We start from the raw sequence: 114,763 nt of genomic DNA on the forward strand, positions 1-114,763 counted from the left end.
GGCAGCCGGCGGGCGGCGGTGCGGAAGGTGCCGTGGGGCTGCTCGGCGGTGCCCTCGGAGCGGGGGAAGAACTCGTACCAGGCGCCGTACAGGGCCCGTTCCCGCTCCACCAGCAGCGGCAGCGTCTCGGAGGCCGTCACCAGCTCCCGCAGCGGATGCCGGGCCAGGACCGCGTCCACCTCCGGCGTCAACGCCGCCGCCAGACGGGCCGTGGGTGGGCGGCTCTCGTCGCGCAGGGCGGCGACGGCGGCCAGTACTATGTCACATTCCACTGGCGGCAGACCGTCCGCCGCCCGCTCGTACAGCCGCGCCCCCTCCTCCAGCACCAGATCCGTGTCCATCCCCGCCGGGATCTTGATCTGGGCGTGATGGCGCCAGGTGGTGATCGGGTCGCCCCAGGCCTCCACGGTGTACGTCCACCGGCCGGGGGCGCCCGCGGTGACGGTCGCGCCCCAGCGGTCGGTGCCCGGCGCCAGCTCGCGCATCGGCGTCCAGGGGCCCGGGCGGCCCTCGGGATCGGTCAGGACGACGTTCGCGGCGACCGCGTCGTGTCCCTCGCGGAAGACGGTGGCCGAGATCTCGAACGACTCCCCGGTGACGGCCTTGGCGGGCCTGCGGCCGTGCTGAACGACCGGGCTGACGTCGAGGACCGGTATGCGCCCGATGCCGGCGGTGGCGCCCGCGGAGGGTGGCTCCGGGGCCGGCGGTCCGGAATCGGCCGGGCGCACGGGAGGCGCTTCGGTGCTGGGTGTCGGGGGTGCTGACGAGTGGTGCGTGGCGGGCATGACCGCTCCTGTCCGCGTCATACAGGTGGTGGGCGGATGGGTGTGGGGAGGTGGGTCCTGCGTGTGGTGGTGCTGGGTGTTTCTCCGGAGTACCCGAGAGACGGGCCGGTCTACCGGAGGAGCCTTCCCACCCTATTCGGGTGGGCAATCCGGCACTTTGTTAACTACTCACGCGTATGTCTACGCACAAGACCGGCCCCGTTCGTGAACGAACGGGGCCGGAAACCGGACTCTTCGATGACGAGTCCGGGACTGCGCCCCTACGAGGGCGGTACTTGCAGCAGTTCGTCCGGTGACCCGAGGCCCCGCCCGGACACCTTCCCGGGCACCGCCAGCTTCACGAGCGCCTTGGCGACCTGGGCCGGTGTGGCCTTCGGATGCCCGGCCAGGTAGAGGGCGGCCGCGCCCGTGGCGTGCGGAGTCGCCATCGACGTACCGGAGAAGGTGGCTTTCCCGGTGTCGCTCGCGTACCAGGCCGAGGTGATCGACACACCGGGGGCGAACAGGTCGACGGCCGAGCCGAAGTTGGAGAAGGCCGCCCGTGCGTCCTTCCGGTCCGTCGCGCCGACGGTGACGGCCTCCTTGACGTCCGCCGGGGAGTACAGGGCGGCCGCCAGGCCGTCGTTGCCCGCGGCGACGACGTAGGTGACACCGGAGGCGATGGAGTTGCGTACGGCCGTGTCCAGCTGGGCGTTGTGGGAGCCGCCGAGGCTGAGATTGGCCACGGCGGGCTTGTGCGCGTGCTTGGTCACCCAGTCGATACCCGCGATGACCTGCGAGGTCGTACCGGAGCCGTCGTCGCCGAGGACGCGGACGGAGACCACCTCGGCCCGTTTGGCCACCCCGTAGGTGCGGCCCGCGATGGTGCCGGCGACATGGGTGCCGTGGCCGTTGCCATCGGCGGCGGTCCCGTCGTTGTCGACGAAGTCCCAGCCGTAGCTCGCCCGCCCGCCGAAGTCCTTGTGCGTGATCCGGACGCCGGTGTCGATCACATAGGCCGTCACCCCGGCGCCTGCGGACCGGGGCCAGGCGTAGGCCCGGTCCAGGGGCAGGGCCGGCTGGTCGATCCGGTCCAGGCCCCAGGACGGCGGGTTCCGCTGCGTGTCGTCGAGGGCGACGCGGGTGTCCTGGACGACCGAGGCGACCTGCGGGTCCGCCGCCAGGAGCCGGGCCTGTCTCTCGTTGGCCCGGACAGCGTAGCCGTTGAGGACCGTGCCGTAGGTCTGGCTTATTCTCGCCCCGTATTTCTCGGCGATGCCCTTTCCGGCCGCCGACGGGGCCTTCGTACCCCCCTTGAGCGTCACCAGATAGCTTCCGCTGACGGAGCCGGGCTCACCGGCGCCGAGTATCCGCCCCTGAGCTGCGGCGTGCGCGGGCAGGGTGCCGGACGAGAGCGCGGCGACGCAGGCCACCGCGGTCAGGCCCCCCAGCCGGCGCAGACGCAGCGTTCGCGTCCGTGCCATGTCCGAGTTCCCCCTCCTTCGACTGCACCTGGCAGCCTCTGGTGCAGCCTCTCGTGCGGTGAGAAACGCCACAAGGGTGCCTACGGGGCGGAATCGGCCATGTCGGCCATGGCGGACGGGCGAAGGTTGCGGTGATTTCCGGACTGTGTACGACTGTGCGACAGGCTTGGTTGTCCCGTGGTTGCGGACCCCCTCTCCCCGATACCGTCGATATTGACGACGGGGCGCACACTGCCGTGCGTCCTCCTGTTGTGCACGTATGCCGAGGTGGAATGTGAAGGCGATCCGGCGATTTTCTGTCCGTCCCGTTCTCCCCGAACCCCTCCGGCCGCTCGGTGATCTGGCGCGTAATCTGCGCTGGTCCTGGCATGCCGAGACCCGTGACCTCTTCCAGTCCGTCGATCCCGAACGCTGGGCCGCCTCGGAGGGCGATCCCGTCCGGCTCCTGGGCGGCGTCTCCCCGACGCGCCTCGCGGAGCTGGCCGAGGACCGCCGCTTCCTGCGCAGGCTGGGCGCGGTGCAGGACGATCTCGACGACTACATGACCGGCGAGCGCTGGTATCAGGCGCAGTCCGGTGAACTGCCCGCCGCCGTCGCCTACTTCTCGCCCGAATTCGGCATCACGGCCGCCCTGCCGCAGTACTCCGGCGGCCTCGGCATCCTGGCCGGCGACCATCTCAAGGCGGCCAGCGACCTGGGTGTCCCGTTGATCGGCGTGGGCCTGCTCTACCGGCACGGCTACTTCCGCCAGTCGCTGTCCCGGGACGGCTGGCAGCAGGAGCACTACCCGGTCCTCGATCCCAACGAGCTGCCGGTCGCCCAGCTGAGCGAGGACGACGGCACCCCCGCCCAGGTCTCCCTCGCGCTGCCCGGCGGCAAGCGGCTGCACGCCCGCGTCTGGCTGGCCCAGGTGGGGCGGGTCCCGCTGCTGATGCTGGACTCCGACGTCGAGGAGAACGACCCCGGCGAGCGCGGGGTGACCGACCGGCTCTACGGCGGCGGCAGCGAGCACCGCCTGCTGCAGGAGATGCTGCTCGGCATAGGAGGGGTCCGCGCGGTACGGGCGTACTGCCGGCTGACCGGCCACCCGGAGCCGGAGGTCTTCCACACCAACGAGGGGCACGCTGGCTTCCTCGGCCTGGAGCGCATCGCCGAACTGTGCGCCCGGGGGCTGGACTTCGACTCCGCGCTGGAGGCCGTCCGGGCCGGAACCGTCTTCACCACCCACACCCCGGTCCCGGCCGGCATCGACCGCTTCGACCGCGAACTCGTCGCCCACCACTTCGGTTCCGACGCGGAGCTGCCGAGCATCGACGTCGAACGGATCCTCCAGCTCGGCATGGAGACCTACCCCGGGGGTGAGCCCAACCTGTTCAACATGGCCGTGATGGGCCTGCGCCTCGGCCAGCGCGCCAACGGCGTCTCGCTGCTGCACGGCCAGGTCAGCCGGGAGATGTTCTCCGGACTCTGGCCGGGATTCGACCCCGAGGAGGTGCCGATCACCTCCGTCACCAACGGAGTCCACGCGCCCACCTGGGTGGCCCCCGAGGTCTTCCGGCTCGGCGCCCGGCAGATCGGCGCCCAGCGCACCGAGGACGCCCTGACGGTCGGCGGCTCGGACCGCTGGGACGCCGTCGCGGAGATCCCGGACCAGGACATCTGGGAGCTGCGCCGCAACCTGCGCGAGCAGCTGGTGGACGAGGTACGGTCCCGGCTGCGCGCCTCCTGGCGGCAACGCGGCGCCGGGACGGCCGAGCTGGGCTGGATCGACGGTGTCCTCGACCCGGACGTGCTGACCATCGGGTTCGCGCGCAGGGTCCCGTCGTACAAGCGGCTGACGCTGATGCTCCGCGACCGCGACCGGCTGATGGACCTGCTGCTCCACCCCGAGCGGCCCGTCCAGATCGTCGTCGCGGGCAAGGCGCACCCGGCGGACGACGGCGGCAAGCGTCTGGTCCAGGAGCTGGTCCGGTTCGCCGACGACCCGCGGGTGCGCCACCGCATCGTCTTCCTGCCCGACTACGGCATGGCGATGGCGCAGAAGCTCTACCCCGGCTGCGACATCTGGCTGAACAACCCGCTCCGGCCCCTGGAGGCCTGCGGCACCTCGGGCATGAAGGCGGCGCTCAACGGCTGCCTCAACCTCTCGGTGCTGGACGGCTGGTGGGACGAATGGTTCCAGCCGGACTTCGGCTGGGCGATCCCGACGGCGGACGGTGTGGGCACGGATCCCGACCGCCGGGACGACATAGAGGCCGCGGCGCTCTACGACCTCCTGGAGCAGCGGGTGGCGCCCCGCTTCTACGAGCGCGGCCAGCACGGGCTGCCCGACCGCTGGATCGAGATGGTCCGCCAGACGCTGACGCTCCTCGGCCCCAAGGTGCTGGCCGGCCGGATGGTCCGTGAGTACGTCGAGCGGCTCTACACGCCCGCCGCGCACGCCCACCGGGCCATGGACCCCGACTCGGCGCGCGAACTCGCCGCCTGGAAGGGGCGGGTGCGGGCAGCCTGGCACGGGGTGACCTTCGACCACGTCGAGACCTCCGCCGCCACGACCACCGCGGAACTCGGCAGCACGCTCGGGCTGCGGGTGCGCGTCGGGCTCGGCGAGCTCGGACCCGAGGACGTCGAGGTGCAGGTGGTCTCGGGTCGGGTGGACTCCCAGGACGGCATCGCCGACGCGACCACGGTCCCCCTCAAGCCGGCGGGCGGCCCCGACCCCGAGGGCCGCTGGATCTACGAGGGCCCCCTGTCGCTGGACCGCACGGGCCCCTACGGCTACACCGTCCGCATCCTCCCGACCCACCGACTCCTCGCCTCCAGCACAGAGCTGGGCCTGGTGACGGTGCCGACGGAGGAGACGGCGGAGGGAGCGGGGGTGCTGTTCCGCTGACGGCGCGAGGGCGGGCGATCTTTGCCCGCCTTCGACGTCTCGTCGAGGGGACAGAAGGAACATGAACTCGGAGCGGCCGCCGCAGCCGTGGCACCCGGTCGTCACCGCCTTCGGGTTCACCCCGACGGTGACCGTGGGATTCCGCATGACCAAGGGAGTCGAGGTCGCGGACCAGCAGGACGACATGATCCGGCTCGTCGCGCCCCTGCTGGCACGCGTGGCGGGCGACGCCGTGCTGCACTTCCAGTTCGAGGTGGTCTGGCTGCTCCGCAAGGACGGCGGGCTGAGCCTCAGCGAGTGGGAGGACATCTGGCCTCCCCGGCGGCTGGCCCTCGTGACACAACCCCACCGTCGGCAGACCCACAGCATGGACTTGGACTGAGCCGCCAGTGACGTTCCGGGAATTCTCCAGTCCCTCAGGCGCTGCGCGAGCAGCACGCGCGAGCGATGCCGGCGTGACCGTCGGCCCCGCTGATCCGTGTGCGAGGGTCACCACTCCGAGACGTCGGCGCAGAGTTTCCGCAGGATCTTCCCGCAGCGCCGGGCGTAGGCGTTCTGCAGTCCCCGGGTCGCCGGGCCGCCGGCCTTTGCGTACCACTTGGCGGGGCGGCTGAAGGCGGTCACCGTCAGCCAGACCGTGCCGTCGCCGGTTCGCTCCACGAGGAAGGATTCCTCGCCGCACTCCGGGTGGCCGGCCAGCGTGCCGTAGGCCCAGCCGGCGCGGCGGGGTTCCTCGACGGTGTAGACGACCCGGCAGGGCGCCTTGATCACGCCGGCGAGGGTGACGGTGACGTCGACGTCCGGTGCGGCCCGCTCCGCCGCAGTGTCGATGCCGACGCCGAGCTCGCGGTGCATCTCCCAGGTCAGCACCGCGTCGGCGGCTCTGCGGAAGACCTTCTCGCCCTCGCCGATCCGGGACCGCACATGCAGGGAGTGGAAGCCCGGCGGGCAGAAGCCGGCCCGACGAGTCGCGCCGACGTCTTGGTACGTGAAGGACATGGGACACAAGGGTAGGGCGGTACCCGGGACCGCCTGCGTCCCGGGTACCGCCCGCCAACCCCCCTCGGGTCAGCTCACGTTGACGGCGGACCAGGCGGCCGCCACCGCGTTGTACTCGGTGCTGCCGGAGCCGTACAGGGCGGCCGCGGCGCTCAGCGTGCCGGTGCGGGCCGACTTGTAGTTGGTCGTCGACGTGAAGTACGTCGTCAGCGCCTTGTACCAGATCTGCAGCGCCTTGGCGCGGCCGATGCCGGTGACCGTGGAGCCGTTGTACGTCGGCGAGTTGTAGCTCACCCCGTTGATCGTCTTCGAGCCGCTGCCCTCGGACAGCAGGTAGAAGAAGTGGTTGGCGACACCCGACGAGTAGTGCACGTCGAGGTTCTTCACGGACGAGGACCAGTAGTCGGCGCTGCCGCCGTCCTTGCTGGGCTTGTCCATGTAGCGCAGCGGGCTGCCGTCGCCGTTGATGTCGATCTTCTCGCCGATCAGGTAGTCACCCGGGTCGGAGGCGTTGGCGGCGTAGAACTCCACGCCGGTGCCGAAGATGTCGGAGGTGGCCTCGTTCAGACCGCCCGACTCACCCGAGTAGTTGAGCCCGGCGGTGTTCGAGGTGACACCGTGGCTCATCTCGTGGCCGGCCACGTCCAGCGAGGTCAGCGGGTGGGTGTTGCCGTCACCGTCGCCGTAGGTCATGCAGAAGCAGCTGTCGTCCCAGAAGGCGTTGACGTAGTTGCTGCTGTAGTGGACCCGGGAGTAGGCGCCGACACCGTCGTTCTTGATGCCGCTGCGGCCGAAGGTGGCCTTGTAGAAGTCCCAGGTCTCCTGCGCGCCGTAGGCGGCGTCCGCGGCCGCCGTCACGTCGGTGCTGGAGCTGGAGGCGGCGCCGGTGCCCCAGGTGTTGGTGGTGTTGGTGAACAGCGTCCCGGTGCCCGACGTGCCGTGCTTCAGGTTGTACGTCTTGTGGTTGCCGCGCGAGCCGTCGGTCAGCGAGTACGTCGAACCCGACAGCGTGGTGGTCAGGCTGACCGTGCCCGAGTACAGCGTCTTGCCGGTGCCGGTCGCGTTCTCGATGCCCTGGTACTCGAAGAGCTTCTTGCCGGTCGCGGCGTCGGTGATGACGTGCAGCTGGTTCGGGGTGCCGTCGTCCTGCAGGCCGCCGACGATGGTCTCGTAGGCGAGGACGGGCGTGCCGGAGCCGGCCCAGATCACCTTGCGGGCGCCGTCCGCGGTGGACTTGGCGGAGCCGAGGCTCTTGGCGGCGGACACCGCCTGCTTCTCCGCCTTGGCCGCGGTGATCTGCGGCTTGAGCGAGGCGACCTTGATGGCCGCCTTGGTCGCTCTGGTGACGCCCTCGGCCTTGCCGGCCTTCGAGGTGTGCACCACGAGGTCGCCGCCGAGGACCGGCAGGCCCGCGTAGGTGCGCTCGTAGCGGGTGTGGACGGTGCCGTCGGCGTCCCTGACGACGTCCTTGACGACCAGCTTCTCCTTGGCGCCGAGGCCTATCTGCTGAGCCGTCTCGGCCACGTCGGCCTGGGCCTTCTGGATGAGCGAGGTGCGTGCGGCGGCCGACAGCAGGGTCGGTGCGGCGGCCGGGTGTGCGATGGCCGTGCCCGCCTGGGTCTGGGCGGAGGCCGCACCGGTGGTCAGACCGGTGGTGAGGAGGGCTCCGGCGGCAACGGCGGTCGCGACGGCCAGAGTCGTGCGCTTGTGACGCGCGTAGAGGGGGGTCACACAAGCTCCTTGTGGTGGGGGAGTCCTCACCCGGCGTGGGGCAGCCGGAGGAGGGGGTGCAGTGAAGTTGTGCGGCGGTTGTCAGGAAGCGTGGCACCAGGGGCGCGTACATGTCATGACCCCGACGTGATGTTGGCCGAAAACCGTCTCCCCGGTGAACGTTTCAAGAATGTAAACGGGCGCCGCCCCCGGGAGTGGGACCCCCCGGGGCGGCGCCCTCGTTCCGATGCCGTCACCCGCGGTCTACGGGAACGTCAGCTTCCAGCTGTTGATCTTCCCGACGTCCTGTGCCGCCTGATCCTGAACCCGCAACTTCCAGGTCCCGTTGGCTGTTTCGGACGAGGCGTTGACCGTGTAGGTCGCCTGCACGTTGTCCGCCGAGTCGGAGGAGCTGAAGTTCTTCAGGCGGTACGCGGTGCCCGACGGACCCAGCAGATCGATCACCAGGTCGCCCCGCCAGGTGTGTGTGATGTCCACGCTCACCTGAAGGTTGCTTGGCGCGTTTCCGCTCCTGCCCGAGACGGTGATGGAGGAGGTGACGGCGGGCCCGTTGTCCGGGATCGACACGGGTGTCGTGTTCTCGTACGACGTCCCGCCTCCGCCGCCCCCGCCGGAGCGCGAGCCGACCGCGATGGCCGCCCAGGCGTCCTGCACCGCCTTGTACTCGGCGCTCGTCGTGCCGTACAGCTCCCCGGCCGCCGCCAGGGTGCCGGTGCGGGCGGAGGCGTAGTTGGTGGTGGACGTGAACTTGGTGGTCAGCGCCCGGTACCAGATCTGCAGCGCCTTGTCCCGGCCGATGCCGGTGACCGGAAGCCCGTCCGCGGTGGGCGAGTTGTAGCTGACGCCGTTGATGACCTTGGCGCCGCTGCCCTCGCTCAGCAGATAGAAGAAGTGGTTGGCCGGACCGGACGAGTAGTGCACGTCCAGGTTGCCGAGCCCCGAGTACCAGCTGTCCTTGGACGAGCCGTCCTTGCTGGGCTTGTCCATGTAGCGCAGCGGGGTGCCGTCGCCGTTGATGTCGATCTTCTCGCCGATGAGGTAGTCGCCGACGTCGGTCGAGTTGTTGGCGTAGAACTCCACGCCGGTGCCGAAGATGTCGGAGGTGGCCTCGTTCAACCCACCCGACTCACCGCTGTAGTTGAGGCCCGCGGTGTTCGAGGTGACGCCGTGGCTCATCTCGTGGCCGGCCACGTCGATGGCGGTCAGCGGGTCCGCGTTGCCGGAGCCGTCGCCGTAGGTCATGCAGAAGCAGCTGTCGTCCCAGAACGCGTTCACGTACGAGTTGCCGTAGTGGACGCGGGAGTAGGCGCCGACGCCGTTGTTCTTGATGCCGCTGCGGCCGAAGGTGTTCTTGTAGAAGTCCCAGGTCTCCGCGGCCCCGTAGTGCGCGTCGGCGCCCGCCGTCGCGGCGTTCGACGTGGTCCCGTTGCCCCAGGTGTTGGACGTCTGCGAGAACAGCGTGCCGGTGCCGGACGTACCGTGGTTCAGGTTGTACGTCTTGTGGCCGCCGCGGTCGCCGTCGGTCAGCGTGTAGTTCGAGCCCGACTGGGTCGTCGTCAGCGAGACCGTGCCGCTGTACTGGGTGTTGCCGACACCGGTCGCGGTCTCGATGCCCTGGTACTCGAAGAGCTTCTTGCCCGTGGTCGCGTCCGTGATGAGGTGCAGCTGGTTCGGCGTGCCGTCGTCCTGGAAGCCGCCGATGACGGTCTCGTACGCCAGGACGGGCTTGCCGCTCGCCGCCCAGACGACCTCGCGGGCGCCGTCGGCGCTCGCCTTGGTGCCGCCGAGGGCCTTCGCCCGGCTGACGGCCTGCTTCTCGGCGGTCGCCTTCGTGATGTCCGGGGTCAGGTCCGCGACCTTGATCGCCGCGTTCGTCGCCTTGATGACGTCCTTGGTGGCGCCCGACTTGGCGGTGTCGACGACCAGGTCCCCGCCGAGGACCGGCAGTCCGGCGTAGGTGCGCTCGTAGCGGGTGTGCACGGTGCCGTCCGCGTCCTTGACGACGTCCCGGGCTATCAGCTTCTCCTTGGCCCCCAGGCCGATGTCCCGGGCGGTCTGCGCGCGGGCGGTGTCGGCGTCGCGCAGCAGTTCGGCGCGCTGCGAGGGGGAGAGGTGCACTGCCGCGTGGGCGGGGTTGCCCTTGACCGCGGCCGACGGCGTCTTCTGGGCGGGGGCGGCGGACGCCGCGCCCGACTGGACGGCCGCGGCGAGCAGGGCGGTGACCCCGGCGAGGGCCACGGCGGCGGCCCGGCGGTGCGCGGTGGGGGAGGTGCGTCTGCGAGAGGAACTGCTTCTCAACACTGACTCCTTCTGCATGGCCACGGGGTGCGCGGCCAGGGGAGATCCGGACGGTGGGTCGACCGTCCGGGCAGAACTGGGGGTGGAGCTGTGGGGTTGCTGTGTTGAAGCTGTGGGAAGGGTGGCAGCAGTCTGCGGTTTCTGTCAGGACCGCGTCAGAAAGTTGGCCGGAAATGGTTCGTTGTCCGGAGGTTCATGTTCGGTATGCGGACCATTGGCCGGTCGTCCGGCGCCCCTGGTGTACCGGTCGGTTCCGGCGCCCCTGGTGCAGGGTCACCCGTGCCAGGTCCGCCACAGCGCCGCGTACGCCCCCTGCGCGGTCACCAGCTCCTCGTGCGTGCCGAGTTCGGTGAGGAGGCCGTCCTCCATGACCGCCACGCGGTCCGCGTCATGGGCGGTGTGCAGACGGTGGGCGATGGCGATGACGGTACGGCCCTCCAGCACGGCCGCCAGGGCGCGCTCGGTGTGCCGGGCGGTCGTCGGGTCCAGCAGCGCGGTCGCCTCGTCGAGGATCAGCGTGTGCGGGTCGGCCAGCACCACCCGGGCGAGGGCGAGTTGCTGCGCCTGGGAGCCGTCCGTGCGGCGGCCCCCCTCGCCGAGCCTCGTGTCGAGACCGTCCGGCAGCTCCCGCACCCACTCGTCGGCGCCCACCGCCGTGAGCGCCGCCCACAACTCCGCGTCCGACGCGGTGGGTTCGGCGATACGGAGGTTGTCGCGGACGGTGCCGAGGAAGACGTGGTGCTCCTGGGTGACCAGGACGACCTGCCGGCGCAGCTGCTCGGGGCCTAGCTCGACGACGGGCACACCGCCCACGGTCACCGTGCCCTCGGTCGGCGCGTCGACGCCCGCGAGGAGCCGGCTGAGGGTCGTCTTCCCCGCGCCGGACGGGCCGACGACGGCCAGCCGCTCACCGGGCCGCACCGTCAGGTCGACCCCGCGCAGCACCTCGCCCCCGCGGTCGTAGGCGTACCGCACCCCCCTCACGTCGATCCGGTCGTCGGCCGGCGCGGCGGCGTCCGTCGTCTCCGTCCGCGGGGCCCGGGCCAGCCCCTCCACGCGGGCGAACGAGGCGCCGCTGTTCTGCAGTTGCTCGACCCGCATCAGGATCTCGTCGAGGGGGCCGCTGAGCCGCTGCAGATACAGCGCCGCCGTGACGACCGCGCCCAGGCTGAGGGTGCCGCGGTCGTGCAGCAGGCCGCCGACGAGGAGGACGGAGGCGACCGGGACGAGGTAGCAGATCTCGACCGACGGGAAGAACACGGTGCGCAGGAACAGGGTGTAGAGGCGGGTGCGGCGGGAGGTCTCCAGGGCGTCGCGGCTCGCCGAGACACGGCGCTTCTCCAGGCGCAGCGCCTCGACCGTACGGGCGCCGGAGGCCGTGGCCGCGAGGATCTCGGCGACGTCGGAGGTGGCGGCCCCCTCGGCGAGGTAGCCCGCCCGCGCCCTGGCCAGATACCAGCGCAGGGCGCACCAGATGCCGACCAGCCCGAGCAGTCCGCAGCCGCCGAGCAGGGGGTTCAGGGCGAACACCGCGCCGAGCAGGAACAGCGCCTGAACGCCGTTGACGAGCAGGTCCGGGCCGACGTCGCGCAGGGTGGTGCCGACCAGGGCGACGTCCGCCGTGCCGCGGGCGGTGAGGTCGCCGGTGCCGGCGCGTTCCACCACGGCGGCGGGCAGGGCGAGGGCGCGGTCGACGAACTGTTCGCGGACGCGGGCGAGGGTGCGCTCGCCGAAGCGGTGGCCTGTGTAGCGGGCCCAGCGGGCCAGCATGAGCTGGGCGACGGAGCAGAGCAGGATGGCCAGGGCGAGGTGGTCGACGGCGCCTACGCCCTTGCCGGCGCGGACGTCGTCGACGATGCGGCCGACCAGGTAGGGGCCGGCGAGGCCCGCTGCGGCGGCGAGGGCGTTGAGGGTGAGGGTGGCGGTGAATGACTTTGCGTCCGCGCGGAGGAGGCGGAACATTGCTCGGCGGACGTCTTGGGGGGCGGCTACGGGGAGTTTGGACGGGGAGAGCTCGGGGGGTTCGGTGCGTTGCGATCTGCGGGAGCGTTGGGGCTGGTCGCGCAGTTCCCCGCGCCCCTGAGGGAGTTGTCCGGCTGTCACCTCAATGCCTCCTCGGCGTCTTCGTCCCGGGCCACCAACGCCCGATAACCCGACGCTCCTTCGACCAACTCACGATGGGTGCCCACGGCCTCCACCTTGCCCTCGACCAGGAAGTACACGACGTCCGCCCGGTCAAGGACCAGCGGGGACGTGGTCGTGACCAGGGTCGTACGGCCCTGCCTCGCCTCCCGCAGCCGCTGTGCCACCCGGGCCTCCGTGTGGGCGTCCAGGGCCGACGTCGGTTCGACGGCGAGGAGGATCTCGGGGGCGGCGAGCAGGGCGCGGGTCAGTCGGACGCGTTGGCGTTGGCCGCCGGAGAGGTTGCGGGCCTGGGCGTCGATCGGGGAGTCGAGGCCGTCGGGCAGGCCCTGGACGATGTCCTCCGCGACCGCTGCGCGCACGGCCCGTTCGATGTCCTGCTCCCGGCGTTCCTCGCGTCCGGCGATCAGGGACCGCAGCGGTTCCGCGAACAGGTCGGCCTCGTGGTCGGCGACCAGGATGTGCTCCCTGACCTGCTTCAGGGCGATCTCGTCGAGCGGGACGCCGCCCCAGGTGGCCGTGGAGGGCGTGTAGCGGCCGAGGCGGTCGACCACCGCGGCCGCGTCGGCCGGGCGGGCGCAGGCCAGGGCGGTGAGGCGGCCCGGGGCCACCCGTACACCGGACTGCGGGTCGTGCAGTGCTGACGGCTCGGCGGGCGCGTCGCGGGTGCCGGTGTCCGTCAACGGCTCCAGGCGCAGGAACCGTACGACCCGGCGGGCCGACACCAGGCCCCGGCTGATCTGGTAGCCGCACTCGACCCAGAAGGCCACCGGGCCCACCAGTACCGCGACATAGCCGTAGACGGAGACCAACTCGCCGATGGTGATGGAGCCCTGGGCGGCGAGGCGGGCGGCGAGCCAGGTGACGACGGCGAGGAAGAGGGTGGGCAGGCCGACGCCCAGGGCCTGGACCCAGCTGGTGACCGCGCCGACCCGGTAGCCCTGGCGGCGCAGGCGCTGTGAGTCGCGCTGGAAGGCATCCGCGAACAGGCCCTTGCCGCCGAGTCCGTTGAGGACGCGCAGTCCGCCCGCGAGGTCGGCGATACGGGCCGTGAGGACGCCCTGCCGCTCCCGGTACTCCGTCTCGGTGCCCTGCAGCCGGGCGAGCAGCGGTCCGACGAGGACGACGATGAGGGGGAGCCCGAGCAGGACGACGGCTGCGATGAGGGGCGAGACGGCGAGCAGGAGGCCGGCCACCACCAGATACGCCACGACGGCACCGACCCCGGGACCGACCACGGTGAGTGACTGGCTGATCGTCTGGACGTCGCCCACCCCGATGGTGACGACCTCGCCCGCGCCCACCCGGCGGTGCAGCGCGGCCCCCAGGCGGACCGCCTGTCCCACGATCACCTTCACCGTGCGGAAGTTGGCGTCCATCCGTACCCGGGTCATCGTGCGGTGGCGCATGATGCTCAGCCAGCTGTTGAACGCCCCGACCGCGAACAGGGCGGCCGTCCAGCGGGCGAGAGCCGGGTAGTCGCCGGGTTCGAGGCCCTGGTCGATCGCCCGGGACAGGAGATACGGCGTGGCGGCCAGCAGGACCATCCACATGCTGCCCAGCACGGCCCCGGCGAGCGAGCGGCCGGGCTGGCAGCGCACCAGCCAGAGCAGAAAGCGGGCGCCGCCGCGACGGTCGGGTTCGCCCGGCTCCTCGTAAGCGTCGATCATGCTTCCCCGATCCCGGATCCGCGGATTCCTCTTGCACCGGCGGACTTGGAGGTTACCGACGGTGAGGACGGGCTGCCCATCGAATTAATCCCCGGGGCGCGGAGCCCGGTCGTCACGCCAGGCTGTCGCGCCAGGCCCGGTGCAGATCGGCGAAACGGCCCGTACCGGCGACGAGGTCGGCCGGGGTGCCGTCCTCGACGATGCGGCCGTGCTCCATGACCAGGACCCGGTCCGCGATCTCCACCGTCGACAGCCGGTGCGCGATCACCACGGCCGTACGGCCGCGCAGCACGGTCAGCATGGCGCGCTGCACGGCCCGTTCGCCCGGGATGTCGAGGGAGCTGGTCGCCTCGTCGAGGATGAGCACGGCCGGGTCGGCGAGCAGGGCGCGGGCGAAGGCCACCAGTTGGCGCTGCCCCGCCGAGATGCGCCCGCCGCGCTTGCGTACGTCGGTGTCGTAGCCGTCGGGCAGGGAGCTGATGAACTCGTGCGCGCCGATCGCCTTCGCGGCCCGCTCGATCTCCTCCCGGGTCGCCTCCGGCCGCCCGATGGCGATGTTCTCGGCGACCGTGCCGGAGAACAGGAACGCCTCCTGCGTCACCATCACCACCCCGCGCCGCAGTTCGGGCACGGCCAGGTCGCGCAGGTCGACGCCGTCCAGGAGCACCCGGCCGTCGGAGGGGTCGTAGAAGCGGGCGAGCAGTTTGGCCAGCGTCGACTTGCCGGCGCCCGTCGAGCCGACGACGGCGACCGTCTGCCCGGCGGGGAGGGTCAGGTCGAAGCGGGGCAGGACCTCGCCGCCGGTGCGGTAGCCGAAGCGGACGCCGTCGAAGACGACCTCGCGGCCGGGGTGTTCGCTCTTGAGGGGCGGCAGTTCGCGGGGCTCGGAGGGGGCGGGGACGGACGGGGTCTGGGCGAGCAGCCCGGCGATCTTCTCCAGGGAGGCGGCCGCCGACTGGTAGGAGTTCAGGAACATGCCGAGCCGGTCGATCGGGTCGTACAGGCGGCGCAGATAGAGCACCGCCGCGGCCAGCACGCCCAGTTCCAGCGAGCCGCCCGCGACCCGGTAGGCGCCCCACAGCACGATCACCGCGACCGCCGTGTTGGCGACCAGGCGCGAGCCGATGACATAGCGGGCCATCTCCAGCAGGGCGTCGCCGTTGACCCGTTCGTGCCGCCGGTTGAGCACCCGGAACTCGGCGTCGTTGGCGTCCTCACGGCGGAAGGCGCGCACCGGGCGGATGCCGTTCATCGTCTCCACGAACTTCACGATGACGGCGGCGATGGCGGTGGAGCGCACCCGGTACACCCGCACCGCACGGCGCCGGTAGACCCGTACCAGCAGATACAGCGGCACGAAGGACGCCACCGCGACCGCGCCGAGGCCGAGGTCCAGCCAGAGCAGCATCGCCGAGATGTAGACGAACGACAGGACGACCGTCACCAGCTCCTGCAGGCCCTCGTTCAGCAGCTCCCGCAGCGACTCGACGTCCGTGGTGGAGCGGGAGATCAGGCGGCCGCTCGTGTAGCGCTCGTGGAAGTCGATGCTGAGCGCCTGGGCGTGGCGGAAGATCCGGCCGCGCAGGTCGAGCAGCACGTCCTGGCTGACGCGGGTGGAGGCGATGACGAACGCGTACTGCAGCCCGCCGGAGACCAGCGCGCACAGAAGGTACCCGGCGCCGACCGCGATCAGCGGACCGTGGTCGTCGCGCCGGAACGCCGGCACGGCGCTGTCGATCGCGTACGCCACCAGCAGCGGGCCCGCCTGCACTGCCGCCTGCTGGAGCAGCAGCAGGAAACTGGTGAAGGCGACCCGGGCCTTCATGGGGGCGAGCAGGGAGCGCAGCAGCGCGCGGGTGGCGCCCGGGGGCATGGGCAGGACGTCCCGGTCGAAGGGGTCGCCGGCGTCCTTGGGTCGGGGCAGATCCGGTTCGTCGTCGGCCGTCGGGACGGATGTCGTCGGGGCCGTCATCGCTCGTCCTCCGCTTCCTCGGTGCCGGACATCAGATGGGCGTACTCGGCGTTGGTGCGCAGCAGTTCCTGATGGGTGCCGACGGCGGTGATCCGGCCGCCGGAGAGCAGGGCGACCCGGTCGGCGAGCAGGACGGTGGAGGGGCGGTGGGCCACGATCAGGGCGGTGGTGTCGGCGAGGACGTCCCGCAGGGCTGCCTCCACGGCGGCCTCCGTGTGCACGTCCAGCGCGGACAGCGGGTCGTCCAGGACCAGGAACCGGGGTCTGCCGACGACCGCCCGGGCGAGCGCCAGCCGCTGCCGCTGGCCGCCGGAGAGGCTGAGGCCCTGCTCGCCGACCTGGGTGTCGGTGCCCTGAGGGAGGGCGTGCGCGAAGTCGGCCTGCGCCACCGCGAGGGCGCGGTTCAGCTCGCCGGCGCCCGCGCTGTCGCCCGCACCCATGAGGACGTTCTCCCCGACGCTCGCCGAGAAGAGCGTGGGCTCCTCGAAGGCCATGGCGACCTGGGCGCGCAGCTCCTCGCGGGACATGGCGGCGATGTCCGCGCCGTCCAGGGTGATACGGCCGGACGTCACCTCGTGCAGGCGGGGGACGAGCGCGGTGAGGGTCGTCTTTCCGCTTCCGGTGGCGCCGACGAGGGCCATGGACTCGCCGGGCCGGATGTGCAGGTCGACGCGGTCGAGGACGGGCGGGGAGTCGGGCGGCGCGTCGGGGTAGCGGAAGCGGACGCCGTGGAAGCGCAGTCCGCGTTCCCCGGAGCGCGGTGCGTCGGCGCCGACGGCGGGGTCCTCCGGTGCCTCGTCCATCACCTCGAAGTACCGCTCTGTCGCCGTCGCCGCCTCCTGGCTCATCGCCAGCAGGAAGCCGATCGACTCCACCGGCCAGCGCAGCGCCAGGGCCGTCGACAGGAACGCGACCAGCGTCCCCGCCGTCAGCGAGCCGTCGGAGACCTGCACCGAACCCACCACCAGCGCCGCGCCGATGGCGACCTCGGGCAGGGTGACGATGACCGCCCAGATCGTCGCCAGCAGCCCCGCCTTGCGCAGCTCCGTCCCCCGCAGGGTCCGCGCCAGCTCCCGGAACGCCCGCGCCTGGCTGCGGTGCCGGCCGAACCCCTTGATGATCCGGATGCCGAGCACGCTCTCCTCGACGACCGTGGTCAGATCGCCGACCTGGTCCTGCGCGAGGCGCGCCACATGGGCGTACCGCTTCTCGAAGATCACGCACATGACCATCACCGGCACGGCCGGCCCGAGGATCACCAGCCCCAGCGTCCAGTCCTGGAGCACCATGATGACCACGCCGATCAGAATGGTCACGAAGTTGACCAGCAGGAACGTCAGCGGGAAGGCCAGGAACATGCGCAGCAGCATCAGGTCCGTGGTGCCCCGCGACAGCAACTGGCCCGAGGCCCAGCGGTCGTGGAAGGCGACGGGGAGCCGCTGCAGATGCCGGTACAGATCCGCCCGCATGCCCGCTTCGACGCTCGACAGCGGGCGCGCCACCAGCCAGCGCCGCAGCCCGAACAGCACCGCCTCCCCGACGCCGAGCAGCAGCAGGTACAGCGCGCCCAGCCACACGCCGGCCGGGTCCCGGTCGGCCACCGGACCGTCCACCATCCACTTCAGGACCAGCGGGATGACCAGACCTACGCAGGAGGCGAGGACCGCCACGGCGGCGGCGCTCAGCAGCCGCGCCCGCACGGGCCGCACATAGGGCCACAGACGCAGCAGGGTTCGTACGGCCGATCGGTCCTTGGTGGTTGCACGTGTCGTGGGCATCAAGGTGAGCGTACGGACCGGCACTGACATCGCCCACCGAGTTTTGGCCGGACCGGGGTCGGCCGCTGGTCCTACGACCTGCGCGTTCGAGGGGTCGTACACCGGCATCAACCGATCGGCTGATGCGCCTTCGAGCGCGACGGCCGATGTGGTGGCCGGCCGTCCACCGCGAACCTGATGCCATGTCCGTCATCGAAGTCAGCGAACTGCGCAAGTCCTACGGCGGCCGGCCCGTCGTCGACGGCGTCTCCTTCGCCGTCGAGGAGGGCGAGATCTTCGGGATCCTCGGCCCGAACGGCGCCGGCAAGACCACCACCGTCGAGTGCGTCGAGGGACTGCGTGTCCCCGACGGCGGCCGCGTCCGCGTCACCGGCCTCGACCCCGTCGCCGACCACGCGCGCGTGGCCCGCGTGCTCGGCGCCCAGCTGCAGCAGAGCGAGCTGCAGCCCAAGCTCACCGTCCGCGAGGCGCTGGAGCTGTACGCCTCCTTCTATCCCCACCCGCTCGACTGGGCGCCGCTCGCCGAGCGCCTGGGGCTCACCGCGAAGCTCGGCACCCGCTTCGCCAAGCTGTCGGGCGGTCAGAAACAACGCCTCTTCATCGCCCTGGCGTTGATCGGCAACCCGCGCGTCGTCGTCCTCGACGAGCTCACCACCGGCCTGGACCCGCGGGCCCGCCGGGACACCTGGCAGCTGATCGAGGACGTCCGGGCGAGCGGGGTGACGGTCCTGCTGGTCACCCACTTCATGGAGGAGGCGCAGCGGCTGTGCGACCGGATCGCCGTCATCGACAAGGGACGGGTGGCCGCCCTGGACACCCCGGCCGGTCTGATCCGCCGCTCGGCGGGCGCCACCGTCATCAGCTTCACCCCGTCCGCCCCACTGGACGACGGTGACCTCCAGGCCCTCCCCGCGCTCGCGTCCGTCGAGCACAAGGACGGCCGGATCACGCTGGCCGGCACCGACGAGACCGTCAACGCCGTCATCACCCTCCTCGCACGCCACCGCGTCACCGCCCACCAGCTCCGCGTCGTGGACGCCACGCTCGACGACGCCTTCCTCGACCTGACGAAGGCCGACACGGAGGCCGACACCAAGGAGACAGCGTCATGAGCACCGCCGTACTGCGCACCGAGGTCCGGCTCTTCCGCCGCGAACCCGGCGCCATCTTCTGGATCCTGCTCTTCCCCACCCTGCTGCTGGTGATCCTCGGCTCCATCCCCGGATTCCGGGAGCACCAGAAGGACCTCGGCGGGCTGCGCACCATCGACGTCTACGTCCCGGTGGCCGTCCTGCTCGGCCTGATCGTCGGGGGCCTGCAGTCCATGCCGCAGACCCTCACCGGATACCGGGAGCGCGGCATCCTGCGCCGGATGGCCACCACACCGGTCCGCCCGTCCGCCCTGCTGTCCGCGCAGATGGTGGTGTACGGCGCCGCCGCCCTCGCGTCGGCGCTGCTCGCCCTCGCGGTCGGCCGGCTCGGCTTCGACGTACGACTGCCCGAGCAGCCCCTCGGATACGGCCTCGCGCTCGTCCTCGCCGTACTGGCCGCCCTCGCCCTCGGATCGGTGGTGTCCGCGCTGTCCCGCACGACGAAGATCGCCGGCGCGATCGGATCGGCCGTGTTCTTCCCCGCGATGTTCTGCGCCGGAGTCTGGCTGCCGGTGCAGTCCATGCCGCATCTGATGGGCAGGATCGTCGGGTACACCCCCTTCGGAGCGGCGGCCCAGGCGCTGAACCAGGCGGCCGCCGGGCACTGGCCGGGGTGGGGTCACCTGGGAGTGCTGGTGGTGTGGATCCTGCTGCTGACCGGCGCCGCGGGCCGCTGGTTCCGCTGGGAGTAGGGACGGGGCCGTGCAGACTGGGGAGATGACCGCGAGGGACAGCCAGATCGAGCGGCGCTGGGATCAGCTGCACACGTGGGGGCCCTACGCCCTGCTCGCCACCGGTCTCGGCCCCGCGATCGCCATGGCCGATCCGCGGGCCCACCCGGTCAGGTGGTACACCGGCTGGGCCCTGGTCGGCTGCGCGGTCGTACTCCAGCTGCTGTGGCACGGATACCGGCTGCGCCGGCCCGACCGGGCCCGTACCCCGTCCCGGCTCGGCACGGCGTACTACGTCGTCCGGTGGGCCCTCGCCTTCGCCCTCACCTGGCTCAACCCGTTCTTCGCCTTCTACGCCGCCAGCGGCTACATGGACGCCGACGAGACCATCCCGGGCAGCAGATGGCAGCGGCTCGGTCTGTTCGCGAGCGCGATCACGGTGGCCGCGGCGCAGACCGGCGGGATGCCGTTCACCAGCGGGCTCCAGTGGCTGGTGTTCGCCGCGCTCCTGTTCTTCAACTCCGGCCTGCAGATGGTGGTCGCCCACCTCACCACACAGGAGACCCAGCGCTCCCACGAGCGCAAGGAGACGATCGCGGAACTCGAGCGCACCAACGCCGCCCTGCAGCAGGCCCTCGACGAGAACGCCGCCCTGCACGCCCAACTCCTCGTCCAGGCACGGGAAGCGGGGGTCGCCGACGAACGCCGGCGTCTCGCGGCGGAGATCCACGACACCATCGCCCAGGGCCTGACCGGCATCATCGCCCAGCTCCAGGTCGTCGCGAACACCCCGGAACGGGAGCCGGCCCGCCGGCACCTGGACCGCGCCATGGAACTGGCCCGGCACAGCCTCGGCGAGGCCCGCCGCTCCGTGCACAACCTCGCCCCGGTCGCCCTGGAGAACGACGGCCTCCCCGAAGCGCTCAAGAAGACCGTCGCCGAATGGGGCGAACGGACCGGGGTGCGCGCCGAGTTCACCGTCACCGGCACCGCCGAACAGCTCCACGAGGAGGTCTCCGCCACCCTCCTGCGGATCGTCCAGGAGGCCCTGTCCAACGCCGCGCGGCACGCCCGCGCCACCCGGGTCGGTGTCACCCTCTCCTTCCTCGGCGAGGAGGTCATCCTCGACATCCGCGACGACGGCACCGGCTTCGACCCGCTCACCGTCCCCGCCCGCACCAGCACCGGCGGCTTCGGCCTCGACGGCATGCGCGCCCGCGCCGAACGCATCGCCGGCACCCTCACCGTGGAGTCCGAGCCGGGGCACGGCACGGCCCTGTCGGCTCGCGTACCGTTGGTCCGCCATGACCAGTGACCTCGTGACCCTGCTGATCGTCGACGACCACCCGGTCGTGCGCGACGGCCTGCGCGGCATGTTCGAGTCCGCGCCCGGCTTCACCGTCCTCGGCGAGGCCGCCAACGGCGTCGAGGCTGTGGACCGCGCGGCCGAACTCGACCCGGACGTCGTCCTGATGGACCTGCGCATGCCGGGCGGCGGGGGAGTGGACGCCATCCGCGAACTGACCCGCCGCGGCGCCCGGGCCAAGGTCCTGGTCCTGACGACGTACGACACCGACTCCGACACCCTGCCCGCGATCGAGGCCGGCGCCACCGGCTACCTCCTCAAGGACGCCCCCCGCGACGAGCTGTTCAGCGCCGTCCGGGCGGCGGCCGACGGCCGTACCGTCCTGTCCCCGGCCGTCGCCTCCCGCCTGGTCTCGGCCGTGCGCGCCCCCGGCAACGAACCCCTCTCCGCGCGCGAGCGCGAGGTCCTCGCCCTGGTCGCCAGAGGCACCTCCAACCGGGAGATCGCCCGCGAACTGTTCATCAGCGAGGCGACCGTGAAGACCCATCTCACCCACCTGTACGCCAAGTTGGGCGTCAGCGACCGCGCGGCAGCGGTGGCCACCGCGTACCAGAGGGGCATCCTCGGCTAGTCCGGGTAGGGCAGCAGGGTGCCGGCGACCCTCTCCCAGGCGTCCTTCAGTTCCGCGAGCAACTCCGGCTCGTCCGGCGCCAGATCGGCCTGCTCGCGCAGGTCGGCGCCGAGGTCGTAGAGGTGGTCGTCGCCGTCGGAGTCCTGGTAGTACTTCCACCTCCCGCGCCGCAGGGCCCGGTTGTCCCGCACCCGCCAGAACAGGTCACGTTCCGGGAGCCGTTCGCCGCGCAGCAGATAGCCGGCGAGGCTGGTGCCGTCGAGGGGATACGCCGGGTCGGGGCGGGCGCCTGCCACCTCCAGGAAGGTCGCCGTCCAGTCGGGGGAGAAGTTCGGCTCGTGGCTGACCTGGTTGCCGTCGATCCGGTGCGGCCAGCGCACGATGGTCGGAACGCGGATCCCGCCCTCCTGCAGCACGAACTTCTCGCCGCTGAGCGGCCACAGGTACGACCAGCGCTCACCGCCGTTGTCGCTGGCGAAGTACACCAGCGTGTGCTCCTCCTGCCCGGAGCGGCGCAGCGCGGCGAGCACCTCGCCGACGGCCGCGTCCAGGCTCTCCACCATCTCCGTGTACTTGGCGACGGAACCGCCGTCCCAGTGGTTGAGGGCGTCGCTGATCTCCAGCTGTGTCTTCGCCGCCCGGATCTTCGCGGCGATCTCGGCGCCGGTCTCCGCGTCCCCCTCGGCCAGCCACGGCCAGTGCGGGGTGGTGAAGTTGAGGTTGAGCAGCCAGGGCCGGTCGTGCTTGCGGCGCACGTACTCCACGGCCCGCTCGGTCAGGACGTTCGTGTAGTACCGCAGGTCCTTGTACTCGGCGTCGCCCTCGTAGAGATCGTAGTCACCGAGCTGCCCGAGCTTGGAGAAGTACTCCAGGACGCCCCCGTGATTGCCGAAGAACTCGTCCCAACCGGACTTGGTGGGGCTGTAGTGGGGCAGCCAGCCGCAGTGCCACTTGCCGATGAGCGCGGTGGCGTAGCCGGCCTTCCTCAGCAGCGAGGCGAGGGTCGGGTGACTCGGGTCCAGCCCCTGCGACCGGTCGTTGATCGGCTCCGCGAGTCCGCCCTTCGTACGCCCCGGATACCGCCCGGTGTAGAGGCTGAACCGGGTCGGCGAGCAGGTCGAGGACCCCGAGTACGCGTCGGTGAACCGTAAGCCCTGCCGGGCCAGCCGATCCAGGTGCGGGGTTTTGATGTGCGGGGCGCCGTAGGAGGAGAGGTCGGCCCAGCCGAGGTCGTCACCGAGGATGACCAGGAGGTTGGGGCGCTGTCCGGACGCGGTGGTCCGGGCTCTGAAGGGCTGTTCGGCGGGGGCGGCCTGGGCCGCGTCGGCGGTGGTGCCCGCACCGGCGACGGCGGTCACGGCACCACCCCCGACCAGCCCGGCGAAGGAACGTCGGGAGATCTCAGACATGTGCCTCAGTCGATCAGCGGTCGATGAGCCGTGGCCAGGGGTACGGCCGGGATTTCACCGCTCCGCAACGTTGCCTCAGCCCACCACCCGCAACAACAACACCGCCCGCGCCGGCACCGTCACCGCCGTCCCCGCCCGGTGCTCCACCCCCGGCTCCTCCGACTGTGTCTCCCTCGACGTGTCGACGACCACCTCGTACCGCTCCGCCCACGGCGGACCCGGCAGCAGGAAGGTGACGGGACGGTCACCGGCGTGCAGGACGGCGAGGAAGCTGTCGTCGAGGACGGGGTCACCGTGCTCGTCCCGGCCGGGGATGTCCCGGCCGGAGAGGTACATGCCCAGCGTGCCGGCGGGCGCGTACCAGTCGCGTTCCGTCATCTCCGTGCCGCGGGATGTGAACCAGGCGAGGTCGCGCAGTCCGTCCGCCGAGTGGGCGCGGCCCGAGAAGAAGGCGCGGCGGCGCAGCACCGGATGCCGGTGGCGCAGGGCGATCAGCCGGGAGGTGAGGTCGAACAGCGCCCGCCAGCCGGGCTGCTCCAGCAACTCCCAGTCCAGCCAGCTGATTTCGTTGTCCTGGCAGTACGCGTTGTTGTTGCCCCGCTGGGTACGGCCGAGTTCGTCGCCGGCGACCAGCATCGGCACGCCCGTCGACAGCAGCAGGGTGGTCAGCAGATTGCGCAGCTGACGGCGCCGGAGCCCGCGGACGCGCTCGTCGTCCGTCTCGCCCTCGGCCCCGCAGTTCCACGCCCGGTTGTCGTCGGTGCCGTCCCGATTGCCCTCGCCGTTGGCCTCGTTGTGCTTGCGTTCGTACGACACCAGGTCGCGCAGGGTGAAACCGTCGTGCGCGGTGACGAAGTTGACCGAGGCGTAGGGGCGGCGGCCGCCCCAGGCGTAGAGGTCGCTGGAGCCGGACAGGCGGTAGCCCAGGTCCCGCACGTCCGGCAGCGCGCCCCGCCAGAAGTCCCGTACGGCGTTGCGGTACCGGTCGTTCCACTCCGTCCACAGCGGGGGAAAGGCGCCGACCTGGTAGCCGCCCGAGCCCACGTCCCACGGCTCGGCGATCAGCTTCACCCGCCTGAGCACCGGGTCCTGCGCGATCACCGCGAGGAACGGCGACAGCATGTCGACGTCGTGCATGGAGCGGGCCAGCGCGGCCGCCAGGTCGAAGCGGAAGCCGTCGACGCCCATCTCGGTGACCCAGTAGCGCAGGGAGTCGGTGATCAGGCGCAGGACGTGCGGCTGGACCACGTGCAGGGTGTTGCCGCAGCCCGTGTAGTCGGCGTACCTGCGCGCGTCCGACTGGAGCCGGTAGTAGCCGCGGTTGTCGATGCCCTTCAGGGAGAGCGTCGGGCCCAGCTCGCCCGCCTCCGCCGTGTGGTTGTAGACGACGTCCAGGATCACCTCGATGCCGGCCGCGTGCAGCGCGCGCACCATCCGCTTGAACTCGCCGACCTGTTGTCCGGTCGTGCCGGAGGCGGCGTATGTGGCGTGCGGGGCGAAGTAGCCGATGGAGTTGTAGCCCCAGTAGTTCTTCAGCCCCCGGCGCAGCAGATGGTCCTCGTGGGCGAACTGGTGGACGGGGAGCAGCTCGACCGCCGTGACGCCCAGCTTCACCAGGTGCTCGACCGCCGCCGGGTGCGCGAGACCGGCGTACGTGCCGCGCAGCTCCTCCGGGATGCCGGGGTGCAGCTTGGTGAAGCCCCTCACGTGCAGTTCGTAGATGACGGAGTCCGCCCACGGGGTCTTGGGGCGGCGGTCGTCCGACCAGTCGTCGTCGTCATGGACGACGACGCCCTTGGGGACGTACGGCGCCGAGTCCCGGTCGTCGCGGACGGTGTCGGCGACATGCTGCTGCGGCCAGTCACGGACGTGCCCGTACACCTCGGGCGGCAGGCCGAAGTCGCCGTCCACCGCGCGCGCGTACGGGTCGAGCAGCAGCTTCGCCGGGTTCCAGCGGCCGCCCGTCCACGGGTCCCAGCGGCCGTGCACCCGGTAGCCGTACCGCTGCCCCGGCATGACCCCCGGCACGAAGCCGTGCCAGATCTCGTGCGTGAGCTCGGTCAGCCGGGCCCGGGTCTCCTTGCCGCCCTCGTCGAACAGGCACAGCTCCACCGCCTCCGCCCCGCCCGCCCACAGCGCGAAGTTGGTCCCCGCCACACCGTCCGGACCGACCCGGAACCTGGCCCCCAGCGGGGTCGGAGCACCCGGCCGCACCGGCACCGCGGGCACCCTGCGCGGTGCCCCGTTCACGGCGGCGGCCGGAGCGGCGCGCTCCTCCGTCACCGCCTCCTGCTCGGCTGCGCTGGACACCAGACCGCCTCCCACGGCTCCCGGAACGACCTGGCAGGAACACACGGCGTCCCGGCCGCGGCTCCCCTTCGCGTCGCCCTCCCCACAGTTCTGCCCAGACCTTGCCTCGCACTCACGTTTCCCCAGGGCGTGCCTGATCGTTGGGGAGTCCGTGAGGCATGCACACAGGCGCGCACGGCGCGCGGGGGCCGCGCTGGCCGCCGTACTGACATGGGCAGGACTGCTGGCCGGCTGCACTTCGCACGGTGGCGGCGGTATCGACGAGTTGCTCGGCAAACCCCCGGCCCCCGAGGACGTCATCCGCGTCACCCCCGACGACGGCAGCAAGGACGTCCGCCCCGACCGGCGGCTGATGGTCCGGGTGCCCAGCGGGCGCCTGGAGTCGGTGAAGGTCGTCAGGTCCCAGGACGCGCAGGACACCGACGTCCCCGGCCGCGTCTCCGACGACGGACTGCGCTGGGAGCCGACCGACCCGCGGCTGGCGCTGGCCGCCAAGTACACCGTCGACGCGGTCGCGCTGGACGGCCACGGACGCAGATCGGCGCGGCACACGACCTTCACCACCTACGTCCCCGACGAGCGGTTCGTCGGATACGTCACCCCCGAGAACCGCGCGGTCGTCGGCACCGGGATGATCGTCTCCCTGGGGTTCAACCGGGAGATCGACAACCGCGAGGCCGTCGAGCGGGCCATCCGGGTCACCGCCCGCCCGGCCGTCGAGATCCGCCCCCACTGGTTCGGCAAGGACCGCCTCGACTTCCGCCCGGAGCACTACTGGAAGCCCGGCACCCGGGTCACCGTCGATCTGCGGCTGCGGGACGTCGAGGGGGCGCGGGGCGTCTACGGCATCCAGTACAAGACGTTCTCCTTCACCGTCGGCCGCAGCCAGGTCTCCCTGGTCGACGCGGCCCGGCACACCATGGAGGTGCGGCGGGACGGCGCGCTGCTGGCGACCGTGCCCATCACCGCCGGCTCGTCCAAGCACACCACCTACAACGGGAAGATGGTGGTGATGGAGATGCTCGAGGTCACCCGCATGAACAGCCGCACGGTCGGCTTCGGCGGCGAGTACGACATCCCCGACGTCCCGCACGCCATGCGCCTGACCGACTCCGGCACCTTCGTCCACGGCAACTACTGGGCGCCGGACGCCCCCGGGCACGTCAACGTCAGCCACGGCTGCGTGGGGCTCAGGGACGTCAAGGGAGGCGGCTCCGACACCCCCGCCGGCTGGTTCTTCGACCGCAGTCTCGTCGGGGACGTCGTCGAGGTCGTCCACAGCAATGACAAAAAGGTCGCTCCCGACAACGGACTCGGCGGGTGGAACATGGGGTGGAAGGAGTGGAAAGCGGGCAGTTGATGTTGCGACAGAACGGTGACCTTCGGCTGACACCAATCTCAAAACCTCGCGGTTAATATGCGCCAATGCGCTCGCCTGGCGCACAGGGGTGGGGCCTGACCAGGCCCGGGAGGGGAGAACCAGTTGAACGTGCGACCGATATCGGGGGCGTCGGTGGGCGCACGCGGGCGGGGGAGCAAGAAGGTCTCGGCGCTGATACTCGGCGCCCTGCTGCTCACTGTCACCGCGTGCGGCGGGGGCGGCTCGGGCTCCGGGGCCGGGGCGGGTGCCGGCGACGGCAAGGGCAAGGGCGCGGACAGCGCGCAGAGCAAGCAGTCCGAGGCGGTCGTCGCCATCGCCCCCAAGGACGGCGCGACCTCCGTCGACACCAGCGGCGCCCTCAAGATCACCGCGAGCAAGGGGAAGTTGACGCAGGTCGAGGTCAAGGACGCCAAGGGCGAGGCGATATCCGGGTCCATCACCGACGGGGGCGCCTCCTGGACGCCGGCCACGCATCTGGCCGCGTCCACCAAGTACACCGTGCACGCGGTCGCCAAGGACTCCGAGGGCCGGCAGGCGGCCGAGGACTCCAGCTTCACCACGCTCACCCCGAAGAACACCTTCATCGGCAGCTTCACCCCCGAGGACGGCTCCACGGTCGGCGTCGGGATGCCGTTCTCGATCCGCTTCACCCGGGGCATCACGCATCCCGAGGACGTCGAGAAGGCCATCAGCATCAAGACCGAGCCGGCCGTCGACGTCGAGGGCCACTGGTTCGGCAACGACCGCCTCGACTTCCGGCCCGAGCAGTACTGGAAGTCCGGCACCAAGGTCACCGTCAGCCTCAACCTCGACGGCGTGGAAGGCCGTCCGGGGGTCTACGGCAAGCAGGCCAAGACCGTGAAGTTCACCATCGGCCGCAGCCAGGTCTCGATCGTGGACGTCAAGAAGCACACGATGAAGGTGATGCGCGACGGCAAGGTCTTCAAGACGCTGCCCGTGACCACGGGCAAGCCCGGCTACGACACCTGGAACGGCCAGATGGTCATCAGCGAGAAGCTCCGGGTGACCCGTATGAACGGTGACACGGTCGGCTACGGCGGCGAGTACGACATCAAGGACGTCCCGGACGCCATGCGCCTGACCGACTCCGGCACCTTCGCCCACGGCAACTACTGGGGTGGCGACGCCTTCGGCAACTACAACGCCAGCCACGGCTGCATCGGCCTGCGGGACGAGCGCGGCGGCTACGACCGCGGTGTGCCGGGCGCCTGGTTCTTCGACCACTCCATCATCGGCGACGTGGTCACCGTGAAGAACTCCGACGACAAGACGGTCGACCCGGCCAACGGCCTCAACGGCTGGAACATGTCCTGGAGCGACTGGAAGAAGTAGACGACCGCCGACGTACGGCCCCGGTGTGAGCGACGGCACCGGGGTCGTTGCCGTCGGTCCCCGTGCTGTGTCTGCCTGGGGGACAACCCCCAGACCCCCGGCCGATTGTGGGGACAACCCCCAGACCCCCGGCCGATTGTGAGCGACGGCACCGGGGCCGTTGCCGTTAGTCCCCGTTAACCTGCCTCCATGACCGTGAATCTCGAAGTCGCCGAAGGCGTCGGCACCATTCGGCTCGACCGGCCGCCCATGAACGCCCTGGACGTCGCCACGCAGGACCGGCTGAAGGAGCTCGCCGAGGAGGCGACCCGGCGTGAGGACGTCCGGGCCGTGATCGTCTACGGCGGGGAGAAGGTGTTCGCCGCGGGCGCGGACATCAAGGAGATGCAGAACATGGACCACATGGCGATGGTCCTGCGCGCCCGCGCCCTGCAGGACTCGTTCACGGCGGTCGCCCGCATCCCCAAGCCGGTGGTCGCGGCGATCACGGGCTACGCCCTCGGCGGCGGCTGCGAGCTCGCCCTGTGCGCCGACTACCGGATCGCCGCGGACAACGCCAAGCTCGGCCAGCCGGAGATCCTGCTCGGCCTGATCCCCGGCGCGGGCGGCACCCAGCGGCTGTCCCGGCTGATCGGCCCGTCCAAGGCCAAGGACCTGATCTTCACCGGCCGGATGGTCAAGGCGGACGAGGCGCTGACCCTGGGTCTGGTGGACCGGGTCGTCCCGGCCGACGAGGTGTACTCCGCCGCGCACGAGTGGGCGGCGAGGCTGGCGCAGGGCCCGGCGCTCGCGCTGCGGGCCGCGAAGGAGGCGGTCGACACCGGTCTGGAGACGGACATCGAGACCGGGCTCGCGGTCGAACGGAACTGGTTCGCGGGCCTGTTCGCCACCGAGGACCGGGAGCGGGGCATGCGCAGCTTCGTGGAGGAGGGCCCCGGCAAGGCGAAGTTCCTCTGAACCCCTTGCAATTGACACGGTGTCTGACCCGGGGTCCCTCGATGGGGCGGTTTATGGGAGCCTTAAGGCAACCTTAAGTCTGCCTTGCCGAGGGGGCCCGTCGCTTGCCTTCGGTTGAGTCTTCGTCGCAGGTCGGGCAGGCTGTGGAGGCCGTCGAACTGCCGTTGGCATATGCCGATCGGCAGGTTCGGAATGATGGGTTCCGGGGGGTCTATTCCTTCGGAACGGCCCCGGAGCGCGCCGTGGGCGGCCATGATGGGGGCATGGCGGGGCTGGAGGGCATCGAACAGCCGCGGGGACAGAGCCGTGCGACCGCGGCGCGCTGGTCGCCTGCGGTGGAGGACGAACGAGCGCTCAAGGCGCTGGAGTTGTTCGGCAACCCGACCGAGGCCGAGGTCCCCCTGCCGTCCCGCCCGGAGTCCGCGGCGACCGCCCGTCGGCTCGCCCAGGTCGTGGTGCTCCGGCACTGGGGGCTCACCCCGAAGATGACCGAGGACGCGGTCCTGCTGGTCTCGGAACTCGTCGGCAACGCCGTCCGGCACACCGGCGCCCGGGTGTTCGGCCTGCGCATGCGGCGCCGGCGCGGCTGGATCCGTATCGAGGTCCGCGACCCCTCCCGGGGGCTGCCCTGCCTGATGCCGGTTCAGGACATGGACGTCAGCGGCCGGGGCCTGTTCCTGGTCGACAAGCTCGCCGATCGCTGGGGCGTCGACCTGCTCCCACGCGGCAAGACGACCTGGTTCGAAATGCGCGTCGCCGACCGCTAGCACCCGCGCGACTTCTCCCTCACGTGGCCACGGGGTCCGGGGTGTGGCGGGGGCGGATCATGCTCGCCGCGACCCGAACATTGTCCCCAATCGCGGCAATCAGCCGTTTTCTTACCTGGCGCCCCTTAAATGGTGCGGGTGACCCCGACCGACCGCCGCACGGCCCTGCGCAGGGGTGCCGGCCTCCTCGCCGCAGGCGCCCTCACCGCCGCATGTGCCACGCACGGCGCCGTCGCACATCCCGCGTCCTCCGCGTCGCCCACGACGTCCCCCGACCCCTCGGCCCGGGCCCCGGAGGCGGCCCCCGGCCCCCGCCGCTACCCGGGCCGGCCCGCCCAGCTCACCCACGGCCCCCGCACCCGTCCCCGGGTCGCCCTCACCTTCCACGGGCAGGGCGACCCCGCCATCGCCCACTCCCTTTTGACCGAGGCCGAGAAGCGCGGCGCACACCTGACCGTGCTGGCCGTCGGCACCTGGCTGGACGAGCATCCGGACATCGCCCGCCGCATCCTTGACGGCGGCCACGACCTCGGCAACCACACCCAGCGCCACCTGGCCATCGACACGATGCCCGAGGCCCAGGCCCGGGCCGAGATCACCGCGTGCGCCGACCGGCTGCGGCACCTCACCGGCTCCATCGGCACCTGGTTCCGCCCCTCCCGCGCCCCGCAGGCCTCCCCCCTGGTCGCCCGTCTGGCCCGGGACGCCGGGTATCCGCATGTCCTGTCGTACGACGTCGACTCGCTCGACTACACGCGGCCCGGCGCCGCCGCCATCACCCGGAAGGTGCTGGCCGAGGTGCGGGGCGGTTCCGTGGTGAGTATGCATTTCGGGTATCCGGACACGGTCGCCGCCCTCCCCGCCGTACTGGAAGGACTCGCCCACCGCGGCCTGGCCGCGGTGACCACCACGGAGTTGTTCAGTTGATGCAGCGCACCCGAATCGCCCACGCCCTCGTCGTGACCGTCGCCCTCGTCTCCCTGGCGGCCTGCTCCCAGGGCTCGAGCGGGCACAAGGACGAGGCGCTCGGCAGCAAGGCGCCCGTCGCCCCGGCGCAGCGCAAGGCCGTCCCGGGGCTGCCCGGCATGCCCCCGGTCCTCGACCCGAGGGACGTGTACGCCGCCGACCGCCCGAACCGGCTCTCCCCGGTCGTCCGGGACTTCCCGTCCCGGATCTACGTCCCCAACACCAACTCCAACACCGTCTCGGTCATCGACCCGAAGACGTACCAGGTCGTCGAGACGATCCCGGTCGGCGTCCAGCCCCAGCACGTGGTGCCCTCCTGGGACATGAGGACGCTGTGGGTCAACAACGACCGCGGCAACACCCTCACCCCCATCGACCCGCGCACGGGCAAGGCGGGCAAGCCGGTCGACGTCCACGACCCGTACAACCTCTACTTCACGCCGAACGGCAAGTACGCCATCGTGATGGCCTCCCTCGACCGCCAGCTCGTCTTCCGCGACGCGCACACCATGGAGCGGGTGAAGTCGGTCCCGGTCAGCTGCTACGGCGTCAACCACGCCGACTTCTCCGCCGACGGCCGCTACTTCATCGTCTCGTGCGAGTTCAGCGGCGAACTGCTGAAGGTCGACACGGAGCAGATGAAGGTGATCGGGCAGCAGAAGCTGCCGTACCACGGCTCCATGCCGCAGGACGTCAAGATCTCGCCCGACGGCAAGCGCTTCTACATCGCCGACATGATGGCCGACGGCGTGTGGATCCTCGACGGCGACACCTTCGCCAAGCCGTCCTTCCTGCCCACCGGCAGGGGTGCCCACGGCCTCTACATCAGCCGCGACTCGCGCGAGATGTACATCTCCAACCGCGGCGAGGGCACCATCTCCGTCTTCGACTTCGCCGAGAACAGGCTCACCAAGAAGTGGCGTCTGCCGCACGGAGGCAGCCCCGACATGGGCGGCGTCTCCGCCGACGGCAAGGTGCTGTGGCTGTCCGGCCGCTACAACGCCGAGGTGTACGCCATCGACACCCGAACCGGCGAACAACTCGCCCGCATCAAGGTCGGCAGCGGCCCGCACGGCCTCGCGGTCTACCCCCAGCCGGGCCGCTACTCCCTCGGCCACACCGGCATCTTCCGCTGACTCAGCCGCGCCGGAGCAGCAGCGCCTCCGCGCCCAGCGGCCGGTAGCCGGCCGCCAGGAACGTCCGCATGCTGCGGGCGTTCCCCGGCGCGACCTGGGCCCACAACGGCTCGGTGACGACATGCCGGGCGGCCCTCACCAGCGACCGGCCAAGTCCCCGGTGCCGTACCGCCGCGTCGACCTCGACCGACACCTCGAGCCGGCCGCCGATCCCGCGACCCGTCACCAGCACCCCGCCGTCCGTCGTCCACGCGCGCACGTCGTCGCGCCGGCCGCGGGCGTACACGATCCGCGGATGCGCGCCGTCCTCGATCTCCCGCAGCGCGACCGGCGGCTCACCCGGCAGCGGCCCGCCGACCAGCATCGCGTCGATGGTCTCGGCCGTACGGCCCGTGCGCTCGATGAACGCCGCCAGGAACCGGGGGTTCATCGGCGCGGCGAGCGCGTCGCAGCCGGTGGCGCGCAGGGCGTCGTACACCCACTCGGGGTCCTCGTCGGTGAAGACGACGGCGTGCGCGGTGAACGCGAGGACACCCGCGTCCCGTTCGCAGGCCTGCGGTACGACCGTCGTGCTGCCGTCCGCGGGCGGGAGGACACCGCGGGCCGCCGCGTCGAGAATGTCCCGCAAGGTCTCCATGACGGCGCTCCTTGAGTCTCCACCCACTGGAAGGCCCAGACTCGCAGACATGATCGACGACAGCACCGGGCTTTTCACCATCGGCGAGCTGGCACGGTCCACCGGGCTGACCGTGCGCACCATCCGCTACTGGTCCGACGAGGGCGTCCTCACCCCGGTGGGCCGCTCCACGGGCGGTTACCGGCTCTACGACGCCGAGTCCGCGGCCCGCCTCGAACTGATCCGCACCCTGCGCGAGCTGGGGCTCGGCCTCACCGACGTACGCCGGGTGCTGGACGGCGAGCGGACGGTGGCGGAGGTCGCGGCGGCGCACGTGACGGCGCTGGACGCGCAGATCCGCTCGCTGAGGGTGACCCGCGCGGTGCTGTCGACCGTGGCACGACGTGGCTCGAGTGCGGAGGAGATGACCCTGATGAACAAACTCGCGCGGCTGTCCGCGGCCGAACGCAGGCGGATCATGGAGGAGTTCGTGGAGGAGATGTTCCACGGGCTGGACCTCGCGGACCCCGACATCCGGGAGCGGATGCGGAACACCGCCGTCAACCTGCCGGACGACCCCACGCCGGAACAGGTCGACGCCTGGGTGGAGCTGGCGGAGCTGGTGCAGGACCCGGACTTCCGCGCGCAGATGCGCAGGGCGGCCGAGCTCAACCACGCAGGGCGGGGCCCCGACACGCCCGCCGGGGCGTCCAGGTGGTTGGCCAAGCGGCTGGTCGAACTGGTGGGAAAGGCGCGCGAGCGCGGGATCGAGCCCGAGTCGCCCGAGGCCGACCAGGTCCTGCGGGACCTGTTCGGCGACGCCGACCGTGCCGCGGTCCTGGAGCGCGTCGACGCGACCCACAACCCCAGGCTCGCCCGCTACCGCGAACTGCTGGGCATCCTCAAGGGGACACCCGTGCACACCTACGCCGACGAGTTCGCCTGGGTGGGGGCCGCACTGCGGGCGCGCACGGGCGGTTAGTCTGACCTGCGGCAGTACGCCGGTAAGACAGAGGAAACGCGACAAAAAGGGGCGGATCGGTGGCGGACATCGAAGCAGCGCGCAAGGAGTTTGAGCGGATCGACACCGACGGCGACGGGGTCATCACCGCCGCCGAGTTCAAGGCCGCTCTCGCCCAGGGGGGCGACTGGAACGTCACCGAGTCGGTGGCCGAGGTGATCATCAAGACGCGTGACCTGAACGGCGACAAGGTCCTGTCGTTCGACGAGTTCTGGGCCTACCTGAACAAGTGACGCGCACGGTGAAGGGGGCGCCGCCGGGCGCCCCCTTTTCTTTTCCCCCGTCCGGCCCGCCCCACGGAATAGTCCGCGGACCGCCCAGGTTGACGCCCCTCAGACGTATGCGTGTGCATCGACCATGGAAGGGCCAGTCATGAAGATCGGCATCATCGGGGCGGGCAACATCGGCGGCAACCTCACCCGGCGGCTCACCGCACTCGGCCACGACGTCTCCGTCGCGAACTCGCGCGGTCCCGAGACGCTGGCCGCGCTCGCCGAGGAGACCGGCGCGACGGCGGTGCGCGCCGAGGAGGCGGCGCGGGGCGCCGAGGTCGTGGTGGTCACGGTCCCGCTCAAGGCGGTCCCCGCCCTGCCGGACGGGCTGCTGGACGGCGCCGCGGAGAACGTAGCCGTGATCGACACCGGCAACTACTACCCGCAGCAGCGGGACGGCCGGATCGCCGGGATCGAGGACGAGGGCCTGACGGAGAGCGCCTGGACCGCGCGGCAGATCGGGCACACCGTGATCAAGGCCTTCAACGGCACCTACGCCCAGGACATCCTGGACCGGCCCCGCCCGGCCGGCGACCCCGACCGCATGGCCCTCCCGGTCGCCGGCGACGACGAGGCCGCGAAGCGCGTCGTACGGGACCTGATCGACCAGCTCGGCTTCGACACGGTCGACGCGGGCACCCTCGCCGACTCCTGGCGCCAGCAGCCGGGCACCCCGGTCTACGGCCTGCGCGAGGGCGTGGACGGAGTGACCAAGGCCCTGGCAGAGGCCTCCCCTGACCGCCCGGCGGACTTCCGCGGCTGATCCTTCCGTGGGCCGCTCAGCCCTCGGCGGCCCACTTCTTCAGCGCCGCCTTGTCGGCGAAGTCGGCGACGTCCTTGTCGTGCGGTTCGCTGGTGTACTGGTGGAAGCGCCACTTGGCCTTGATGCGCGGCTTGCCCGCCGTGACGTAGTCGGCGATCCAGAGGCCGTCGCCGGCGTACGAGGTGTCGTCGATGTTGAGCCAGAAGTCGCGGTTGCAGTAAAGGATGACCCTGTTGTTCGGGCGCAGGGCCTTCACCTTGCGGATGAAGCGGTCCTTCTCCGCGTTGCTCGCGTGGGTGCCGGAGCTGGTCGTCTCCCAGTCGACGGCGAGGATGTCGCCCGCCCTCTCCTGGGCGTGCTGGACGAAGTACTCGGCCTGGGCGTCGAGGTTGCCCGGCCACAGGAAGTGGTAGAAGCCGACGACCAGGCCGGCCTCGCGGGCCGTCTTGGTCTGGGCCGTCAGTCTCGGGTTGACGTACGAACGGCCCTCCGTCGCCTTGACGAAGGCGAAGGAGAGGCCGTCCGTGGCGTACGAGGACGACTGGTAGGCGCTGACGTCGATACCGTGCAGCATGGGGGGACTCCCTGAAGTTCCGTCGTGGGGACAGGAGTTTGCGGCACCCCATACCTTAGGACGTCAACTTCTCGCGGCCACCGAACTCAGCACGGACGCCGACTTGGCCGACCAGTCCGAGGTGATCACGCTCGCGTGGTCCGCCGCCAACAGCGCCAGCCTGGCGGCCACTTCGGCGTCCGTCGGGGTCGTCGAGGAGATCGCCGGTGAGACGCCGTACGCGTCCGTCATGATCAGGATGTAGTGGTTCGTGGAGTAGAACGACGTGTCGTAGCCGCTGTTGACGTAGGTCGCCGCGTCACCGTCGAAGAAGACGAACCACGGGCGGATCGAGGTGTCGTAGCGGGAAGTGCGCGGGTCGCCGTTCGCCGCGCCGAGCACCGCGGGGAAGGCCTGCGCCGCCGAGATGTCGCCCGCCACGTACAGGTCGCGCAGATGGTCGCCGTACTCCTCGTCCGTCCAGTAGTGGTCGAACGGGTTGGACTCCTCCACCGTGCCCGGGATCAGCTCGAAGATGAACTTGCCCTTCAACTGGTCCCGCGTCGGCCAGGCGTTCGCCTTCGCCGCCGCGTCCAGCGTGGAGTACGAGGAGCCCAGCAGATCGGCCGGCTTGTAGACGCTGTTGCCGAGCTTCTGCGAGACCAGGGTGTCGAACTCGTCGGGACCGAGACCGACGTCGTTGTTGAAGCCCACCTTCATCTCGACCTTCACGACGATCGGCGCGTGGTCGGGGTGCAGTTGCTCCCAGGCCGCCATGTTGTCCAGGCAGCTGCCGAGGTCCTGGTTGCGGTTCTTGCTGTACAGCTCGCTGGGCTTGCTGGCGTACTCGCAGTTGTTGTTGTCGCCGAGCGGGTTGCTGTGGCTCACCCGCCAGCGCCGGTTGAGGCTGTCCGCGTACACGTCCAGCTCCAGCAGCGAGGCACCAGAGTCCAACGCCTGCGCCCAGTACGTGTACTTGTCCTTCTCGTACGCGTTGTGCGTACCGATCGTCGTCGTCTGCGCGAACGTAGGCGACGCCGCGTGCGCGTTACCGGGCACCATCACCAGCATGGCGGCCGCACCCACGAGCGCCGCCAGCCGTCTCACCACCCGCATGGGTCAATTCCCCTTCGCCTTGGCCGAGTTGGCCGAAGCGTAGGGGGTAGCGGTTACTGGGCGGTAGACCTAAGGGGTACGTCGACTTCCGTACGGCAAAGGGGAGTTCAGCACTCGATGATGTTCACCGCGAGCCCGCCCCGCGCCGTCTCCTTGTACTTGACGGACATGTCCGCCCCCGTGTCCTTCATCGTCTTGATGACCTTGTCCAGGGACACCTTGTGGGAGCCGTCGCCGCGCATCGCCATCTTCGCCGCCGTGACCGCCTTCACCGCGGCCATGCCGTTGCGTTCGATGCAGGGGATCTGGACGAGGCCGCCGACGGGGTCGCAGGTCAGGCCGAGGTTGTGTTCCATGCCGATCTCGGCCGCGTTCTCGACCTGTTCGGGCGAGCCGCCGAGCACCTCGGCAAGGGCGCCCGCCGCCATCGAGCAGGCCGAGCCGACCTCGCCCTGGCAGCCGACCTCGGCGCCGGAGATGGACGCGTTCTCCTTGAAGAGCATGCCGATCGCGCCCGCGGCCAGCAGGAAGCGCACCACGCCGTCCTCGTCGGCGCCCGGCACGAAGTTGATGTAGTAGTGCAGCACGGCCGGGATGATGCCCGCGGCGCCGTTCGTCGGGGCGGTCACCACGCGGCCGCCCGCCGCGTTCTCCTCGTTGACCGCCATCGCGTAGAGCGTGATCCACTCCATCGCGTGCGCCAACGGCTCGCCCTCCGCCCGGAGTTGACGTGCGGAGACGGCGGCCCGGCGGCGGACCTTCAGGCCGCCCGGCAGGATGCCCTCGCGGGACATTCCGCGCGTCACGCACTCCCGCATCACCCGCCAGATCTCCAGCAGGCCGGCCCGGATCTCGTCCTCCGTGCGCCAGGCGCGCTCGTTCTCCAGCATCAGCGAGGAGATCGACAGACCGGTCTCGTTGGTCAGGCGCAACAGCTCGTCACCGGTGCGGAAAGGATACTTCAGCACGGTGTCGTCCAGCTTGATCCGGTCCGCGCCCACCGCGTCCTCGTCGACGACGAACCCGCCGCCCACCGAGTAGTACGTTTTCGACAGCAGCTCGGCGCCCGAGGCGTCGTACGCCCAGAGCGTCATGCCGTTGGCGTGGTACGGGAGGGCCTTGCGGCGGTGCAGCTTCAGGTCGTCGTCGAAGGAGAACGGGATCTCGTGGCTGCCGAGCAGCCGGATACGGCCCGACTCCTTGATCTGCTCCACCCGGTCGTCCGCCGTCTCGACGTCCACCGTCCGCGGGGACACGCCCTCCAGGCCGAGCAGCACCGCCTTGGGGGTGCCGTGGCCGTGGCCGGTCGCGCCCAGGGAGCCGTAGAGCTCGGCACGCACGGACGCGACGGAGCCCAGCAGGTCCTCGTTGCGCAGGCGGCGGGCGAACATGCGGGCCGCACGCATCGGTCCCACCGTGTGGGAGCTCGACGGGCCGATGCCGATCGAGAACAGGTCGAAGACCGAGATGGCCACGGGAACTCCTTGGAAAAGGGTGGGGGCACACGTCGTCGGGTGCCCCCACCGGGGAACTACTTGTTCAGACCCGGGTACAGCGGGTGCTTGTCGGCAAGCGCCTTCACCCGGGCCTTCAGCGCCGTCACGTCGTACGACGGCTTCAGCGTCTCGGCGATGACGTCCGCGACCTCGGCGAAGTCCTCGGCCGTGAAGCCGCGGGTTGCCAGGGCCGGCGTACCGATCCGCAGGCCCGAGGTCACCATCGGCGGCCGCGGGTCGTTGGGGACGGCGTTGCGGTTGACCGTGATGCCGACCTCGTGGAGACGGTCCTCGGCCTGCTGTCCGTCCAGCTCGGACTCGCGCAGGTCGACGAGGAGCAGGTGCACGTCCGTGCCGCCGGACAGGACGTTCACCCCGGCCGCTCGGGCGTCTGCCGCCGTCAGCCGCTCGGCGAGGATGCGCGCACCGTCCACCGTACGCCGCTGGCGCTCCTTGAACTCCTCGCTCGCCGCGACCTTGAAGGACACCGCCTTCGCCGCGATCACGTGCTCCAGCGGACCGCCCTGGAAGCCCGGGAAGACGGAGGAGTTCAGCTTTTTCGCGAAGTCCTTGCCGCGGGCGAGGATGATGCCGCCGCGCGGACCGCCGAGCGTCTTGTGCGTGGTGGAGGTGACGACGTCGGCGTACGGCACCGGGTTCGGGTGCAGCCCGGCCGCCACCAGGCCCGCGAAGTGCGCCATGTCGACCCACAGGTACGCCTCGACCTCGTCCGCGATCCGGCGGAACTCGGCGAAGTCCAGCTGCCGCGGGTACGCCGACCAGCCGGCGATGATCACCTTCGGCCGGTGCTCCTTGGCCAGCTTCTCCAGCTCGGCCATGTCGACGAGTCCGGTCGCCGGGTCCACGTGGTAGGCGACCACGTCGAACTGCTTGCCGGAGAAGTTCAGCCGCATCCCGTGGGTGAGGTGGCCGCCGTGGGCGAGGTCGAGCCCGAGGATGGTGTCGCCGGGCTGGGCCAGCGCGAACAGGGCGGCCTGGTTGGCGGAGGCGCCGGAGTGGGGCTGGACGTTGGCGTACTCGGCGCCGAACAGCTCCTTGAGACGGTCGATGGCGATCTGCTCGGCGACGTCGACGTGCTCGCAGCCGCCGTAGTAGCGGCGGCCCGGGTAGCCCTCCGCGTACTTGTTGGTGAGGACCGAGCCCTGCGCCTCCATGACCGCGAGCGGAGCGAAGTTCTCCGAGGCGATCATCTCGAGGGTGGACTGCTGGCGCACGAGCTCGGCGTCGACCGCGGCGGCGATCTCCGGGTCGAGCTCGTGCAGGGACGTGTTCAGGACGGTCATGCGGCCTCGACTCCTCAGCCGGCGTTCTGGGCGGTGTACTCGTCGGCGGAGAGCAGGTCGGCGGGCTCCTCGGCGACGCGCACCTTGAAGAGCCAGCCGCCCTCGAAGGGGGCCGAGTTGACCAGGGACGGGTCGTTCACCACGTCCTCGTTGATCTCGGTGACCTCACCGGTGACGGGGGAGTACAGGTCGCTGACCGACTTGGTCGACTCCAGCTCGCCGCAGGTCTCGCCCGCGGTCACGGCGGAGCCCACCTCGGGAAGCTGGGCGTAGACGACGTCGCCGAGCGCGTTGGCCGCGAACTCGGTGATGCCGACCGTCGAGACGCCGTCCTCGGCGGCCGACAGCCACTCGTGCTCCTTGCTGTAGCGCAGCTGCTGGGGGTTGCTCATGGCCTGAATTCTCCTGTACGCGGGGTGATGAGGAATGCCGGGGGGACTGCTGGGGACGTGGATGGGCGGCGGGCGGCGGGACCCCGAAGCGGTGCCGCTCCGCACAGTCTCTACTTCTGCCGCTTGTAGAAGGGCAGTGCCACGACCTCGTACGGCTCGTGGCTGCCTCGGATGTCCACACCGACCCCGGGCGTGCCGGGCGCCGAGTGCGCCGCGTCGACGTACGCCATCGCGATCGGCCTGCCCAGCGTGGGGGAGGGGGCGCCGGAGGTGACCTCGCCGATCACCTCGCCGCCGGCCACGACCGGGTACCCGGCGCGCGGGACGCGGCGGCCCTCGGCGATCAGGCCGACCAGGACGCGCGGCGGGTTCTCCTGGGCGCGGGCGGCCGCCTCGGCGAGCGCCTCGCGGCCCACGAAGTCGCCCTCCTTCTCGAACTTCACCACCCGGCCGAGCCCGGCGTCGAAGGGCGTCAGCTCGGTGCTCAGCTCGTGCCCGTACAGCGGCATGCCCGCCTCCAGGCGCAGGGTGTCCCGGCAGGACAGCCCGCAGGGGACCAGGCCGGCGGCCTCGCCCGCCTTGCTCAGCGCCTGCCACAGCTCGACGGCGTGCTCGGGCTTCACGAACAGCTCGAAGCCGTCCTCGCCGGTGTAGCCGGTGCGGGCGATCAGCGCGGGGACGCCGGCGACCGTACCGGGCAGGCCCGCGTAGTACTTGAGGCCGTCGAGGTCGGCGTCGGTGAGGGACTTCAGGATCCCGGGCGACTCGGGGCCCTGGACGGCGATGAGGGCGTAGGCGTCCCGGTCGTCGCGCACCTCGGCGTCGAAGCCGGCCGCGCGCTCGGTCAGCGCGTCCAGCACGACCTGGGCGTTGGAGGCGTTGGCGACGACCAGGTACTCGGTCTCGGCGAGCCGGTAGACGATCAGGTCGTCCAGGATCCCGCCGTCGGCCCGGCAGATCATGGTGTAGCGGGCGCGGCCCACGGCGACGGACGCGATGTTCCCGACCAGGGCGTGGTTCAGCAGGGCGGCGGCCTGCGGGCCGGTGACGGTGATCTCGCCCATGTGGGAGAGGTCGAAGAGGCCGGCCCGGGTGCGCACGGCCAGGTGCTCGTCGCGCTCGGAGCCGTAGCGCAACGGCATGTCCCAGCCGGCGAAGTCGGTCATCGTCGCACCCAGCGAACGATGCAGGGCATCGAGCGCGGTACGGCGGAGTTCGGTGCTGCTCATCGGACGGTCGTCTCCCAGGGCATGACGGGACAGGGCGAGGTCATTCCTCCCCATCTGTCATCGGTACCTGAGAGGTTCGCCCTGATCACGCGAATGACCGGGCTTGCACCGTGGGTGGGGCCACCGCACGGCGGCCCGCTTTTCAGATGTGCCTCGCCCGCGCGGTAACGGGGCCTGAGAGATTCAAGGGAGGGACTTGCTCCTTCGGCGCCCCAGCGACGTAGACCTACTCGCGTACTGGGGACTCTCCCGCGCGGATTCAAACGGCCGGTATGCAGTTGGCGCGCACATCATTGCACGCCTCGTCCGCTCGCGTCAGACCGCTCTTTGTGACGGGCCTGTGGCCGGAACCGAACGGAACCGCGAGACGCCGTGCATTACCTTCTCTTTACATTCAGTGGGGAGAAGCTTTCCTGACCCCGCAGGGAGGACGATCACGGTGAACAGGCCCACGGCGTACGCCACGACCTCGGCTCTCACGCTGCCTCGGCAGCCCTCGGCCCCGGCCCGCGAGCGGTGCGACGAGCTCCCGGCCCCCGTCGTTCGCGATCTGCGCGACCGCTCGGGCCGCAGCCCGCACGCCCTGCTCTTCGGACCCCGTGACCTCGTCGTCGTCACCGGCCTGCCCGGCAGCGGCAAGTCCACGCTGATGGCCCGCGCGGTCAGGGGCGCCCGCGTCGACTCGCAGGACGCCCGCGACCGCTGGGAGCGCCGGCTGCCGGCCCCGCTGCCGTACGCGCTCTACCGCCCTCTGGTCCGCCTCGCCCACTACGCCGGTCTGCGCCGGGCCGTGCGCGGCGGCGAGGGGGTCGTCGTGCACGACTGCGGTACGCAGTCCTGGGTCCGCGGCTGGCTGGCCCGCGAGGCCCGCCGCCGCGGCGGCACGCTGCACCTGCTGCTCCTGGACGTCACGCCGGACGCGGCGCTGGCGGGCCAGCGCGAGCGCGGCCGGGGCGTCTCCCGCTACGCCTTCCTGCGCCACCGCACGGCGGCCGCCCGGCTGATCCGCTCCGTGGAGCGGGGCGAGCTGCCCGAGGGCGTCGGCTCGGCGGTCCTGCTCGACCGGGACGCGGCGGACGCCGTCGCCAGGATCGGCTTCACCGGCTGACCCCGCGTCGGTCCCACCCACGCGTCCTCAACAGGATCGGCTTCACGGGCTGACCCCTTGTCGGTCCCACCCGCTAGCCTTTCCGGTCACAGCAGTGGTTCCCAGCAGTTCCCAGCAGACGGTCGGACACAGATGGACTTCCCAGCGGATCTCCCCGCGGACTTTCCCGCCCAGGCACACCCCCATCCGCACGGCGGCTGGCCGGGCAACGAACTGGAGGAGGTGCTCTCGGCCTCCCTCGGCATCCCCTCCGCGGGCGGCCGGATCATCGAGGTGCTCGGCCGCAGCTTCCTGTGGATCCCGCTGCCCAACGGCGGCGGTCCGCTCAGCGGTCCCCTCGACGTGCCCACGCTGGAGATCGAGGGCCAGGCCTACGTCCCGGTCTTCAGCTCCGAGGAACAGTTCCGCCAGGTGGTCGGCGGCCATCTGTCGTACACCGTCGCCCCGGCCGTCGAGTTCGCCCGCGGTCTGCCCCCGCAGGTGGGCCTCGCGGTCAACCCCGACGGCGTGGTCGGCATCCCCCTTCCGCCGGCCGCGGTCGCCGAGCTGTGCCGCGTCGGCCGCACCGCCCTGGACGGCCCCGCCTCGGGCGGCCGCGTCAAGCTCTACGAACCGGACTGGCAGGACGACCCGATCGACTTCCTGGCCGCGGCCTCCGAGGAGTTCGCCGCCGTCGGCGTGGTGGCCACGGCCCGCCGCTGCCTCGCCGCGATCGAGACGGCGGACCCGGTGATGTTCGTGGGCGTCGAACTCTCCCAGCGCGAGGGCGACCTGAGGGCGCTTCCGCTGGAGGCCCTCGGCCGGGCGGTGACCAGGATCCCCACCCAGTGGCCGGTCAACCTGGTCCTGCTGGACGTGACCGACGACCCGGTGGCCGTCTGGATGCGCGACCGGGTGCGCCCTTTCTATACGAGGGATCACTTCTGAGCCGCCGCCGGCGGGGGCAACGCCACACCTGGGCTCGCGCACGCACAACAGGCCCCGAGCAGCCAGGCGCTTAAGCTGTCACCCAATGCGGGGCAACTCTTCGAAGGGGCGGTACGTCAGGTGAGCGCGAGCCTCAGCGGCGGCGTCGAACAGATGCTGCGCCAGGTGACGCCCGGGCGCTACGACGCCTACGAGGCACTGCTCAGGGCGCTCGCCACCCCTGGCCAGGGCCAGATCTGGATGCTCCTGTGGCACGGCCAGGCGGGCGCTCCGGACGCCCAGTACGGAAACATGGAAGTGGACGGCTACGGCTACGCCCCGTGTGTCACCTCGGCCCAGGAACTCTCCGCCAGCGGCTGGAACCGCTCCTACGAGGTGGTCGACGGGATCGACGTGGCCCGCACCCTCTACCCCGACCACTTCGGCCTCTGGCTCAACCCGCACGCCCCGGGCGGCGGCGTCGGCATCCCCTGGCCGGATCTGCGCCGTATCGCCACCGGCCTGGAGCGCCAGCCCGCCGGCCCGCTGCGGCTGCAGGAGCCGACCATCGAGATCCCGCAGTTCTACGCCCTGCTCACGCAGAACGCCCACCGCACCCCGGCCGTCCGCTCGCTGCGCCGCGCCTGGGTGCAGCCGGCGCTCGGGGCGCCGTATCTCGCCATCGGTCTCGACGTCTACGACACTAGTCCGCCCGCCGTGGACTCGGTGCGGGCGATGATGCAGCAGTCCATCGGCGCGGTCCCCGACGGCCTGCCCGTGTCGACCGTCGCGATGTCCGACGAGTACGACCCCATCGCGCTGTGGATGCGGGCGAGCGCCCGCCCGTTCTACGACCGCGAGGCCCACGCGCCCGCGCCCGCCCAGGCCCCGGCGGCCGGATACGGCTATCCGCCGGCGCACGGCGCATACTGAGACATGTCTTCTGGTCCAGACCGGACCTCTGGTGATCTGCGCGCGTAGATGGCGCCGTAAGATCCTTTGATGCGCCGAATGCCCGAAAAGAACCCGTCCGACCCCCGTTACCCACTGTCCGGATAACGGAACCCTGCAGCCCGCATCACGTTTACGCATCCTTTCACCGCCAAGTCTGGCAACAGATCGCCAAAGCGTTGAAGACTCCCGCTCCAGGGGGACTTCGTCCCCGTGTACGAGGACTGATCACGCCGCCACAGCGGCAAGTGCGGGCCGGCTACCGCCGGTTGAAATCGAAGAGGGGTCCCTGCCTGATGACGGCACCATTGCACGAGCCGACCGCGGAAGCGGCCCCGAGCGCGGCCGAGGAAGCGGCGGTCGCCAGCGCCGACGCGAAGGCCGTACAGGGACGCTCCCTGGGCCGGATCGCCTGGGAGCGCCTGAAGCGGGACAAGCTCGCCCTGGCGGGCGGCATCATCGTGCTCCTGCTCATCCTGGTCGCGGTGTTCGCGCCCCTGATCGCCAGCCTGTACGGACAGGACCCGGACGCCTACCACGAGAGCCTGATCGACCCGCTCTTCAGCACCCCCAAGGGGTCCCTCGGCGGCGTCAGCGGCACCCACTGGCTGGGCGTCGAGCCGGTCAACGGCCGCGACATCTTCGCCCGCATCCTCTACGGCGCCCGGATCTCGCTGCTGGTCGGCTTCCTGTCCGCGATTGTCGCCGTCGTCCTCGGCACGGTGCTCGGCATCCTGGCCGGCTTCTTCGGCGGCTGGGTCGACTCGATCATCAGCCGGATCATGGACGGTCTGCTGGCCTTCCCGCAGCTGCTCTTCATCATCGCGCTGGTCTCCGTCATGCCCGACAACATGCTGGGCCTGACCGGCTCCAACGTGCGCGTGTTCGTGATGATCCTGGTCATCGGCTTCTTCGGCTGGCCCTACATCGGACGCGTGGTGCGCGGCCAGACCCTCTCGATGCGCGAGCGCGAGTACGTCGAGGCGGCCCGGTCCCTGGGCGCGGGGCGGTTCTACATCCTGTTCAAGGAGCTGCTGCCCAACCTCGTCGCCCCGATCATCGTCTACACGACGATGATGATCCCCACCAACATCCTGACCGAAGCGGCACTGAGCTTCCTGGGCGTGGGCGTCAAGCCGCCCACCTCGTCCTGGGGGCAGATGCTCTCGACGGCGATCGACTACTACGACTCGGACCCGATGTACATGATCGTCCCGGGTGTAGCGATCTTCATCACCGTTCTGGCCTTCAACCTCTTCGGCGACGGCGTGCGGGACGCGCTCGACCCGAAGGGCTCCCGCTGAACCGCCGTACCGCACAAGCGTCCCGTGGCACCAACACGGGGTCTCTCATCAAATCCGGAGGATCCGAGATCGTGACTACCCAACGCACCTCAGGGCGGCGCAAGCAGGCGTTGGCCGCTGCTGCCGCGGTCGCCGGGCTGCTGACCTTGGCAGCGTGCGGCGGCGGCAACGACAACGGGGGTTCGTCGTCCGGCGCCGCCGGCTTCGACGCCGCGAACAACAAGGTCGCCCAGGCCGATCAGGTCAAGAAGGGCGGCACCCTGAAGTTCGTCAGCACCCAGGACGCCGACTTCTGGGACACCACGCGCGGCTACTACGGCTTCATGTGGGACTTCGCGCGCTACTACAGCCGTCAGCTGCTGACGTACAAGACCGCGCCGGGTGCCGAGGGCGCCAAGCTCACCCCGGACCTCGCCACCGCCATGCCCGAGGTCACCGACGGCGGCAAGACCTACACGCTGCACCTGCGGGACGGCATCACGTGGGAGGACGGCAAGCCGATCACCTCCCAGGACGTCAAGTACGGCATCGAGCGCGTCTGGGCGCAGGACGTGCTGTCCGGCGGTCCGATCTACATCCAGCAGATGCTCGACCCGAACAACACCTACAAGGGTCCCTACAAGGACTCCTCCGCGGACAAGCTCGGCCTGAAGGCGATCTCCACGCCCGACGCCAAGACGATCGTCTTCCACCTGCCGAAGCCGAACTCGGACTTCCCCGAGGTGCTGGCGATGGTCGCGTCCTCCCCGGTCCGCCAGGACAAGGACACCAAGGCCAAGTACACGCTGCACCCCTTCTCCTCCGGCCCGTACAAGTTCCAGTCGTACAGCCCGGGCAAGGGCCTGGTCCTGGTCCGCAACACCAGCTGGAAGGCGTCCTCGGACCCGATCCGCAAGGCGTACCCGGACAAGATCACGCTGGACATCTCGTCCAACCAGAACGACTCCGACCAGCGCCTGATCAACGGCGACTACGACATCGACGCCAGCCAGACGGGCCTCGGCCCGCAGGCGCGCCAGATCGCCCTGAAGCAGCACAAGGGCAACCTGGACAACCCGGTCTCCGGCTTCATCCGCTACGCGGTCTTCCCGCAGACGGTCAAGCCGTTCGACAACATCCACTGCCGCAAGGCCGTCATCTACGCGGCCGACCACGTGTCGATCCAGACCGCGCGCGGTGGCCCGGTCGCCGGTGGTGACATCGGCACCAACATGCTCCCGCCGTCCGTCGCCGGTGGCGAGGGCCAGAAGTACGACCCGTACCAGATCGCCGGTGCCAACAAGAACGGCAACGCCAACCTGGCGAAGCAGGAGCTCAAGGCCTGCGGTCAGCCGAACGGCTTCAGCACCACCATCGCCGTCCGCAACAACAAGGCGCAGGAGGTGGCCACGGCCACGTCCCTGCAGGCGTCGCTGAAGAAGGTCGGCATCAACGCCGACATCTACCAGTACGACGGTTCGCAGAGCTCCGGCATCATCGGCGCCCCCGCGAACGTGGCGAAGAAGAAGCTCGGCATCATCATCATGGGCTGGGGTCCGGACTTCCCGACCGTCCAGGGTTACGGCCTGCCGCTGTGGAACAGCCACTACATCCTGCAGAGCGGCAACAACAACTTCGCCATGATCAAGGACAAGACGATCGACGGCCTGTTCGACCAGTACACCACCACGCAGGACGAGGCCGGCAAGACGCAGATCGCCACGCAGATCAACCACAAGGTGAGCGAGGGCGCGTACTACCTGCCCTTCACCTTCGAGCGGCTGCTGAACTTCCGTTCCTCGCGCGTCGGCAACATCTACACGTCGAACGCGTACAGCGGCTACTACGACTTCGTCAACCTCGGTCTGAAGTCCACGAAGTAAACCCGGCACACCCGCCGAACGGCACGAAAGGCAGGTGAAGGCCGGCGCGGCGGGACCGTGGGCCACCGGAAGACCTCCGGGGGCCCGCGGTCCTGCGGCGGGCCGTTAGCTGTGCTCGCTTACCTCATCAGGCGGCTCTTCGCCGCCGCAGTGATGCTGGTGGTCATCATCCTGGTGGTCTTCTGCATCTTCTTCCTCGTCCCCAAGTGGGCGGGCGTGGACATCGCCTCAAGCTTCGTGGGCAAGCAGGCCGACCCCGCGTCGGTGGCAGCGGTGCGCGAGAAGCTCGGACTGAGCGACCCGATCTTCGTTCAGGTCTGGCACTTCTTCAAGGGCATCTTCGTGGGCCGCACCTACGCGGCCGGCGGCGATGTCACCCACTGCGCCGCGCCCTGCTTCGGCTACTCCTTCCGTACCGAGCAGGACGTCTGGCCCGTGCTCACCGACCGCTTCCCGGTGACCCTGGGTCTGGCGCTCGGTGCCGCCGTGCTGTGGCTGGTCTTCGGTGTCGCGGCCGGTGTGCTCTCCGCCCTCAAGCGGGGCAGCCTGTGGGACCGCGGCGCGATGGTCATCGCGCTCAGCGGCGTCTCCCTCCCGATCTACTTCACGGGTCTGCTGTCGCTCGCGATCTTCAGCTACGGCCTCGGCTGGATCGACGGCAAGTACGTGCCCCTCACCGACAGCTTCTCCGGCTGGCTGGGCGGCATGATCCTGCCCTGGGTCACCCTCGCGTTCCTGTACGCGGCGATGTACGCCCGGATCACCCGCGCCACCATGCTGGAGATCCTCGGCGAGGACTACATCCGCACGGCGCGCGCGAAGGGCCTCACGGAGCAGGTCGTCATCCGCAAGCACGCGATGCGCTCCACGATGACCCCCATCCTGACCATGCTCGGCATGGACCTCGGCGCCCTCATCGGCGGCGCGATCCTGACCGAGACGACGTTCAGCCTGCCCGGCCTCGGCCAGGCGGTGCTCAACGCCATCAAGACCCAGGACCTGCCCATCATTCTGGGCGTCACCCTGATCACTTCTCTCGCGGTGCTGATCGCCAACCTCGTGGTCGACGTCCTGTACGCCGTGATCGACCCCCGAGTGAGGCTCACATGACCGAGCTGAGCAAGAGCGGAGCGGCCGTGGGCGAGCCCACGAGCACCTCCCCCGCCCCGACGTCCTTCCTGGAAGTGCGCGACCTGAAGGTGCACTTCCCGACCGACGACGGTCTGGTCAAGTCCGTCGACGGGCTCTCCTTCACGCTGGAGAAGGGCAAGACCCTCGGCATCGTCGGCGAGTCGGGCTCCGGCAAGTCGGTGACCTCGCTCGGCATCATGGGCCTGCACACCGCCGGGCAGTACGGCAAGCGCAAGGCGCAGATATCCGGTGAGATCTGGCTGGACGGCACCGAGCTGCTGTCCGCCGACCCGGACGAGGTCCGCAAGCTGCGCGGGCGCGAGATGTCGATGATCTTCCAGGATCCGCTGTCCGCGCTGCACCCGTACTACACGATCGGCCAGCAGATCGTGGAGGCGTACCGCATCCACCACAACGTCGACAAGAAGACCGCGAAGAAGCGCGCGGTCGAGATGCTCGACCGGGTGGGCATCCCGCAGCCCGACAAGCGGGTGGACAACTACCCGCACGAGTTCTCCGGCGGTATGCGCCAGCGCGCGATGATCGCGATGTCGCTGGTGAACAACCCCGAGCTGCTGATCGCGGACGAGCCGACGACCGCCCTCGACGTGACCGTCCAGGCGCAGATCCTCGACCTGATCCGGGACCTGCAGAAGGAGTTCGGCTCCGCGGTCATCATCATCACCCATGACCTGGGCGTCGTCGCCGAGCTGGCCGACGACATCCTGGTGATGTACGGCGGCCGCTGCGTGGAGCGGGGCCCGGCCGACAAGGTGTTCTACGAGCCCCGCCACCCCTACACCTGGGGTCTGCTCGGCTCGATGCCGCGCCTGGACCGTGAGCAGCAGGAGCGTCTGATCCCGGTCAAGGGATCCCCGCCCTCGCTGATCAACGTCCCGTCCGGCTGCGCCTTCAACCCGCGCTGCCCGTACGCCGACGTCCCCAAGGACAACGTCACCCGCACGGTCCGCCCCGAGCTGACCGAGGTCGGCAGCCAGCACTGGGCCGCCTGCCACATGACGCAGGAGCAGCGGGAGCGTATCTGGACCGAAGAGATTGCGCCGAAGCTGTGAGCGAGGACAAAGCCGTGACCACTCCCGCGAAGAGCGACGGTGCCACCCTCACCAAGGACGCCGCCGCCGGCGAGACCCTGCTGAAGGTGACGGGACTGCAGAAGCACTTCCCGATCAAGAAGGGCCTGCTGCAGCGCCAGGTCGGCGCCGTGCACGCCGTCGACGGCCTCGACTTCGAGGTCCGGGCCGGTGAGACCCTCGGTGTCGTGGGTGAGTCCGGCTGCGGCAAGTCGACCATGGGCCGGCTGATCACCCGGCTGCTGGAACCGACCGGCGGCAAGGTCGAGTTCGAGGGCAAGGACATCACGCACCTCGGCGTCAGCGGCATGCGCCCGCTGCGCCGCGACGTGCAGATGATCTTCCAGGACCCGTACTCCTCGCTGAACCCGCGCCACACCATCGGCACGATCATCGGCGCCCCCTTCAAGCTCCAGGGCGTCGAGCCCGAGGGCGGAGTGAAGAAGGAGGTCCAGCGGCTGCTGTCGGTGGTCGGTCTCAACCCCGAGCACTACAACCGCTATCCGCACGAGTTCTCCGGCGGTCAGCGCCAGCGCATCGGCATCGCCCGCGCGCTCGCCCTGAACCCGAAGCTGGTCGTGGCGGACGAGCCGGTCTCCGCGCTGGACGTGTCGATCCAGGCCCAGGTCGTCAACCTGCTGGACGACCTCCAGCAGGAGCTGGGCCTGACCTACGTGATCATCGCGCACGACCTCTCGGTGGTCCGGCACGTCTCGGACCGGATCGCGGTGATGTACCTCGGCAAGATCGTCGAGCTGGCCGACCGTGAGTCGCTGTACAGGGCGCCGATGCACCCGTACACCAAGGCGCTGATGTCGGCGGTGCCGATCCCGGACCCGCGGCGCAAGAACGAAAAGAGCGAGCGGATCCTGCTCAAGGGCGACGTGCCCTCGCCGATCTCCCCGCCGAGCGGCTGCCGCTTCCACACCCGGTGCTGGAAGGCGACGGAGATTTGCAAGACGACCGAGCCGAAGCTCGTCGAGCTGAAGCCCGGCCAGCAGGTCGCCTGCCACCACCCGGAGAACTTCGAGGACCAGGCTCCGCAGGACACGGTCCTGCTGACCATGGCCAAGGAGGCGGCCGAACTGGTCGCCGACGAGGTCCTCGCGGAGTCGGCGGAGACGTCGGCGGCGGTGGCGGCGGAGGTCGCGGAGACCCCGGAGGCCCCCGCGGCCGAGGAGGCCTCCTCCGAGAGCGACGATGCCGCGCCCGCCGCGGAGTCGGCGGAAGCGGAAACCGGCGACGAGAAGTAGGCGCGTTCCTCCACGCGAAGGCCCCGGCAGTCCGTTCGGACTGCCGGGGCCTTCGCGTGTGCCGTGGGGAACAGGAGTCAACGGGCGAGTAGCGCATGACGAGTTGGCAAAGTCGTGTACATGACCGAATGGGGAAAGGCAGGGTCGGCGTATCCGGCTGAATCGGACCACGCACCGAAGGGACGACCCATGGCCTTCTCCCGTTCGGCACGTTTAGGGGCCCTCGCGACAGCGGCGGCCTCTTTCCTTGTCATCGCCGCCTCTCCCGCCCCCACCCCGGGCGCCCCCGGCATCGGCGACACCTACTTCCCGAACCTCGGCAACGGCGGCTTCGACGCCCGGCACTACGACCTCGACGTGGCGTACAACCCGGACACCGACCGCCTCGACGGCCGTACGACCCTCACCGCCCGCGCGACCCAGACCCTCTCGTCCTTCGATCTCGATCTGCAGAAACTGGAGGTCACCCGGGTCGAAGTGAACGGCAGACGCGCCGCGTTCACCCGCGACGGCGACGAACTGCGCGTCACGCCCAAGGGAGTTCTCCCCAAGGGACACACCTTCAAGGTCACCGTCACCTACGGTGGCGTACCCGAACCCCTCAACGGGCCCATCGTGTTCGGCTCCGACTACGGCTGGATGAAGACCCCCGACGGCGTCTTCGTCGCCTGCGAGCCCAACGCCGCCTCCACCTGGTTCCCGTCCAGCGACCACCCCTCCGACAAGGCCACCTACGACATCCGCATCAAGGCCCCCAAGGGCCTGACCGGCGTCTCCAACGGCCGGCTGGTCTCGACGTACGACAAGGACGGCTCGACGTACGCCCACTGGCGCGAGAGCAGGCCGATGGCGACCTACCTCGCGACCGCCACGATCGGGAAGTTCGACGTGAAGACCGGCCGGACCCCCTCCGGCATCCCGATCTACGTCGCCATCGACCCGGTGCTCGCGGGCAGCAACAGCGTCGACGTGTACGCCGTGACGGCCGCCGCCACCGACTACTGGTCGCAGGTCTTCGGGCCCTATCCCTTCGAGGAGACCGGCGCGATCGTCGACGACATGCCCCAGGCCGGGTTCTCGCTGGAGGTGCAGAGCAAGCCGGCCTACTCGGCCGTGCGCAACGAGACCACGATCGTGCACGAGCTGGCCCACCAGTGGTTCGGCGACTCGGTGTCGGTGGAGCGCTGGAAGGACATCTGGCTCAACGAGGGCTTTGCCACATACGCCCAGTGGCTGTGGGCCGAGCACCAGGGCACCCGCAGCGCCCACGACTCGTTCCTGGCCGCCTACAACTCCCGCCCGGCGGACAGCGCCTTCTGGCAGACCGTCGTCGCCGACCCGCAGCGCGACACCATGTTCGCCTCCGCGGTCTACCAGCGCGGCGCGATGACCCTCCAGGCGCTGCGCGAGCGCATCGGCGACACGGCGTTCTTCCGGCTGCTGCCGACCTGGACCAGGCTCCACCGGTACGGCAACGCCAACACCGCCCAGTTCATCGCGCTCGCCGAGAAGGTCTCCGGGCAGAAGCTGAGCGACCTGTTCCAGAAGTGGCTCTTCACCACGGGCAAACCGGCTCTGTAAACACCCCGGGTAAGAATGTGGGGTGCTCCAGCAACTGTTCAGCCCCTCCGTCCAGCACACGCTCGACCTCGTCGGCATCTTCGTGTTCGCCATCTCCGGCGCGCTGTTGGCCGTCCGCAAGAACTTCGACGTGTTCGGCATCGCCGTGCTCGCCGAGGTCACCGCGCTGGGCGGAGGGCTGTTCAGGGACCTGGTCATCGGCGCGGTGCCGCCCGCCGCCTTCACCGACCTCGGCTACTTCGTCACCCCGCTGCTCGCCGCCCTGCTGGTGTTCTTCCTGCACCCGCAGGTGGAGCGCATCCAGGTCGGGGTGAACGTCTTCGACGCGGCCGGCCTCGGCCTGTTCTGCGTGGCCGGCACGACCAAGGCCTACGAGTACGGGCTGGGCCTCACCGCGTCCGCCTGCCTGGGCCTGGCCACCGCCGTCGGCGGCGGCGTGCTCAGGGACGTACTCGCCAACGAGGTGCCGTCGCTGCTGCGCTGGGACCGCGACCTGTACGCGGTCCCGGCGATCGTCGGCGCCACCATGGTCGTGCTCTGCATCCGCTACGACGTCCTCGGTCCCCTCACCAGCGGACTGGCCGCACTCACGGCTTTCGTCCTACGCCTGCTCGCGATGCGGTTCCACTGGCGAGCGCCGCGTGCGTGGAACCGCCGGTCGACGGTTCGCGAGGAGTAGTGCCCCCGAGGTGTGCCCTGTGCTGGCCCATCTCCAGTGAGAGCCAGCGGAAGGCCGGGACGACCTGCGGCCGCCACAGCGCCATGTTGTGGCCGCCGGCGCTCTTCGGGATGAAGACGACGTGCACGGTCGTCGGTGCCTTCGCGATCTGTTCGATGCCGACGGCGGCCTCGTAGCCGTCGTGCGGCTGGCCGGACATGTACAGCGCGATCCGGGGCGGGGTGAGCCGCTTCTTCAGCAGCAGGTAGGGGTTGTTCTCGGCCCGGACCGTGGGGTTCTGCGAGGCGAGCGAGTTGCGTTCGCCGATCGGGTCGTTGTAGCCGGAGAAGCTGATCGCCCCCATGTAGCGGTCGGGGTGCGCCACGGCCAGCTTCACCGCGCAGTGCCCGCCCGCCGAGTACCCGGCGGTCGCCCAGCCCCGGGGCGCGGGCTCGGCGCGGAAGTTGTCCATGACCATCTTCGGCACGTCGATGCTGAGCCAGCTGTCCGCGTTGACCGTGCCCGGGATGTTCGCGCAGCCGGTGTCGATGCTCGCCAGCAGGTTGGTGCGCGGCGCCACCAGGATGAACGGGGCGACCTGGCCGCTGCGCATCAGCGGCTCCAGCTCGCGGATCACGTGCAGCGAGCCGAACCAGGCCTTCGCGGAGCCGGGGTAGCCGGGCAGCAGCTCCACGACCGGGAACTTGTGGTTCTTGTACTTCGCCTCGTTGTACTGCGGCGGAGTCCAGACGTAGACCTCGGCGTTCACGCCGGAGACGCGGCCCTTGAGCTGGGTCTCGCGCACGCCCCGCATACCCGGTCCGCTGGCGGCGGTGAAGTCCTGCTTCACCTTGGGCAACCGTTTCAGCGCTATGCCGCCGGTGCCGTCGGCGCCGAGGTTGGCGGCCTGCTGCACATGGTTGCCGGTGCCGAGCAGGTCGGCCCAGTTGTCGTACAGGCTGTTGGCGTTGTTGACGAGGACGAAGACCAGCGCGACCGCCGTCCCCTGCGCGAACAGCAGCATTAGCATCCGGGCCGCGGCGCGCAGGGCTTTTGGCCCGCGCATCCGCGACCACAGGACAAGAGGCAGTATCAGGGCGACCGCGAACAGCACGATCAGCGTGTAGAGGAACGGAGTCCCGGTGAGGCTCATGTCCCCATAGAGGAGGACGAGGGGTTCCGGGTTTCGGACAGGATCGGACACTTACCAAGAAATTGCCGGAACCTCACCCGGGAGGCGGGGTGCGCGTCATCCAGCCGTAACGCTGCAAGCTACCGCTTAGTAGTTTCTCGTTGTACCGTTCAGGCATGCCAGAAGCAGCTTCCGCACAGGCCACCCGGGCCACCGTCGGCGACAGCGAGTTCGACCGCGACACCGCGCTCACCCGGCGCGCCGACGGCGTCTACGCCATCGACCTCTCGGCTGGCTGGACCATCATCAACGCCGTCAACGGCGGCTATCTGCTGGCCGTTCTGGGCCGCGCCCTCGCGGACGCCCTGCCGCACTCCGACCCGTTCACGATCTCGGCCCACTACCTGACCGCCTCCCAGCCGGGCCCGGCCGTGGTCCGCACGGACGTGGTCCGCACCGGCCGCACCCTCTCCACCGGCCAGGCCTCCCTCCTCCAGTACGACGAGGAGGGCAACGAGGTCGAACGCATCCGCGTCCTCGCCTCCTACGGCGACCTCGGCGCCCTCCCCGACGACGTCCGTACGACGGCCCGGCCGCCGGCGATCCCGCCGATCGAGGAGTGCTTCGGCCCCAGCGACGGCCCCGCCCCGATCACCGGCAGCTCCGCCATCACGGACCGTCTGATGATCAAGCTGGACCCCGCCACCCTCGGCTGGGCGGTCGGCGCGCCCTCCGGCAAGGGCGAGATGCGCGCCTGGTTCGGCCTGGCGGACGGCCGTGACGCCGACCCGCTCTCCCTCCTCCTCGCGGTGGACGCGCTGCCGCCCACCGCCTTCGAAATGGGCCTGAAGGGCTGGGTTCCCACGGTCGAGCTCACCGTCCACGTGCGCTGCCGCCCCGCGCCCGGCCCGCTCCGCGTCGCCATCACCACCCGCAACCTCGCCGGCGGCTTCCTGGAGGAGGACGCCGAGGTCTGGGACAGCGCCGACCGCCTGGTCGCCCAGTCCCGCCAACTCGCGCGCGTCAGGCTGGGATAGGCGGGATCAGGCTCGGACGAGCGGTTCACGGCCGAGCCAGGCCGCCAACCGCCCGTGGGCGTCGGCCCCTTCGGGCGCCGGCACCACCGAGGCGAAGGGCGTGTCGGCGTCCCGCTCCGGGTCGGGGAGGACGCGACGGGCGACGGCGAGGGCGAACTCGGCCGGTTCCGGGTCGAGTTGATGCGGCCGGCCGAGGGACTCCGACAGATCCCAGGTGTGCGTGACCAGCTCCATGACGTAGCCGGAGAGGGCGGCGCGCCCCGGGACCTCTCCCCACGGCACGCGGACCGGCGCCTCAAGACGGGCGTCGCTCTCCCAGGCCTTCAGGACCCGGACGCGCACCTCGTCGTAGGCGGCCGGCCACTCGTCGTCGCCGACGCCTTCCGCGAAGGGGCGGACGGCGAGACCGTCGCCGCCCTCGCCGACGACCGCGATCCGCAGGGTGCCGCCGACGATGTGGCCGAGCAGGGTGCGGACGTCGAACTCGGCGCACGGGGTGGGGGAGTCGAGCTGGTCCGCCCGTACGGTCGCGATGAGCGCGGCCGCCTGCTCGGTGGCGAGGGCGTAGACGGGGCGGGGGTCGATGGCGTTCATGGCCGGCCTCTCTGTGCTGTCCTTGCGATGCTTTCCGGTGCTCGAAGACTCCGCCCATAACCTGACAGTTTCCGTCAACATTTGCGGGCGATCGCCCGCGGCGCGATTCTGGTGGTGTGAAGTCCGACCGCCTGCTGTCGATCCTGCTGCTCCTGCAGACCCGCGGCCGCGTCCCCGCGCACGAACTGGCCGAGCGGCTGGAGGTGTCGGTGCGCACCATCTACCGGGACGTGGAGGCGCTGTCGGCCGCCGGGGTGCCGGTCTACGCCGAGCGCGGGCGGCACGGCGGGATCGAGCTGCTCGCCGGGTTCCGCACGGACGTGACGGGACTGACCGCCGACGAGTCGCGGGCGCTGTTCATCCTGGCCGCCCAGGGCGCGCACGCCGCGCTGGGGTTGGATGCGGCCCTCGGCTCGGCGCTGCGCAAGGTCATGGCCGCGCTCCCGGCGCCGCACCGCCCGGCCGCCGAGGTGACCTCCCGCCGCATCCTGGTCGACGCCACCCGCTGGAAGGGCGGCCCGCAGGGACCCGTCGACCTCGACGTCCTTCAGGACGCAGTCTTCGCCGACCGGCGGCTGCGGCTGCGCTACCGGCACAGCGGGGAGCGCGAGCCCCGGACGTACACCGTCGACCCCTACGGGCTCGTCTCCAAGGCGGGCGTCTGGTACCTCGTCGCCGACCGCCGTGCGAAGCCGCGGCTCTTCCGCGCCGACCGGGTGCGCTCGGCCGCGGTCCTGGAGGACCCCGTGAAGCGCCGTCCGGGCATCGAACTCGCCGATGTCTGGCAGGTGTTGCGCCGTCAGGTGGAGGAGCGGCCGGGCGGGCTCGGCGTCACGGTGCGCGTCCGGCGGAGCCGGCTGGACATGTTCCTGCGTCTGAACGCCTCCCACCTCGCCGAACTCCCGGACACCGACGGGGAGGGGGAGTGGGTGACCGTACGGCTGATGTACGGGGTCGCGCCCGAGGCGCGTCAACTGCTCCAGTTCGCCGACCACGTGGAGGTGCTCGAGCCGCCGGAGGTACGCGCGGAGGTCGCGGCGGCGGCCGCCTCTGTCACGGAGCTGTACCAGCGAGCGGTCCGGGCCGGTCGGTGAAGTCGCGGGTCGGCGCGGTGTCTTGAGATCCCCTTGACCTGAGTCACAGGCCGGGGACAGACCGCCCCCAAGGAAGCCGAATGCGCCGTTGGTTGAGCGCCGGTCTCAAGGCACCCTCATCTTCCTTGGAGCTGTTTCTCATGAAGCGTGTGCGTCTCGTCCCCGCGGTGGCCCTGCTGGCGCTCTCGCCTCTGGTCCTGGCGGCCTGCGGCTCGAGCGACTCCTCGTCGTCCTCGGGCACCGGCAACTCCGGTCAGCGGCAGGCGTGTTCGGCGCCCTCCGGCATGCCCACGGGCAACGCCTCGGGCCGGCCGGGCGGTGCCCCCTCGGGCGCGCCGACGGGCAACGCGACGGCCCGGCCGACCGGCACTCCCACCGGAATGCCGAGCGGCGCGCCCGGCGGCGGTCAGGGTGGCCCGGGTGGCGGCGGGGCGGGCGGTTGCGGGGGCGGCCGGGGCGGTCCCGACGGCGGTGCCGCGCCGAGCGGCGCCCCGAGCGGGCAGCCGACGGCGGCGGCGACCAAGAACTGACCCGTCACGCTGAACGGGTGTGCCGCCCCTGTGCGTTGTCCGGTCCGCAGGGGCTCAATCCAGCCAGTGATGGCGCCCGATGCTGATGAGCCGCATCTGCCGGGTGGCGACCTGCTCGACGTGCTCGCGGTCCTCCTCGGTGCCCTCCATCGCCTCCAGGAACAGGGAGGCGGTGATCAGCATCTGGTCCACGTAGAGATGGGCCAGCATCAGCAGGTCGTCGTCGCTCCAGCCCGCGGACTCCGGGTCCTTGGCCAGTTCGGCCCGCACCTCCTCGGCGAACCGGGCGAGTTGCTCCCGTATCGCCTCGCGCACCGACTGAACTCCGCCATGTCGCTCGCGGGCGATGAAACGGACATGGGCGGGGTACTCGCTCACATGACCGGCGATCAACTCGATGGCGCGTTGGATCCGTTGGTCACTGTCGTCGGTGGTGGCCACCGTCGTCCTGATCATCGGGTGCAGGCTGCCCAGCGCCTCCTCGACCAGGGCCACGCCGAGATCCGCGATGGAGCGGAAGTGCCGGTAGAAGGCGGTCGGGGCGACGCCGACCGCGCGGGTGACCTCGCGCAGGCCCAGGCTGCTCAGGCTCTGTTCCTCCAGCAGGCCGAGGGCCGCGTCGAGGAGCGCCTGCCGGGTCTTCTGCTTCTGTGCCTGCCGGATGCCGAGGGTGTGACTCATGTCATCCAGTTAACAACTGTTCTCTGGATTTGGAAAGCCGTGAGACGCGCTAGACTCTGGAGTCAGTGAACAACTGTAACTACAACTGTTCACCGAAACGTAACGAGAGACGTCCCCCGAGGCGTCTCGGAGGGGGTTCCATCCCATGCTGTTCCTCGTCGCCGCCCTGCTGCTGTTCGGCGCCGTCCTTGGCACCGTGGCCCACGCGCCGTTCGCCTTCACTCTCGTCGCCGCCGCCGTCATCGCCGCCTGGCTCGGCATCTTCGCGCTCCGCGAGCGTCACGGCCGTCGCCGCCACACCACCACCAGCCACTGACCCACCTCCGCCACGACTGCCGGGAGCTGACCCGTCATGCAACTCACCGCCCGCGCCACCGACCGCCCCGACGCCGCCCCGACCCGCCGCGACGCCGACGGCATGGCCGTGGCCTCCTTCATCCTGGGCCTCGTCGGCCTGCTCGTCCTGAATGTCTTCCTCGGCCCGATCGCGATCATCCTGGCCACGGCCGCCCTCTGGCGCGGCACCACCCGCCGGGGCCGCGCCTTCCTGGGCCTGGGCCTGGGCGTCGCGGACCTCATCGTCCTGGTCGCCTTCATGCAGGCGGACAGCACGATCTCCTGGAGCTTCTGAAGGCGAACGGGGCATCGCCGTCCGCCGTACCGCCGTACCGCCGTGGGCAGTCGTTCCGCAGGGCGATGGGGGTCCCCCCGCTCGAGCGGAGCCGAGAGTGGGGGAGGGTGGGCACGGCCTGCAACGCCGGGTGCCGCCGACCGACCCCAGCGGCAGTTCGGGCAAGGTGCACGCGGCTCAAGCCCAGCGCAGCGGCCACGCAGCGGCCCCGTAGAATCGTGCGCACCATGGCATACCTCGACCACGCCGCGACCACCCCGATGCTCCCGGAGGCAGTCGAGGCACTCAGCGCGCACCTGAGCGTCACCGGCAACGCCTCCTCCCTGCACGCGTCCGGCCGCCGCGCGAGGCGCACCGTCGAGGAAGCCCGCGAGACGCTCGCGGACGCGCTCGGCGCCCGCCCCAGCGAGGTCGTCCTCACCTCCGGCGGTACCGAGGCCGACAACCTCGCGGTGAAGGGCCTGTACTGGTCCCGCCGCGACGCCGACGCCCGCCGCACCCGGATTCTCGCCAGCCCCGTCGAGCACCACGCCGTCCTCGACGCCGTCCACTGGCTCGGCGAACACGAGGGCGCCACCGTCGAGTACCTCCCGGTCGACGGCTATGGACGCGTCCACCCCGAGGCCCTGCGCGAGGCCCTCGCCAAGAACCCCGACGACGTCGCCCTGGCCACCGTGATGTGGGCCAACAACGAGATCGGCACCGTCCTCCCGGTCCGTGAACTCGCCGATGTCGCGAAGGAGTTCGGCGTCCCGCTGCACGCCGACGCCGTCCAGGCCTTCGGCCAGGTCCCCGTCGACTTCGGCGCCTCCGGCCTCGCCGCGATGACCGTGTCCGGACACAAGATCGGCGGCCCCTACGGCATCGGCGCCCTGGTCCTCGGCCGCGAGTACACCCCCGTACCGGTCCTGCACGGCGGCGGCCAGGAGCGGCACGTCCGCTCCGGCACCCTGGACGTCCCCGCGATCGCCTCCTTCGCGGTCGCCGGCCGTCTCGCCGCCGAGCAGCGCGAGTGGTTCGCCACCGAGATCGGCGCCCTGCGCGACAGCCTGATCGAGGCGGTCCGTACGGCCGTCCCGGACGCGATCCTCGGCGGCGACCCGGTCGACCGGCTCCCCGCCAACGCCCATTTCACCTTCCCGGGCTGCGAGGGCGACTCCCTGCTGCTGCTCCTGGACGCCCAGGGCATCGAGTGCTCCACCGGCTCCGCCTGCACCGCCGGCGTCGCCCAGCCGAGCCATGTCCTGCTCGCCACCGGCACCGACCCGGACCTGGCCCGCGGCACCCTGCGCTTCTCCCTCGGCCACACCTCCACGGAGGCCGACGTCGAGGCGGTCGCCAAGGCGATCGGCCCGGCGGTCGAGCGCGCTCGAGCCGCCGGGCTCACCTAGTTCGCCGGAGGGGTTCTCCCCTAACTCTCCGTCACCATCAGGGACGCCATCATGCCCTCGTCCTCGTGCTGCAGCAGATGGCAGTGGAGCATGTACATGTAGGTGTCGTCGGTGAAGTCCGTGAACTCCATGGCGATCTCGATGGATCCGCCGCCGACCACCTCGTAGGTGTCGAACCAGCCGAGGTCCACGCCGGTCGGATCCTCGCCGTTGATGGAGATCAACTGGTAGGGCACGTCGTGGAGATGGAACGAGTGCTCCAGCTGGGTGCTGTTCTTGATCGTCCAGATCTCCTTGGCGCCCAGCGTGGTGCTGATCATCGCCATGGACGACATGCTCGTCCCCGCCGACCCGTTGATCGTCATGGTCGTGCCGCTCTGGCCGAGCGTGATGGTCCGGGCGGTGAAGTCGCTGGTGTCGTACCGGGTGATCGTGTTGAGCGAACTCGGCAGGTCGTCCGGGGTGTCCGTGCCCGACGCGGTGATCGCGAGCACGTCGTACGTGCCGCTGCCGCCGCGCACCCAACCGGTGGTGACGACGGCCTGGAGCGTGACCGCGTCCGACAGGTCCAGCACGAACTCCGCGCGGGCGCCCGCCACCAGCCGGATGCTGGTCACCTCGGTGGCCGCGGTGAGATAACCCTGGTCGGTGGCGATCTGGTTGAGCGTTCCGCCGTCGCTGCGCTGGATGGTGATGATGTCCGACGGGGAGGCGTTCAGACAGCGGAACCGGGTGCGGGTCTTGGTCGCCGTGAAGGTGAGCGTGGTGTCGTCGACGTTGGTGCCGTTCAGCAGCAGCGGGAAGCTCAGCCCGCTGCTGAGGTAGCCGGTGAGGTTGTACTTGATGTCGCCGCTGCTGCTCGCGGCCAGGCTCTGGAAGATCAGCGGGATGTCGTCGGTGCCATAGGTGCTGGGGAGGTCGGAGGACGCGGTGGAGTCGTCCTCCACGATGATCATGCCGGCCAGGCCGTGCACCGCCTGCTTCGCCGTGGTGCCCAGGGCGTGCGGGTGGTACCAGAGCGTCTTGGCCTCGTCCTTGACGGTGAAGGTGGGGGACCAGGTGGTGCCGTCCGAGAAGGCGACCTGCGGGCCGCCGTCCATCTTGGCCGGGACGTGGGCGCCGTGGAAGTGGACGGTGGTGTCCTCGCCCAGGCTGTTGGTGATGTCGAGCAGGACCGTGTCGCCGCTGGTCCACTTCATGGTGGGGCCGAGGAAGGACTGGTTGTAGCCCATCGTGCTGCTGGTGACCCCTGGCACCACCTCGGCGGTGCCGGTCTTCGCCTCCAGCGTGAAGGTGGTCGTGCTGCCGGAGGTGGTGCCCTCCAGGAGGTCAGGGACGGTCAGGGTGGCGGTGTTGGTGGCGGCGCTCGCCTTGTTCTTGCCCGCCTCGGTCAGCAGTGAGAAGGCGCCACCGGCGCCCGCGACCGCCCCGAGTGCGACCCCGGCCATGCCGCCGAGGAACCTGCGCCGGTGCACTCCCTTGCCACCGGAGGTGCGGGCGGTCTTGGTGTGCCTGGACTTGTTGCTGCTGCCCGTGTCGCTGGTGCGTCCATCGGGCTCGGTGATGTCAGCCATGGACCGGGATGGTCGACGTGAGTTCTGTGCGAGGACTGGGCCGAGATTAGGAGCCGACCGGGTGCGCTGTGCGGCCGCCGTGAAGGGAGTACTCGCTCAACTCCATTACGGAAGAGCGAAGTTGGCGTGCCGCAGGTCACCTCCGCCGCGGGGGACGCAACGGACACACGAAGAACGGGGCTACGCACAGGGTCACGATTGCGTCACCGAGGTCGGACCTGTCCGGCCCGTCGGACAAGCCCCATGTACCGCTCCCAGTCCCAGTACGGCCCCGGGTCCGTGTGGTCCGTCCCCGGCACCTCCACATGCCCGATGACATGGTCCCGGTCGACGGGTATGCCGTACCGCCCGCATATCCCCGCGGTCAGTCGCGCCGAGGAGGCGTACATCGCGTCCGTGAACGACGACCTCCGCTCCACGAAGCCCTCGTGCTCGATGCCGACGCTGCGTTCGTTGTACTTCCGGTTGCCCGCGTGGAAGGCCACGTCCAGCTCGCGGATCATCTGTGTGACCTGCCCGTCCTCGCGGACGATGTAGTGGGCCGCGGCCTGGTGTCCGGGGTCCTCGAAGGCCTTGACCGCGCTCGCGTAGCCGCCCTGGGTGACATGGACGACCACGCGGTCGATCGCGTAGTCGTCCGGCCGGTCCGCCCGCCGATAGTTCCCCGGGGAGGCCGCGATCCACCGCGCGCCCCGGAAGTCCACCGCCCCCGCCACCCGCGGCCGCTCCACCCCTGGCAGCCGCCACCACAGACGGGACAGCTCCTCGCGGGCCAGCGCTGCCGTGCCCACGGCGGCCACCGCCCCGCCGACGATCAGCGCACGGCGCCCCAGCCGCCGGTCGGCGTCAACGTCCCTCGTCCCGTCCCCCATGTGATCGCCCTTCCCGTCCCCTGTGATCGTCAACGGATACTCGTGGGCTCCGGTTCCCGACGGCCCGTACTCTTGAAGGGTTATGACTGACACCCCGCAGCGCCCCCTCCGCGTCCTCGCCGCCATGTCCGGCGGGGTGGACTCCGCCGTCGCCGCCGCCCGCGCCGCCGAGGCCGGCCATGACGTGACCGGAGTCCATCTCGCGCTCTCCGCGAACCCGCAGTCCTTCCGCACGGGCGCGCGCGGGTGTTGCACCATCGAGGACTCGCGTGACGCCCGCCGCGCCGCCGACGTCATCGGCATCCCGTTCTACGTCTGGGACCTCGCCGACCGCTTCCGCGAGGACGTCGTCGAGGACTTCGTCGCCGAGTACGAGGCCGGCCGCACCCCGAACCCGTGCCTGCGCTGCAACGAGAAGATCAAGTTCGCCGCCCTGCTCGACAAGGCGCTCGCCCTCGGCTTCGACGCCGTCTGCACCGGCCACTACGCCAAGGTGATCGTCAACGCGGACGGCTCCCGCGAGCTGCACCGCGCCTCCGACATGGCCAAGGACCAGTCGTACGTCCTCGGCGTGCTGGACGAGAAGCAGCTCGCACACGCCCTCTTCCCGCTCGGCGACACCGTCACGACCAAGGACGAGATCCGCGCCGAGGCCGAGCGCCGGGGACTCGCGGTCGCCAAGAAGCCCGACTCGCACGACATCTGCTTCATCGCCGACGGCGACACCCAGGGCTTCCTCGCCTCCCGTCTGGGCAGGGCGGAGGGCGACATCGTCGACGAGTCCGGCACCAAGGTGGGCACGCACGAGGGCGCGTACGGCTTCACCATCGGCCAGCGCAAGGGCCTGCGCATCGGCACCCCGGCACCGGACGGCAAGCCGCGCTACGTCCTCGACATCTCCCCGGTGAACAACACGGTGACGGTCGGCCCGGCCGCCTCCCTGGACGTCAGCGGCCTCACCGCGATCAAGCCCCGCTGGTGCGGCACGGCACCCTCCGGCCCCGGCACCTACACCGCCCAGCTGCGTGCCCACGGCGGCGAGACCGAGGTCCGCGCCGAACTCGTCGACGGCACCCTGCAGGTGACCTTCACCGAGCCGGTCCGCGGTGTCGCCCCCGGCCAGGCGATCGTCCTGTACGACGGCACGCGCGTGGTGGGCTCGGCGACGATCGCGACGACCACGCGCGCGTCCACGGCCGTCGCCTAACCGGCCGACGAGAAGAACTCCGCCAGCGCCGGCGCGAGGGCGTGCGGATCCACCATGTGCGTCTGCCCTTCCAGCGTCCGGTACGTCCCGCGGGGCGCCGCCTCGGCCACCGCCCGGGCGGCCTCGCGCATCCAGGCGGGACTCGCGCCACCCCCGAGGGACAGCACGGGCACCGTGATCGAGGCCAGCCGGTCCTGCGGCACCAGCCCGTCGCCCATCACGGCGTTGTCGTACGCCAGGCTCGGCGCGAGCGCCTCCATCTCGGGCCACATCGGGGACTGGCGGGCACCCTGGATCATCTCCTCGGCCAGTCCCGTCAGCCGCAGGAACAGCTCGACCGCGTCCCCGCGCCGGCCGTGCTCCAGCGCCTCGGTGAGGTGGTCGGTGTACTCGGCCCGCTCCTTCGCACCGCCCTCGTAGACGGCGTACGGCACCTCGTACACGGCGATCTGACGCAGCGGCAGCCCGCTCGCCGCCGCCTCCAGGACCAGCGCGCCGCCCGACGAGTGGCCGTACAGCGACGCCTCGCCGCCCACCGCCTCGATCAGCGCGGCCAGGTCCTCGACCTCGCGGGCGACCGCGTACGGCTGGGTGTCACCGCTTCCGCCCCGGCCCCTGCGGTCGTAGGAGACGACGGTGAAACGGTCCGCGAGGGGCACCGCGAACGGCGCCACCGTGGCCCCCGTCGACATCGCCCCGCTCACCAGGATCACCGCGGGGCCGTCACCGGTGCGTCGGTACGCGATGGGGGTCCCGTCGCGCGAAATGGTCTTCTTGTCCATGCCTCAGCAGACTGCCCCAAGGCGCGGAACTAATCGCTCACGACACCTCGACTTCGTAGAAGCAGAGGTGATCCTTGATCAGCGCCACGTCCGGCTTGGGGTCCGGGTACGCCCAGACGAGGTCCGCCGCGTCCGGCAGCGACCAGTAGGACGCCGTGCCCTTGAACGGGCAGTAGGTGTGCGTGTCGGAGGGCTGCAGCATGTCGAGCCGTACGTCCTCCGGTGGGATGTAGTACCGGACCGGACAGCCCGTCTCGCGCAGCACGAGGGCCTGGTCGCTCTCCGCCAGTACCTGGTCGCCGTGCACCACGCGCACGTGCTTCTCGCCCTGCTCAATGGTGATCTTGTGTCCTTCGGCCATGGAAACAAGAGCGCTCGCGGGGCGCCGGTTCTTCCCGCGTACGGTGACCCCATGCGAATCTGCGTCTTCCTCTCCGCCGCCGACCTCGACGACCGCTACACGCGTCCCGCGCGCGAGTTCGCGAAACTGCTGGGTGAGGGCGGGCACACCCTGGTGTGGGGCGGTTCCGACGTCGGCCTGATGAAGGTGGTCGCCGACGGTGTGCAGGAGGCGGGCGGACGGCTGTGCGGGGTCTCGGTGGACTTCCTGTCGGCCAAGGTGCGCCCGGGCGTCGAGGAGATGGTGATCGCCAAGGACCTCGCCGAGCGGAAGAAGCTCCTGCTGGAGAAGGCCGACGCCGTGGTGATCATGGTGGGCGGCACCGGCACGCTCGACGAGGCCACGGAGATCCTGGAGTTGAAGAAGCACGGCCACACCGAGAAGCCGGTCGTGCTGCTCAACACCGCGGGCTTCTACGACGGCCTCAAGGAGCAGTTCCGGCGCATGGAGGACGAGGGCTTCCTGCCGCGTCCGCTGGCCGATCTGGTGTTCTTCGCCGAGGAACCGGTCGGTGCGCTGGCCTACCTCGAGGCTGTGACATCAGCGGCCACCGCCGCGGGGCAGGGCGTCGAGTAGCCACCGGCGGGTGCGAGCATGGCGGGCATGGCTACACATGTGATCACCGGAGCGGGATCCGGCATCGGCGCGGCCGTCGCCCGCCGCCTCCACGCGCGCGGGGACGACCTCGTCCTGCACGCGCGCGACGCGGGCCGCGCGAAGGAGCTGGCGGCAGCGTTCCCCGGGGCGAAGACGCTGGTGGGCGACCTGGCCGACCCGGACAAGCTGTCCTGGGCCTTCTCCCACCAGTCGCTCCCGGACCGCGTGGACTGTCTGCTGCACATCGCCGGTGTGGTCGACCTCGGCCCGGTCGGCGAACTCACCCCCAAGTCCTGGCGCCACCAGCTCAACGTCAACCTGATCGCCCCCGCCGAGCTGACCCGCCACTTCCTGCCGCAGCTGCGGGCCGCGCGCGGGCACGTCCTCTTCGTCAACTCGGGCGCGGGGCTCAACGCCGGCCCCGACTGGTCCGCTTACGCCGCCTCCAAGCACGGCCTGAAGGCCCTCGCCGACTCCCTGCGGGGCGAGGAACACGCCAACGGCGTCCGCGTGACCTCCGTCTACCCCGGCCGCACGGCCAGCCCCATGCAGGCCAAGGTCCACCAGCAGGAGGGCAAGGAGTACGACGCCGCGCAGTGGATCGACCCGGAGTCGGTCGCGACGACGATCCTGATGGCCCTCGACCTGCCCCGGGACGCCGAGGTCAACGACCTGACGGTGAGGCCGGGACGGTGACCGGGTTCCAGTTCGGCGCAGCCACCGGCGTCGGTTCGATGCCCGGCGGCGACGCCCGTGAAGCCGCCAAGACCGTCACCGGCACCTTCGAGGACTTCCCCTTCCTGGCCGAGCTGCCCGCGCGCGGACCCGGCGCCGACATGATCGGCCGCACCGCCGGGATGCTGGTCGAGCTCTACGCGCGCGTGGAGCCCAGCGGCTGGCGGATCGGGGACCGGCCGGGCCGGGACACCAAGCGCGCACGGTCCTGGCTCGGCGAGGACCTCGACGCGCTGGAGGAGTTCACCCAGGGCTACGAGGGCCCGCTGAAGGTGCAGGCCGTCGGGCCCTGGACGCTCGCCGCCGCCCTGGAGCTGCGCAACGGGGAGTCCGCCCTCTCCGACGCCGGCGCCTGCCGCGACCTCGCCGGCTCCCTCGCCGAGGGCCTGCGGCTGCACCTGGCGGAGGTCAGGCGCCGGGTGCCCGGCGCGCAGGTCGTCCTGCAACTCGACGAACCGTCCCTCACCGCCGTCCTGCGCGGCCAGGTCAGGAGCGCCAGCGGCTACCGCACCCACCGGGCCGTGGACCGGCAGATCGCCGAGTCCGCACTCCGCGACGTCCTCGGGGTTCACAGCGACGGGCCGACCGTGGTCCACTCCTGCGCACCGGACGTCCCGTTCGCCCTGCTGCGCCGGGCGGGCGTGGCGGCGGTCTCGTTCGACTTCGCCCTCCTCACCGAACGTGACGACGACACGATCGGTGAGGCGGTGGAAGGGGGTACCCGGCTCTTCGCCGGTGTCGTGCCGGGCACGGACACGGCATTGTCAGACCCGGCAGGTAGCGTCATGGGTGTCAGGACGCTGTGGCGCAGGCTGGGGCTGCAACCGGGACTTCTCGCGGAGGCGGTCAGCATCACGCCGTCGTGCGGACTCGCGGGGGCCTCCCCGGACTACGCGCGCCGGGCTCTCGCCCACTGCGTCCGGGCGGCGAGATCCCTCGCGGACAACCCAGAGTAACGGGAGGACAACACGGTGGCCGGCGACAAGCAAGCGGAGACGACGGTGCCCGCCGAGGCGCGGGAGAAGCACGCGAAGCTCGCTGAGCAGATCGAGGAGCACCGCTTCCGGTACTACGTGAAGGACGCTCCGGTCGTCAGCGACGCGGAGTTCGACAAGCTCCTGAAGACGCTGGAGGCGCTGGAGGAGGAGCACCCGGAGCTGCGGACACCGGACTCGCCGACGCAGAAGGTCGCCGGCTCGTACGAGACGGAGTTCACGGCGGTCGAGCACCGCTCACGGATGCTGTCGCTGGACAACACCTTCAACGACGACGAGCTCGCCGCCTGGGCCGACCGCATTCACCGGGAGCTGGGCGAGCAGGACTACCACTTCCTGTGCGAGCTCAAGGTCGACGGCCTCGCGGTCAACCTCACCTACGAGCGCGGCCGCCTGGTGCGCGCGGCGACCCGCGGCGACGGCCGCACCGGCGAGGACATCACGCCCAACGTCCGCACGATCACGGAGATCCCGGACCGGCTGAAGGGCGACAAGGTCCCCGACGTCGTGGAGATCCGCGGCGAGGTCTACTTCCCGATGGAGAAGTTCGAGGAGCTCAACGCCCGCCTGGTCGAGGCCGGTGACAAGCCCTTCGCCAACCCGCGCAACGCGGCGGCCGGTTCGCTGCGCCAGAAGGACCCGCGCGTCACCGCCACCCGCCCCCTCCACATGGTCGTCCACGGCATCGGCATCCTGGAGGGCTTCCAGGGCCTCACCCGGCTCTCCCAGGCCTACGACCTCCTCAAGACCTGGGGCCTGCCCACCTCCCCGCACAACCGGGTGGTCGACGACCTCGACGGCGTACGGGAGTTCATCTCCTACTACGGCGAGAACCGCCACTCCGTGGCGCACGAGATCGACGGCGTCGTCGTCAAGCTCGACGAGATCCCGCTGCAGGGCCGGCTCGGTTCGACCTCCCGCGCGCCGCGCTGGGCGATCGCGTACAAGTACGCGCCGGAGGAGGTCAACACCAAGCTCATCAACATCCGCGTCGGTGTGGGCCGTACCGGCCGGGTCACGCCGTACGCGCAGGTCGAGCCGGTGACGGTGGCCGGTTCCGAGGTCGAGTTCGCGACCCTGCACAACCAGGACGTCGTCAAGGCCAAGGGCGTCCTCATCGGCGACACCGTGGTGCTGCGCAAGGCCGGTGACGTCATCCCGGAGATCCTCGGCCCGGTCGTCGACCTGCGCGACGGCAGCGAGCGGGAGTTCGTGATGCCGTCCGAGTGCCCCGAGTGCGGCACGGCGCTGAGGCCCATGAAGGAGGGCGACGTCGACCTGCGCTGCCCCAACGCCCGCACCTGCCCGGCCCAGTTGCGCGAGCGCCTGTTCTACCTCGCGGGCCGCAAGGCACTGGACATCGAGCACTTCGGGTACGTCGCCGCCGCTGCCCTCACCAAGCCGCTGGAGCCCGAGGAGCCGCCGCTGAAGGACGAGGGCGACCTGTTCGACCTCACCATCGAGCAGTTGCTGCCCATCAAGGCGTACGTCCTGGACCAGGACAGCGGCCTGCCCAAGCGGGACCCGAAGACGGGCGAGGAGAAGGTCGTCACGGTCTTCGCCAACCAGCAGGGCGAGCCGAAGAAGAACGCGGTCTCCATGCTGGAGAACATCGCCGCCGCCAAGGAGCGCCCGCTGGCCCGGGTGCTGACCGGCCTGTCGATCCGTCACGTCGGCCCGGTGGCCGCCGAGGCGCTGGCCCGTGAGTTCCGCTCGATCGAGCGCATCGAGCAGGCCACCGAGGAGGAGCTGGCGAACACCGACGGCGTCGGCGGGATCATCGCCGCCTCCCTCAAGGAGTGGTTCGCCGAGGAGTGGCACCAGCAGATCCTGCGCAAGTGGCGGGCCGCGGGCGTCCGTACGGAGGAGGAGAGCAGCGGCGAGGACGAGGGTCCGCGCCCGCTCGAGGGCATGACCGTGGTGGTCACCGGCACCCTCGAGCGCTTCACCCGCGACGGGGCGAAGGAGGCGCTGCAGAGCCGGGGAGCCAAGGTGACCGGTTCCGTCTCCAAGAAGACGTCCTTCGTCGTCGTGGGTGACAATCCTGGTTCCAAGTACGACAAGGCGATGCAGCTCAAGGTGCCCGTCCTGAACGAGGAGGGATTCGACGTCCTTCTGGAACAGGGACCGGACGCCGCCGGCGAAGTCGCGCTTCCCACAGAGGAGTAGCGGTTGAAGGCCACCCGATCGGCGCATACCAGATGCATACGGGTGGCCGGGGCGCATTCGGGCAACCGTCCACGACCGCTGCCCGCGGAAGCCTTCTGCGGCCTACTGTTGAGATGTGCGCCTGCCGTGCCCAGCTGCGGTTGGGGCATCCCCGTTGTTCCTGAAGGGCTTTTCGGGAGCGGAGGGGAAGGGTTTTCCAACGCGGCGCCGTGGATGGATGTCGGACATCGGGCCGCCTGGCGTGGGCACCGCCGGCTGTGAGAGGGACGGGAATGGAACCGACCGAGAGCGCCGCCCCGGACTCACGGCTGCGCAAGCGCCGGGGCACCGGCGCCTGGCGGCCGAGTCGATGGGCCGGGCGGCCCCCCGGGCATCCGGGCGCGGAGGGGCGCGTCACCGGACAGTACACCGCCACACAGGTGCGTGGTGTGCCCCAGCTCACCACCGGGCATCAGCCCGCGCTCCCGGACGCCGACCAGGAACGGCACCCGTCGTGGCCCACGCTGCCCGTGGGCGTCGTCGCGGCGGCGGCCCTCGTGCTCGGCGCCGGGTTGTCCTGGGCGTTCACCGGCACCCACGCCCTCTTCCCGTCCGGCACCGTCGGCTGGTCCCTGGCCGTGCTGACCGGCATCATCGTCGGTCACCTGGTGATGCTCGGCCGCTCCCGCTGGTGGGGCGGGACGGGTTCCGGCGCCGCTCTCACCCTCGCCGTCCTGCTGCTGTACGGCTGGGTGCCTGCCGGCATGGTCAGCCTCACCGTCGTCGTGCTGGTCGGCATAGCCCGGCGCAACCGCTGGCGGCAGGGCGTGCTGCACGGCGCGGTGGACATCCTCGGCATCGGCGCGGGCGCCCTGGTGCTCGGCGCCTTCGGCCGTGTCCCGTCAGTCGAGAAGCCGTGGAACCCCGCGACATGGACGGTCTGCACCGCCCCCGAGGTGGTGCTGGTCGCCACCGCCTATCTCCTGGTCACCCGGACCCTGCTCTGGTATCTGCACGCCCCGCGGAACCGCGGACTGCCCACCGTCGCCCGTACCGCCCTGGTCAGACAGGGCCTGGTCGCGGTCGCGTTGCTCGGCATCGCCCCGCTGGTGTGCGTGGTGGCCGTCGCCCGGCCGGTGCTGCTGCCGCTGTTCGCCATCCCGCTGATCGCCCTCGACTCCACCCTGTGGATAGCCCGGGCCCGGGCCGAGGAACAGCTGCGCGACCCGCTGACCGGACTGCCCAACCGGCAGTGGCTGCTGGAGCGCATCTGGACCGCGCTGGACGACGCCGAGCGGATCGGCGCCCGGTCCGCGCTGATGCTCATCGACCTGGACCGTTTCCGGTCCGTCAACGACACACTCGGGCATCTCGCCGGGGACCGGCTGCTGCTGCAGATAGCCGACCGGCTGCGGGTCGCCCTGCCGCGCGGGGCGGAGGCCGCGCGGCTGGGCGGCGACGAGTTCGCCGTTTTACTGCCGGTCGCCGACTCGACCACGTCCGCGACCCGGGTGGCGCGCGGGCTGGTGTCCGCGCTCAGCTCCCCGCTCGACCTCGACGGCCTCACCCTCGTCCTGGAGGCCAGTGCGGGCGTCGCCGTCTTCCCCGACCACGCCCTCGACGCCGAGGGGCTGTTGCGCCGGGCTGATGTGGCGATGTACCAGGCGAAGCGGGACCGGACGGGCGTCGAGGTCTACGAGTCGAAACGGGACTCCAACACACCGGACCGGCTCGGGCTGCTCGGTGATCTGCGCCGGGCGCTGGACGCGCACGAGGTGCAGCTGCACTACCAGCCCAAGGTCCGCTTCGACGGGCAGGTGGCCGGGCTCGAGGCGCTGGTGCGCTGGGTGCATCCCGAGCGCGGGAAGGTGCCGCCGGACGAGTTCATAGCGATCGCCGAGTCGTCGGGGCTGATGCCCCACCTCACCGAGTATGTGCTGGAGACGGCGCTCGGACAGGTGGCGGCATGGCGGGCGCAGGGCCTGCACGTGCCGGTCGCCGTCAACGTGTCCCCGCGGGACGTCCACACACCCGGGTTCGCCGGCTCGGTGGCCGCGCGTCTGGCCCGGCACGGAGTTCCCGCGGGAGCGCTCCAACTCGAGATAACGGAGCACGTCCTCCTCGAGGACCCGCAGCGCGCCGCCGACACCCTCGCCGCGCTCACCGGGCACGGCGTGAAGATGTCGCTGGACGACTTCGGCACCGGCTATTCGTCGCTGGTGCATCTGCGGCGGCTGCCGGTCAGCGAGTTGAAGATCGACCGCTCCTTCGTGGCCCGGCTGGCCGTCGACCCCGAGGACGCCGAGATCGTCCGCTGCACCGTCGACCTCGCCCATTCCCTGGGCCTGCTGGTCGTCGCCGAGGGCGTCGAGGACGACGAGACCTGGGAACGGCTGCGCGACCTCGGCTGTGACGCCGTACAGGGCTGGCTGGTCGCGGCCGCGATGCCGCCGGAGGAGACGACGGCGTGGCTGCGGGCCCGGGGCTCCCGGGGCTGGCAGCGGCCGCGGGCCGCTCTTCCGGCCGCCGAGTAGTCCTCCCGGCCGTCCGGCCGCACCCGGAGACGGTCGGGCCCTTCCTCAGAGCGCTGCCGTGAAGTGTCCGATCAGCAGGGCCAGCCGCTGCTCATGGGCCGGCTCCGGCAGCCGTCCGCTGCGCATCAGCGTGACCAGCCCGTGCAGTCCCGCCCAGTACGTCTCCGTCAGCAGGCCCGTGTCCTCGCCCTCGGCCGCGATCGGCTCGACCACCGCGGCCAGTTCCCGGAACGCCTCCCACAGTGGCTCCGGAGCCTCGGGGGTGGCGAACGGCAGGTCCACGGCGAGGGTGAACATCGCGTCGTAGAGAGCCGGGCGCCGCCGCCCGAACGAGGTGTACGCCTCGGCCACCGCCGCCAGCGCCTCGCGCGGGTCCTTCGCCGCCTTGCGCGCCGCGCGCAGCTCCACCGCCAGGTCCGCGCAGCCCTGCACCGCGACCGCCGCCATGATCGCGTCCTTGCCCTTGAAGTGGCTGTAGAGGACCGGCTGGCTGTACTCGATCTCGGCGGCCAGCCGACGCGTCGTCACCGCGTCCCAGCCCTCCGTCTCGGCCAGTTCCCGGGCGGCCGTGACGATCAGCCGCTCGCGTTCCGCTCGTTCGCGCTCCCGGCGCGTCTGAATCGACATGCCAGGAATTCTAGCAGCGCTAGCCAATCTGTCGATGCTCTGCTAGCTTCGCTCTTGTCGCTAGCGTTGCTAGCAAAACGACGAAGGAGAGAGACATGACCGTCACCGCCTACACCCTGGCCGTCCTGCTCAACGCGTTCTGCCTGTTCCTCGGCTACCGGTTCCTGTTCCAGCCGGGCCCGGCCGCCGCCGGTTACGGCGTCCCGGCCGACCCCGCGGGCGACGCCGGGGCCTACCTCTCGATCAAGGGGCTGCGGGACGGCACCCTCGGCGTGGTCGGCCTCGCCGTGCTGGCCGGCGCCGGCGCGCACGCCGAGGCCTGGCTCATGCTGAGCGTGGCGATCATCCCGTTCGGCGACTGCCTGATAGTCCTGCGCAACGGCGGCGCCAAGGCCGTGGCGTTCGGGGTCCACTTCGCCACGGCGATCATTGTCCTGATCAGTGCCGGACTGCTCTTCGCGGTCTGACGGCATCCGCAGACGATCCACAGACCATCCGCAGACGAGACAGGGGGAACCGAGAGATGTCGCTGTTCGTACCGAAGTTCGACGAGACCGTCCTGGTCCGTGACGCCGAGGCCGAGGTGGTCGGGGGCGACCCCGTGGCCGTACGGCTGCTGGCCGACAGCAGTGCCAGCGGCGGCGCGCTGTCCACCGTGCGCGTCACCCTCGCCGAGGGCGCCGACGGCGCCCGCCCGCACACGCACCACAACTCCGCCGAGATGTTCTACCTGCTCGACGGCACCGCCGAGGTCCTCTCCGGCGACGACGTCGTCACCGCCGAGCGCGGCGACCTGATCATCGTCCCGCCGGACCGCCCGCACGCCTTCGCCGCCGCCCCAGGCGCCCCGGCGGACCTGCTCATCGTCATCACCCCGGGCGTCGAGAGGTTCGAGTACTTCCGCCACCTGCAGCGCATCCGCCTGGGCGAGCTCACCCCGGAGAGCCTGCTGGAGGTCCAGGACCTGTATGACAACCACTTCCTGCACAGCCCGGCCTGGGACGCCCGCCACTGAGCCGGGAAACCGTTTAACGGCGGAAGGCCCCCGCCCCCTAGGATTGGGCCCAAACCACACACACTCACCCCAGAGGAACGCTGCATGCCTGGCATCACGCGCGAGGAGGTCGCCCACCTCGCCCGGCTGGCGCGTCTGGAGCTGAAGCCCGAAGAGCTCGAACACTTCGCGGGACAGCTGGACGACATCATCGGCGCGGTGGCCCGCGTCAGCGAGGTCTCCGACCAAGACGTACCGCCGACCTCGCACCCGCTCCCGCTGACGAACGTCATGCGGGCGGACGAGGTCCGTCCGTCGCTCACCCCCGAGCAGGCGCTCTCCGGCGCCCCGGCCCAGGAGCAGCAGCGTTTCAAGGTGCCGCAGATCCTGGGGGAGGACTGACCGACATGACGGACCACATCATCAAGCTGACCGCTGCCGAGACCGCCGCGAAGATCGCCTCCGGCGAGCTCACGGCCGTCGAGGTCACCGAGGCCCACCTCGCCCGGATCGAGGCCGTCGACGAGAAGGTGCACGCCTTCCTGCACGTCGACCGCGAGGGCGCCCTCGCCCAGGCCCGGGCCGTGGACGACAAGCGCGAGCGGGGCGAGAAGCTCGGCCCGCTGGCCGGCGTCCCGCTGGCGCTGAAGGACATCTTCACCACCGAGGGCATCCCGACGACCGTCGGCTCGAAGATCCTCGAGGGCTGGATCCCGCCGTACGACGCCACCCTCACCAAGCGTCTCAAGGCGGCCGACGTCGTCATCCTCGGCAAGACCAACATGGACGAGTTCGCCATGGGGTCCTCCACGGAGAACAGCGCGTACGGGCCGACCGGCAACCCCTGGGACCTCACCAGGATCCCCGGCGGCTCCGGCGGCGGCTCCTCCGCGGCCCTCGCCTCCTTCCAGGCGCCGCTCGCCATCGGCACCGACACCGGCGGCTCCATCCGCCAGCCGGCCGCCGTCACCGGCACGGTCGGCGTGAAGCCGACGTACGGCGCGGTGTCCCGCTACGGCATGGTGGCGTTCTCCAGCTCCCTCGACCAGGGCGGCCCCTGCGCCCGTACGGTCCTGGACGCGGCCCTGCTGCACGAGGTCATCGCCGGGCACGACCCGCTGGACTCCACCTCCATCGACGCCCCGGTCCCGCCGGTCGTCGAGGCCGCCCGCAACGGCAGCGTCGAGGGCATGCGCGTCGGTGTCGTCAAGCAGTTCCGCGGCGAGGGCTACCAGGCCGGCGTCATCCAGCGGTTCGACGAGTCGGTCGCGCTGCTGAAGGAGCTGGGCGCCGAGATCGTCGAGCTGGACTGCCCGTCCTTCGACCTCGCGCTGTCGGCGTACTACCTGATCGCCCCCTCCGAGTGCTCCTCCAACCTCGCCCGCTTCGACGGCCTGCGCTACGGCCTGCGGACCGGCGACGACGGCAGCCACTCGGCCGAGGAGGTCACGTCGATCACCCGTGAGGCAGGCTTCGGCCCCGAGGTCAAGCGCCGCATCATGCTGGGCACCTACGCCCTGTCGAGCGGCTACTACGACGCCTACTACGGCTCCGCCCAGAAGGTCCGCACGCTCATCACGCGCGACTTCGAGAAGGCCTTCGAGCAGGTCGACGTGATCGTCTCGCCGACCACGCCGACCACCGCCTTCGCGATCGGCGAGCGCGCCGACGACCCGATGGCGATGTACCTGGCCGACCTGTGCACCATCCCGACCAACCTGGCGGGCAACGCGGCCATGTCGCTGCCCTGCGGGCTCGCCCCGGAGGACAACCTCCCGGTCGGTCTGCAGATCATCGCCCCGGCGCTGAAGGACGACCGTCTTTACAAGGTCGGCGCCGCCGTCGAGGCCGCCTTCGTGGAAAAGTGGGGGCACCCGCTGCTCGAGGAGGCTCCGTCGCTGTGACCAAGACAGGCAAGACGCTGACCAAGGCGCAGGACTTCAAGAAGTCCAAGTCCGGTCTGTACGTGTCCATCGCCACCACCGCCTTCGGCGCGCTCGGTGTCGCCAAGCGGATCAGGAAGGCGCGGTCCGAGCAGGACACGCTGCGGCTGATCGACGCGACCGTGGCCGCCGTCGGCATCGTCACCGGCCTCGCCGTCCTGTACCGCGAGCTGAAGCGGCTGGGCGACGACGACGTCCTGCTGGGCTGAGAGGGAAGTTCACCGTGACCACCACGACCGACCTGGTGTCGTACGAGGACGCGCTGGCGTCGTACGACCCCGTCATGGGCCTCGAGGTCCATGTCGAACTCGGCACCAAGACAAAGATGTTCTGCGGCTGTTCGACCGAGCTGGGCGCCGAGCCCAACTCGCAGACCTGCCCGACCTGCCTCGGCCTGCCCGGCTCGCTCCCGGTCGTCAACGCGACCGGAGTCGAGTCCGCGATCAAGATCGGTCTCGCGCTGAACTGCGAGATCGCCGAGTGGTGCCGCTTCGCCCGGAAGAACTACTTCTATCCGGACATGCCGAAGAACTTCCAGACCTCCCAGTACGACGAGCCGATCGCCTTCAACGGCTACCTCGACGTACAGCTGGAGGACGGCGAGACCTTCCGCGTCGAGATCGAGCGCGCCCACATGGAGGAGGACACCGGCAAGTCCACCCACGTGGGCGGCGCGACGGGCCGTATCCACGGCGCCTCGCACTCGCTGCTGGACTACAACCGGGCCGGCATCCCGCTGATCGAGATCGTCACCAAGCCGATCGTCGGCGCCGGCGAGCGCGCTCCCGAGGTCGCCCGGGCGTACGTACGTGAGCTGCGCGAGCTCATCAGGGCGCTCGGTGTGTCGGAGGCCCGCATGGAGATGGGCCAGATGCGCTGCGACGTGAACCTTTCGCTGATGCCCAAGGGCAGCGAGAAGTTCGGCACGCGCTCCGAGACGAAGAACGTCAACTCGCTGCGCTCCGTGGAGCGTGCGGCCCGCTTCGAGATCCAGCGGCACGCGGCCGTGCTGTCCTCCGGCGGCACGATCGTGCAGGAGACCCGGCACTTCCACGAGGACACGGGGTCCACGACCTCGGGCCGCGTGAAGGAGGAGGCCGAGGACTACCGGTACTTCCCGGAGCCGGACCTGGTGCCGGTCGCCCCGTCCCGTGAGTGGGTCGAGGAGATCCGGGCGGGGCTGCCGGAGTTGCCGCTAGCCCGCCGCAACCGCCTGCTCGCCGAGTGGGGCATCTCCGCCACCGACATGCAGGCGATCCTCAACGCCGGTGCGCTGGACCCGATCGTCGCCACGATCGACGCCGGCGCCGACGCGGCCTCCGCGCGCAAGTGGTGGATGGGCGAACTGGCGCGCAGCGCCAACGAGTCGGGGGTCCCCCTCGACGAACTCGCCATCACCCCGGCGCAGGTGGCCCGGGTCACCGAGCTGGTCGCGAAGGGTGATCTGAACGACAAGCTGGCCCGCCAGGTCATCGAGGGCGTCCTCGCGGGCGAGGGCACCCCGGACGAGGTCGTCGACAAGCGGGGCCTGAAGGTCGTCTCCGACGAGGGCGCCCTGACCGCCGCTGTCGACGAGGCCATCGCCGGCAACCCGGGCGTCGCAGACAAGATCCGCGGCGGCAAGGTGGCCGCGGCCGGCGCCCTGGTCGGCGCCGTCATGAAGGCGACCCGCGGCCAGGCGGACGCGGCCCGCGTCAAGGAGCTGATCCTCGAGAAGCTGGGCGTCAGCGAGGGCTGAGGTTCGTGCGGTACGGCCCCGGAGGGGTGAACCTCCGGGGCCGTACGCCTACTTTCGGCGTCCCACGACCCGTACGAAGCCAAAGGTGCGGCCCTCGTCGGCCCGTAGCATCTCGGCGACCCGGCGGCCCATCGTGCGGTGGAACTCCTCCGGGCTCTCCTCGGCGACCACCTCGCACCACGTGAGCCAGTCGCGCCAGCCGTCCTGAAGCCAGTCGGCGGCCTCGACCTCGACGGCCCCGCTGCGCGTCCAGTGGCGGTGCCACCAGTCCGCGGAGTGCCAGCACCAGAAGTCGGGCTCCCACCAGGCCCGCAGATGCTCGGGTGGCTCGGCTCCCTCCGGTTCCTCGCGCAGGGCCGGTACGACGATCCCGATCCGCCCGCCGGGCTTCAACAGCCTGGTCAGAGTGGGCAGATAGAGATCGTCGGTGCCGAAGTACTGGTACGCGTCGATCGACACGATCGCGTCGAAACCACCCTCCGCGAAGGGCAGGTCGTGCGCCTCGGCATGCACGGGCTGCACCCGGTCGGCGAACCCGGCCTCGGCGATGCGCCGGGCGTTGTCGTCGGGCGCGACCCACAGGTCGGCCGCGGTGACCTGGGCGTGGAACTCCCGGGCCAGGAAGATCGACGTCATGGCCCGGCCGCAGCCCAGGTCGAGGACGCGCGCGCAGGGGCGCAGGGCGTCCAGGCCGAGGGCGGGGGCCAGCCATTCCAGCAGCCACAGGGCGTTGGGGCCCATCTGGTTGTCGACGGTCCAACGGGCGTCGTACTGGCTGCTGAGGGGGTAACGCGGGTGGGTCACACGGTCAGTGAGATGGTCGTCCGTGGTCCTGTTGTCGGACATCGGTGAACGGGCTCCTCATGATCCTCGTAGTGAAAGGCGATGCGTAGGAGCTCGGTCGGACCTTCAAACAATGCACCCGCTTCGGTCGTCGGCGAGGAGCCGGTGACGGCTGACCAGCGGAAGCTAGCAGCTGTCCGTGCCGTCCCGCAGCCGGATTCCGCCGAGGACGCGCACCGGGCCCGCTGGACGGCGGCCACCACCGGTGTGCTGCTGGCCCTCGCCGGAGTGGCCGCCGCGGTGGTGCGGGCCCTGAACGCCGCACCGGCGCTGGTGCCGGCCGCCTACGGCCTCGGTGCCGCGGTGTGCGCGCTGGCGGGGGTGCTGGGCTCCCGGGGACGCACCCGGCGGGCGCTGTGGCTGCTGGTCGCCGGGGCGATGGTGATGGCGCTGGGGGACCAGTTCGACTGAGGTGACAGAGTGTTCGTTACTGTCCTGTGATCTGCCTCCCACTCTTGTGAATAGCCCCACGAATGGCATAAACGATCACTTCTGCCTGCAAGAGTGGTCCTCGCATTGCTCATGCGTTCTTTGCGGGCTGTTCATGTTGTGAACGACTTGTTCCCGGTCAAAGATCCACATATCGTCCCCTGGGAGCTCGTTCGTGGCAGCCCTTGCACGTTGGTGTGTCCGGCACCGCCTGGTCGCGGTCGTGGTGTGGCTCCTCGCCTTCGGCGGGGTCACTGCCGCCGCCGCGGTCACCGGCTCCGCGTACTCGAACGACTACGAGGCCCCGGGCACCGAGTCGGGCGCCGCCACCAAGCTGCTGCAGCGGGGCTTCCCGGGACTCGGCGGGGACAGCGACACCGTCGTCTGGCACGTGACGTCGGGCAGCGTGCGCGCCGCCGACGTCGAACAGACCATGACCGGCACCCTGGACAAGATCGCGGACCTGTCCGGAGTGGCCTCCGTGAGCAGTCCCTACGACGGTCAGGGCGCGGGCCGGATCAGCGCCGACGGGCACACCGCGTACGCCACGGTCACCTTCGACCACGGCGCCGAGGACATCAAGAAGTCCGAGGCCGAGGCGGTCGTGCACACCGCGAAGGCCGCGGACAGCGACGGGCTCCAGGTCGAGCTCGGCGGCAGCGCCGTCGCGCTCACCGAGTCGACCGGCGGGCACACCGCCGAGATCGTCGGCGTGGCCGTCGCCGCGGTCGTGCTGTTCCTCGCCTTCGGCTCGCTCGCCGCGTCCGTGCTGCCCATCGCGACCGCGCTGGTCGGCGTCGGCACCGCGTACTCAGGGATCGGGCTGCTCGGGCACGCCATGACGGTCGCCGACTTCGCGCCCATGCTCGGCATGCTGATCGGGCTGGGCGTCGGCATCGACTACGCGCTGTTCATCGTCACCAGACACCGGCGCGGACTCAAACGCGGGCTCTCGGTCACCGAGGCCGTCACCAACGCCGTGGCGACCACCGGACGGGCCGTGGTCTTCGCGGGTGCCACCGTTTGCATCGCGCTGCTGGGCATGCTGATCCTGCGGCTCGGCTTCCTCAACGGCGTCGCGATCGCCGCCTCCCTGACCGTCGTCCTGACGGTCGCCGCCTCCGTCACACTGCTGCCCGCCCTGCTGTCCCTCATCGGCATGCGCGCCCTGAGCCGGCGCGAGCGGCGGCGGCTGGAGGAACACGGCCCCCAGCCCGAGCTGCCCACCGGGTTCGCCCACCGCTGGTCGGCGTTCGTGGAGCGCCACCCCAAGGTGCTCGGCGTCGTCGCGCTGGCCGTGATGACGCTCCTTGCGCTGCCCACGCTCTCCCTCCACCTGGGCACCTCCGACCAGGGCAACGACCCGAGGACGTCCACCACCCGGCAGGCCTACGACCTTCTCGCCGACGGCTTCGGCCCCGGCGTCAACGGCCCCCTCACCCTGGTGACCCAGGTCGACGGTGCCGAGGACAAGCTCACCCTCGACAACCTCGACGCCACCATCCGCACCACCGACGGCGTCGCCTCGGTGACCCCGGTCACCTACAACAGCGGCGGCGACACCGCGTACTTCACGATCGTCCCGGACTCCGCACCGCAGTCGCAGAAGACCAGCGACCTCGTCGACCGGCTGCGCACCGAGGTGCTGCCGCGAGCCGAGACCGGCACCACCCTCGACATCCAGGTGGGCGGTGTGACCGCGTCGTACGACGACTTCGCGGCCGTCATCGTCGGCAAGCTGCCGCTGTTCGTCGGCGTCGTCATCGGCCTCGGCTGTCTCCTGCTGCTGATGGCCTTCCGGTCCGTCGGCATCCCGCTGAAGGCCGCCGCGATGAACGTCGCCGCGGTCGCCGCCGCCTTCGGCGTCGTCGTGGCGATCTTCCAGTGGGGCTGGGGGAGCGAACTGCTGGGCCTCGGGCGCGCGGGCCCCATCGAGCCCTTCCTCCCCGTGATCATGGTGTCGGTCCTCTTCGGGCTCTCCATGGACTACCAGGTCTTCCTGGTCAGCCGGATGTACGAGGAGTGGCTGGAGACCGGGGACAACCGGCGGGCCGTCCGCGTCGGGCTCGCCGAGACCAGCCGGGTGATCAACTCCGCGGCCGTCATCATGATCTCGGTCTTCCTGGCCTTCGTCCTCAGCGGCGACCGCGTGATCGCGATGTTCGGCATCGCCCTCGCCTCCGCCGTCGCCCTCGACGCCTTCGTCCTGCGCACGCTGCTCGTCCCGGCCCTCATGCACCTGCTCGGCGGCGCCAACTGGTGGCTGCCCCGCTGGCTCGACCAGCGCCTGCCCCGCATCAGCATCGAACCGCCCGAGTGCCGCGCCGCCCATGAAAGGCTGGCCGCCGCGACGGACGCCGAGGTGGCGGACGTCCTGGCGGAGGGGGACCAGCGCGATGTACGCGATATCACTGGGTGACGGCGCCGAACTGCGGCCGCTGGAACCCTGGCACGCCGAGGAGTTCCTGGCGCACCTGGAGCGCGGCCGGGAGTTCATCGGACGGTTCATCCCGTTCGGCGCCCAGGTCGTCGACGCGGCATCCGCCCGCGAGACGCTCCAGCGCTACGCCGACCTGCGCGCCGCCGACACCGCCTCCTACCACGGGATCTGGCTGGACGGGAAACTCGTCGGCGGGGTGCTCACCCTGAACTTCGACGCAGCGACCGGCAACGCCGAGGTCGGGTGCTGGCTGGAGCCCGCCGCGACCGGGCGGGGCCTGGTCACCCGGGCGATGCGGACACTGATCGACTGGGCGGTGGAGGAGCGCGGCATCCACCGCGTCGAATGGGTCGCCGCCTCCGGCAACGTGCCCAGCATCAAAGTCGCCCGGCGCCTGGGCATGACCCGCGATGGCGTACGGCGCCAGGCACACCCCTATGGTGGGGTGCGGCACGACCTCGAGGTGTGGTCGATCCTCGCCCCCGAGTGGCGTGAAGCACGCGCCCGTGCCGAACACAACGATCATTAAGACCCCTCTCAGAGAGCGTCCGTACGGTGCCAGACATGGGAACCAAGACAGTTGACGAGGCCGGCACGACCGAGGCCGCCGAAGTGAAGCGCGACGAGGCGGCGGTGGACGCCCCCCAGACCGAGGCCACGACCGAGGAGGAGCAGCCCGAGACCGACGAGGTGGCCGAGGCGCCCACCGACGAGGAGGCGGGCCCCACCGGCGTCGGCCAGGGCGCGGGGGCGGTCGTCTCCGCCGCCCTTGGCCTCGTCTCGCTGACCGGCAGCTGGATCGGCACGGTCGCCGCCGCCCGCCAGACGCTCGTGGGCCAGCTGCAGACCTCGTCCACGGCGAGCGTCGCCAAGCAGGTCAAGGCGGTCTACGGCGACGCGTGGCAGACCAGCGCCCTGTGGGGCGGCGTCTTCGCGCTGCTCGCCCTGGTCGTCGGCGTCGTCGTCCTCGCCCGTCCCGCCTTCGGCGTCCCCGGCAAGCCGCAGGCCGCATGGATCAAGTCGGTCGCCTGGGGCGGTGTCGCCCTCGGCGTCATCGGCCTCCTCCTGGCCGTGCTCAAGTACACCGACGTCCTGCTCGGCCTGCCCTCCGCCGGCTGAATCGACGCAGGTCCCAAGGGGTCTCAGACCATCTGTAAGCACCTTACGGAGCGTCTGAGGCCCCTTCCGCGCGTCTAAGGCCCCAGAGGCCGCCGAAGATGCGGAACTCTCCCGATGTGGCCCACCCCCCTTGGAGACGAAGGTTGAGGCATCGCAGAAAGCGAAGCCGAATCCGCCTCTCTCAAGGGACCAAGGGACACACCATGTACGAGTACGAGATCTCGCAGCTCCGTTCCGCCGAACTGATCCGTCAGGCCGACCAGGAGCGCCTGGCCCGCGAGGCCGCCAAGGGCCGCCGCGCCGCCCGCCGCGAGGCACGCCACGCCGCGGAGGACGAGTCCCATACCCCCCGCCTCCGCAGGCTCCGGTCGGCCCGCGCGGCATGAGCCCGGTACGCCTGGAGGACGGCCCCGCGGGGGAGGGCCGCCCTCGGGGAAACGACCGCAGCACCCCGCGAACGCCCTCACCGCACCTGCCCGCGGTGGGGGCCGCGGTGCGTCCGCTCCCCGTCGCTCCGGGGAAAACCGGTGCCGTCCCGTCGTACCCCCATGCGATGCTCGCCCTCGTGGAGACCAGGTCCGTAAGTCGGGTGTTCGTCGGCCGAGCCGAAGAGCTCGGGACGCTGAACGACGCCCTCGCCCGTGCCGCCGCGGGCGAACCGCAGGCGCTGCTGATCGGCGGGGAGGCCGGAGTCGGCAAGACACGGCTGGTCGAGGAGTTCGCCACCGCGGCCTGCCGCGAGGGCGCGGTCGTCGCACTCGGCGGCTGTGTGGAGATCGGCGCCGACGGCCTGCCCTTCGCCCCCTTTTCCACCGCCCTGCGCGCCCTGCGCCGCGAACTGCCCGGGGAACTCGCCGCCGCGGCCGCCGGACAGGAGGAGGAACTGGCCCGCCTGCTGCCCGAACTCGGCGAGGCCTCCGGCGGCCGGCACGACGAGGAGGGCATGGCCCGCCTCTTCGAACTCACCGCCCGCCTGCTGGAGCGCGTCGCGGCCGAGCGCACCGTCGTCGTCGCCCTGGAGGACCTGCACTGGGCCGACGCCTCCACCCGCCATCTGCTGGCCTACCTCTTCCGCACCCTGCGCACCGGCCGGCTCGTCGTCCTCGCCACCTACCGCGCCGACGACATCCACCGCCGCCACCCGCTGCGCCCCCTGCTCGCCGAACTCGACCGGCTGCGGACCGTCCGCCGCGTGGAACTCGCCCGCTTCAACCGGCAGGAGGTCGGCCGCCAGATCGCCGGCATCCTGGCCGCCGAACCGGACCCCGACCAGGTCGACGCCATCTTCGAACGCTCCGACGGCAACGCCTTCTTCGTCGAGGAACTCGCCGTCGCCGCCCACGAGGGCTGCTGCACCGGCCTCACCGACTCCCTGCGCGACCTGCTCCTGGTGCGCGTCGAGGGCCTGCCCGAGAGCGCCCAGCGGGTCGCCCGGATCGTCGCCGAGGGCGGCTCCACCGTCGAGTACCGCCTCCTGGCCGCCGTCGCCCGGCTCGCCGAGGACGACCTCATCGAGGCGCTGCGGGCCGCCGTGGGCGCCAACATCCTGCTCGCCACGCCCGCCGGAGACGGCTACCGCTTCCGCCACTCCCTGGTCCGCGAGGCCGTCAGCGACGACCTGCTGCCCGGCGAGCGCTCCCGCCTCAACCGCCGCTACGCCGAGGCCCTGGAGGCCGACCCCACCCTGGTCCCGGCCGACGAGCGTGTCATGCGTCTGGCCAGCTACTGGTACCACGCCCACGACGCCGCGAAGGCCCTGCCCGCCGTCCTCGACGCCGCCGTCGCGGCCCGCTGCCGGCACGCCTACAGCGAGCAACTGCGGCTCCTGGAACGGGCGATGGAGCTGTGGGACACCGCTCCCGAGGACGTACGGGGCGCACTGCGCCTCGGCGACTACTGCGAGGTCTACGCTCCCTGCGGCTGCGATCCGGCCACCACCCCGCTGCACTTCCTCGACCTCATGGCCGAGGCCGCCGGCGCCGGCCGGCTGTGCGGGGAGCGGGAACGCGCCCTGAAGATCACCAAGCGCGCGCTGCATCTGCTGGAGGACGAGGACGATCCGCTGCGGGCCGCCTGGTTCTGGGTCCAGCGCTCCCGTCTCGTGCAGGCCCTGGCCCGCGGCGACGGCTGGCGGGAGCTGGCCACCGCCCAGGACCTGGTGCGCGGTTTGCCGCCCTCCGAGGTGCACGCCGAGGTCCTCGCCCACGCCGCCGGCTGGGCGATGCTGCACGAACCCGGCCCCGACGCCCTCTCTGCCGCCGAACGCGCCGTGCAGTACGCGCGCATGGTCGGCGCCCGGGAGATCGAACTCAACGCCCGCCTCACCCTCGGCGGCCTCATGGTCGACGCCGGCTCGGTCGAGTCCGGCCTCGCTGAGATGTACGAGGTCAAGGACCGGGCCCTGGAGGAGGGCGTCGCCGTCGTCGCCGGCCGGGCCTACGTCAATCTGCCCTCCGCGCTCGACTCGGTCGGCCGCACCCGGGAGGCCGTGCCGCTCCTGAAGGAGGGCCTCGCCTTCACCAGGAGGTTCGGCCTGCTCGAATCGGAGGCCTGGGTGTGGGCCAACCTCTCCGAGTCGACGTACTCCCTGGGCCTGTGGGACGAGGCCGCCGACGCAGCGGCGGGCGCCCTGCGGGTGGGGCACAGCGCGAAGCCCCAGGGCAGCGGCGCCATGTGCCTGGCGCACCTCGCCCTGGGCCGCGGCGACCTCACCGAGGCGGCCCGCCAACTGGCCGCCGCGCGGGCCTTCCTGGGCACCCACGACCCCATGCCCCAGCACACACTGCTCCTCTCCCGCATCGCCATCGGCGTCGCCGCGGGCGAGGGCCGCCTGCTGGACGCCCGCGCCGAACTCGCCCGGGCCCTGGACGCCGGGATGCCGCCGGGCACCCAGCGTGACGGCTGGCCCCTGCTGCTCGCCGCCGCGACCGCCGAGGCCGACGCCCGCACGCTGCCCGCCGCCGCCCAGGACCGGGCCGCCGTCCTGGACCGGATCCGCGACGCGGCCAAGAAGACCACCACCGACGCCCCCATCTGGCTCGCCCACGAGAAGTGGGTGCGGGCCGAGCTCTCCCGCGCCGAGGACGAGGACACCGCCGACACCTGGTCGGACGTGGTCACCGCCTTCGAGTGCCTGGACCGGCCCTACGACCTCGCCCGCGTCCGCCACCGCCTCGCCGGGGCCCTGCTGCGGGACGGCGGCGAGGACGAGCGCGAGCGCGCCGCCGAACTGCTCCGCCTCGCCCACGCAATCGCCGGCCACCTCGGCGCCCGTCCGCTCGCCGAGGCCGTCGCGCTGCTCGCCCAGCGCGCCCGGCTCGCCCTGCACCGCGTCCCGGACCAGCGGCCGGCCGACCCGGTCGAGGCCCTCGGGCTCACCAGCCGCGAACGCGACGTCCTGCGCCTGGTCGCCGCCGGACGTACCAACCGCCAGATCGCCGAGCAGCTCTTCATCTCCCCGAAGACGGCCAGCGTCCACGTGTCGAACATCCTGGCCAAGCTCGGCGTCTCCGGAAGGGGAGAGGCCGCGGCGGTGGCGCACCGGGTGGGGCTGTCGCCGGCCGATCCGCTCACCGCCCGGACGGCGGGGTGAGACGTAGGCTGGAGACGACCGGCACAGGGAGGCGCCGTGTTCAACGCTTTCGAGGAACTGTTCGCGCCGGGCCGCAAGCACACCCGTGACGAACAGAACCGGCTGGAGCTGACCCGGGAGGACGTCGGTGACAACGATCCGGGGCGCGGTCCGATAGACCTGGCGTCCGGAAAGGTCGTGGTGCGCCCGCCCAAGCCGGAGCAGGACGAGGAAGGGCCCGAGGTGCCGGGGGAGGAGTGACCCAGGGGTCACTTCACCTGCAGCTCCAGGATCCGGTCGTCTCCGCTCTTCGGGTGGCCCCTTCCGTCCGTGTTGCTCGTCGTCAGCCACAGCTTGTCGCCGCCCGCCGCGGCCACCGTGCGCAGGCGGCCGTACTCGCCCTCCAGGAAGGGCTGGGGGTCGGCGGAGGCCTTCGTGCCGTCCAGGGGTATGCGCCACAGGCGCTGACCCCTCAGGCCCGCCATCCAGATGGAGCCCTGGGCGTAGGCGATACCGCTGGGGGAGGCCTCGTCGGTGTGCCACTGGGCTATCGGGTTGTGGAACTTCGCGTCGGAGGACTTGCCCTCGGCTTCCGGCCAGCCGTAGTTGTCGCCCGGCTTGATCGCGTTCAGCTCGTCCCAGGTGTCCTGGCCGAACTCCGCGGCGAACAGGCGCTGTTCGGGGTCCCAGGCCAGCCCTTGTACGTTCCGGTGGCCGTACGTGTACACGGGGGAGTCCGGGAACGGGTTGCCGGGGGCCGGGTCGCCCTCGGGGGTCAGGCGGAGGATCTTGCCGCCCAGGGACTTCTTGTCCTGCGCCAGGCCGCGGTTGCCGCTCTCGCCCGTGCCCGCGTAGAGCATGCCGTCCGGGCCGAAGGCGATCCGTCCGCCGTTGTGGATGTAGCCCTTGGGGATGCCCTTGAAGATCGTGTCCGGGGCGCCCAGTTGCTCACCGGCCGGCTTCTTCGGGTCGTACAGCACGCGGACGACGCGGTTGTCCGAGGCCGAGGTGAAGTACGCGTAGATCATGTGGTCCGAGGCGTAGTCCGGGGAGAGGGCGATGCCGAGCAGGCCGCCCTCGCCGGCCGCGGAGACCCCGGAGACCTTGCCGAGGTCGGTCTTCTCGCCCGTCTTCTCGTCGACCCTGGTGATCGTGCCCTGGTCCCGGGAGGCGACGAGCAGGCCGCCGTCACCGGGGAGCGGGGCCAGGCCCCAGGGGCTGTTCAGCCCGGTGGCGACCGTCCGCAGCACCTTCACCGAACCCTTGGCGGGCGGCGGCTGATCGGCGGCCCGGCGGGACGGGGAAGCGTTCGCCGACGAGCCTCCCGACGTGCCCCCCGATGTCGTACCGTCTCCGCCCGCCGAGCCGCCGCCCCCGCCGGAGGAGCAGCCCGCTGTCAGCAGGAACGTGGTGGCCAGTAAGGCCGGTACAGCTCGTCGTAGCACGGTCTCGGTCCCTTCGCACAGCGGTCCAGTCGGCAGGTTCTACCTGTGATACACCGCTCGCGCCTCACAGGTTCCCGGTCACCCGGACCCCAATCGGCGACCGGAGACGAGCGGTGCGACGGCTCGCCCCGGACTCGGTTCTCGATCGCGTGAACGCTGGATCGGCGATCGGCGATCGGCGATGGGGGGTGCGGCGGCTTCCGTCGGGATGGGGTAGGCCCTGGATCGCTGGCGCCGGATCGGCAGCCGGCGCTGGGGGGTGTGGCGGCTTCCGTCGGGATGGGGTAGGCCCTGGATCGCTGGCGCCGGATCGGCAACCGGCGATGAGGTGTGGGACGGTTTCCGCCAGGCTCGGGCCCTCGATTGCCTGCCGCGCAATCGGCAACTGGCGACGAGGGGGGCCTCCGCCGGGTTCGGGCTCTCGGTCGCCGGGAGTTCATCGGCGGCCGTTGGTGAGCGGGGTTGTGGTTGTGTCGTTGGGTGGGGTTCTCGGTCGCCGGGAGTTCATGGGCGGTCGTCGGTGAGTGGGGTTGTGGTTGTGTCGTTGGGTGGGGTTCTCGGTCGCCGGGAGTTCATGGGCGGTCGTCGGTGAGTGGGGTTGTGGTTGTGTCGCTGGGGCGGGCGCTCGATCGCCCGGCGCTCATCGGCGACCTTCGGCCATCGCGGTCACGGCCGTGGCCCTGGTTCAGTCCCACGACCCCAGAGCGCCCGGCAGCTCCGCCACCTCGGTCAGGTCCTCCGGTGTCAGGTGCAGGTCGGCCGCCGCCGCGTTCTCCGCCGCCCAGCGCTCCTGCTTGGTGCCCGGGACCGGGACCACGTGCCGGCCCTGGGCCAGCACCCAGGCCAGCGCGACCTGGGCCGCGGTCACGTCCTCGCCGTGCCGGGCCGCGACCCGGCGCAGACCGGCCACGATCGGCTGGTTGGCGGCCATCATCTCGGCGGTGAAGCGGGGATGCCGGGCGCGCACGTCGTCCGGTTCGAAGCCCTCGCCCGGGGTGAGGGTGCCGGTCAGAAAGCCGTTGCCGAGCGGCATCGCGGCCAGGAAGCCGATGCCGCGCGCCTCGCACCACGGCAGCAGCGACTCCAGCGCCTCCGGGGACCACACCGACAGCTCGGCCTCCACCGCGCTCACCGGGAACACCTGCTGGACCCGCCGCAGCTGCCGGATCGTCGCGTCGTGCAGCCGGCCCCCCGACCGCCGCCCGCCCCGCGCCCCGACCGCACACAGCCCGAGCGCCCTGACCTTCCCGGCCCGGACGAGCTCCGCCATCGCGCCCCACGTCTCCTCGACGGGGACCTCCGGGTCCGCGCGGTGCAACTGGTAGAGGTCGATCACGTCCGTCTGCAGGCGCCGCAGCGACGCGTCACAGGCCCGCTTCACATAGCCGGGGCGGCCGTTGGCCACGATGTGCTGCTCACCCACCAGCAGCCCCACCTTCGTCGACACGAAGGCGTCCGCGCGCCGCTCCTTCAACACCCGCCCCACCAGCAGCTCGTTGGTGAACGGGCCGTACATGTCCGCCGTGTCCAGGAGCGTCGAGCCCGCGTCCAGCGCCCGGTGCACCGCCCTGAGCGACTCCTCGCCGCGCTGCCGCGAGCCGCTGTACGCCCAGCTCATCGGCATGCACCCCAGGCCGACGGCCCCCACGGCGAGGGCCCCCGCGCCCATCGTCCTGCGCTCCACCTGCTCGTGACCCTCCTTCTTACGGATCCCCCAACCTAACCTCTGCGCCTCCACCGGCCTGACATAGCCTCCTGACATGACTGCTGACGTGTGGCTTCCGCTCCCGCCGGACGAGATCGAGGGTCTCCCGGCCGGGCCCGAGTACCGCTTCTGGAACGGCGAGAAGGACTTCCCCGCAGACCCCGCCGACTGCTCCTTCTACGTCGTCCCCTACATGAAGCCCGCCGAAGTCGTCGTCCGCCCGCTGCCGCAACTCGGTTCCGTCCAGGTGGTCCAGACACTGTCGGCCGGCATCGACAGCCTGGAACCGGGCCTGAAGCACCTGCGCCCCGGCGTCCAGGTGTGCAACGCGCGCGGAGTGCACGAGGCGAGCACCGCCGAGCTGGCGCTCACGCTGATCCTCGCCTCCCTGCGCGGTGTCCCCGACTTCGTGCGGGGCCAGGAACTGGGGGAGTGGCGCGGCGGTTTCCGGCCCGCGCTCGCCGACAAGAGCGTCCTCATCGTCGGGTACGGCTCGATCGGATCCGCGATCGAGGACCGGCTCGTGCCCTTCGAGGTCGCGCGGGTGGTGCGCGTCGCGCGCTCCGCGCGCACCACGGAGCGCGGCCCCGTGCATCCGCTCACCGATCTGCCCCGGCTGCTGCCCGAGGCGGACGTCGTCGTCCTGATCACGCCCCTGACCGAGTCCACGCGCGGCCTGGCGGGCGCCGACTTCCTCGCCCGGATGAAGGACGGAGCGCTCCTCGTCAACGTCGCGCGCGGACCCGTCGTCGACACCAAGGCGCTCCTCGCCGAGCTGGAGAGCGGCCGCATCACGGCCGCCCTCGACGTCACCGACCCCGAACCACTGCCCCGAGAGCACCCGCTGTGGAAGGCGCCCGGCGTGCTCATCAGCCCCCATGTCGGGGGACCCACCTCGGCGTTCCTGCCCCGCGCGAAGCGACTCATCGTCAACCAGCTGACACGTTTCGTGAACCGTGAACCCCTCGCCAACGTGATCCTTACGACGGGTTCGCCCGACGCGTAGCGCACGAGCGGGCGCTGTCGAGCGCGGGCGCGCAACCGGCGCGTCATCCGCTTCCGGTACGCTCCGCAATCTTCCGGACGCGGTACGTGCTCGCATCGCCGCTGGTCGTCACGGAGCGTAGAGGAACTATGTCCCTGAGTGACGAGACTGGTGTATCGTCCCGAGCAGGGGCTGCGCCGCGCACCGTTCGGCGCCGGGGACGGACATTTCAGACTGTGAGGGGGGCGACGGGCGATGCACGGCCTATGGACGAGCGATCCGACGCGGCGGGGCCGCCGGCGGCGACCCTGGCGCACGGCCGCGCGCAGACGCGGACACCACAGCAATCACGGCTGCCGGCACAACCACCATCACCGCAGGCACAGCAGCGACAGGGGGCATGCGCACCCAGCGCACCGGGAGCCGCGGGACGCGGGAGCGGCGCGGACCGGGAGGACCCGGTGACCTCGCCGCCGCCTCTCACGGCCACCCTGGACGGAGCGGTGCGGGCACAGCCCTCGCCGGGGCGGTCGCCCCGGCCGCCGATCACCGGTGCCGGCAGTACCCTGGTCCGCCAACTCGTCCTGGCCCTGGTCTGCGCGGGATACGCCGTCGGTTCCGCGGTCGACTGGGGTTCGGGCGAACTGGCGCTGATCATGGGTGACTTCGGCCTGGCCGCGGCGGCCGCGACCGCCGCCGTGTCCTGCTTCCTGCACGCCCGCAACCGCCGTATCCGCTTTCGACCCGCCTGGCTGCTGTTCGCCCTCTCCTCGACCATGACGGCCCTGGGCAACGCGGTCTGGGGGTGGTACGAGGTGGTCCTGGACGAGCAGGTGCCCAGCCCCAGCTACGCCGACCTGTTCTTCCTCTGCTTCGCGCCGCCCGCCATCGTCGGGCTGCTGGTGCTCGCCAAGCGGCCCGTGACGAAGGCCGGCTGGGTCTGCCTGGGACTGGACGCCTGGCTGATCGGCGGCTCGCTGCTGACCCTGTCCTGGAGTCTCGCGCTCGCCCAGGCGGCCAAGTTCGACGGGCCGAGCGTGGCGCAGACCGCGCTGTCGCTGGCGTACCCGCTGCTGGACATCGCCCTGGTCAGCATGGTGCTGGCGCTGCACTTCCGGCGCTCGGCGGTCAACCGCACGGCCGTCAACACCGCCATCGGCGCCCTCGCGCTGACGGTGATGTGCGACGCCCTGTTCACCTCGCCGCTGCTGCGCGACCACTACCACTCGGGCCAGCTGCTCGACGCGGGCTGGTTCGCCGGCTCGCTGCTCCTCGCGTACGCGCCCTGGGCCGCGCCCCGGCACACATGTCCGGAGGAGGACGACGGGCACACGCGCGTGGTGCACGAGCACCTGCCGGGCCGGCGCGGCGGCACCCACCCCCAGCACGCGCCCGCGCAGGGGGACGACCACAGCCGGTACCCGGCCGCCCGGCCCATCGCCGGCTCCCTGGCCGCCCTCACGCCCTACCTCGCCGCCGCCGTCTGCACCCTGGGGATCCTCTACAACGTCCTCAACGGCCGCAGCGTCGACCGCGTCGTGCTCATCACCGGCGGCACGGTGGTGCTCGCCCTCGTGATACGCCAGGGCATCATGCTCCTGGACAACATCACCCTCACCCAGGAACTCGCGCAGAAGGAGAACCACTTCCGCTCCCTGGTGCAGGGCTCCAGCGACGTCATCATGATCGCCGCGCCCAGCGGCGTGCTGAGGTACGTCTCCCCGGCCGCCGCCGGGGTCTACGGACGCCCCGCAGAGGAACTGGTGGGCAGCGAACTGGCCAGTCTCATCCACCCGGAGGACCTGGGCTGCGTGGTGCACGAGGTGCGCCGCTTCCTCGCCGCCAGCCCCCAGGAGGAACCCACCACCCGCATCGAGTGCCGCTTCCGCTCCGGTGACGGCGGCTGGCTCAACGTCGAGTCCACCGTCAACCGCCACCACGGCGGCCTCATCTTCAACAGCCGGGACGTGACCGAAAGAGTGCGGCTGCAGGCGCAGTTGCAGCACAACGCCGAGCACGACCCGCTCACCGACCTGCCCAACCGCGCCCTGTTCACCAAGCGGGTCCAGCAGGCCGTGTCCGGCCGCCGCGCCTCCGACCGGGGCGCCCATCTGCGCGGCACGGCCGTCCTCTTCATCGACCTCGACGGCTTCAAGGCCGTCAACGACACGATCGGGCACCAGGCCGGGGACGAACTGCTCGTCCAGGCCGCCCGCAGACTCCAGGACGCGGTCCGGCACGGCGACACCGCGTCCCGGCTGGGCGGCGACGAGTTCGCGGCCCTGATCGTCGGCGACGGTACCCGGGACCGCACCGCGCGCGAACGTCACATCCTGGAGCTCGCCGACCGCCTCAGGATCACGCTCTCGCAGCCGTACCTCATCGACGGCAACGATGTCCGGGTGGCCGCCTCCATCGGCGTCGCCTTCGCCGAACCCGGCCTCGGGGCAGGCGAGTTGCTGCGCAACGCCGACCTCGCCATGTACCGCGCCAAGGCGGGCGGCAAGGGCCGCGTCGAGCTGTACGCGCCCCAGATGCAGCAGGACGTCGTGCGCAAGGCCGAGCTGGCCACCCGCCTGCGGGCCGCGCTGCACGACGGCGAGTTCACGCTGTTGCACCAGCCCGTGATCTGTCTGGAGGACGGCCGGATCACATCGGTCGAGGCCCAGGCGCGCTGGCGTTCCTCGCAGGGGGTGCTGTTCACCCCGGCCGAGTTCCTGCGGGTCGCCGAGGACAACGACCGGACCGCCGAGCTGGGCCGCTGGCTGCTGGAGGAGGCCGTCGAACAGGCCGCCGAGCGCACCGCTACGGGGCTCGCCGTGCCCGTCGCGGTCCGGGTCGGCGCCCGGCGCCTGCTGGACCGTTCGATGCCGGCCGGCTCGATCGAGGGCCTGCTGACCCGGCACGGGCTGCCGTCCGGGTCCCTGGTGATCGAGCTGTCCGACATGGATCCGCGGGTCTCCCTGGACGAGCTGGAGCGCAGACTGGGCGCCCTGCGGCGGCACGGCGTACGGATCGCCCTGGACGGCTTCGGCAGCGGCTACGCGGCGATCACGGCACTGCGCAGACTCCCCGTCGACGTGCTGAAGCTCGACCGCGGTCTGGTCGAGGGCGTCGTCGAGTCCGCGCGGCTGCACAAGATCACCAGCGGGCTGCTCAGAATCGCCACCGACCTCGGGCTGCAGTCCGTGGCCGACGGCGTGGATCTGCCCGAACAGGTCGTCGCCCTGCGCGCGATGGGCTGCACCCACGGACAGGGCATGGCGTTCTCGGGCCCGTTGGACGAGTACCGGCTGCGCAGAGCGCTCGGATCCGGCCACTATCCGGTTCCGCACAGCCCCATTGAGCCCGCCTTCGCAGGGGGCGGCGCGGGGGTGTACACAGGAGGTGTGGCCGCCGTTCTGGGAGGCGGAACCGCCCTGCGCTCACATAATGAGACTCCCGTCCCACCCACTTGACACGTGGTGCGCGTCGGGGGGAGGGTCAGTGCCATGCGCACCCGAATTCTCGTACTTGGAAAGCGCGTCGGCTGACGCTGAGCCCACCATCGCTCAGCGACCTCCACCCGGCGCGCTCCCCTCGCTTGCCTTACGGCACGAGGGGTTTTTTGTTGCACAGGCACTGTTCGTGCAGCAGCCGAACACCGCACAAACCTCGCAAAAACCCTCAGCATCGAGAAGAGACTGACGATGACCGAGCAGGCCACCGGGGCCCATCCGCAGCCGCGGCCCCGATCCGGAGGACACCAGTCCGCCCCCGAACACGTCACGGGTGCGCAGTCCCTCATCCGCTCTCTCGAGGAGGTCGGGGCCGACACGGTATTCGGCATTCCCGGCGGTGCCATCCTTCCCGCGTACGACCCCCTGATGGACTCGACCCGGGTGCGCCACGTCCTGGTCCGGCACGAGCAGGGCGCCGGCCACGCGGCCACCGGCTACGCGCAGGCCACCGGCAGGGTCGGTGTCTGCATGGCCACTTCGGGCCCCGGCGCGACCAACCTCGTCACGCCCATCGCGGACGCCCACATGGACTCGGTGCCGCTCGTGGCGATCACCGGACAGGTGGCGTCCAAGGCGATCGGCACGGACGCCTTCCAGGAGGCGGACATCGTCGGCATCACCATGCCGATCACCAAGCACAACTTCCTGGTCACCAAGGCCGAGGACATCCCGCGCGTGATCGCGCAGGCCTTCCACATCGCCTCCACCGGCCGCCCCGGCCCGGTGCTGGTCGACATCGCCAAGGACGCCCTCCAGGCGAAGACCACCTTCTCCTGGCCGCCGGTGATGGACCTGCCCGGCTACCGCCCGGTGACCAAGCCGCACGCCAAGCAGATCCGCGAGGCCGCGAAGCTCATCACGTCCGCCAAGCGGCCCGTCCTCTACGTCGGCGGCGGTGTCATCAAGGCACACGCCACCGCCGAGCTCAAGGTCCTCGCCGAGCTCACCGGAGCGCCCGTCACCACCACCCTGATGGCGCTCGGCGCGTTTCCCGACAGCCACCCGCTGCACGTGGGAATGCCGGGCATGCACGGTGCGGTCACCGCCGTCACCGCGCTGCAGAAGGCCGACCTGATCGTCGCCCTCGGAGCCCGCTTCGACGACCGCGTCACCGGCAAGCTGGACAGCTTCGCCCCGTACGCCAAGATCGTCCACGCCGACATCGACCCGGCCGAGATCGGCAAGAACCGCGCCGCGGACGTGCCGATCGTCGGTGACGCGCGCGAGGTCATCGCGGACCTCATCCAGGCCGTCCAGAAGGAGCACAGCGAGGGCCACCAGGGCGACTACAGCGCCTGGTGGAAGGACCTGGCCCGCTGGCGCGACACCTACCCGCTCGGCTACGACCTGCCCGACGACGGCTCGCTGTCCCCGCAGCAGGTCATCGAGCGGATCGGGCAGCTCGCCCCCGAGGACACGATCTTCGCGGCGGGCGTCGGCCAGCACCAGATGTGGTCCGCGCACTTCATCCAGTACGACAAGCCCGCCACCTGGCTCAACTCCGGCGGCGCCGGGACGATGGGCTACGCGGTCCCGGCCGCGATGGGCGCCAAGGCCGGCGCGCCGGGGCAGACGGTCTGGGCGATCGACGGCGACGGCTGCTTCCAGATGACCAACCAGGAGCTCACCACCTGCGCCCTGAACAACATCCCGATCAAGGTCGCCATCATCAACAACGGCGCCCTCGGGATGGTCCGCCAGTGGCAGACCCTCTTCTACAACCAGCGCTACTCCAACACCGTGCTGCACTCCGGCCCGGACGACGTCAACCCCGCGGCCCGCGGCACGCGCGTGCCGGACTTCGTGAAGCTGTCCGAGGCCATGGGCTGTGTGGGCCTGCGCTGCGAGTCCCCGGAGGACCTGGACAAGGTCATCGAGGAGGCGAACTCCATCAACGACCGCCCCGTCGTCGTGGACTTCATCGTCCATGAGGACGCGATGGTGTGGCCGATGGTCGCCGCCGGCACCTCCAACGACGAGATCATGGCCGCCCGGGACGTCCGCCCCGACTTCGGCGACAACGAAGACGACTGAGCGAGAGAGACGTAAAAAGACCATGTCCAAGCACACGCTCTCGGTCCTGGTGGAGAACACCCCGGGCATCCTGGCCCGGATCGCCGCCCTCTTCTCCCGCCGCGGCTTCAACATCGACTCGCTCGCGGTCGGCGTCACCGAGCACCCCGACATCTCCCGCATCACCATCGTGGTGGGCGTCGAGGACCTCCCGCTGGAGCAGGTGACCAAGCAGCTCAACAAGCTGGTCAACGTCCTGAAGATCGTCGAGCTGGAGCCCGGTTCCGCGGTTCAGCGCGAACTCGTTCTGGTGAAGGTGAAGGCCGACAACGAGACGCGCTCGCAGATCGTCGAGATCGTCCAGCTGTTCCGCGCCAAGACCGTCGACGTCTCCCCGGAGGCCGTCACGATCGAGGCCACCGGCAGCAGCGAGAAGCTCTCGGCCATGCTCAAGATGCTGGAGCCGTACGGCATCAAGGAGCTCGTCCAGTCCGGCACGATCGCGATCGGCCGCGGCGCCCGCTCGATCACGGACCGGTCGCTGCGCGCCCTCGACCGCAGCGCGTAAGGCTGTACGGGCGGTTTCGGCCGCCCGTATACCGAGACCCCGAAACTTCCCTTCCGCCCGCCGTCATACGGTGGGACGCAACACCTGCACACAAGGAGAGAACCCAAAGTGGCCGAGCTGTTCTACGACGCCGACGCCGACCTGTCCATCATCCAGGGCCGCAAGGTCGCGGTCATCGGTTACGGCAGCCAGGGCCACGCCCACGCGCTGTCGCTGCGTGACTCGGGTGTCGACGTCCGTGTCGGTCTGCACGAGGGCTCCAAGTCCAAGGCAAAGGCCGAGGAGCAGGGCCTGCGCGTGGTGACGCCGTCTCAGGCCGCCGCCGAGGCCGACGTCATCATGATCCTGGTCCCGGACCCGATCCAGGCCCAGGTCTACGAGGAGTCCATCAAGGACCACCTCAACGACGGCGACGCGCTGTTCTTCGGCCACGGTCTGAACATCCGCTTCGACTTCATCAAGCCCCCGGCCGGCATCGACGTCTGCATGGTCGCCCCCAAGGGCCCGGGCCACCTCGTGCGCCGCCAGTACGAGGAGGGCCGCGGCGTTCCGTGCATCGCGGCCGTCGAGCAGGACGCGTCGGGCAACGCCTTCGCGCTGGCCCTGTCGTACGCCAAGGGCATCGGCGGCACCCGCGCCGGCGTCATCAAGACGACCTTCACCGAGGAGACCGAGACCGACCTCTTCGGTGAGCAGGCCGTCCTCTGCGGTGGCACCGCGGCGCTGGTCAAGGCGGGCTTCGAGACGCTGACCGAGGCCGGCTACCAGCCGGAGATCGCCTACTTCGAGTGCCTGCACGAGCTGAAGCTGATCGTCGACCTCATGTACGAGGGCGGCCTGGAGAAGATGCGCTGGTCCGTCTCCGAGACCGCCGAGTGGGGCGACTACGTCACCGGCCCGCGGATCATCACGGACGCCACCAAGGCCGAGATGAAGAAGGTCCTCGCCGAGATCCAGGACGGCACCTTCGCGCGTGAGTGGATGGCCGAGTACCACGGCGGTCTGAAGAAGTACAACGAGTACAAGCAGAAGGACGCCGAGTCTCTGCTGGAGACCACCGGCAAGCAGCTCCGCAAGCTGATGAGCTGGGTGGACGAGGAGGCGTAGGCCTCCGGACAGGGGTCGGGGCGCGCCGCTCCGGCCCCTTTGTCCAACCCGTCGCATCACGGACGGGTGATCCTTCCACAGAGGCGCAGGACGACCCCCCTCGCGCCACTACACTGCCGTACTACATACGCGTCAGGCCCACAGCGTCGTGCGTCTTCCACGCGGCTAGCCAACCTCCACCGCCTGCGGCCGTCGGGACGGCCGTCCGCATTGGACTTGTGAGGACTCACGTGAGCTCGAAACCCGTCGTACTCATCGCTGAAGAGCTGTCGCCCGCGACCGTGGACGCGCTTGGCCCGGACTTCGAGATCCGGCACTGCAACGGAGCGGACCGAGCCGAACTGCTCCCTGCCATCGCCGACGTCGACGCCATCCTGATTCGTTCGGCCACCAAGGTGGACGCCGAGGCCATCGCCGCCGCGCACAAGCTGAAGGTCGTCGCACGAGCCGGCGTCGGCCTGGACAACGTCGACGTCTCCGCCGCCACCAAGGCCGGCGTGATGGTCGTCAACGCCCCCACCTCGAACATCGTGACCGCCGCCGAACTGGCCTGCGGTCTGCTCGTCGCCACCGCCCGCCACATCCCGCAGGCCAACGCCGCGCTGAAGAACGGCGAGTGGAAGCGCAGCAAGTACACGGGTGTGGAGCTCGCGGAGAAGACGCTGGGTGTCGTGGGCCTGGGCCGCATCGGTGCCCTCGTCGCGCAGCGCATGTCGGCCTTCGGGATGAAGGTCGTCGCCTACGACCCCTACATCCAGCCCGCTCGCGCCGCGCAGATGGGCGTGAAGGTGCTGTCGCTGGACGAGCTGCTCGAGGTCTCCGACTTCATCACCGTCCACCTCCCGAAGACCCCCGAGACCCTCGGCCTGATCGGCGACGAGGCGCTGCGCAAGGTCAAGCCGAGCGTGCGGATCGTCAACGCGGCGCGCGGTGGGATCGTCGACGAGGAGGCGCTGTACTCGGCGCTGAAGGAGGGCCGGGTCGCCGGCGCCGGCCTCGACGTGTACGCCAAGGAGCCCTGCACCGACTCCCCGCTCTTCGAGTTCGACCAGGTCGTGTGCACCCCGCACCTCGGCGCGTCGACGGACGAGGCCCAGGAGAAGGCCGGTATCGCGGTCGCCCGCTCGGTGCGCCTCGCCCTCGCCGGTGAGCTCGTGCCCGACGCGGTGAACGTCCAGGGCGGTGTCATCGCCGAGGACGTCAAGCCGGGTCTGCCGCTGGCGGAGCGCCTCGGCCGCATCTTCACCGCGCTCGCGGGCGAGGTCGCGGTCCGCCTCGACGTCGAGGTGTACGGCGAGATCACCCAGCACGACGTGAAGGTGCTGGAGCTGTCCGCTCTCAAGGGTGTCTTCGAGGACGTCGTCGACGAGACCGTCTCGTACGTCAACGCCCCGCTGTTCGCCCAGGAGCGTGGCGTCGAGGTCCGGCTGACCACCAGCTCCGAGGCGACCGACCACCGCAACGTGGTCACCGTCCGCGGCACGCTCGGCAGCGGCGAGGAGGTGTCGGTCTCCGGCACGCTGGCCGGCCCGAAGCACCTGCAGAAGATCGTCGCCGTCGGCGAGTACGACGTGGACCTGGCCCTCGCCGACCACATGGTGGTGCTGCGGTACGAGGACCGTCCCGGTGTCGTCGGTACGGTCGGCCGCATCTTCGGCGAGGCGGGCATCAACATCGCCGGCATGCAGGTGTCCCGCTCGGTTGCCGGCGGCGAGGCGCTGGCCGTGCTGACCGTGGACGACACGGTCCCGGCCGGGGTGCTGTCCGAGGTGGAAGCGGAGATCGGGGCGACGTTCGCCCGGTCCGTGAACCTGGTCTGACGCAGACAACGCGAAGGGGGTCCAGCCGACGTCGGTCGGCCGGACCCCCTTCGTGTCGCTCACTTGTCGTCGACCCGAATCCCGCGCAGCGCCCTCGCCGCCAGTGCAGCCGCCCCCGCCAGCAGCACCGCTCCCGCGATGGCCGCGCCCTGCATGCCGTTGGTGAACGCCTCCCGCGCCGCCGTCGCCAGTCCCGGCACCCGGTCGGCGACCGCCAGCGCCCCGCCCAGCGTCTCGCGGGCCGCGTCCGGAGCCGAGGCCGGGATGTCGTGCCGGTAGATCGCCGTACCGATGGAGCCCAGCACCGCCATGCCCAGCGCGCCGCCGAACTCCCCGCCGGTCTCCATCAGGGAGGAGGCCGAGCCGGCCCGTTCCACCGGGGCGCTGCTCAGCGCCAGGTCCGTGATCTGGGAGATGACCATGACGATCCCGGAGGCGAGGACGCCGCACGCGGCCAGGACCAGCCAGAGGGAGTCGGTGCCCGCGAGGGCCAGCATCCCGTAGCCGCAGGCGCCGATGGCGAAGCCGGCAGTGACGACATGGGCACGGTTGACGCCTCGCTGGACCAGGGCGGTCGCCATCGGGGCCGTCATGCCGATCGGCACCGAGGGGAGGAGCGCCCACAGGGCCGCCTCCATCGCGCTCTTGTCGAGCACCGACTGCAGGTACTGCGTGGTGAAGTACGCCGAGCCCATCATGGCGAACGAGCCGATGAGGTTGAGGACGACCGAGGGGGCGAAGCCGTGGCCCCGGAAGAGGGCCGGGTCGATCATCGGTGAGGCCGCGGTGCGCTGGCGGTGGACGAAGGCCGCGGCGAAGAGCAGGCCCACGGTGATCGAGACGACGTACTGCGCGTGCCAGCCCTCGGAGGGGATCTCCTTCAGACCGTAGATGACGGGGAGCACGGCGGCCATCGACAGCGGGACGCTCAGCCAGTCGAAGCGGCCGGGGGCGGGGTCGCGCGACTCCGGCAGCAGGAACGGGCCCAGCACCAGCAACAGCGCCATGGCGGGCAGGTTGACCAGGAAGACCGAGCCCCACCAGAAGTACTGGACCAGGACACCGCTCATCACCGAGCCGAGCGCGATGCCGGCCGTCATCACGCCGGACCACATGCCGATCGCCTTCGCGCGCTGGCCGGCGTCGGTGAACATCGTGCGGATCAGTGCCATCGTCGACGGCATCAGGGTCGCGCCGCCGACGCCGAGGACCGCGCGGGCCGCGATGAGGGTCTCGGCGCTGTCGGCGTAGGCGGCGACGACGGAGGCGGTGCCGAAGGCCGCCGCGCCGATCAGGAGCAGCTTGCGGCGGCCTATGCGGTCGCCGAGCGAGCCCATCGTCATCAGCAGGCCGGCCAGGACGAAGGCGTAGATGTCGAAGATCCACAGTTGCTGCGTGCCGCTCGGCTCCAGGTCCGCGCTGATCGCGGGGATGGCGAAGTACAGGACCGAGACGTCCATCGAGACCAGCAGCAGCGGGAGCATCAGCACGCCCAGTGCGGTCCATTCGCGGCGGCCGGCGAGGGTGCCGGCCGGGGTTGTGGTGGTGCCCGTCGGGTTCGTCATGGCAGTGACTGTACGCACGTCTTAAACGCTTGTCTAGAACGTTCGTATAAGTCGTTCGTATAAGTCGCTCGTATAGGACGGTCGTATGGATCGGGGGTAGGGTGGCGGGCATGGGACACCGTGAGGATCTGCTCGAGGGCGCCAAGCGCTGCCTGCTGGAGAAGGGGTTCCTGCGCACGACCGCGCGGGACATCGTCAAGGAGTCGGGGACCAACCTCGCCTCGATCGGCTACCACTACGGGTCGAAGGACGCGCTGCTCGCCCAGGCGTACATCGCGCTGGTGGACGAGATGTCCTTCGAGGGGGACGCCGGCATCACGGCCGCGCCGGGTTCCCTGGAGCGGTTCCGGGAGGTCTGGTCGAACATCGTCGCCTCCCTGCGGCAACCCGGCTCGATGTGGCCGCTCAGCATGGAGGTCATGACCATGGGCGACCGGCTGCCCGAGGTCCGCGACCAGTTGTCGCGCGCGCAGCGCGAGGGCGGTCGGGGGCTGGTCTCGCTGATGCAGGGCGTGCCGGAGGAGGAGGTCTCGGACGAGACCGCCGACACCCTCGGCCGCTTCTACATGACCCTGATGTCGGGGCTCATCTCGCAGTGGACCTTCGACCCGAAGACCGCGCCCGAGGCCGACGTGCTCACCGAAGGTCTGCGTCAGGTGATCGAGGGCGTCAACGGGAGCTGACCGGCCGCAGGTCCCGCAACCCCGGGACCAGCGCACCCAGCATGAGTACCGCGCTCACCACGAACGCCCACGGATATCCGGTCAGCCCCGCGAGGACACCGAAGCCGGCGGCGCCGACGCCCATTCCGCCGTCGTACGCGAGGTTCCACAGGGCGCTGACCGTGCCGTACGAGGCGGGGGAGACCCGGGTGTACATCAGCGCCAGGGTGGCGTTCTGGGCGATGCCGAAACCGGCGCCGAACAGGGCGGATCCGGCGACGACGGCTGCCGTGCTGCCGGTCCCGGCCGTGACCAGGACGCCCACGGCCGACAGGAGCAGGCCGGGCAGGACGAGCCGGGCGCTGCCGTGCCGGTCGCCGTGGCGGCCCGCGAGCCAGCGGGTCACGGTCGCGGCCGCCGGCTGCACGAACAGGGCCACGGTCACCGTCGCGGAGTGCGCGTTCGGAACGGCCAGCGGCAGGAACGTGACCAGGACGCCGGCTGCCGTGGCGGTGGCGGCGAACACGAGGACCGGGCGCAGCAGGGCGCCGGTGCGCAGCCCGCGGACCACGCCCACCGGCTTCTGCGACGGTGTCTCCGGCAGTCCGCCCTCCGGCCGTCCCCGGTCCGGCAGTCCCAGGACGGAGGCGATCGCGGCCAGCGCCGCCGTACCGCCGATCACCGCGACGGTGCCGTACCCCGCGTGCCCGGCAAGCCACAGTCCCAGGGGCAGTGCGACCAGCGACGGAACGCCCGACACCACGCCCACCACGGCCAGCCCCTCGCCCCGGCGCTCGGCCGGGATCAGCGCGGCCGTCAGGGCGCCGCCCGCGACGATCGTCAGGGCGAAGCCCAGCCCTCGGAGCAGGCAGACGGCGACGATCCACGCGGTCTCCGACGACACCGTCAGCACCAGGGCCGGTGCGCCGAGCAGGAACAGGCCGGTCATGAGCGTGACGCGGTATCCGAGGCGGGCGACCAGCCGGGGGGTGACCAGCTCGCCCAGGACCGTGGTGAGCATCAGGGACCCGGTGGCCAGGCCCGCGCCGCCTCCGCCGCCCGCCCGAGCCGCGTACGCGGGGACGACCGACAGCAGCAGGAAGAAGCTGACGCTCGCGCCGATCAGGCTCACGAAGCGCAGCAGCAGCGCGCGGGACAGCAGCGGGGGCCGCGCGGGGGCGGTCAGGTGCTCGGTACCGGTCGAGGGCGAGGCCGAAGTCGTCATACCGTCGACGCTAGAAGTCGACCGGCTCCCCGCTAAGCTCCAATTCCATGGCGGTGCAGTGGGCCGGTTTGTCACCCGAACTCCTTCTCACGCTCGACCGGGACAGCGGGCAGCGGCTGTGCGCCCAGCTGGAGGGGCAGCTGCGCGACGCGATCCGCTCGGGCCGGCTGCAGGCGGGCGAGCGGCTGCCGTCCTCGCGGGAGCTCGCCCGGCTGCTGGGTCTGTCCCGGGGGCTCGTCCAGGACTGCTACGCCCAGCTCCAGGCCGAGGGCTATCTGGTCACCCGGGTCGGCTCGGCCACCCGCGTGGCGGCCTGCGCACAGGTGCCCGAGGCCTCCACGGACCCCGCACCCGACACCCGCCCGCACCTCGTGGCCGATTTCCGGCACGGCGTCCCGGATTTGACCTCGTTCCCCGTCGCCGACTGGCTCTGGGCGACCAGGGAAGCGGCCCGCCGGATGCCGACCGCCGAACTCGACTACGGCGATCCGCGCGGGAGTTGGGTTCTTCGTGAGGTCGTGGCCGGGTATCTGCGGCGGGTGCGGGGCGCCGCCGCCGACCCGGCCCGTACGGTCGTCTGCTCCGGCTACGCGCAGGGGCTGAGCCTCGCCCTGCGTGCCCTCGCCCGTGCCGGGGCGTCCGTCGTGGCCTACGAGGACCCGGGCGGACCGGCCACGGCGAGGGCGTCCGCGGAGGCGGCGGGGCTGACGGCGGTACCGGTCCCGGTCGACGAAGAGGGCGTGGACGTACGGCGGTTGGACGCCACCGGCGCCCGGGCGGTGATCGTCACTCCGGCCCACCAGTGGCCGACGGGGGTGGTGCTGGCGCCCGCCCGTCGCCACGCGCTGATCGAGTGGGCGCAGCGCCGGGACGCTTATGTCATCGAGGACGACTACGACGCCGAGTTCCGCTACGACCGCGAGCCCGTCGGCGCGCTCCAGGGGCTCGCCGCGGAACGGGTGGTCTCGATCGGCACGGTGAGCAAGTCCCTGGCGCCCGCGCTGAGACTGGGCTGGCTCCTGTCCCCGCCCGCCCTCCTCGCCGCGATCACCGACCTCAAACGCATCGCCGACCGCGGCTCACCCACCCTCGACCAGCTCGCCCTCGCCCGGCTGATCGAGTCCGGCCGGTACGACCGTCATCTGCGCCGCATGCGGGGCGTGTACGCCGCCCGCCGCACCGCCCTGGTCTCGGCGCTCGCCCAACACGCCCCGGACGTAAGGCTGTCGGGTCTCGCGGCGGGCTTCCACGCGGTGGCCCACCTGCCGGCCGGCGCCGACGAACCGACGGTGATCGAACGGTCGCGGGCCCGCGGGGTGGGGCTGTACGGCATGAGCGCGTGCCGGACGTCCGGGACCGTGATTCCGCCTCAACTCGTCCTGGGATTCGGCCATGTGACGGAGCGTGCGATCGTGGAGGGCGTGGCGGCGGTGGGGGACCTGCTCGCCTAGGAACTGCGCAGTGAGGCGGCGAGGAGGGTGTCGGCCGCCTCGCCGAACGCGCCGCTGAGGGACTTGTCGGCGATGCGGTCGGCATACGACTGGAACACGAGCGCCGCGACGGCCTGGACCGCCGGGGTCACCGCCTGAGGGTCGATCGGGTTCGGCGGTACCCCCGGATGCGGCCAGCGCTTGGGCCAGGGGATCTCCCGGTGAGGGGGCGTGCCGCACATGTCGTCGACCGCCGACCTGAGGAGGTCATGGCCCTTGCGGCCGGTCTCCTCCGCCACGATCGTGCCCTGCGCGATCTGCCCGACGGTGCGCCGGACCGCGCCCCAGAACTCGGCCTCCCGCCGCGGCCCGTCGCCGAGCGGGGTGAGCCCGTCGAGCCCGTCGAGGGCGTCCGGGTGCATGCGTGTGAGGTGTTCCAGGATCCGGGCCGTGTGGGCCGCGCTGATCGGACCGCCCATGCGGTGTCCTCCGTTCAGGGGTGGGAACACCAGCGTCGGCACACCGCGGCCGCACCGCACGTCAGGTGGGTCACCGTTCCGCCGGCCGGACTACAGGCGCGCCCCCTTCAACGCCATGTGCAGCAGCAGGCGGTCCTCGCCGTCGTCCAGGTCGAGGCCCGTCAGCTGTTCGACGCGGGAGAGGCGGTAGTAGAGGGTCTGGCGGTGGATGCCGAGCTCGGCGGCCGTGCGGCCCGCCTGGCCGGCGCAGTCGAGGTAGACCTCGGCGGTGCGGGCGAGTTCGTGGTGGGCGGGGGAGAGCAGGGCGTCCACGGCCGGGTCGTGGGCCGAGTCCGGCGGCAGGGACGTCAGCAGGCGGTACGGGCCGATGTGCGCCCACTCGGCGACCGGGCCCAGCCGCGGCTCCGCGAGCGCGGCCCGCGCCGCCGCGGACGCCTCCTGCCAGGCCGCCCCGAGCTCCGCGAGACCTGCCCGAGCAACAGCGACCCCGGCCGCGGCACCACCCGCCCGCGCACCGCCGGCTTTACCGCCGCCTCCGGCTGCCGCACCTGCCGACCGAACGCCGGCCGTCGCACTTCCCGACCGCCCGCCGGCTGTTTTGCCGTAGCCTCCGGTTGCCGCACCTGCCGCACCTGCCGCACCTGCCGCACCTGCCGCACCTGCCGCCGCCTCGCCGTCGGCCCCCCGTCCGACTGCCGTACCTCCCGGCCCGCCTCCGGCCGCTCCACGGGGCCCGCCCCCCGTGCTCCTGCCGCCGCCTCCTTGCCGGGAGGCGGTGTCACCGGCGCCCATCGCGGTCGCCGTACCTCCCGACCTTCCGCCTCCTCCGCCGACGGCGCCGCCCCCGTCCATCAGCCGTGCCCGCTCCAGCAGTCGCGTCGCAGCCGACGTCGCCGGGGTCAGTACGTTCGGCGAGCGCAGTCTGACGAGCAGGGCCAGGGACTGGGACGCCACTCCCCACGGCACCGTGCACAGGGCCGTCGCGCCCGGCACGGTGCGTACCGACGGTGCGTCGTCCGGGTCGGCGGACGGCCAGGGGGCCACGCAGACCACCGTGTGGTGGCCGTCGGCGCGCGCGCCCAGCGCGGTGCGCAGTTCCGCCACCGCCATGTCCCGCTGCCAGTCGCGCTCGGCGACCAGCACCGCCCGCAGCTCCCGGCTCAGATCCGCCCCGTGCTGCGCCTCGTCCGCGAGCAGCGCGCCGATGCGGACGGTCACGTCCATGGCGGCCGCCAGCTGTCCCTCGGTGGGACCCGGATCGGAGTCCAGCAGCCAGACGTAGCCGAGGACCACCCCGCGATGGCGTACGGGGAGGCAGATCCGCCCCCGGTAGACCCCCGCCTCCGGCGTCGGCGGGATGCGGACCGGGCCTGTCGCCCGGGTGATGCCGAAGCCCTCGAACCAGGTACGGACGGCGGCCGTGGAGCGCCGGGTGAGGATCGAGCGGGTGCGCACGGGGTCCAGCGCCGACGCGTCCAGCTCGCCCTCACTGTCGTACGCGCCGAAGGCGATCAGCTCGAAGTCCCGGTTCTCCAGCGTCGCCGGCGCGCCCAGCAGCTCCGAGATCTCGTCGACCAGCTCCTGGTAGTCACCGCTCAGGTAATCCGCCGTCACAGGGGCATTCTCCCGCACACGGAGCCCGCCTTCATACATCTGTCTGAGATCTGTGGCACGGATGCGTGACACCTGTCGATGGCCCACGATCGGGGGGAACCTTAGGTTCACGGTGGTTCTATCTGCTGGTTTGTGGAGGTGCCCCGTGCTGGGTCCCGTGATTCTTGCCGCGTCGCGCAGCGACCGGATGCGACGTCTGATCTCGGCGGCCCCGGTGACCAAGCAGGTCGTCGAGCGCTTCATCCCGGGCGAGACGGTCGACGAGATCGTGCCGATTGTCCGTGATCTCACGTCCCAGGGTCTGGAGCTGACCATGGACGTCGTCGGCGAGGACATCACCCGGCCCGAGCAGGCCGCCGCCGCCCGGGACGCCTATCTGACGCTCGTCGACCGGCTCAAGGAGCTGGAGCTCGGCACCCGCGCCGAGATGTCCGTGAAGCTGTCGATGTTCGGGCAGGCCCTGGAGAACGGCCACGAGCTGGCCCTGGCCAACATCCGGCCCGTCGTCGAGGCCGCCGCCGCCATCGGGACGACCGTCACGCTCGACGCCGAGGACCACACCACCCTCGACTCGATGTTCGCCATCCACGAGGAGCTGCGGAAGGACTTCCCGCAGACCGGCTGCGTGATCCAGGCCTACCTCTTCCGCACCGAGGCCGACGCCCGCCGTCTCGCCGCTGCCGGCAGCCGGGTGCGGCTGGTGAAGGGGGCGTACAAGGAGCCCGCCGAGGTCGCGTACCAGCAGAAGCACGAGATCGACAAGGCGTACGTGCGGATCCTGAAGATCCTCATGGAGGGCGAGGGGTACCCGATGATCGGCTCCCACGACCCGCGCCTGATCGCCATCGCCCAGGAACTCGCCCACCGCGCGGGCCGCAAGCGGGACGAGTACGAGTTCCAGATGCTGTACGGCATCCGCGGCGACGAGCACCTGCGCCTCGCCGCCGAGGGCCACCGCATGCGCGTCTACACCGCCTACGGCACCGACTGGTACGGCTACTTCATGCGTCGCCTCGCGGAGAAGCCGGCGAACCTTCGGTTCTTCGTCCGCAGCATGGTCAGCACGGGCTGAGCCCCGCACCCGCTCGCAACACCCGCTCAACATCAAGGAGTTACGGATCCCATGGACGCTGTGACCCAGGTCCCCACCCCCGTCAACGAGCCGGTGCACGGCTACGCCCCCGGTACGCCCGAGCGGGCCCGGCTGGAGGCCAGGCTCAAGGAGCTGGCCGAGAACCCGATCGAGCTGCCCATGACCATCGGCGGCGAGAAGCGGCTCGGCGGCGGTGAGCGCTTCGAGGTCGTGCAGCCGCACAACCACAAGGCCGTCATCGGCACCGGCGCGCACGCCACCCAGCAGGACGCGCGGGACGCCATCGCCGCCGCCCTCGCCGCCGCCCCGGCCTGGCGCGCGATGTCCTTCGACGACCGCGCCGCGATCATCCTGAGGGCCGCCGAACTCCTCGCCGGTCCCTGGCGCGAGACCATCGCCGCGTCCACCATGCTCGGCCAGTCCAAGACCGCCCAGCAGGCCGAGATCGACACCCCCTGCGAACTGGTCGACTTCTGGCGCTTCAACGTCCACTACGCCCGGCAGATCCTCGCCGAGCAGCCGCCGGCCAACTCCCCGGGCGTCTGGAACCGGCTGGACCACCGTCCGCTGGAGGGCTTCGTCTACGCGATCACGCCCTTCAACTTCGGCGCGATCGCGGGCAACCTGCCCACCGCCCCGGCCCTGATGGGCAACGTCGTCGTGTGGAAGCCGTCCCCGACCCAGACCCACGCCGCCGTGCTGCTCATGCAGCTGCTGGAGGAGGCGGGCCTGCCGAAGGGCGTCATCAACCTCGTCACCGGCGACGGCATCGAGGTCTCCAAGGTCGCCCTCGAGCACCGCGACCTGGCCGGCATCCACTTCACCGGGTCCACCAAGACCTTCCAGTACCTGTGGAAGACGGTCGGCAACAACATCGAGAAGTACCGCTCGTACCCGCGTCTGGTCGGCGAGACCGGTGGCAAGGACTTCCTGGTCGCCCACCCGAGCGCCGACCGCGCCGTCCTCAAGACCGCCCTCACCCGCGGCGCCTTCGAGTACCAGGGCCAGAAGTGCAGCGCGACCTCCCGCGCCTACATCCCGGCCTCCATCTGGAACTCCGGGTTCAAGGAGGAGTTCGCCGCCGAGGTCGACGGGCTGACCATGGGGGACGTCACCGACCTGTCCCACTTCATCGGCGCCGTCATCGACGAGCGCGCGTTCGAGAAGAACAAGGCGGCCATCGACCGCGCGAAGGCCGACCCGGCGTGCACGATCGTCGCGGGCGGCACCTACGACGACTCGGTGGGCTGGTTCGTCCGGCCGACGGTCGTCGAGTGCGACGACCCGGAGAACGAGGTGTTCCGCACCGAGTACTTCGGCCCGTTCCTCGCCGTGCACGTCTACGAGGACGACCGGTACGAGGAGATGCTGACCCAGATGGAGTCGGTCTCCGACTACGCGCTGACCGGCTCGGTCATCTCCAATGACCGCGCGGCGGCGGCGTACACGATGGACAAGCTCCGCTACGCGGCCGGCAACTTCTACATCAACGACAAGTCGACCGGCGCCGTCGTCGGCCAGCAGCCCTTCGGCGGCGGCCGCGCCTCCGGCACCAACGACAAGGCCGGCGCCCCGCAGAACCTGCTGCGCTGGACCCTGACCCGCGCCATCAAGGAGACGCTGGTCCCGCCGACCGACTACACCTACCCGCACATGGGCTGAGCCCCGCGGAAGGCGAACGGGCCGGGTCTGTCATGGATCCGGCCCGTTCGGCACACTGGCGGTCATGGAGACCGTGATCACGGACGACGGCGTACGGCTGTGGGCGGCGAGGTCGGGTCCGGGGGACCCGTTGGTGCTGTGTCACGGCGGCCCCGGGTTGTGGGACATGTTCGGTGACCTGGCGGACCTGCTGACCGGCGTCACCCCCGTCGTCCACTGGGACCAGCGCGGCTGCGGACGCTCGCAGCGGGTCGCCGGCCCCTGGACCACCGACCGCTTCACGGCCGACCTGGACGCCGTACGACGGCACTTCGGCCTGGAGCGGATGGCCCTGCTCGGCCATTCCTGGGGTGCGCAACTGGCGTTGAGCTACGCCCTGTCCCGTCCCGAGCGGGTGAGCGTGCTGGTGTACGTGTCCGGCACCGGCATCGGCCCCACGACGGACTGGCACGACGACTACGAGCGGGGCCTCCTCGCCCGGCTCGGCGAGCACCCCGAACGGCTCGCCCGCTGGCGGGAGTTGCCCCGGGAGAGCCGGGAACGGGCCATACTCCAGTGGTCCGTCGAGTTCCAGGACCGGGAGCGGGCCCTGACGCACGCCGGGCGGATGGCGGACCCCTGGTTCGGTATCGCCGTCGAGTGCGGCAGCGCGCTGAACGCCGAGACGAAACGGACCTGGGGCACGCCCGAGTTGTACGACGCCTGCGCGGCCCTCGACCTGCCGGTACTGATCGTCGACGGCGCCGAGGACATCCGGCCGCGCTCGGCGGTGGACTCGCTGGAGCGTGCCCTGCCCCGGGGGCGCCGGGTGATCCTCCGGGATGCCGGACACCTGCCGTGGGTGGAGGACCCCGACGGCTTCCGGGACGTGCTGGAGGCGGTGCTGTGAACGCCGGGGACGGACCGGCCTTCCGCCGCGACCTGTACCGGGGGACCGCCCTCGACTACGACCGCTTTCGCGTGCCGTACCCCGGCGAACTGATCGCCGATCTCCTCCGGCGCGGTGGCGGGCGCCCTGGTGGCCGGGCCCTCGACCTCGCCTGCGGGACCGGGCAGATCGCCTTCGCCGTACGGGAGTTCTTCGACGAGGTGTGGGCCGTGGACCAGGAACCGGGCATGATCGAGGTGGTCCGGGAGAAGGCCGCCTGGGCGACGGATGTGCGGGCGCTGGTCGCGTCCGCCGAGGAACTGGCCGTCCCGGACGGGGCGTTCGACCTGGTCGCGATCGGCAACGCCTTCCACCGGCTGCCCCGGCACCGGATCGCCGAACTCGCCCACGGCTGGCTGCGACCCGGCGGCCGTCTGGTACTGCTCTGGTCGGAGAGTCCGTGGCGCGGCGCGCTGCCGTGGCAGCGGGACCTGGCCGAGGTCGTCACACGCTGGATGGACCGGGCGGGAGGGCACGAGCGGATCCCGGCGGGCGCCGAGGAGGAGCGCCGGCGGGTTCCGGACCGGGAGGTGCTGGAGGGGGCGGGGTTCGAGGTCCTCGGCAAGTTCTCCTTCGCGGCCCCGCACACCTGGACCCCCGAGGCGCTGGCCGGCAACGTCTTCTCGACCTCTGTGCTGTCCAGGGCGGCCCTCGGCGACCGGGCAGGGGACTTCGAGGCGGACCTGCGGCACGCGCTGAGCCGGCACGCAGGCCTGACCGAGACGATCGACTTCGCGTACGAACTCGCGCGCAGGGCCGCCGGTTAGTCCGACGGCAGGACGAGCACCAGTGCGCCCTGGGTGCGGCCCGCCTCGGCGAGCCGGTGGGCCTTGGCCGCGTCCGTCAGGGGCAGTGCCGCCCCGACACGGACGTGGACGCGGCCGTCCGCGAGGAGGGCGGCGGCCCTGGCGAGCCGTTCGCCCGAGGGCTGGGCCTCGACGAGTGCGAACCGCATCCCCCGCGCCTCGACGTCCTCCGGGGCCAGGCCCAGGTCGCCGGGGACCGCGGAGATCAGCAGGCCGCCCGGGCGGAGGGTGCCGAGGGTGCGGGGGCCGTAGTCGCCGCCGATCAGGTCCAGGGCCACGTCGACGTCGTGCACGGCGTCGGTGAAGTCGGCGGTCGCGGGGTCGACCAGTTCGTCGACGCCCAGGTCGCGCAGGAAGGGGTGCCGGTCGGCGCGGGCGGTGCCGATGACGTACGCGCCCTCCGCCTTGGCCAGTTGCACCGCGGTGTGGCCCACGCCGCCGGCCGCCGAGTGGATCAGCACCCGGGTGCCCGGCCCCACCCGGGCGATGTCCAGCAGGGCGTGGCAGGCGGTGAGGGCGGCCGTGGGGGTGGCGGCCGCGTGGATGTGGTCGAGCGTGGCCGGCTTCGGGGCGAGACGGTCGGCGGGGGCGGTGACATGGCCGGCGTAGGCGCCGGTGTCGATCCTGCCGAAGACCGCGTCGCCGGGGCGGAAGCGGGTCACGCCCTCGCCGGCCGCCTCCACCACGCCGGAGACGTCGTGGCCCAGGATGAACGGAGGGTCGCCGTACACGGGAGCCGTTCCGGAGCGCGCCAGCAGGTCGACGGTGTTGACGCCCGTGGCCCGGACCCGTACCAGCACCTCGCCCGGGCCGGGTTCGGGCCGCGGCCGCTCCTCGGCCTCCAGCACCTCGGGCCCTCCGAAACGGTGCTGGGTGATCACCTGCGTGCGGGACTGCTGTGGTGCCATCGGGTCTCCTCCGGGGCCGTCGCTCCCCTCCATCGTGGCGCCGCCCGACCGGGACGGACACCCCGGGTGACGTCGCAGGTCATCGGGGTGCGACCCGAACCGCCGTCTCAGATAGTAGGAAGTCCGAGTAATTGTGGAGACAGACCGGGTCTCCTCACTTAACTTTGTAGAAGCCGAACGTCTCGCTCGACCAAGCGAATGGCGGTCGTGAGCGCGCCCCGTGCAGGCAACCCCTGCGGCTGCGCCCCCCGCCCAACCGGCGTCTCGTAACCCCTTTTCCGCACTCCCCGATGTCGAAGGAGTCGATTCCCCATGGCCGAGACGACCGCACGCCGCCGAGTCCGTCACATCTCCCGTACGAGCGAGTCCGACCGCAAGAACGCCGCAGCCGCCCTCCAGCGCGCCCTGGACCGCAGGGACAACGGCGGTTCGACCGGTCACTGAACGGTAATACCACTGATACCGGGAGCCGCACCCGCACGAGGTGCGGCGCGGGCTCATGCCCCGCGCCGCACCTCGAAGTGATCGATGCGCTCACCGCTCTGTGCCAGCGCCGACACCCTGAGCACCGGTCGCGCGCCGCTCTCCGCCTCCACGGACAGCAGAGAGAAGCCCCGGTAGCGCACCCGGGACCACTCCACGGTCTCGGGCTGCTCCGCGTGGGACTTCGTCCACCGGAACGACGGCACCGAGTCGTGCCGCGTCACATGGCCCTCGTAACTCTCCTTCACCCCGGACGGGAAGCCGTACAGATCCCGGCCGCCGCCGCCCGCCGTGACGTACACGGTCCCGTCCTTCGTCGGGTCCGTCGACCCGCCGATCGGGACCGCCCTGCCCACCCCGCCGTCGCGGACGGCGTCCGTCCGCTCGTACACATGGTTGTGACCGTTGATCACCAGGTCCACCTCGTGCTTGGCGAACAGCGGCAGCCACTCGGCGCGCACCCCGCCGTCGGAGGCGTGCGCGGACGTCGAGTAGGCGCAGTGGTGGAAGAAGACGACGACGAAGTCCACGTCCTTCGCCGAGCGCAGCGCACCCAGCCTGTCGTCCAGCCACCTCGTCTGCTTCCCGCCCGTGTAGCCGAAGTTGGCGGGAATCTCGTACGACACGTCGTTCGCGTCCAGCGCCACGAAGCCGACGTTGCCGTACGTGAACGCGTACACCCCGGGCGCCGTCCGCGCGTCGAAGCCGCTGTCGGGGAGGGACCAGCGGGCGAGCTGGCCGCCGTAGCCGTCCGGTGAGTACCAGGCCTCCATGTCGTGGTTGCCGGTCGTCACCATCCAGGGGACCGATCGCGCGACCGGCTCGTTCTGCTTGAGGAACAGGTCCCAGTAGGCGGGGTCGTAGCCGTCCGACTTCTTTCCCTGGCCGTTGGTGTCGGCGTAGCAGATGTCACCGGCGTGGAGGTGGAAGGCGGGCTTCCGGCCCAGCAGGACGTGGTCGTTGGCGTCCGCGGCCTGGCTGACGCCCTGGTCGCCGAAGGCCGTGAAGACGAACCTCTCGGGGCCGGCGGGGGCCGTGCGGAAGCTCGCGATGCTCCTGCGGTGGGCCGGGGCGGCCGGGTCGAAGCCCTCGTGACCGACGCCGTAGTAGTAGGTCGTCCCGGGGCGCAGACCGTCCAGGGCCGCGTGCAGGTAGTACTGCTGAAGCGCCGGGCGCACACCCGTGACGCCGGGGGTGTGCAGACCGCGGACCTCGGCCGTGATCCGCCGGCTCAGGTCGTCGGGCCTGAGGCCGATGCGCACGAACGGCTTGCGCACCGCGAGGGGCACCTGCCAGGACACCCGCATCTGTGTCTTCGGGTCGGCGCCGAAGGCGAGGTGGCGGCCGAAGGGGGAGACGACGGAACCGTGCACCGCGGAGGCGGAGGGCGACGAGGTCGTCGTACCCCGCGAACCCGTGCCGCCGCCACCGCAGCCCGCGAGCAGTCCGCCCGCGGCCACCGCACCGGCCGTCACCAGCGTGCGGCGGGGCATCAGCCGCGTCCGCAGGTACTCGTGCTGCTCGGCCATGCTCATCCGGCGCGCGAGCCGCGGCGGGATGCCGACATCGGGTGTGTCCATGGGAATGACCCTTCCCGGTGAATCCCAACGGCCGTCATAGGTAAGGGTGAACGTGCGGTGACGCGTTGACGCTCCGACTCGCGTCGGTGTCCGCATGACGGACAGCCCATGTCATTCCATGGGACGAGGAGTAGGGTGCCGACATGTCTCGCAGCATCAATCTCGCAGTGATCCCCGGTGACGGCATCGGCCAGGAGGTCGTGGCGGAAGGTCTGAAGGTCCTCTCCGCCGTCCTTCCGCAGGATGTGAAGCTGGAGACCCAGGACTACGACTTCGGCGCCCGGCGCTACCACGCCACCGGTGAGACCCTCACCGACGCCGACCTCGACTCGCTCAAGAAGCACGACGCGATCCTGCTGGGCGCCATCGGCGACCCGAGCGTCCCCTCCGGCGTGCTGGAGCGCGGCTTCCTGCTCAAGCTCCGCTTCGCCTTCGACCACCACGTCAACCTGCGGCCGTCGAAGCTGCTCCCGGGCGTCGACACGCCGCTGAAGGGCGAGCCCGCGATCGACTTCGTGGTCGTCCGCGAGGGCACCGAGGGCCCCTACACCGGCAACGGCGGCACCATCCGCAAGGGCACCGAGCACGAGATCGCCACCGAGGTCTCCGTGAACACGGCCTTCGGCGTGGAGCGGGTCGTCCGGGACGCCTTCGCCCGCGCCCAGGCCCGTCCGCGCAAGAAGCTGACGCTGGTCCACAAGAACAACGTGCTGACCTTCGCCGGACACCTGTGGACGAACACCTTCAACAAGGTGGCCCAGGAGTTCCCCGAGGTCACCACCGACTACATCCACGTCGACGCGGCGACGATCTACCTCGTCACCGACCCGGCCCGCTTCGACGTGATCGTCACCGACAACCTCTTCGGCGACATCATCACCGACCTCGCCGCGGCCGTCTCCGGCGGCATCGGCGTGGCCGCCTCCGGCAACATCAACCCGTCCGGACAGTTCCCGTCGATGTTCGAGCCGGTCCACGGCTCCGCGCCCGACATCGCCGGTCAGGGCAAGGCCGACCCCACCGCCACGGTCCTGTCCGTCGCCCTGCTCCTGCGTCACCTCGGCTACGAGGCCGAGGCCGCCCGCATCGACGAGGCGGTCTCCGCCGACCTCGCCGAGCGCACCGGCAAGCCCGCCCGCAGCACGTCCGAGATCGGCGACGCGCTGGCCGTACGAGTAGCCGGCTGACCCCGCCGCCACTCGAAAACCTTCGAAGCCGCCGGGTCACACCGCACCCGGCGGCTTTTCCCATGCCCCCGCCGGATGCCACCATCATCCCCTGGGCCGCATTTCACGCTGTTTCGTCCACGGACCCCCGGTTGAGATAATCGAACGCGGAGCCGCGGAATGAGGGAATGCTCGGACGTCCTAGCACTGGCCACTGACAGTCACGGGCGTGAGCGCGGCCCGTCACTACACAACCGGTGAAGGACAACCACTCATGACGACGCCCACGATCGAACTCAAGCCCTCCGCCAGCCCGCTCTCCACCGCCGAGCGCGAGGCGATCCTGGCGAACCCCGGGTTCGGCCGCCACTTCACCGACCACATGGTGACGATCAAGTGGACCGAGGGCCGCGGCTGGCACGACGGCCAGCTCGTCCCGTACGCCCCGATCTCCCTCGACCCGGCCACCATGGTCCTGCACTACGCGCAGGAGATCTTCGAGGGCCTCAAGGCCTACCGCCAGCCCGACGGCTCGGTCGCCACCTTCCGTCCGGAGAAGAACGCCGAGCGCTTCCAGCGCTCCGCGCACCGCCTCGGCATGCCCGAGCTGCCCGTCGAGACCTTCATCGAGGCATGTGACGCGCTGGTCCAGCAGGACAAGGCGTGGGTGCCCGCGCACGGCGGCGAGGAGTCCCTCTATCTGCGCCCGTTCATGATCGCGACCGAGGTCGGCCTGGGTGTGAAGCCCGCCAACGAGTACCTCTTCCTGGTCATCGCCTCTCCCGCCGGCGCGTACTTCCCGGGTGGCGTGAAGCCGGTGTCCATCTGGCTCTCCGAGGACCGTGTCCGCGCCGTCCCCGGCGGCATGGGCGACGCCAAGACCGGCGGCAACTACGCGGCCTCCCTGCTCGCCCAGGCCGAGGCCGCCGCCAAGGGCTGCGACCAGGTCTGCTACCTCGACGCGGTCGAGCACAAGTGGGTCGAGGAACTGGGCGGCATGAACCT

General features: G+C 71.0%; 99 protein-coding genes, 1 pseudogene and 1 riboswitch (1 of these 101 cut by a window edge). Of the genes and pseudogenes, 65 read left to right on the plus strand and 35 right to left on the minus strand.

Going from position 1 to position 114,763, the window contains the following annotated elements:
• Positions 1-785: maltotransferase domain-containing protein (locus tag ABZZ74_RS28205; RefSeq protein WP_356769549.1), on the minus strand; the 785-nt coding region annotated here is incomplete at its 3' end.
• A gap of 260 nt (positions 786-1,045) precedes the next feature.
• On the minus strand, positions 1,046-2,248 hold the full coding sequence (locus ABZZ74_RS28210) for a S8 family peptidase (RefSeq protein ID WP_356769551.1): 1,203 nt from the start codon (positions 2,246-2,248) through the stop codon (positions 1,046-1,048).
• A gap of 274 nt (positions 2,249-2,522) precedes the next feature.
• Between ABZZ74_RS28210 and ABZZ74_RS28215 the strand changes: the two genes are divergently transcribed.
• Together ABZZ74_RS28215 and ABZZ74_RS28220 are read left to right on the plus strand one after the other, a co-directional pair.
• The gene (locus ABZZ74_RS28215; RefSeq protein WP_356769748.1) at positions 2,523-5,141 is read left to right on the plus strand and encodes a glycosyltransferase family 1 protein; all 2,619 of its coding nucleotides are present in this window, start codon (positions 2,523-2,525) and stop codon (positions 5,139-5,141) included.
• A gap of 49 nt (positions 5,142-5,190) precedes the next feature.
• Positions 5,191-5,523, plus strand: a pseudogene (locus ABZZ74_RS28220) (SitI3 family protein); the annotation flags it as partial.
• A 107-nt stretch (positions 5,524-5,630) separates the two neighbouring features.
• Here the strand turns inward: ABZZ74_RS28220 and ABZZ74_RS28225 are convergent.
• The 7 genes from ABZZ74_RS28225 to ABZZ74_RS28255 form a co-directional block, all read right to left on the minus strand.
• The gene (locus tag ABZZ74_RS28225; protein ID WP_356769553.1) at positions 5,631-6,140 is read right to left on the minus strand and encodes a DUF1990 domain-containing protein; all 510 of its coding nucleotides are present in this window, start codon (positions 6,138-6,140) and stop codon (positions 5,631-5,633) included.
• Positions 6,141-6,209: 69 nt separating this feature from the next.
• Positions 6,210-7,871 (minus strand): M4 family metallopeptidase, encoded by a 1,662-nt coding sequence (locus ABZZ74_RS28230; RefSeq protein WP_356769555.1) that lies wholly within the window; start codon positions 7,869-7,871, stop codon positions 6,210-6,212.
• A gap of 243 nt (positions 7,872-8,114) precedes the next feature.
• The gene (locus ABZZ74_RS28235; protein ID WP_356769557.1) at positions 8,115-10,169 is read right to left on the minus strand and encodes a M4 family metallopeptidase; all 2,055 of its coding nucleotides are present in this window, start codon (positions 10,167-10,169) and stop codon (positions 8,115-8,117) included.
• 273 nt (positions 10,170-10,442) lie between these two features.
• Positions 10,443-12,131 (minus strand): ABC transporter ATP-binding protein, encoded by a 1,689-nt coding sequence (locus tag ABZZ74_RS28240; RefSeq protein WP_356769559.1) that lies wholly within the window; start codon positions 12,129-12,131, stop codon positions 10,443-10,445.
• A gap of 137 nt (positions 12,132-12,268) precedes the next feature.
• Entirely contained in the window at positions 12,269-13,981 is a 1,713-nt protein-coding gene (locus ABZZ74_RS28245; RefSeq protein WP_356769561.1) for an ABC transporter ATP-binding protein, read from the minus strand.
• Positions 13,982-14,093: 112 nt separating this feature from the next.
• Positions 14,094-15,953, minus strand: coding sequence for an ABC transporter ATP-binding protein (locus ABZZ74_RS28250; RefSeq protein WP_356769563.1), 1,860 nt, complete (start codon positions 15,951-15,953; stop codon positions 14,094-14,096).
• A complete protein-coding gene (locus tag ABZZ74_RS28255; RefSeq protein WP_356769565.1) occupies positions 15,950-17,731 on the minus strand; it encodes an ABC transporter ATP-binding protein in 1,782 nt (593 codons plus the stop codon). Before ABZZ74_RS28255 ends, ABZZ74_RS28250 begins: the two co-directional genes overlap by 4 nt.
• Before the next feature lie 182 nt (positions 17,732-17,913).
• Between ABZZ74_RS28255 and ABZZ74_RS28260 the strand changes: the two genes are divergently transcribed.
• From ABZZ74_RS28260 to ABZZ74_RS28275, 4 genes are read left to right on the plus strand one after another with little or no spacing between them, the layout of a single operon-like run.
• Complete coding sequence (locus tag ABZZ74_RS28260) at positions 17,914-18,843, plus strand: ABC transporter ATP-binding protein (RefSeq protein ID WP_356769567.1); 930 nt, start codon at positions 17,914-17,916, stop codon at positions 18,841-18,843.
• Positions 18,840-19,574, plus strand: a complete 735-nt coding sequence (locus ABZZ74_RS28265) for an ABC transporter permease (protein ID WP_356769569.1) — start codon at positions 18,840-18,842, stop codon at positions 19,572-19,574. The genes ABZZ74_RS28260 and ABZZ74_RS28265 overlap by 4 nt, the downstream gene beginning before the upstream one ends.
• Positions 19,575-19,599: 25 nt before the next feature.
• Positions 19,600-20,868 (plus strand): sensor histidine kinase, encoded by a 1,269-nt coding sequence (locus ABZZ74_RS28270; protein WP_356769571.1) that lies wholly within the window; start codon positions 19,600-19,602, stop codon positions 20,866-20,868.
• Complete coding sequence (locus ABZZ74_RS28275; protein WP_356769573.1) at positions 20,858-21,490, plus strand: response regulator transcription factor; 633 nt, start codon at positions 20,858-20,860, stop codon at positions 21,488-21,490. The genes ABZZ74_RS28270 and ABZZ74_RS28275 overlap by 11 nt, the downstream gene beginning before the upstream one ends.
• Here ABZZ74_RS28275 and ABZZ74_RS28280 read toward each other — a convergent pair.
• Positions 21,487-22,899, minus strand: coding sequence for a sulfatase-like hydrolase/transferase (locus ABZZ74_RS28280; protein WP_356769575.1), 1,413 nt, complete (start codon positions 22,897-22,899; stop codon positions 21,487-21,489). The two genes, ABZZ74_RS28275 and ABZZ74_RS28280, sit on opposite strands and share 4 nt — an antisense overlap.
• A gap of 75 nt (positions 22,900-22,974) precedes the next feature.
• Positions 22,975-25,209: a glycogen debranching protein GlgX gene (glgX, locus tag ABZZ74_RS28285; protein ID WP_356769577.1), complete on the minus strand. Its 2,235-nt coding sequence runs from the start codon at positions 25,207-25,209 to the stop codon at positions 22,975-22,977.
• A gap of 151 nt (positions 25,210-25,360) precedes the next feature.
• Here glgX and ABZZ74_RS28290 point away from each other — a divergent pair, with 151 nt between their 5' ends.
• The 6 genes from ABZZ74_RS28290 (at position 25,361) to ABZZ74_RS28315 (ending at position 31,769) form a co-directional block, all read left to right on the plus strand.
• Positions 25,361-26,569, plus strand: a complete 1,209-nt coding sequence (locus ABZZ74_RS28290) for an Ig-like domain-containing protein (RefSeq protein WP_356769579.1) — start codon at positions 25,361-25,363, stop codon at positions 26,567-26,569.
• A gap of 123 nt (positions 26,570-26,692) precedes the next feature.
• Positions 26,693-27,943 (plus strand): Ig-like domain-containing protein, encoded by a 1,251-nt coding sequence (locus ABZZ74_RS28295; protein ID WP_356769581.1) that lies wholly within the window; start codon positions 26,693-26,695, stop codon positions 27,941-27,943.
• A gap of 189 nt (positions 27,944-28,132) precedes the next feature.
• A complete protein-coding gene (locus tag ABZZ74_RS28300) occupies positions 28,133-28,900 on the plus strand; it encodes an enoyl-CoA hydratase-related protein (protein ID WP_356769583.1) in 768 nt (255 codons plus the stop codon).
• A 158-nt stretch (positions 28,901-29,058) separates the two neighbouring features.
• Positions 29,059-29,667, plus strand: coding sequence for an ATP-binding protein (locus tag ABZZ74_RS28305; protein WP_356769750.1), 609 nt, complete (start codon positions 29,059-29,061; stop codon positions 29,665-29,667).
• Positions 29,668-29,796: 129 nt separating this feature from the next.
• Complete coding sequence (locus ABZZ74_RS28310) at positions 29,797-30,594, plus strand: polysaccharide deacetylase family protein (protein WP_356769585.1); 798 nt, start codon at positions 29,797-29,799, stop codon at positions 30,592-30,594.
• Positions 30,594-31,769, plus strand: coding sequence for a hypothetical protein (locus tag ABZZ74_RS28315; RefSeq protein ID WP_356769587.1), 1,176 nt, complete (start codon positions 30,594-30,596; stop codon positions 31,767-31,769). The genes ABZZ74_RS28310 and ABZZ74_RS28315 overlap by 1 nt, the downstream gene beginning before the upstream one ends.
• 1 nt (position 31,770) lies before the next feature.
• Here ABZZ74_RS28315 and ABZZ74_RS28320 read toward each other — a convergent pair whose 3' ends face one another.
• Entirely contained in the window at positions 31,771-32,406 is a 636-nt protein-coding gene (locus ABZZ74_RS28320; RefSeq protein ID WP_356769589.1) for a GNAT family N-acetyltransferase, read from the minus strand.
• Positions 32,407-32,455: 49 nt separating this feature from the next.
• Between ABZZ74_RS28320 and ABZZ74_RS28325 the strand changes: the two genes are divergently transcribed.
• From ABZZ74_RS28325 to ABZZ74_RS28335, 3 genes are all read left to right on the plus strand, one after another.
• Positions 32,456-33,367, plus strand: a complete 912-nt coding sequence (locus ABZZ74_RS28325) for a MerR family transcriptional regulator (protein ID WP_356769591.1) — start codon at positions 32,456-32,458, stop codon at positions 33,365-33,367.
• A gap of 59 nt (positions 33,368-33,426) precedes the next feature.
• The gene (locus tag ABZZ74_RS28330) at positions 33,427-33,639 is read left to right on the plus strand and encodes an EF-hand domain-containing protein (RefSeq protein ID WP_133046657.1); all 213 of its coding nucleotides are present in this window, start codon (positions 33,427-33,429) and stop codon (positions 33,637-33,639) included.
• A 139-nt stretch (positions 33,640-33,778) separates the two neighbouring features.
• Complete coding sequence (locus ABZZ74_RS28335; RefSeq protein ID WP_356769594.1) at positions 33,779-34,441, plus strand: NAD(P)-binding domain-containing protein; 663 nt, start codon at positions 33,779-33,781, stop codon at positions 34,439-34,441.
• A gap of 16 nt (positions 34,442-34,457) precedes the next feature.
• On the opposite strand, the gene ABZZ74_RS28340 is transcribed toward ABZZ74_RS28335, so the two are convergent.
• The 6 genes from ABZZ74_RS28340 to gcvT form a co-directional block, all read right to left on the minus strand.
• On the minus strand, positions 34,458-35,015 hold the full coding sequence (locus ABZZ74_RS28340) for a glycoside hydrolase family 25 protein (protein WP_356769596.1): 558 nt from the start codon (positions 35,013-35,015) through the stop codon (positions 34,458-34,460).
• 63 nt (positions 35,016-35,078) lie between these two features.
• Positions 35,079-36,110, minus strand: a complete 1,032-nt coding sequence (locus tag ABZZ74_RS28345) for a phosphatidylinositol-specific phospholipase C domain-containing protein (protein WP_356769598.1) — start codon at positions 36,108-36,110, stop codon at positions 35,079-35,081.
• Positions 36,111-36,217: 107 nt separating this feature from the next.
• Positions 36,218-37,585: an L-serine ammonia-lyase gene (locus tag ABZZ74_RS28350; protein ID WP_356769601.1), complete on the minus strand. Its 1,368-nt coding sequence runs from the start codon at positions 37,583-37,585 to the stop codon at positions 36,218-36,220.
• Positions 37,586-37,641: 56 nt separating this feature from the next.
• A complete protein-coding gene (gene glyA, locus ABZZ74_RS28355) occupies positions 37,642-38,910 on the minus strand; it encodes a serine hydroxymethyltransferase (RefSeq protein ID WP_356769603.1) in 1,269 nt (422 codons plus the stop codon).
• Between the two features lie 14 nt (positions 38,911-38,924).
• Positions 38,925-39,302: a glycine cleavage system protein GcvH gene (gene gcvH, locus ABZZ74_RS28360; protein ID WP_240864476.1), complete on the minus strand. Its 378-nt coding sequence runs from the start codon at positions 39,300-39,302 to the stop codon at positions 38,925-38,927.
• 110 nt (positions 39,303-39,412) lie between these two features.
• Positions 39,413-40,531: a glycine cleavage system aminomethyltransferase GcvT gene (gene gcvT / locus ABZZ74_RS28365; protein WP_356769605.1), complete on the minus strand. Its 1,119-nt coding sequence runs from the start codon at positions 40,529-40,531 to the stop codon at positions 39,413-39,415.
• Positions 40,532-40,683: 152 nt separating this feature from the next.
• Positions 40,684-40,793: riboswitch (glycine riboswitch) on the minus strand.
• A gap of 177 nt (positions 40,794-40,970) precedes the next feature.
• Between gcvT and ABZZ74_RS28370 the strand changes: the two genes are divergently transcribed.
• From ABZZ74_RS28370 to ABZZ74_RS28415, 10 genes are all read left to right on the plus strand, one after another.
• Positions 40,971-41,639, plus strand: coding sequence for an AAA family ATPase (locus tag ABZZ74_RS28370; protein ID WP_133046667.1), 669 nt, complete (start codon positions 40,971-40,973; stop codon positions 41,637-41,639).
• 132 nt (positions 41,640-41,771) lie between these two features.
• Complete coding sequence (locus tag ABZZ74_RS28375; protein WP_133046668.1) at positions 41,772-42,566, plus strand: enhanced serine sensitivity protein SseB; 795 nt, start codon at positions 41,772-41,774, stop codon at positions 42,564-42,566.
• Between the two features lie 153 nt (positions 42,567-42,719).
• Positions 42,720-43,478: an enhanced serine sensitivity protein SseB C-terminal domain-containing protein gene (locus tag ABZZ74_RS28380; RefSeq protein ID WP_356769752.1), complete on the plus strand. Its 759-nt coding sequence runs from the start codon at positions 42,720-42,722 to the stop codon at positions 43,476-43,478.
• Between the two features lie 314 nt (positions 43,479-43,792).
• A complete protein-coding gene (locus ABZZ74_RS28385) occupies positions 43,793-44,800 on the plus strand; it encodes an ABC transporter permease (RefSeq protein ID WP_356769608.1) in 1,008 nt (335 codons plus the stop codon).
• Positions 44,801-44,871: 71 nt separating this feature from the next.
• Complete coding sequence (locus ABZZ74_RS28390) at positions 44,872-46,662, plus strand: ABC transporter substrate-binding protein (RefSeq protein ID WP_356769610.1); 1,791 nt, start codon at positions 44,872-44,874, stop codon at positions 46,660-46,662.
• 111 nt (positions 46,663-46,773) lie between these two features.
• Positions 46,774-47,772 (plus strand): ABC transporter permease, encoded by a 999-nt coding sequence (locus tag ABZZ74_RS28395; protein WP_356769612.1) that lies wholly within the window; start codon positions 46,774-46,776, stop codon positions 47,770-47,772.
• Complete coding sequence (locus ABZZ74_RS28400; protein WP_133046672.1) at positions 47,769-48,866, plus strand: ABC transporter ATP-binding protein; 1,098 nt, start codon at positions 47,769-47,771, stop codon at positions 48,864-48,866. The genes ABZZ74_RS28395 and ABZZ74_RS28400 overlap by 4 nt, the downstream gene beginning before the upstream one ends.
• Positions 48,867-48,880: 14 nt before the next feature.
• Positions 48,881-50,137 (plus strand): dipeptide ABC transporter ATP-binding protein, encoded by a 1,257-nt coding sequence (locus ABZZ74_RS28405; protein ID WP_356769614.1) that lies wholly within the window; start codon positions 48,881-48,883, stop codon positions 50,135-50,137.
• A gap of 189 nt (positions 50,138-50,326) precedes the next feature.
• Positions 50,327-51,718: a M1 family metallopeptidase gene (locus ABZZ74_RS28410; RefSeq protein ID WP_356769616.1), complete on the plus strand. Its 1,392-nt coding sequence runs from the start codon at positions 50,327-50,329 to the stop codon at positions 51,716-51,718.
• A 22-nt stretch (positions 51,719-51,740) separates the two neighbouring features.
• Positions 51,741-52,397 carry a trimeric intracellular cation channel family protein gene (locus ABZZ74_RS28415; protein ID WP_356769618.1) on the plus strand — a complete coding sequence of 219 codons (657 nt, stop codon included), beginning with the start codon at positions 51,741-51,743 and terminating at the stop codon, positions 52,395-52,397.
• Here ABZZ74_RS28415 and ABZZ74_RS28420 read toward each other — a convergent pair.
• Positions 52,306-53,529: an alpha/beta hydrolase-fold protein gene (locus ABZZ74_RS28420; RefSeq protein WP_356769620.1), complete on the minus strand. Its 1,224-nt coding sequence runs from the start codon at positions 53,527-53,529 to the stop codon at positions 52,306-52,308. The genes ABZZ74_RS28415 and ABZZ74_RS28420 overlap by 92 nt on opposite strands.
• Before the next feature lie 155 nt (positions 53,530-53,684).
• On the opposite strand from ABZZ74_RS28420, the gene ABZZ74_RS28425 reads away from it, so the two are divergent.
• Complete coding sequence (locus tag ABZZ74_RS28425) at positions 53,685-54,545, plus strand: thioesterase family protein (protein WP_356769622.1); 861 nt, start codon at positions 53,685-53,687, stop codon at positions 54,543-54,545.
• Positions 54,546-54,551: 6 nt separating this feature from the next.
• Here ABZZ74_RS28425 and ABZZ74_RS28430 read toward each other — a convergent pair whose 3' ends face one another.
• Entirely contained in the window at positions 54,552-55,139 is a 588-nt protein-coding gene (locus ABZZ74_RS28430) for a TIGR03086 family metal-binding protein (RefSeq protein WP_356769624.1), read from the minus strand.
• Between the two features lie 116 nt (positions 55,140-55,255).
• Here ABZZ74_RS28430 and ABZZ74_RS28435 point away from each other — a divergent pair, with 116 nt between their 5' ends.
• Both ABZZ74_RS28435 and ABZZ74_RS28440 read left to right on the plus strand, forming a co-directional pair.
• Positions 55,256-56,233 (plus strand): YafY family protein, encoded by a 978-nt coding sequence (locus ABZZ74_RS28435; RefSeq protein ID WP_356769626.1) that lies wholly within the window; start codon positions 55,256-55,258, stop codon positions 56,231-56,233.
• 140 nt (positions 56,234-56,373) lie between these two features.
• Entirely contained in the window at positions 56,374-56,763 is a 390-nt protein-coding gene (locus ABZZ74_RS28440; protein ID WP_356769628.1) for a hypothetical protein, read from the plus strand.
• Between the two features lie 54 nt (positions 56,764-56,817).
• Here the strand turns inward: ABZZ74_RS28440 and ABZZ74_RS28445 are convergent, their stop codons facing one another.
• Complete coding sequence (locus ABZZ74_RS28445) at positions 56,818-57,444, minus strand: TetR family transcriptional regulator (RefSeq protein ID WP_356769630.1); 627 nt, start codon at positions 57,442-57,444, stop codon at positions 56,818-56,820.
• A gap of 145 nt (positions 57,445-57,589) precedes the next feature.
• Between ABZZ74_RS28445 and ABZZ74_RS28450 the strand changes: the two genes are divergently transcribed.
• The 3 genes from ABZZ74_RS28450 (at position 57,590) to ABZZ74_RS28460 (ending at position 59,466) form a co-directional block, all read left to right on the plus strand.
• On the plus strand, positions 57,590-57,760 hold the full coding sequence (locus ABZZ74_RS28450; RefSeq protein ID WP_165954994.1) for a hypothetical protein: 171 nt from the start codon (positions 57,590-57,592) through the stop codon (positions 57,758-57,760).
• Between the two features lie 36 nt (positions 57,761-57,796).
• The gene (locus tag ABZZ74_RS28455) at positions 57,797-58,075 is read left to right on the plus strand and encodes a DUF4190 domain-containing protein (protein WP_356769633.1); all 279 of its coding nucleotides are present in this window, start codon (positions 57,797-57,799) and stop codon (positions 58,073-58,075) included.
• A gap of 227 nt (positions 58,076-58,302) precedes the next feature.
• Positions 58,303-59,466, plus strand: coding sequence for a cysteine desulfurase family protein (locus tag ABZZ74_RS28460; RefSeq protein WP_356769635.1), 1,164 nt, complete (start codon positions 58,303-58,305; stop codon positions 59,464-59,466).
• A gap of 20 nt (positions 59,467-59,486) precedes the next feature.
• Here ABZZ74_RS28460 and ABZZ74_RS28465 read toward each other — a convergent pair whose 3' ends face one another.
• The gene (locus ABZZ74_RS28465; protein WP_356769637.1) at positions 59,487-61,040 is read right to left on the minus strand and encodes a multicopper oxidase domain-containing protein; all 1,554 of its coding nucleotides are present in this window, start codon (positions 61,038-61,040) and stop codon (positions 59,487-59,489) included.
• Positions 61,041-61,243: 203 nt separating this feature from the next.
• Positions 61,244-61,912, minus strand: a complete 669-nt coding sequence (locus ABZZ74_RS28470; protein WP_356769639.1) for an N-acetylmuramoyl-L-alanine amidase — start codon at positions 61,910-61,912, stop codon at positions 61,244-61,246.
• An 82-nt stretch (positions 61,913-61,994) separates the two neighbouring features.
• Here ABZZ74_RS28470 and mnmA point away from each other — a divergent pair, with 82 nt between their 5' ends.
• Positions 61,995-63,119 (plus strand): tRNA 2-thiouridine(34) synthase MnmA, encoded by a 1,125-nt coding sequence (mnmA, locus tag ABZZ74_RS28475; RefSeq protein ID WP_356769641.1) that lies wholly within the window; start codon positions 61,995-61,997, stop codon positions 63,117-63,119.
• Here mnmA and ABZZ74_RS28480 read toward each other — a convergent pair.
• Both ABZZ74_RS28480 and ABZZ74_RS28485 read right to left on the minus strand, forming a co-directional pair.
• Positions 63,116-63,901 carry an alpha/beta hydrolase gene (locus tag ABZZ74_RS28480; RefSeq protein ID WP_356769643.1) on the minus strand — a complete coding sequence of 262 codons (786 nt, stop codon included), beginning with the start codon at positions 63,899-63,901 and terminating at the stop codon, positions 63,116-63,118. The genes mnmA and ABZZ74_RS28480 overlap by 4 nt on opposite strands.
• A 37-nt stretch (positions 63,902-63,938) precedes the next feature.
• The gene (locus tag ABZZ74_RS28485; RefSeq protein ID WP_356769645.1) at positions 63,939-64,262 is read right to left on the minus strand and encodes a DUF427 domain-containing protein; all 324 of its coding nucleotides are present in this window, start codon (positions 64,260-64,262) and stop codon (positions 63,939-63,941) included.
• Between the two features lie 51 nt (positions 64,263-64,313).
• Between ABZZ74_RS28485 and ABZZ74_RS28490 the strand changes: the two genes are divergently transcribed.
• The 5 genes from ABZZ74_RS28490 to ABZZ74_RS28510 all read left to right on the plus strand — a co-directional run bounded on the left by ABZZ74_RS28490 (position 64,314) and on the right by ABZZ74_RS28510 (position 71,310).
• Entirely contained in the window at positions 64,314-64,877 is a 564-nt protein-coding gene (locus tag ABZZ74_RS28490) for a TIGR00730 family Rossman fold protein (protein ID WP_356769647.1), read from the plus strand.
• An 18-nt stretch (positions 64,878-64,895) separates the two neighbouring features.
• Positions 64,896-65,594: an SDR family oxidoreductase gene (locus tag ABZZ74_RS28495; RefSeq protein WP_356769649.1), complete on the plus strand. Its 699-nt coding sequence runs from the start codon at positions 64,896-64,898 to the stop codon at positions 65,592-65,594.
• Positions 65,591-66,589 (plus strand): methionine synthase, encoded by a 999-nt coding sequence (locus ABZZ74_RS28500; RefSeq protein WP_356769651.1) that lies wholly within the window; start codon positions 65,591-65,593, stop codon positions 66,587-66,589. Before ABZZ74_RS28495 ends, ABZZ74_RS28500 begins: the two co-directional genes overlap by 4 nt.
• A gap of 15 nt (positions 66,590-66,604) precedes the next feature.
• Positions 66,605-68,797, plus strand: coding sequence for an NAD-dependent DNA ligase LigA (gene ligA / locus ABZZ74_RS28505; protein WP_356769653.1), 2,193 nt, complete (start codon positions 66,605-66,607; stop codon positions 68,795-68,797).
• Positions 68,798-69,069: 272 nt separating this feature from the next.
• The gene (locus ABZZ74_RS28510; protein WP_356769655.1) at positions 69,070-71,310 is read left to right on the plus strand and encodes a bifunctional diguanylate cyclase/phosphodiesterase; all 2,241 of its coding nucleotides are present in this window, start codon (positions 69,070-69,072) and stop codon (positions 71,308-71,310) included.
• Positions 71,311-71,355: 45 nt separating this feature from the next.
• Here ABZZ74_RS28510 and ABZZ74_RS28515 read toward each other — a convergent pair whose 3' ends face one another.
• A complete protein-coding gene (locus tag ABZZ74_RS28515; RefSeq protein ID WP_356769657.1) occupies positions 71,356-71,937 on the minus strand; it encodes a TetR/AcrR family transcriptional regulator in 582 nt (193 codons plus the stop codon).
• A gap of 95 nt (positions 71,938-72,032) precedes the next feature.
• Here ABZZ74_RS28515 and ABZZ74_RS28520 point away from each other — a divergent pair, with 95 nt between their 5' ends.
• The 6 genes from ABZZ74_RS28520 to gatB all read left to right on the plus strand — a co-directional run bounded on the left by ABZZ74_RS28520 (position 72,033) and on the right by gatB (position 76,612).
• A complete protein-coding gene (locus ABZZ74_RS28520; RefSeq protein WP_356769659.1) occupies positions 72,033-72,404 on the plus strand; it encodes a DUF4267 domain-containing protein in 372 nt (123 codons plus the stop codon).
• A 56-nt stretch (positions 72,405-72,460) separates the two neighbouring features.
• On the plus strand, positions 72,461-72,952 hold the full coding sequence (locus ABZZ74_RS28525; protein WP_356769661.1) for a cupin domain-containing protein: 492 nt from the start codon (positions 72,461-72,463) through the stop codon (positions 72,950-72,952).
• Between the two features lie 84 nt (positions 72,953-73,036).
• A complete protein-coding gene (gene gatC, locus ABZZ74_RS28530) occupies positions 73,037-73,333 on the plus strand; it encodes an Asp-tRNA(Asn)/Glu-tRNA(Gln) amidotransferase subunit GatC (RefSeq protein WP_356769663.1) in 297 nt (98 codons plus the stop codon).
• Positions 73,330-74,835, plus strand: a complete 1,506-nt coding sequence (gatA, locus tag ABZZ74_RS28535) for an Asp-tRNA(Asn)/Glu-tRNA(Gln) amidotransferase subunit GatA (protein ID WP_356769754.1) — start codon at positions 73,330-73,332, stop codon at positions 74,833-74,835. The genes gatC and gatA overlap by 4 nt, the downstream gene beginning before the upstream one ends.
• A complete protein-coding gene (locus tag ABZZ74_RS28540) occupies positions 74,832-75,083 on the plus strand; it encodes a hypothetical protein (protein ID WP_308286538.1) in 252 nt (83 codons plus the stop codon). Before gatA ends, ABZZ74_RS28540 begins: the two co-directional genes overlap by 4 nt.
• A 14-nt stretch (positions 75,084-75,097) precedes the next feature.
• Complete coding sequence (gatB, locus tag ABZZ74_RS28545) at positions 75,098-76,612, plus strand: Asp-tRNA(Asn)/Glu-tRNA(Gln) amidotransferase subunit GatB (RefSeq protein WP_356769666.1); 1,515 nt, start codon at positions 75,098-75,100, stop codon at positions 76,610-76,612.
• 48 nt (positions 76,613-76,660) lie between these two features.
• Here the strand turns inward: gatB and ABZZ74_RS28550 are convergent, their stop codons facing one another.
• The gene (locus tag ABZZ74_RS28550) at positions 76,661-77,458 is read right to left on the minus strand and encodes a methyltransferase domain-containing protein (protein ID WP_356769668.1); all 798 of its coding nucleotides are present in this window, start codon (positions 77,456-77,458) and stop codon (positions 76,661-76,663) included.
• A gap of 102 nt (positions 77,459-77,560) precedes the next feature.
• On the opposite strand from ABZZ74_RS28550, the gene ABZZ74_RS28555 reads away from it, so the two are divergent.
• The 7 genes from ABZZ74_RS28555 to ABZZ74_RS28585 all read left to right on the plus strand — a co-directional run bounded on the left by ABZZ74_RS28555 (position 77,561) and on the right by ABZZ74_RS28585 (position 85,275).
• The gene (locus tag ABZZ74_RS28555; protein ID WP_133046698.1) at positions 77,561-77,866 is read left to right on the plus strand and encodes a hypothetical protein; all 306 of its coding nucleotides are present in this window, start codon (positions 77,561-77,563) and stop codon (positions 77,864-77,866) included.
• A gap of 193 nt (positions 77,867-78,059) precedes the next feature.
• Positions 78,060-80,303: an MMPL family transporter gene (locus ABZZ74_RS28560; protein WP_356769670.1), complete on the plus strand. Its 2,244-nt coding sequence runs from the start codon at positions 78,060-78,062 to the stop codon at positions 80,301-80,303.
• On the plus strand, positions 80,281-80,853 hold the full coding sequence (locus ABZZ74_RS28565; RefSeq protein WP_356769672.1) for a GNAT family protein: 573 nt from the start codon (positions 80,281-80,283) through the stop codon (positions 80,851-80,853). Before ABZZ74_RS28560 ends, ABZZ74_RS28565 begins: the two co-directional genes overlap by 23 nt.
• Before the next feature lie 35 nt (positions 80,854-80,888).
• A complete protein-coding gene (locus ABZZ74_RS28570) occupies positions 80,889-81,443 on the plus strand; it encodes a hypothetical protein (protein WP_356769674.1) in 555 nt (184 codons plus the stop codon).
• Positions 81,444-81,646: 203 nt separating this feature from the next.
• The gene (locus ABZZ74_RS28575; RefSeq protein WP_208779331.1) at positions 81,647-81,829 is read left to right on the plus strand and encodes a hypothetical protein; all 183 of its coding nucleotides are present in this window, start codon (positions 81,647-81,649) and stop codon (positions 81,827-81,829) included.
• Between the two features lie 167 nt (positions 81,830-81,996).
• Positions 81,997-85,035 (plus strand): AAA family ATPase, encoded by a 3,039-nt coding sequence (locus ABZZ74_RS28580; protein WP_356769676.1) that lies wholly within the window; start codon positions 81,997-81,999, stop codon positions 85,033-85,035.
• A 36-nt stretch (positions 85,036-85,071) separates the two neighbouring features.
• Complete coding sequence (locus ABZZ74_RS28585; RefSeq protein WP_356769678.1) at positions 85,072-85,275, plus strand: DUF6191 domain-containing protein; 204 nt, start codon at positions 85,072-85,074, stop codon at positions 85,273-85,275.
• 8 nt (positions 85,276-85,283) lie between these two features.
• On the opposite strand, the gene ABZZ74_RS28590 is transcribed toward ABZZ74_RS28585, so the two are convergent.
• Both ABZZ74_RS28590 and ABZZ74_RS28595 read right to left on the minus strand, forming a co-directional pair.
• A complete protein-coding gene (locus ABZZ74_RS28590; protein ID WP_356769680.1) occupies positions 85,284-86,459 on the minus strand; it encodes a PQQ-dependent sugar dehydrogenase in 1,176 nt (391 codons plus the stop codon).
• Positions 86,460-87,144: 685 nt separating this feature from the next.
• On the minus strand, positions 87,145-88,143 hold the full coding sequence (locus ABZZ74_RS28595) for an aldo/keto reductase (RefSeq protein ID WP_356769682.1): 999 nt from the start codon (positions 88,141-88,143) through the stop codon (positions 87,145-87,147).
• A 76-nt stretch (positions 88,144-88,219) separates the two neighbouring features.
• Here ABZZ74_RS28595 and ABZZ74_RS28600 point away from each other — a divergent pair, with 76 nt between their 5' ends.
• From ABZZ74_RS28600 to serA, 6 genes are all read left to right on the plus strand, one after another.
• Positions 88,220-89,170 carry a 2-hydroxyacid dehydrogenase gene (locus tag ABZZ74_RS28600; RefSeq protein WP_356769684.1) on the plus strand — a complete coding sequence of 317 codons (951 nt, stop codon included), beginning with the start codon at positions 88,220-88,222 and terminating at the stop codon, positions 89,168-89,170.
• A gap of 440 nt (positions 89,171-89,610) precedes the next feature.
• Positions 89,611-92,607 (plus strand): EAL domain-containing protein, encoded by a 2,997-nt coding sequence (locus tag ABZZ74_RS28605; RefSeq protein WP_356769686.1) that lies wholly within the window; start codon positions 89,611-89,613, stop codon positions 92,605-92,607.
• A 231-nt stretch (positions 92,608-92,838) separates the two neighbouring features.
• Positions 92,839-94,683 (plus strand): acetolactate synthase large subunit, encoded by a 1,845-nt coding sequence (locus ABZZ74_RS28610; RefSeq protein WP_356769688.1) that lies wholly within the window; start codon positions 92,839-92,841, stop codon positions 94,681-94,683.
• Between the two features lie 22 nt (positions 94,684-94,705).
• A complete protein-coding gene (ilvN, locus tag ABZZ74_RS28615) occupies positions 94,706-95,230 on the plus strand; it encodes an acetolactate synthase small subunit (RefSeq protein ID WP_133046710.1) in 525 nt (174 codons plus the stop codon).
• 108 nt (positions 95,231-95,338) lie between these two features.
• The gene (gene ilvC, locus ABZZ74_RS28620; RefSeq protein WP_356769691.1) at positions 95,339-96,337 is read left to right on the plus strand and encodes a ketol-acid reductoisomerase; all 999 of its coding nucleotides are present in this window, start codon (positions 95,339-95,341) and stop codon (positions 96,335-96,337) included.
• 230 nt (positions 96,338-96,567) lie between these two features.
• A complete protein-coding gene (gene serA / locus ABZZ74_RS28625; protein WP_133046712.1) occupies positions 96,568-98,157 on the plus strand; it encodes a phosphoglycerate dehydrogenase in 1,590 nt (529 codons plus the stop codon).
• A 59-nt stretch (positions 98,158-98,216) separates the two neighbouring features.
• On the opposite strand, the gene ABZZ74_RS28630 is transcribed toward serA, so the two are convergent.
• A complete protein-coding gene (locus ABZZ74_RS28630; RefSeq protein WP_356769693.1) occupies positions 98,217-99,722 on the minus strand; it encodes an MFS transporter in 1,506 nt (501 codons plus the stop codon).
• Between the two features lie 110 nt (positions 99,723-99,832).
• Here ABZZ74_RS28630 and ABZZ74_RS28635 point away from each other — a divergent pair, with 110 nt between their 5' ends.
• The gene (locus ABZZ74_RS28635) at positions 99,833-100,405 is read left to right on the plus strand and encodes a TetR/AcrR family transcriptional regulator (RefSeq protein ID WP_356769695.1); all 573 of its coding nucleotides are present in this window, start codon (positions 99,833-99,835) and stop codon (positions 100,403-100,405) included.
• On the opposite strand, the gene ABZZ74_RS28640 is transcribed toward ABZZ74_RS28635, so the two are convergent.
• Complete coding sequence (locus ABZZ74_RS28640) at positions 100,392-101,609, minus strand: MFS transporter (RefSeq protein WP_356769697.1); 1,218 nt, start codon at positions 101,607-101,609, stop codon at positions 100,392-100,394. The genes ABZZ74_RS28635 and ABZZ74_RS28640 overlap by 14 nt on opposite strands.
• A gap of 47 nt (positions 101,610-101,656) precedes the next feature.
• Between ABZZ74_RS28640 and ABZZ74_RS28645 the strand changes: the two genes are divergently transcribed.
• Positions 101,657-103,060: a PLP-dependent aminotransferase family protein gene (locus ABZZ74_RS28645; RefSeq protein WP_356769699.1), complete on the plus strand. Its 1,404-nt coding sequence runs from the start codon at positions 101,657-101,659 to the stop codon at positions 103,058-103,060.
• On the opposite strand, the gene ABZZ74_RS28650 is transcribed toward ABZZ74_RS28645, so the two are convergent.
• Both ABZZ74_RS28650 and ABZZ74_RS28655 read right to left on the minus strand, forming a co-directional pair.
• A complete protein-coding gene (locus tag ABZZ74_RS28650; RefSeq protein WP_356769701.1) occupies positions 103,057-103,518 on the minus strand; it encodes a hypothetical protein in 462 nt (153 codons plus the stop codon). The genes ABZZ74_RS28645 and ABZZ74_RS28650 overlap by 4 nt on opposite strands.
• A 90-nt stretch (positions 103,519-103,608) precedes the next feature.
• The gene (locus tag ABZZ74_RS28655; protein ID WP_356769703.1) at positions 103,609-105,171 is read right to left on the minus strand and encodes a helix-turn-helix domain-containing protein; all 1,563 of its coding nucleotides are present in this window, start codon (positions 105,169-105,171) and stop codon (positions 103,609-103,611) included.
• A gap of 106 nt (positions 105,172-105,277) precedes the next feature.
• Here ABZZ74_RS28655 and ABZZ74_RS28660 point away from each other — a divergent pair, with 106 nt between their 5' ends.
• From ABZZ74_RS28660 to ABZZ74_RS28675, 4 genes are all read left to right on the plus strand, one after another.
• Complete coding sequence (locus ABZZ74_RS28660) at positions 105,278-106,204, plus strand: proline dehydrogenase family protein (RefSeq protein ID WP_356769705.1); 927 nt, start codon at positions 105,278-105,280, stop codon at positions 106,202-106,204.
• A gap of 51 nt (positions 106,205-106,255) precedes the next feature.
• Complete coding sequence (gene pruA, locus ABZZ74_RS28665; RefSeq protein WP_356769707.1) at positions 106,256-107,887, plus strand: L-glutamate gamma-semialdehyde dehydrogenase; 1,632 nt, start codon at positions 106,256-106,258, stop codon at positions 107,885-107,887.
• Between the two features lie 64 nt (positions 107,888-107,951).
• Positions 107,952-108,776, plus strand: coding sequence for an alpha/beta fold hydrolase (locus tag ABZZ74_RS28670; RefSeq protein ID WP_356769709.1), 825 nt, complete (start codon positions 107,952-107,954; stop codon positions 108,774-108,776).
• Entirely contained in the window at positions 108,773-109,582 is an 810-nt protein-coding gene (locus ABZZ74_RS28675; protein ID WP_356769711.1) for a class I SAM-dependent methyltransferase, read from the plus strand. Before ABZZ74_RS28670 ends, ABZZ74_RS28675 begins: the two co-directional genes overlap by 4 nt.
• Here the strand turns inward: ABZZ74_RS28675 and ABZZ74_RS28680 are convergent.
• A complete protein-coding gene (locus tag ABZZ74_RS28680; RefSeq protein ID WP_356769713.1) occupies positions 109,579-110,529 on the minus strand; it encodes an NADP-dependent oxidoreductase in 951 nt (316 codons plus the stop codon). The two genes, ABZZ74_RS28675 and ABZZ74_RS28680, sit on opposite strands and share 4 nt — an antisense overlap.
• A 312-nt stretch (positions 110,530-110,841) precedes the next feature.
• Here ABZZ74_RS28680 and ABZZ74_RS28685 point away from each other — a divergent pair, with 312 nt between their 5' ends.
• Entirely contained in the window at positions 110,842-110,973 is a 132-nt protein-coding gene (locus tag ABZZ74_RS28685; protein WP_107056436.1) for a hypothetical protein, read from the plus strand.
• Between the two features lie 53 nt (positions 110,974-111,026).
• Here ABZZ74_RS28685 and ABZZ74_RS28690 read toward each other — a convergent pair whose 3' ends face one another.
• Entirely contained in the window at positions 111,027-112,592 is a 1,566-nt protein-coding gene (locus ABZZ74_RS28690) for a metallophosphoesterase family protein (RefSeq protein WP_356769715.1), read from the minus strand.
• 143 nt (positions 112,593-112,735) lie between these two features.
• Here ABZZ74_RS28690 and ABZZ74_RS28695 point away from each other — a divergent pair, with 143 nt between their 5' ends.
• Both ABZZ74_RS28695 and ABZZ74_RS28700 read left to right on the plus strand, forming a co-directional pair.
• Positions 112,736-113,779 (plus strand): 3-isopropylmalate dehydrogenase, encoded by a 1,044-nt coding sequence (locus tag ABZZ74_RS28695; RefSeq protein ID WP_356769717.1) that lies wholly within the window; start codon positions 112,736-112,738, stop codon positions 113,777-113,779.
• A gap of 253 nt (positions 113,780-114,032) precedes the next feature.
• Positions 114,033-114,763 carry the 5' portion of a branched-chain amino acid aminotransferase gene (locus tag ABZZ74_RS28700; RefSeq protein ID WP_356769719.1) on the plus strand. The gene runs 358 nt beyond the window's last position, so the window shows 731 of its 1,089 coding nt (coding positions 1-731); it begins with the start codon at positions 114,033-114,035; its stop codon lies off the right edge, out of view.

Source organism: Streptomyces sp. NPDC006476 (assembly GCF_040612015.1).
Lineage (GTDB): Bacteria > Actinomycetota > Actinomycetes > Streptomycetales > Streptomycetaceae > Streptomyces > Streptomyces griseorubiginosus_B.

Bases quoted from the DNA above. Each gene is read 5' to 3' on its own strand.
- ABZZ74_RS28210 (WP_356769551.1), bottom strand. From the start codon at position 2,248: ATGGCACGGACGCGAACGCTGCGTCTGCGCCGGCTGGGGGGCCTGACC.
- ABZZ74_RS28225 (WP_356769553.1), bottom strand. From the start codon at position 6,140: ATGTCCTTCACGTACCAAGACGTCGGCGCGACTCGTCGGGCCGGCTTC.
- ABZZ74_RS28240 (WP_356769559.1), bottom strand. From the start codon at position 12,131: ATGTTCCGCCTCCTCCGCGCGGACGCAAAGTCATTCACCGCCACCCTC.
- ABZZ74_RS28245 (WP_356769561.1), bottom strand. From the start codon at position 13,981: ATGATCGACGCTTACGAGGAGCCGGGCGAACCCGACCGTCGCGGCGGC.
- ABZZ74_RS28250 (WP_356769563.1), bottom strand. From the start codon at position 15,953: ATGACGGCCCCGACGACATCCGTCCCGACGGCCGACGACGAACCGGAT.
- ABZZ74_RS28255 (WP_356769565.1), bottom strand. From the start codon at position 17,731: ATGCCCACGACACGTGCAACCACCAAGGACCGATCGGCCGTACGAACC.
- ABZZ74_RS28260 (WP_356769567.1), top strand. From the start codon at position 17,914: ATGTCCGTCATCGAAGTCAGCGAACTGCGCAAGTCCTACGGCGGCCGG.
- ABZZ74_RS28265 (WP_356769569.1), top strand. From the start codon at position 18,840: ATGAGCACCGCCGTACTGCGCACCGAGGTCCGGCTCTTCCGCCGCGAA.
- ABZZ74_RS28270 (WP_356769571.1), top strand. From the start codon at position 19,600: ATGACCGCGAGGGACAGCCAGATCGAGCGGCGCTGGGATCAGCTGCAC.
- ABZZ74_RS28275 (WP_356769573.1), top strand. From the start codon at position 20,858: ATGACCAGTGACCTCGTGACCCTGCTGATCGTCGACGACCACCCGGTC.
- ABZZ74_RS28280 (WP_356769575.1), bottom strand. From the start codon at position 22,899: ATGTCTGAGATCTCCCGACGTTCCTTCGCCGGGCTGGTCGGGGGTGGT.
- ABZZ74_RS28300 (WP_356769583.1), top strand. From the start codon at position 28,133: ATGACCGTGAATCTCGAAGTCGCCGAAGGCGTCGGCACCATTCGGCTC.
- ABZZ74_RS28310 (WP_356769585.1), top strand. From the start codon at position 29,797: ATGGTGCGGGTGACCCCGACCGACCGCCGCACGGCCCTGCGCAGGGGT.
- ABZZ74_RS28315 (WP_356769587.1), top strand. From the start codon at position 30,594: ATGCAGCGCACCCGAATCGCCCACGCCCTCGTCGTGACCGTCGCCCTC.
- ABZZ74_RS28320 (WP_356769589.1), bottom strand. From the start codon at position 32,406: ATGGAGACCTTGCGGGACATTCTCGACGCGGCGGCCCGCGGTGTCCTC.
- ABZZ74_RS28325 (WP_356769591.1), top strand. From the start codon at position 32,456: ATGATCGACGACAGCACCGGGCTTTTCACCATCGGCGAGCTGGCACGG.
- ABZZ74_RS28335 (WP_356769594.1), top strand. From the start codon at position 33,779: ATGAAGATCGGCATCATCGGGGCGGGCAACATCGGCGGCAACCTCACC.
- ABZZ74_RS28340 (WP_356769596.1), bottom strand. From the start codon at position 35,015: ATGCTGCACGGTATCGACGTCAGCGCCTACCAGTCGTCCTCGTACGCC.
- ABZZ74_RS28345 (WP_356769598.1), bottom strand. From the start codon at position 36,110: ATGCGGGTGGTGAGACGGCTGGCGGCGCTCGTGGGTGCGGCCGCCATG.
- glyA (WP_356769603.1), bottom strand. From the start codon at position 38,910: ATGACCGTCCTGAACACGTCCCTGCACGAGCTCGACCCGGAGATCGCC.
- gcvH (WP_240864476.1), bottom strand. From the start codon at position 39,302: ATGAGCAACCCCCAGCAGCTGCGCTACAGCAAGGAGCACGAGTGGCTG.
- gcvT (WP_356769605.1), bottom strand. From the start codon at position 40,531: ATGAGCAGCACCGAACTCCGCCGTACCGCGCTCGATGCCCTGCATCGT.
- ABZZ74_RS28375 (WP_133046668.1), top strand. From the start codon at position 41,772: ATGGACTTCCCAGCGGATCTCCCCGCGGACTTTCCCGCCCAGGCACAC.
- ABZZ74_RS28380 (WP_356769752.1), top strand. From the start codon at position 42,720: ATGCTGCGCCAGGTGACGCCCGGGCGCTACGACGCCTACGAGGCACTG.
- ABZZ74_RS28385 (WP_356769608.1), top strand. From the start codon at position 43,793: ATGACGGCACCATTGCACGAGCCGACCGCGGAAGCGGCCCCGAGCGCG.
- ABZZ74_RS28400 (WP_133046672.1), top strand. From the start codon at position 47,769: ATGACCGAGCTGAGCAAGAGCGGAGCGGCCGTGGGCGAGCCCACGAGC.
- ABZZ74_RS28410 (WP_356769616.1), top strand. From the start codon at position 50,327: ATGGCCTTCTCCCGTTCGGCACGTTTAGGGGCCCTCGCGACAGCGGCG.
- ABZZ74_RS28420 (WP_356769620.1), bottom strand. From the start codon at position 53,529: ATGAGCCTCACCGGGACTCCGTTCCTCTACACGCTGATCGTGCTGTTC.
- ABZZ74_RS28425 (WP_356769622.1), top strand. From the start codon at position 53,685: ATGCCAGAAGCAGCTTCCGCACAGGCCACCCGGGCCACCGTCGGCGAC.
- ABZZ74_RS28430 (WP_356769624.1), bottom strand. From the start codon at position 55,139: ATGAACGCCATCGACCCCCGCCCCGTCTACGCCCTCGCCACCGAGCAG.
- ABZZ74_RS28440 (WP_356769628.1), top strand. From the start codon at position 56,374: ATGAAGCGTGTGCGTCTCGTCCCCGCGGTGGCCCTGCTGGCGCTCTCG.
- ABZZ74_RS28445 (WP_356769630.1), bottom strand. From the start codon at position 57,444: ATGAGTCACACCCTCGGCATCCGGCAGGCACAGAAGCAGAAGACCCGG.
- ABZZ74_RS28450 (WP_165954994.1), top strand. From the start codon at position 57,590: ATGCTGTTCCTCGTCGCCGCCCTGCTGCTGTTCGGCGCCGTCCTTGGC.
- ABZZ74_RS28455 (WP_356769633.1), top strand. From the start codon at position 57,797: ATGCAACTCACCGCCCGCGCCACCGACCGCCCCGACGCCGCCCCGACC.
- ABZZ74_RS28460 (WP_356769635.1), top strand. From the start codon at position 58,303: ATGGCATACCTCGACCACGCCGCGACCACCCCGATGCTCCCGGAGGCA.
- ABZZ74_RS28465 (WP_356769637.1), bottom strand. From the start codon at position 61,040: ATGGCTGACATCACCGAGCCCGATGGACGCACCAGCGACACGGGCAGC.
- ABZZ74_RS28470 (WP_356769639.1), bottom strand. From the start codon at position 61,912: ATGGGGGACGGGACGAGGGACGTTGACGCCGACCGGCGGCTGGGGCGC.
- mnmA (WP_356769641.1), top strand. From the start codon at position 61,995: ATGACTGACACCCCGCAGCGCCCCCTCCGCGTCCTCGCCGCCATGTCC.
- ABZZ74_RS28480 (WP_356769643.1), bottom strand. From the start codon at position 63,901: ATGGACAAGAAGACCATTTCGCGCGACGGGACCCCCATCGCGTACCGA.
- ABZZ74_RS28485 (WP_356769645.1), bottom strand. From the start codon at position 64,262: ATGGCCGAAGGACACAAGATCACCATTGAGCAGGGCGAGAAGCACGTG.
- ABZZ74_RS28490 (WP_356769647.1), top strand. From the start codon at position 64,314: ATGCGAATCTGCGTCTTCCTCTCCGCCGCCGACCTCGACGACCGCTAC.
- ABZZ74_RS28495 (WP_356769649.1), top strand. From the start codon at position 64,896: ATGGCGGGCATGGCTACACATGTGATCACCGGAGCGGGATCCGGCATC.
- ABZZ74_RS28510 (WP_356769655.1), top strand. From the start codon at position 69,070: ATGGAACCGACCGAGAGCGCCGCCCCGGACTCACGGCTGCGCAAGCGC.
- ABZZ74_RS28515 (WP_356769657.1), bottom strand. From the start codon at position 71,937: ATGTCGATTCAGACGCGCCGGGAGCGCGAACGAGCGGAACGCGAGCGG.
- ABZZ74_RS28520 (WP_356769659.1), top strand. From the start codon at position 72,033: ATGACCGTCACCGCCTACACCCTGGCCGTCCTGCTCAACGCGTTCTGC.
- ABZZ74_RS28525 (WP_356769661.1), top strand. From the start codon at position 72,461: ATGTCGCTGTTCGTACCGAAGTTCGACGAGACCGTCCTGGTCCGTGAC.
- gatC (WP_356769663.1), top strand. From the start codon at position 73,037: ATGCCTGGCATCACGCGCGAGGAGGTCGCCCACCTCGCCCGGCTGGCG.
- ABZZ74_RS28550 (WP_356769668.1), bottom strand. From the start codon at position 77,458: ATGTCCGACAACAGGACCACGGACGACCATCTCACTGACCGTGTGACC.
- ABZZ74_RS28565 (WP_356769672.1), top strand. From the start codon at position 80,281: ATGTACGCGATATCACTGGGTGACGGCGCCGAACTGCGGCCGCTGGAA.
- ABZZ74_RS28570 (WP_356769674.1), top strand. From the start codon at position 80,889: ATGGGAACCAAGACAGTTGACGAGGCCGGCACGACCGAGGCCGCCGAA.
- ABZZ74_RS28575 (WP_208779331.1), top strand. From the start codon at position 81,647: ATGTACGAGTACGAGATCTCGCAGCTCCGTTCCGCCGAACTGATCCGT.
- ABZZ74_RS28580 (WP_356769676.1), top strand. From the start codon at position 81,997: ATGCTCGCCCTCGTGGAGACCAGGTCCGTAAGTCGGGTGTTCGTCGGC.
- ABZZ74_RS28600 (WP_356769684.1), top strand. From the start codon at position 88,220: ATGACTGCTGACGTGTGGCTTCCGCTCCCGCCGGACGAGATCGAGGGT.
- ABZZ74_RS28610 (WP_356769688.1), top strand. From the start codon at position 92,839: ATGACCGAGCAGGCCACCGGGGCCCATCCGCAGCCGCGGCCCCGATCC.
- ilvN (WP_133046710.1), top strand. From the start codon at position 94,706: ATGTCCAAGCACACGCTCTCGGTCCTGGTGGAGAACACCCCGGGCATC.
- ABZZ74_RS28630 (WP_356769693.1), bottom strand. From the start codon at position 99,722: ATGACGAACCCGACGGGCACCACCACAACCCCGGCCGGCACCCTCGCC.
- ABZZ74_RS28635 (WP_356769695.1), top strand. From the start codon at position 99,833: ATGGGACACCGTGAGGATCTGCTCGAGGGCGCCAAGCGCTGCCTGCTG.
- ABZZ74_RS28640 (WP_356769697.1), bottom strand. From the start codon at position 101,609: ATGACGACTTCGGCCTCGCCCTCGACCGGTACCGAGCACCTGACCGCC.
- ABZZ74_RS28645 (WP_356769699.1), top strand. From the start codon at position 101,657: ATGGCGGTGCAGTGGGCCGGTTTGTCACCCGAACTCCTTCTCACGCTC.
- ABZZ74_RS28650 (WP_356769701.1), bottom strand. From the start codon at position 103,518: ATGGGCGGTCCGATCAGCGCGGCCCACACGGCCCGGATCCTGGAACAC.
- ABZZ74_RS28655 (WP_356769703.1), bottom strand. From the start codon at position 105,171: ATGTATGAAGGCGGGCTCCGTGTGCGGGAGAATGCCCCTGTGACGGCG.
- pruA (WP_356769707.1), top strand. From the start codon at position 106,256: ATGGACGCTGTGACCCAGGTCCCCACCCCCGTCAACGAGCCGGTGCAC.
- ABZZ74_RS28670 (WP_356769709.1), top strand. From the start codon at position 107,952: ATGGAGACCGTGATCACGGACGACGGCGTACGGCTGTGGGCGGCGAGG.
- ABZZ74_RS28680 (WP_356769713.1), bottom strand. From the start codon at position 110,529: ATGGCACCACAGCAGTCCCGCACGCAGGTGATCACCCAGCACCGTTTC.
- ABZZ74_RS28685 (WP_107056436.1), top strand. From the start codon at position 110,842: ATGGCCGAGACGACCGCACGCCGCCGAGTCCGTCACATCTCCCGTACG.
- ABZZ74_RS28690 (WP_356769715.1), bottom strand. From the start codon at position 112,592: ATGGACACACCCGATGTCGGCATCCCGCCGCGGCTCGCGCGCCGGATG.
- ABZZ74_RS28695 (WP_356769717.1), top strand. From the start codon at position 112,736: ATGTCTCGCAGCATCAATCTCGCAGTGATCCCCGGTGACGGCATCGGC.